Raw genomic sequence first — 115343 nt, forward strand, 5'->3', positions numbered from 1 at the left:
CACAAAGCCTGAACCTGAAAAAGCGATCATCTGGCGGCCCTTGATGCTTGAGCAGTGAGGGCTGCAGAAGATGCGCCTGTCTATGAAAGCATCGCTGTCTCACAGCACGTATACGGCCATTGGCTTGTGCTTTCTCATCAATGCACCTGGTAAAGGTGCTATGGGTGACGGTTTCCATCGCCGGCAAGCCGTCTCCCACAATCCCGTGTTTGCTGCAAGACAGCGTAGCCACCAAAGAGGTGGCTTTATCTCCCGAAAAAATAGCAGTTGTTCGGCAGGTTGCATTCCGTTTGACAGCAGGCGGCAAGCCGTCTTCTCGGGTCCTCTTTTTACTTCGAGATTTCAATACCTGGGCTTGACCGCCTTCCACTCCGGTTTGTACTTCTGCATCTGCCTCACGTCATCACGCTGACGGATGCCGCAACTCAGGTACTGGTCGTTGAGTTTGCCGAGCTGGTCGTAGTCCAGTTCAAGCCCCAGACCTGGCTCGCGGGTGAGTTTCACGCAGCCGTCGACAATAGGCAGCTTGCCGCCTTTGATGACTTCTTCGTCTGGCTCCTGCCACGGGTAGTGGGTGTCGCACGCGTAGTCGAGGTTGGGCACGGAGGCGGCGACGTGGGTCATGGCCATGAGGCTGATGCCCAAGTGCGAGTTGGAGTGCATCGATACGCCCAACCCGAAGGTGTCGCACATTTTTGCCAGTGCCTGGGTATCGCGCAGGCCGCCCCAGTAATGGTGGTCGGCGAGCACGATCTGCACGCTGTTCAAGGCAACGCTGCGGCGGAATTCGTCGAAGTCGGTGACCACCATGTTGGTCGCAAGCGGCAGACCGGTGCGTTTGTGCAGTTCGGACATGCCGTCCAGACCCGGCGTCGGATCTTCGTAGTACTGCAGGTCGTCACCCAGCAGTTCAGCCATGCGAATCGAGGTTTCCAGCGACCAGTTGCCGTTGGGGTCGATGCGCAGCGGGTAGCCGGGAAAGGCCTTTTTCAGGGCCTTGATACAGGACACTTCATGCTCCGGGTCCAGTGCGCCAGCCTTGAGTTTGATGCTTTTGAACCCGTAGGCCTCAATCATGCGCCGGGCCTGGGCCACGATCTGTTCTTCGCTCAACGCCTCGCCCCAGCTGTCCGGTGCATAAGGCGATTCGGCGTGCTGCGCGTATTTGAAGAACAGGTAGGCACTGAACGGCACCTGATCGCGAACCGCGCCCCCCAGCAAGTCCACCAGCGGCACGTTGATCGAGCGTGCCTGCAGGTCGAGAAACGCCACTTCGAAGGCTGAGTAGGCGTTGCTCACTGCTTTGCTGGCGTGGGAGCCGGGCGCCAGTTCCGCGCCAGCCAGGCTGGCCGGTTTGTGCGCTGCTACGGTTGCCTGAACGATGCTGCGCAGCTGACTGAGGTTGAACGGATCGACACCGATCAGTTGATGCTGCACGTGTTGCTGAATCGCCAATGCCGGGGCGTCGCCATAGCTTTCCCCCAGGCCGATGTAGCCGGTGTCGCTCTCGATCTCGATGATCGAGCGCAGCGCGAAGGGTTCGTGGATGCCGCTGGCGTTGAGCAGTGGTGGATCGCGGAAGGCGATGGGGGTGACGGTAACACGGATGATTTTCAAAGGGCTGTCTCCCGGATGATCAGGGTTTGAGGCTTGAATGAGGGCCGAGCGGGGCAGTGGCGTTCAACGTGGCCAGCTCAGCCTTGGACGGGGGGCGCGCATTACCTCGCGGCGTGGTGCGGGCGAAGAAGATCACGATGGCTGCCAGCAGTGACGTTGCCGCCAGCCCATAGAGACCGCCTTGAATGGAACCGGTGGTCTGCTCCAGAAAGCCGAACGCGGTGGGCGCCACGAAGCCACCCAGGTTACCGATGGAGTTGATGAGGGCGATCACGGCGGCGGCGATGCGTGCATCCAGATAGCCTTGTGGGATCGGCCAGAACAGCGCCGATGCAGCCTTGAAACCAATCGCGGCAAAGCAGATGGCAACAAAGGCAAAAACCGGCCCGCCGGTGGTGGACATGAACATGCCGAATGCTGCGATCACCAGCGTCACGGCCACCCAGGCCTGTTGATGCTTGAAGCGCGCGGCCAGCGCTGCGAAGCCGTACATGGCGACAATCGAGATGAGCCACGGCACCGAGTTGAACAGCCCGACTTCGAAGTCGCTCAGGCTGCCCATCTTGCGAATCATGCTCGGCAGCCAGAAGGTGGCACCGTAGATGGTCAGCGCCACGGAGAAGTAGATGAAGCAGAACAGCATGATCTGCCGATCAGCCAACAGTTTGAAAACCGAAGGCCTGATCGTTTGCGTCGCTTCACGAGCGCGCTGCTCTTCGGCGATGGCGTTGACCAGCGTAGTTTTTTCTTCCTCGGTGAGCCACTTGGCTTCCTGAGGGTGGGACTGCAACCAGAACCAGACGAAACCGCACAGCACAATCGAGGCGAAGCCTTCAATCAGAAACATCCACTGCCAGCCATGCAGGCTCAGGCCGCTGATGCCCAGCAGTGCGCCGGATAACGGACCGGAAATCACAGAGGCGATGGCCGATCCGCTCAAAAACAGCGCCATGGCTTTGCCGCGATCACTGGCGGGCAGCCACTGTGTGAAGTAATAAATGATGCCGGGGAAGAAGCCTGCCTCGGCTGCACCGAGTACAAAACGCAGCACATAGAAGCTGGTTTCGCCCCGAACGAAGGCCATGGCCATCGCGGCCGCGCCCCAGGTGAACATGATGCGCGTCAGCCAGGCGCGAGCGCCGTAACGTTGCAGCAGCATGTTGGACGGGACTTCGAACAACGCATAGCCAACGAAGAACAGACCCGCACCGAGCCCGTAGGCCGCAGCGCCAATGCCCAGATCAGTTTCCAGATGGCTGCGCACAAAGCCGATATTGACCCGGTCGATGTAATTGACGATGAACATCACCACGAACAGCGGTAGTACGTGGCGCTTCACCTTGCTGGCCGCACGGGCAAGCACCGTGGGGTCCGACGCGTAAGGGACGGTATTCAAAAGGGCAACTCCCATTCATTGTTTTTTTGGGGATGAGCCGATCATGGACGCTGGGATTATTCCCGTCTAATCTAGATTGTGATTTGATTGATACCTGGAATGAATCAATGTTCGAGCTGGCACAGCTTCGCTGTTTCACCACGGTGGCCACGGAATTGAATTTCCGTCGGGCCGCTGAACGTCTGAATATGACGCAACCGCCACTGAGTCGGCAGATTCAACTGCTTGAGCACAACCTGGGTGTCGAGTTGTTCACCCGCAGCACGCGCAGCGTGGCGCTGACCGCAGCGGGTCGGGCATTTTTCATTGAAGCGCAGACCTTGCTGGAACGTGCACAGCAGGCGGCTATTTCCGCGCGGCGCTTTGCTGAGGGTGACATCGGCTCCGTGACGATCAGCTTCGTCGGCAGTGCGGTGTACGAGTTTCTGCCCAAGGTGATCGCCGAAGCCAGGCTCAACCAGCCGCAGGTGAAGATATCCCTCACTGAGATGAACACCTACCAGCAGCACGAGGCGTTAAGGGCGCGGCGCATTGATCTGGGTATCGTGCGTGCGCCGCTGTTTCAGCCAGGTTATGAAACCGAATGCCTGGTACGTGAGCCGTTCGTGCTGGCGGTGCCTGGCAGTCATCCGTTGGCGCAGGCCGGGTCGGTGGCGGTCAAGGATCTGGATGGCGTGCCGTTTCTGATGTACTCGCATTCGGCCTATCCGCCGTTCAACGAGTTGCTGACCGGTATGTTTCGCTCGGCCCGCGTGGCACCCGAGTATGTGCAATGGCTGGGCTCGTCGTTGACTATTCTTGCGCTGGTCAATGCGGGAATGGGCCTGGCGCTGGTGCCACGCTGTGCGACCAATGTGGTGTTCAAGGATGTGGTATTTCGCGAGATCGATCTGGGCGAGGGCGTGCAAAGCGAGTTGCACCTGGTGTGGCGTACCGACAATGACAATCCGGCGTGCATGATGCTACTGCAAGCCATTCGTGCTGCAGTGAGGGGTGATATGAATATTTGAGGTTATTTGTGCCGAAACGCCATGCGACTCATGGCTGTCTACTATCATTCGTTCAATCGATAGTCACCATCAAGAAAGGCAAGTTCTGTTTTTTTGGCAAAGGAGGAGGATGGCGTCATAGCCACTTGCTCCACACAAAAGGAAACGAACGATGAACATTTTCAACCTGCTGACATTTGTCGCTGTTTTGATCAGTGCGCCATTGGCCACTTCATCCGTTTCCGCTGCCAGTCATGTCAACGATGCGCAGGTTTGCCACTTTCAACCGGTGACGGACAGCACGACCAGCCTCCAGCACTCGCAATCGGTGGGTGTGCTTTATAGCGAGAACACCGTCAGTAATCTCCAGTACCTGAACAACTACCACGCCGTCGCCCAGCGCAGCGCTCGCAACAACGGGCTGGACTCGCGCATCCGTGACGCGTTCATCAACAGCTCGGACCCAAAACTGGCCATCGACTGGTTAACGGGGTCGTTGCAGAAAACCTTCGCTTCGGTGACGGTTTACGACAATCTGGATGCACTGATGCAGGCCCGGCCTGACGTGGTAGTGATGCTGGACACCTACAACCAGCTGGTGAGCAAGCGCAACAGTCAGGTTGAGGCGCGTTACCTGGCGCGATTCTACGATGCGAACCTGCAATATATTGGCAAGGCAGAAGGCGCGACCGGCAAGCAAATGCCTTCAGTCTGGGTGCAGGGCAAGGCGGCTCCCGAAATTGCGGCACAGATCGATCAGCAACGCGAGCTGCAGGTGACGGCCTTGAAGCAGTTCGACGCATCGCTCAAGGCCCTGGTCCTGCAGGCAGAGCAGGATCAGGTCGCCGCCAACTGAACCGCGTACCGTTACTCAGCGCACCCGATCAAGGCTCTGTACCGAAAGGTCCAGGGCCTTTTGCATGTCCAGGCGCGCCGAGCGCCCCACGTCCTTGTCATGCAGTTTGAATTCACGCTCCGAGGGCAGGATCGGGGCAGTCAGGTCGTCGGCGCCTACCGGTTCGAAGTCATAGTTGCTGCCGATGGTCATGGCGCTGCGGCGCAGCAACATACGGATCTGCTCGGGCGTAAGGCGGGGGTTGATTGACAGCATGGCTGCGACCATGCCGGTGACCATTGGCGTGGCATACGAGGTGCCGCAATGCACAGCACCTTGTTCGCCAGCCTTGGCGGTCGAGGCGCGCGTGCAGGCCGACGCCATGATGTCGACCCGCATGTCGACGTTGGAAGATGCGCGCTTTTCAACGTAAGCCGGGTCATCCACGGCGACATCATCGCGTTCGGTGCGCTGATGGCCGCCCACCACCAGCAACTGGTCGGTGATGAACGAGGAGGGCAGGCGGTATTCGTCAGTACTGGAAAAGGACGAACCGTTGCCGGCCGAGTTCACCACCATGACGTCGGGGTGTTTCTCACGCAGCCAGAGGAAGAACTCTTCCAGCAGTTCTTCATAGCCGGACATTGCAAGCCCCGAACGGATGAGAGAGTCGACCTCGTCACCCTCAATGTTCTTGGCGCCGATGCGGTGAATGCCCCAGCTCCAGTTCAGCACCCTGACGCCGTCCTCGACCAGATTGACCGAAGCCGCGACGTTGGCCGTGATGCCAGCGTCGGAGTTGCGCTCCACGATCACATCGAAGCCCTGACTGGCGCCATCCAGCGATTTGAGAAAACCGGTGTTGCCGCCTCCGGCAGTATTGGCCGCCAGAATGCCGGTCACGGTGGTGCCGTGCCCATCGGGTCTGCGGGCGTCTCTGGCGAACACGCAGGTGCGTGGCGCACCGCTGTGGCAGTCGCCTCGGTAGTCGGCGAAGTCCGGGCTGTCGAAGTCTACGTTGCGTTCGATGATGCCGATGCGGATCGGAACCGGCGTGATGGGCGAAGCCTTGCCGGGAATCCTGCGCTGGTAATAGTTGACCGCGTCCATGAAGCGGTTGGCGGTCCATTGCTCACGTGTAGGTTTCTCTTGCTTGCCGTCCGACGGTGGTGCCTCGTTTTCAGCGGCTTCGGCCTGGGACTCTTCAATCACCACGGCGTCGACACTGACCTCGCTCCCCATGCGCAGCACCATGGCGTCGCGCTCCACCAGGTTCCTGGCCGGCAGACGCAACTGCCAGGTGTTGAGCGGGGCAATCGAGCCGACCACCGTTGCACCGAATTTCTGCGCGATTCTCTGCGCTTCTTCACGCCCGTTGAAGCGTTCTTCGATGATCAGGCTGATCAGGTTGACGTAGGTGGTCAGCCCGTCCATGTTTTTTGCGACTTCATCTGGCGTTGCGGCCACTACATGATTGCCGGCCATGCTCAGCCACACTGCATTGCTGCTGTTGCCGGACTGTTTCAACCAGAGCGGACCGCTTGGCCAGCCCGCGTAGTCGAGTTGCACTCGCAGACGCTGGCCATCGCGCTGGATAGCCGACTCTGGAACGGTTTTGCCGCCCAGTTTGATCTCGACCGGACCACTGCCCATACCTTCTGCGCTCAGGCAGAACGTCTGCTGCTGTCTATCGAGCAGGTTATCACAGCGTTGCAGGCGCTCGATGCGCAGCGAGTCGTCGGCACAGGCCAGTGATGAGCAGGTGAGCGTGGCGGCAACCAGCAGGGTGCGACTGAGCATGCGTAAATCCCGAGCAAAGCGTGAAGTAGCCTTCTGACTGCTTTGCGTCTCACATGGTTCAGGGGGGCCGGGTCAAGTCTGTGCCCGAGCAGGGCGCGTGGGCACAGCGTGCGGTGTCAATTCAGTGGACGATTGACGACCTGGGCGAAGTTCGTGGCAAAAGCGGTTTGTGAAACGCCCGTGACGAAGGCGATACGCCGTGAGCCGCTGTCTTTTACCAACGTCTGTCCGCAGTGGTTGTCGTGTTCGGAACTGACCGTATCGACCGCCAGGTACTCGGCATTGGTCTTGGTGGCGCTAATACCACCCGCCATCAGCAGGGTCGCCAACGGGTCGAAAATCGGAACTGGCACATTGCCTTCGGCATGGCTGCCAGACTTGATCTCCAGCACTTCACGCACAAGTGTCGCCACAGGATCGGTAGCGGTGATCAGCTTCGAATAGGACGGGTCGAGCACCACTTGATTGCATACGTCCAACGGCACCAGCGTGAGCGGCAGCGCGGAGTCAAATACAAGGTTGGCGGCCACGGCGTCCACGAATACATTCCACTCTGCATAATAGTTGCTGCTATAGGCAGGCCCCTGATCCCAGATCGCTTGCGCGTTGTTTAAGCCCGCGACGTTGCCGTCTACATACACTGCGCCTGCCATGGCGTAAATGCCTTCGAGCCTGGCGAAGTCGTCCGGGCCGGTACTCAGCGACAGCATCTTTGCGATATGGGTAAAACCGCCCAGCGACAGAATCGTGATCGGGTCCTGGCTGTTCTTGATTGTTTCAAACAGAAACGTCCATGCGCTGGCCTCTGACAACGCGGGTAATTGCGCAGGGTTCAACGAACCCAACAGCCCCATGATGTCATTCATATCGTTCTTGAAGTCCTGTGGGAACCGGTAGTCATGCACCAGTGGTGTATCGGTGCCGCGGGCGACGATTGTGTTGAGCCGGTTACCGATGCCCAGCAAATGCTGGGCAATGATCACGCCCCAGCCCAGATCCGTTTCGCCACAGCCGGTGACCGTGATGCCGATAATGTCGATGTCCGGCCTTTTCATCAGGTACGCGATGGACAGTACATCGTCCCAGCCCATATCGGTGTCAATGATAACTTTCCGGTTCATGTTACTTCTCCGTGTGCTGAGGCGTGGGCGTCAAGGTTTTAACGATAAGGGGCGTAGAAAAGTTGTGCGGCGAGTGTATTTCAGTCGTTTGGTTCAATCGGCCATGGGTTTAAAAGCAGTTGATATATACAACAGCTTCCGGTATCCGTCGAGGCACTGGCCTGCGGTTAAGTTGCACATGAGGCGATTTAAAAAAACGGTCAGGAATAAGGTTTGTATTAAAGAAACAGCGCCAATGGCCGAGAGCCTGACAAGCGAGCCGCACGTTGCCCGGCCCGCATGATTTGCAGCAAGCCACGTGTGCTTTGACTGTGGTAACAGAGAAGCCTTGCGATGCTGAAAAAACTGTTGGGTACGCTGCGTACCTTGATGTCGGTGCCCGCTCATAATCCGAGGCTGCTTCAGGCCCAATACGTCGCCTTGTCGCGTCAACTGCCGTTGATGTACTTCGTGCTGTTGGTGAACACTTGGGCGCTCGCGTTCACTCACCGTACCGCGCCGCTGTGGTTGACCCTGCTGGTCCCCGCGCTGTTGACGCTGGTGTGCGGGATTCGTGCACGAATGTGGTTGCGCACGGTCAACAAAATCCCGTCCGAATCCATCATTCTGGCCACCTTGCGCAGCACCAACGGCCTGGCTGGCATCATTGCGGCAGCGTTTGCCGGGTGGTCACTGGCGCTGTATCCCTATGGCGATGCCTATGCACAGGCGCATGTGGCCTTTTTCATGGGCATCACTGTGATCGTGTGCATTTTCTGCATGATGCACCTGCAGCCCGCAGCGTTGACGACAGCGGTGGTGGTGAATGCGGCTTTCGTGGTGTTCTTCGCCTCGACCCATAACATGATCTTCATCGCCACGGCGGTTAACATCGTGCTGGTGTCGATCGGCATGCTGGTGATCCTTCGCTATCAGTACCGCGACTTCAAGAGCCTGGTGAACGTTCAGGTAAAGACGGAGCGGCTAAGCAACGAGAACCTGTTGCTGGCCAACCAGGACAGCCTGACCGGACTGCCCAACCGCCGTCAGTTCTTCCAGACGCTGGACCTGGCCATGAGTGAAGCGCTGGAGCAGGGCACGGGGCTTGCGGTCGGGGTGCTGGACCTGGACGGTTTCAAGCCGGTCAATGACCTGTACGGTCATCGCACGGGCGATCAGTTACTGATCATGGTGGCTGAGCGTTTGAGGGCGGCGGCGAGCGATACGGTGCACGTGTCGCGGCTGGGTGGCGACGAGTTTGCCCTGGTCATCAAGGGCGATATCAGCAATGACGCCTTGCTGGCGCTGGGCAAGCGCCTGTGCGATCAGATGCATGACAACTTCCAGTTGCTGGACATGCCGATTCAGATCGGCGCCACGTTCGGCATCGCGACATACCCGGCGACCGCCGACAACGCGACACAATTGTTTGAATACGCTGACTACGCGCTCTATCAGGGCAAAAACCACAACCCTGGTACGACCTGTCTGTTCTCGACCGCGCACCGCGAGCAGTTGCATGCCGATGGTGTGACGGAACAGGCATTGCGGCGCGCCAACCTCGAAACCGAGTTCTACGTGCTGTTTCAGCCGATCATGGAAAGCTGCAGTCGTGAGACGGTCGCGTTTGAAGCGCTCGCTCGCTGGAACAGTCCTGAACTGGGGCCGGTATCGCCAGCTCGGTTCATCCCGATTGCCGAGCGTATTGGCATGATCAACAAGCTGACGGCACCCCTGCTGACCCATGCGTTGCAGAAAGCGCTTTCCTGGCCGACTCACATCAGGCTGGCATTCAACCTGTCGGCCCATGATTTCGCGACCTGCGAGAGCGTCAATCTGATCGTCGGGATCATCGAGAACAGCGGTTTTGATGCCGCGCGACTGGACCTTGAGATCACCGAGACGGCCGTGATGCAGGATATCGCTCAGGTACAGCAAGCTGTGGCGCAGTTTCGCCAGTTGGGTTGTGGCATCTCGCTGGACGACTTTGGCACGGGCTTTTCAAGCCTGAGCCAGTTGCATGCCCTGGCGTTGACCAAGCTCAAGATTGATCGCAGCTTCGTGACCGGTGTGCATGACAACCCGGCGAGCTACAAAATTGTGAAATCGCTTGTGGCCTTGAGCATGGACATGTCGCTGGGGTGCGTCATCGAAGGCGTTGAGACACAAGAAGAACTCACCGCTCTGGAAACCTTGGGCTGCACGCTGGTCCAAGGCTACTTCTACAGCCCCCCGATCAGTTTTGAAGACACGCTGAAATGGCTCGAAATACCGGATGAAGAACGCAGTTTCGGGTGAGCCTTTGGTGTCAGCGCGCCGCAGTAAGGATCGATCCTTGTCAGAGTGGTAGGAGCGCAGGAAACGATCGCTCTCAGGGCTGTTATCATGCGCCCGTCCATTCTGCGGAACCCCGTCCATGAGCAAACCCGGCCAGACCGTCCTTGTAGCGCTGCGAAAAATGATCGCTTCAGGTGAGCTGGCGGCCGGAGAGCGGTTGATGGAAGTGCCTACTGCCGAGCGATTCGGCGTTTCGCGCATGCCGGTACGCATGGCGTTTCGCACGCTTGAGCAGGAAGGGCTTCTGGTGCCTTTCGGTGGGCGCGGGTTTCAGGTGCGCTCGATCAGTGCGCATGAGATCGCAGGAGCGGTTGAGGTGCGCGGGGTGTTAGAGGGACTGGCTGCGCGGCAGATGGCTGAAATCGGGATCAGCCAGCAAGCCAGGGATGAGCTGCAAGCCTGCCTGATTCAGGGGGATGCCCTGTTCGTCAAAGGCTTTGTGACCGAGGATGACCTTGAGGTCTATCACGACCTGAACATGCGCCTGCATAGAGTCATTGTCGAAGGCAGCGGCAACCCGGCCATTGCCGATGCACTGGCGCGCAACGATCATCTGCCGTTTGCTTCGGTTAGCGCACTGGCAGTGGATCGGCACGATCTGGTGCGTGAATTCCGGCGTTTCAACTTCGCCCACATGCAGCATCACGCGGTGGTGGATGCGCTGGTCAACGGTCAGGGTGCGCGAGCCGAAGCCATCATGCGCGAGCACGCCAATGCGACGCTGCGTTACGCCGAAATTTTCGGTGGTGGCGTTCATGAGCGCATGAAGGTCATTCAGCGTTCTGATTAATCAGATATCGAGCACCAACAGTGGCGTTTTTGATCGGGAGCAGCAGGGCGTGAACTGATCGTTGAGCACTTGCTCGGCTTCGGTCAGAAACAGGTCCCGGTGATCGGGCACGCCTTTCAAGACCCGCGTCAGGCAGGTGCCACACACGCCTTGTTCGCATGACAGCGGTATGTCGATGCCATTGCTTTCCAGCACTTGAGCGACTGTCTTGTCAGCCGGAACGTTGAACACTTGCCCTGTGCTGCCAATTTCGACCGAAAAACTGCCATCGCTGCTGGTATCCACCGGGGCGGCGGTGAAGTACTCGCGATGCAGTTGATCATCTTGCCAGCCCTGAGTGCGCGCGCTGTCGAGGATGTGCTGCATGAAACCGTTGGGCCCGCAGACATAGACCTGTGCGCTCGCGTCGGGACTGGCCAGAATCGCCTGCGCGTCCAGCCGGGTTTCCGGGCGATCATCGAAGTGCAGACGGACCTTGTCGGCAAACGCCGATTGATGCAAGCGTTGGGTAAAGGCTGCACGGTCAGCCGAGCGGGCACAGTAGTGCAACTCGAAAGGCTGGCCATGTTGCGCCAGATGCTCGGCCATGCAAAGGATCGGCGTAATGCCAATACCACCCCCAAACAGCAGGGTACGGCTGGCGTGTTCGGCGAGCGCAAACAGGTTTCGCGGTTCGCTGATGCGCAAGTGGGCGCCAGGATGGATCTGTTCATGCAAGCTGCGCGAGCCGCCTCGCGAGGCGGGATCGTTAAGCACACCGATCAGGTAGCGATGACGCTCGTTGGGCGGGTTGCACAGTGAGTACTGTCGGATCAGGCCATTGGGCACATGCACATCGATGTGCGCGCCTGCTGTAAAGGGCGGCAACAGACCGCCATCCGTTCGCACCAGTTCATAGCTGCAGATGTCCAGCGCTTCGTCAGTACGCGATAACACAGTCACGTCGATCATGTCGCACCTCGGATTCACTTCAGGTTGGCCACGGGAATCTGGCTGGCGGCCGCTGCCTGTTCGCTGGCGATCAAGCGCTCCAGAATCTTGCGTGACTGCACGCCACCGGCGTCGATGTTGAGCTTGAGCAGGTTGCGATGCGGGTGCTGAAGCAGGTTCAGTTGTTGGCGCTCGAGCATTTCCAGATCCTCCGTGAAGATCTTGCCCTGGCCCTCGCGAATGCTGGCCGTCAGTGCTTCATCCTTAGGATTGAAATTGCGTGCCATGCCCCAGAAGTACCAGATAGAGGTATCGGTCTCCGGTGTGATGAAGTCGACCACGATGCTTGAGGCTTTGAATTCGTGTGGCGCGTGGTAACCGCCCTTGCCGGCGTGGGCGACGCCGACTTCGATCAATACGTGGCTGGGCGGTGTGAAACGGCAGATCTGCCAGCGGTCCACGGGTACATCGTCGGCCAGGTTGTTGCCGCGAAGTGCCATTTTCCAGAACGGCGGAGGCATGATGTTTTCCATGTGCCGCGCGGTAATGACTTCCTCGCCCTCGACCGTGGTCACGGGTGGCGCCTCGTCGATTTCCTTCTGACCGATGCTGGAGGCATGGACGTAGGTTTCGTGGGTAAGGTCCATCAGGTTGTCGATCATCAGGCGGTAGTCGCACTGAATGTGGAACAGGCCTCCGCCATAGGCCCACTCGTCACTGACGGCCCATTCCAGATGGTGGATCAACGCCGGGTCAGCTTTTTCCTGCTCGCCTGGCCACACCCAGATGAACCCGTAGCGTTCGACCGCGGCAAAGGTCTTGTTGCACGGAAACCCCCGTACTCGCTGGCCGGGCATGGCGGCGGTCTTGCCATCGCCGCCCATCACCAGTCCGTGATAACCGCACACCAATTGTCCGTTTTCGACATACCCCAGAGAAAGCGGGGCACCACGGTGCGGGCAGAAGTCCTCGAGCGCCACGATCTGCTGGTTCTGATCGCGGAAGAAGACCATCTTCTCGTTGCAGATTTGCCTGCCGAGCGGTTTGTCAGTCACTTCATCCGCTGAACAGGCGACGTACCAGGTGTTTTTCGGGTGCATGAGGGTTCTCCACGACTCGATGTTGTTTTTATGGATCCATCAGGGCTTGCCAGATGTGTGGCTGGAGATATTAATGCCACAAGAGTGGGCAAAATAAAATGATTAAATTTATTAACTATTATTTAATGGATCCATTGAGCCGGGGATTTGGCAGATCGGGTTGCCGACTATACGGATGCTGTCCATGCGGTTCAGGGGTGTAGGGCATCGCGCAACAAGGGGGCGAGTTCGTCGAGCAGGGTCTGCACAGAGCGCAGGGCGCGGCAGTCCGGGCGGGTGAGCAGCCACAAGTCGGTACTGCAACCGTCGAGCGGACCGCTAAGGCGTTCAACGCCGGCGAGCGCCCGAGCGGTGAAATCGGTCAACGCGGCGACACCGAGTCCAGCACTGACCAGTTGCGATACCGCAGACATGCTGCTGCAGCGGTAACGGGGCACAACGTCCGGGAACGCCTGACGGCGCCAGGTCACGGACGTGTGGTCAGGCATCGATTCGTCGGGACTGATCCACGGGACCGAGGTTGGTGCTGCGTGGAGTGCATCGCGAAAACCGGGCAAACCGCAAATAATATAGTCAGCCGCGCCGATACGTCGGCCCACCAGGTGCTCGGGGGGTGTATTGGTCAGGCGCAACGCAATGTCGGCGTCGCGACGGCTGAGGTTGGCGAACGAATTGGACGTCGCCAGTTCCAGGGTCAGCGCCGGATAGTTCGGCATGAAACGGGCGAGGGCGGGCAGTAGAAGGTCGTGCAACACGGCGTCTGTACAGGTGAGCCGTACGGTGCCGCTTACCACGTTTTCGCCTTGCTGCAAGGCAATTCGCGCAGCGTTCAGAGCAAGTTCGGCGCGTTCAGCCTGTTCGGCCATCGCGGTAGCGGTATCGGTTGGTATGTAGCCGCGCCGGTTCTTCTCGAACAAGGCGACGCCCAGCGCTGACTCAAGTCGTTTGATGGAGCGAAACGCTGTGGAAATGTCGACATCGAGCAATTCCGCGGCGCGCGCCAGGGTACGTCCCCTAACCAGTGCAAGCACCAGCGATAGATCTGAGTAACTGACCTCGTATTGCGTCATTGCACAGTTCCTTTGCCTGAATGCCCATGTAGATTGCGTAGCCGACTATCCTAGACTGGTTTCAATTGCGCTGGGAAGCCGCCTTTTGAGGCAGCCCGGCGCTCATCTTTATAGGGCAGGGCTGAATCATGTCTCGACTTCCTCTGATTGGCGTGACCGCGTGTCGCCAGCAACTGGGCAAATACTCCTCGCATACGGCAGGTGACAAGTATGTTGAGGCGGCAGGGTTCGCGGGTATCCCAGTCATCCTGCCCGCACTGGATGTGCCGATCGAACCGGGCCGGTTGCTTGAGCAACTGGATGGCCTGCTGTTCACCGGCTCGCCGTCCAATGTCGAACCCCACCACTACAACGGCACACCCAGCGCCGAGGGCACCGCGCATGATGTGTTCCGTGATCGCAACACGCTGCCGTTGCTGAGGGCCGCCATCGCGCAAGGGGTGCCGGTGCTGTGCATCTGCCGAGGCTTCCAGGAACTCAATGTGGCGTTAGGCGGCAGTCTGCATCAGCGCGTTCAGGATCTGCCGGGTTATCTGGATCATCGCGAGCCGCAGAGCGAGGTAGTCGCCGAGCAATATCTACCGCAGCATGACGTGTCGGTGCAGCCGGGCGGGGTGCTCGACGCGTTGGGACTTGCGCCTGGCTTTGCAGTCAACAGTCTTCACAGCCAGGGTATCGATCGACTGGCGTCGGACTTGCGCGCTGAGGCGCTGGCCCCCGACGGTCTGGTGGAAGCTGTTTCGATGCCGGGTTCGTCGGGTTTCGTGCTGGGCGTACAGTGGCATCCAGAGTGGGCCTTCAGAGATAACCCCGTTTCCCTGCGTATGTTCGAAGCGTTCCGCGACGCCTGCCAGATATATGCCCGGGAGCGAGCGGCGATCAACTACTGAGCTGTAGGGACAAACGTGATTTAATATCCGGCTCCATGGCAACGGGCGGTTCAAGACGCCCGGCCTGATCTCCACCGGATATTTTTCGCATAAGGCCACTAATGGATACGGGAGCACGACTCAAGCTGGTGCGTGAAAGCTATAAGCTGTCGCAACGCGAACTTGCCAGACGCAGTGGTGTGACCAATGCCACGATTTCTCTGATTGAACAGAACCGTGTCAGTCCCTCAATCAGCTCGCTGAAGAAGTTGCTGGAAGGCATTCCCATGTCCCTCGCGGACTTCTTCACCTTTGATCAGCCGCCCGGTCGGGAGCAGTACGTGTTCCGTGCCGGCGACCAGCCCGATCTGGGCCGAAATGGCGTGCGCCTGCTGTTGGTCGGCGCCACATTACCCAGCCGACAGATGCGTTTCCTGCGCGAGCAGTACGCACCGGGTGCCGACTCGGGTGAGGAGCCTATCGTGCACAGCGAAGGGGAGGAGTGCGGTCTGGTCACGCGCGGTACGGTCGAACTGACCATAGACGGTCAAGTCAATATCCTCGGCCCCGGCGATGGCTACTATATCCCCACCACCTTGCCGCATCGTTTCCGCAACATCGGTCAGGATGAAGCCGAAATCATCAGCGCCAACACTCCTGCCAACTTTTGATCACACTCGCCCACTGCACCTTAGCGCAGACTCCAGGACACTCCCGCATAGACGCCCACGCCGTCCCCGGGCGTCGAACGTGCCACGTCCCGGCCGTTGTCGTCATAGCCCGGTGTGACCGTACTGGCGTAACGCCGATGGGTCAGATTGCGCAGGTCCAGCCACGTTTGCCAGTCATCATTAGGCGAGGCGTAGCCAAACGTAGCGCCCAGCAGCGTGTACTGATCGGCGTAGAACGAGTTGGCGTAATCCACCGCGACGCTCGACGCATGCTCGGTGTTCAATCCAGCGTAAAAGCCCGTGGGGTGGCTGTAACGCAGCTCCGCCTGGTAGTAATGCCTTGGGATGCCTGGCAGGGCGTTATCGCCAAACCGTTCATCGTCGCGGTAATGAAAGTCACTGAAAGTGTACGCCTGGCGCACATCCAGTTTGCCCGCCGCGTCGCCTTGCCAGAGCAGGCTTTCGAGGCTCAGTTCGATGCCGGTATGGACCGTGGGGCTGGCGTTGGATTCGGCGATGACCTGCGACGTGGTTGCACTCGCAGCCTGGGTTTCCACACTCAACAGCTCATGCCTGACCTGTGAGTAATACCACCCCAACTCCCAGTTACCCATCCATCCCTGGCCGCGCCCTCCGAGTTCCAGAGTAGTCGCGGTCTGGTTATCAAGTTTCACGCCAACACGTTGTAGCCCCGTCGCCGGGCCGCTTCCAGCGGGGAAAAACCGGTTCGAGCCCCAGATCATCGACCAGGCGTGAGGTGGCTCAACCGAGCGGCTCAGGTTGCCGTACACCTGCAACTGCGGCGTAAAGTCGTAGCGCAGGCCCAGGCGCGAGGCGTAATCCCAGTCGTGGGTGCTGACCGCTTCCTGCGTGGCGGGGTAGGTGACTTCTGTTTCACGTCGGGTAAAGATCGCGGCGAGACCTGTGGTCAGCCAGAGATCCGGAACCAGTTCCAGGTCATTGCTCAGTTGCAAGACACTGTCCGAACCCAGGTAGCTGTAGTCACGGGTTCGTGTCCCTGGCGCATAACTGGCCGTGTTACCGGCGGGGATGCGCACGAATTCCGAAGCGCCGTTGTTTGGCAGACCTTTGGTGGTGCGCAGGCCGACTGTGGTGTTGCTCTGATGGCCGAGCAGCACGTCCTGGCGAATGTAGTTCAGCGTACCGCTGATGTCGGTATAGGCCACTTTCAGCCGATTGGTGCCTTCGCGCAGGTCCATGGGGTAGTCGTGATAAACCAGCCCGGTTTCGATTCGTGAGCTGTCATCCAGATAAATCGTCGTCTTGTTGCCCAGCCATGTGCTGCCCGGTTGCAGACGTTTGGAGTCACGGGCGGTGTTGAGAGCGTTGGCTGCACGTGGGTCGTGACGGATCTGATCCCGTGTCAGTCTGCCGGGGGAATCATTATCGGTTTCGCGATAGCGGAAGAAAAAACGGGTTTCAAGATCGGGACTGAAGCGGTAGCCGACATTAGCCGTCATGCCCTTGCTGCCACCTGCGCTCTGGTCTTGAAAACCGTCATAGTTCGATTCGGTCAGCGCAACGTAGTAATCCAGATCGCCGAGTACGTCACCGGAGCTGATCTGTCGTTTGCCGTAGCCATGGCTCCCGGCCTCATAGCGCACCTGCAAGCGCGGTGCGTCGGTACCGGTGTGGCTCACGTAATTGACTGCGCCACCCAACGCCAATGACCCCAGCTCAAAGCCATTCGCACCACGTCGGACCTCGACATGGCTAAGCCACAACGGCTCCTTGAGCTCGTAAGGTGTCCCGCCTGGACCTGTCAGCGGCAGTCCGTCCAGCATTTCAAACAAGCCCGATGCGTGTGCGCCTGGCGCTCGGTTCAACCCGGAACCTCGAATGGAGATCTTGGCCCCTTCGTTGTTGGCTGCTTTGGCGTAGATGCCTGCCTGGTAGCGGAAAACATCTTCGTTGGTGGCGACCCGCCCTTGATCAACCCGAGTCATGTCAACCACGTTGGTAGCGCCTGGCACGTTGTGCGAAGCCTCGCGGGCGATAGCGGAAGGGCGCTCAATCGAGCTGCCATCCACTTCGATGCTGGACAGGTTCACGGTCTGATCGGCACGGACCTGGTTGACGCTGGCAAGCGCAAGCAGTGGCACCAACGCAGAAAGGGGGAGAGGTGATAGGTGTCGCACGTGCAAAAGCCTCTTGGCCGGGGCCGTCACGCACTAGGCAGGAAAACGGCCATCGCAGCGGCCAGGCCGTGCGTGTTCAGGGGAAAGAGGGTTCGATGCTGGATATGGCTGGCGCGTCACTTCGTGACACATGTCTGCCATTCATATGAATATAATCATGTTTTTTAACCAGCGCTCAGAACCCTTTCCACGGTAGGGAAGTCGTAGTCAGATGAGCGTGCATCAACGCGGACATTATTCTGGGAGTCATGGCGTGTCGGAAAACAAAACCCGTGTCGACAATACGGCGACTGGAAGCATTTCCCATAAAGGGAAAGACATTTTTTTCGCGGCCGTAGAAACGACGCGCATGCCGATGATAGTGACCGATCCCAACACCCACGATAACCCCATCATTTTTGCCAACAAAGCATTTCTGGAGATGACCGGGTATCGTTCCGATGAAATCGTCGGATCGAACTGTCGCTTCTTGCAAGGTCCGGACACAGATCCTGCGGTGGTCGAGACCATTCGCAACGCGATTCGGGATCGTGTCGACATCTCGACCGAAATCCTCAACTATCGCAAGGATGGTTCATCGTTCTGGAATGCATTGTTTATATCGCCCGTTTATAACGATGCCGGCGATCTGGTGTATTTCTTTGCCTCGCAACTGGATATCAGCCGACGCCGGGATGCTGAAGATGCATTGCGTCAGGCGCAGAAGATGGAGGCCCTCGGGCAATTGACCGGCGGTATTGCCCACGACTTCAACAACCTGCTGCAGGTCATGGGCGGTTATATCGACTTGATAGGCAGCGCCGCCGAAAAACCTTCGATCGACGTGTCTCGGGTACAGCGCAGCGTTCACCACGCCAAATCGGCTGTAGAACGCGCCAGTACTTTGACCAAGCAACTGCTTGCGTTCGCCCGCAAGCAAAAGCTGCACGGGCGGGTGCTCAATCTCAATGGTCTGATTTCTACCACTGAACCCTTGATCGAGCGAACCTTTGGTCCTGAAGTGGTGATCGAGACAGACCTGGATCCTGCGCTCAAGAATTGCCGAATCGATCCGACCCAGGCTGAGGTCGCGCTGTTGAACATTTTTATCAACGCGCGTGATGCCCTGATCGGCAGACCTGAACCCAAGGTGTTCATCGAGACACGTAACCTGGTGGTCGATGAACTGGCCAACATGTCTTATGACGGTCTGCTGCCTGGCCGCTATGTCAGCATCGCCGTGACCGATAACGGGATCGGTATGCCCGCCAGCATTCGTGACCGGGTTATGGACCCGTTCTTCACAACAAAGGAGGAGGGCAAGGGGTCGGGATTGGGCCTGTCCATGGTATATGGCTTTGCCAAGCAATCCGGTGGCGCAGCGCGTATATACACCGAAGAGGGTGTCGGCACGACATTGCGTCTGTATTTCCCTGTCGATGAGGCCACGATTACCCACAGCGAATCGAGCCAGGCGCTGGAGCAGCGGCAACGTTTAGGCTCCAGCGAGAGGATTCTCATCGTTGAGGACCGGCCGGATGTCGCCGAGCTGGCGAAGATGGTGCTGGACGATTATGGCTACACCTCAGACATCGTGCTCAACGCACGTGAAGCGTTGAAAAAATTCGAGTCCGGCGCCACCTACGATTTGTTGTTCACTGATCTGATCATGCCCGGCGGTATGAACGGCGTCATGCTGGCGCGTGAAGTGAAACGCCGTTATCCCAAGATAAAAGTACTTCTTACGACAGGCTATGCCGAGAGTTCGATCGAGCGAACCGACATCGGCGGATCCGAGTTCGATGTGGTCTCCAAGCCCTGCATGCCCCATGACTTGGCCAGGAAGGTGCGGCAAGTTCTGGACGGGCCTAACGGCGTTGCCTGATCTTCCACCATCGAGGTGATTCCAGAGCGCCCGTATTTGTCTCTATACTGGCGCGCTTGCCGTTATCGTGTGCAAGAACCCGTCTTTCAGGAAGAACGAAAATGAAGAAGTCGCTGATCTGTTTTGCCGTGCTTGCCACCACTGCCGTGACTGTTACGAGTGTGCAGGCTGCCGGTTGTGGTAATCCTCGCAATGCGTTTGACACTGTCTACTGTGCAGGCAACCTGTTTTCCCAGGCTGACAAATCACTGAATCAGACTTATTCCGACCTGCGTAAACAACTGCCGGCGGATCAGCAGAACACGCTCAAGAAATCACAGCTGAGCTGGATAAAGGATCGCGACGCCAAGTGCAGCCGTGAGGAAAATAACGGGTACTTTGTCAACCTCGATTGCGCCGTCACCATGACTCAGAATCGTTCCGATTTCCTGAAGGAACGTCAGCGTGAGTGCAGTTCGACCGGGTGCGAGGCAAGTAAGCTGGCCGAATAAGGCTGCTGATGACATTCGGTGATCAGCCCGATCACCGAATGGCGTCGCCTGTTATCCCTGTTAGACGTGGATGTTGGTATTCACGCTTGATCGGTCGCTGAAGGTCAGTGAACTGTTAGAGAAAAGACCCTCAGGTGTTTAAAAGCGAAACGTTCTGTTTAAGCGTTGTGCCCTGATCTTTTGAACTGTCTGGGTCACAGCAGCTTATGCCTGCAGTGTCCAGTAATCTTCAATGACCGTAAGGCGTTTATATAACGTTTTTTTGCGCTGTGTTGCAATAACGGACATCAGACAACCTGATTCTCATCTATAGAAACGCTCTCATATAACGTGGCGCGCCTGCCATCAGGGGGCCGTTGGAACGTGCCTGAGCCGTTACGTTCCGTTATCAGTAACTGTTATTCGTAGAGTAATTACTCTGCAAAAAAACCTATAAAAAATATTAAACTTCTTGAATTGCCTTTGGGTCATTAAAGCGTACGCCAAATACTTTAGCGTGTTCTGCCACTGACTCGAAGGACTACCACTATGATTCGCGATGACCGTATCGCTCCAGGCACCCCTGTCTATCATGACACTCATGCCACGGCACCTTTGCTGAAACGTATATCCTGGAGTGCGATTCTGGCCGGTGTGGTACTGGCCATGGTTGTTTCCTTATTGTTGAGTTTGTTGGGCACGGCCATCGGCACTGCCAGTATCGATCCGATGCAAGAAGCCAATCCCATGTCAGGCATTGGCACAGGTGCTGGCATCTGGGTTGTAGTCAGTTCGGTCATCTCGCTGTTCGTGGGTGGCTGGGCCGCAGGTCGTCTGGCCCAGCGTGAAGGCGCTTTCCATGGTCTGTTGGTATGGGCAAGCGTCTCGCTGATCACTGTGTACCTGGTGAGCAGTGCTGTCACTGGCGTGGTGCGTGGTGGCTTGAATCTGGCGGGGAGCGGCATGTCGGCTTTGGGCAGCGGCATCGCTCAGGTTGCTCCGGCACTGGGCGGCAAGATCCAGGACCAGCTTCGCGATCAGGGTATCGACTTCAACCTGAATGATATTCAGGGTGAAATCGAAAAGGCCATGCGTCAGACCGGCAAAGCCGAGCTGAACCCGGACGCTATCAAGCAGGAAGCTCAGGCGACCCAGCAAGATGCGCAGAATACGGCTGAGCGCAGCGCTCAAAACCCACAACAGGCAGATGAGCAATTGGGCGGTCTGATGGATCGCATCAAGGCCAAGGGTGACCAGGCTTGGGATGCGGCTGATCGCCAGGCACTGGTCAATCTGATCAAGGCGCGCGGCAACAAGACGGATGCTGAAGCCAACCAGATCGTTGATCAGGCACAGGCTAGCTACCGTCAGGCTTACGCCAAGTATCAGGAGCTGAAAGCTCAAGCTGAACAGAAAGCCCGTGAAGCGGCTGAAGTGGCTGCCAAGCGCGTATCGCAAGGCGCATGGATTCTGCTGATTACGCTGGTGATCTCGGGTCTGGTTGCTGCCGGTGCAGGCGTACTGGGTCGTCGTACTCAGCCACCTGCGAAAATCGTTTCAGCGGTGTAATTACGTCGTTTGGCTGATCGATTGAAGAGGGGGGACGTCTATCGTCCCCCTTTTTTTACGTTTTAAAACGACAACCTTGCGGGACAAGATGACCTCATCACATGGATCTGTGCGGCCAGTATTTGTCGACGTAGCTCTGGATCTCATGCCGCATGAATGCCCCAGACTGATCGGCGCGTTCTTCCCAGCCGAACACGCATGCGGTCACAATGCCGTCGAAGCCAACCTTGGCCAGAGACGAAAAGAACACGTCCCAATCGATTTCTCCCTGATACATGTCCATGTGCTGATGCACGGTCACTTTGGCGCCCGGTGGATTAACGATGTAGCGTAACCCCGAAGACGCTTTGTGGTTCCAGGTATCGGCGACATGAACATGAGCGATCATGGGGCCTGCCTCGGCAATCATCTTCGCCATGTCATCGCCAAAGAAGAACGTGTGAGGCGCACAGTAAAGAAACCTGACATTGTTGGAACCGATGTTTTTCAGCATGTCCAACGCCGGTTGCAAGGTCTCGCACCAATCTTCAGGGTGAGGCTCGATAGGGATCCAGCGCTATTTTCATTGTTGTTCTCCAGGGGGATAAACCTTGAGCAGTCCGTACTGACGTGCAGGCTTCGCGCAGCGTTGCAGCCAACGCACATCGGCACTGGTTGTTTTCGAATTAGAGGAGGGTGCTGATAACCCGCTTCCGGATCCTAGGTCGGTACGTGTGTCGCTGCTATAGTTCGATCAAGAAAACTGTCAAAACCTTTCATCAATGTGCGAGGGGCTTTCATTACATGTCAGAGCACAAAGGCGACTTACGCCGCCCGACCATGGTGGATGTTGCGCGAGAAGCCGGGGTCAGCCTGTCAACAGTTGATCGTGTGCTCAATCTGCGCGCCACCGTACGCGTCGACACGGCCCAGCGCATTTCAGCCGCAGCGCAACGCCTTGGCTTTCATGCTCGTAGCGTCATTGAGCAGCGCCTGCAACACAGCCGTCCTACGGTACGACTGGGGTTTTTACTGCAGAAAAGTGGCATAGCGTTCTATCAAGGCCTGGCGCAGGCGTTGGCGGATGCCGCGGCCGTCAGCACCGCTGCCCGCGTTCGGGTGATGATCGGTTATCTGGATGATTTGAACCCGCGAGTCGTGGCTCAGCGCATTGTTGCGCTGGGTCAGGATGTTGATGCACTGGGCATCGTGGCCGCCGACCATCTTGAGGTACAAGACGCAGTCGCCGAGCTTGGCCGCCGCGGCGTTCCGGTGCTTGCGATGATTTCTGAACTGGGAAGCCATGCAGGCGCTGGTTTCGTGGGGGTAGACAGTCGCCGAATGGGGCGGGTGGCGGGTTGGTTCATCAGTCGGCTGGCTGAGCGTCCTGGTCCTGTGGCCGTGATGGTCGGAAGCCAGCGGTTCCAGTGTCAAGAACTGTGCGAGCTGAGTTTCCAGAGCTACATGGCCGAATCAGCTGGCGACTGGGAGCTATTGGCTTCGCGCCTGACGCTGGAGGACGAAGAGTTTGCACGGGGTAACACGCTGGATCTGCTGACTGCGTGCCCGGATCTCGCGGGGCTTTATGTGGCGGGAGGCGGTATAGAAGGTGTCATCAGTGCGTTGGAGGAGTTGCGCAATCGTCGCGTACGTTTGCCAACAGTGGTGTGCCATGACGTCACGAACCTGACTCGCGACGCGCTACAGACCGGACTGGTGCAGGCCGTGCTGTCGCATCCGGTAGAAACGCTTGCCAGACGGGCGACGCAAATGCTGGTCGAGGCTGTCGGTACGGCAATGCCACCAGGTCGGGTTTTGCTGTCATTACAGACAGACGTTGTCGAGAGCGTTTGAACATGGGGTGCTGTGAGCTTGTGGGACAGGGAAGGGGCAGGGGCTGCCGCCGCTGTTTCATCCGGTCAAATGCGATCAGCGATTTCTTTAACGAGGGTCTTCGTAGGCACGCGGAGGGTATAGCGCTAAATGCCCATGGACTGCTGAATATATAACTAAACTAAATGACTGTTTAGTTGAGTTATCAGTAATTTTTATGATGCTATGGGGGGAAGGATAGTGTAAACGCTGTTTTTCGGAAATGCCCTTCAGCTTGCGCTTCCTTATCCGGATAGGTTCGACAAGGATATACAGTGACAATGCGGTGTTCATTACAACCTTTAAGACTTAAGGAGTGCAGTCATGCCCATCTATCTGGCCGCTGATCAGACATTGAACGTAGGACAGGCGCTTGTTGTGGAAGCCCCGGCCCAGGAAGGCAACTTTGTCGTCGTATTCGAAGATGATGAAATCACCGGGTACTTTTACGCACTTGTCCCAAAGGGTGAGGAAAATCCGATTCAGGATGCGCTGCATATCTACAACGTGGCAGACGTCATTGATCGCGACAAGCCATCGAACGTCAGGATCGGCTGGTCCATGGACCATACCAAGGCGGTTCTGTTAATCAACGATCAGCCTCATGCGGTGTTCGATTTCCAGGCCCGGCAAGGCTATTGCCGCACAGGGTGTCCGTCACCGGCCGGTAAAAGCTGGTCGGCCAAAGGGCACGACTGGGACGATAACGCGCTCAAGTTGTTTGCCTGACCGCAGAGCCGTCTGGTATGGCCAGGCGGACCTCCGGACACGTCAAAGGCCCTTCATGCAGTTGCGCACATCGTCATCGATCAGGTTGTCTGGCTTTATGCATTCGCGCAGGGATTTCTTGTCTGCAGCCTTATCGAGGTCATGCGAATTTGTAAGTGACGTATTCGCTTTGTCACGACACTGAGGTGCCTGACTCAAACTGGTGCCAGCCAGAATGTCGCACGCAAAAGCGTTAGTCAGCGTGTGAATGTGTTTGCCGAGGGGTTTGGTGATCTCTGTGATTGAGCTCGCCGACCACGCAAGCGAACTGAAACAGACAGAGACGAGTACCACGGTGCGTTTCATGATTCATCCTTGAACGAGAGCTGGCGGTGGTTGCTGTCGATCATCCAGAGGCTTGCAGATGGTGTCACTGAGCGATTGCGGAGCTTGAATTGAGCTGTCCCAGCGTCCGCACGGATAACCTCAATGACCGCATAATGTATATTATGTTAAATTGTATCTGTTTGTAACGTGGCAGTGTTGTCACCAACCCTATGAAGTACCTGGAACTAAAGATCTAAATTACGGCCCAGTAAAGATCTAAATTGGGGAATAAATCCCCGATTTAGATCTTTAAGTGCTCTGAAGTAACAATAGCCCTAGATTCCCTCTCAAGCGCCGAATCTGGACGATGTACGCCTTAAACACCGATTCCTTCAAATTTCCGACAGCTTTTCCCTCTCTTTACGCTCTAGCTTGCATTTACTTCCAAACCTCGCAGATCTATCCATTTGGATGAGAGAAAGCGTGAAATCTCGTTGGCCTACACGTCTACGCAACCATACAGCCGACGAGACTTGTAAAAAGTATAGTCCATGGCTGATGCTTGCGATCCCCGCGTGAGGGCTCAAGTTACATGTATGCCCAGACCTGAGTTTTACGTCAAAAATTCATGCTTTAGCATCAGGATTCCTTCAAAGTCACATGCCGTAGCACCAAACTTCCTTCAAATCGTATGCCGTAGCCTTCGTTTCTCTTCAAAACCGCATGCCTTAGCATCAATTTCTCTTCCGGTAAGGATTATCAAATTAGTATTTCCGGTCGGAAGTTTGGTGAGATTTTCAACCCAGCGGGCTCTCCCGACAGCGATCCCTCAAGTCTCTTTGCCGAGGCAAGCAAGCGAAACCCGTTCAGCAGCGTGCCGAAGTCCACCAAATGGATCCCGTTGTATTGCCTAGCCGCTTCTCGGTAACCTATGTAGGCAGCTGCTTCATCCACGTTCGCTGGCATGAGCCCGGCAACCACGACGCGCCGCGGTTTTTGGATCTGTCCCGGAATATCAGGCCGCAGCTTTCGACCTTCCTCTATCGCAGATGCCAACTCGGGATGGGGTTTCAACCTTCCTGGCGGCTCCCCAGAACCTTGTAGGTCAGAATCACCAATACGATCTGGGCTGTCACGTATCATGAGCGTCGCATGAGGCGACCTCACAGTCAGCACCAACGCTTCATGCCCGTAAATGATTGGGCTCCCGACAGCGGATTTGGGTTGCGCACCCAGCGGCGGATCCAGCACACCGCAGTCCGGATGCTGCAAGCATTTGACGACCAAATCGATGTTATGGCTCAGGAACGATTGCCACTCGGTTGCGCTGAGGTTTTGCGCCAGCATTATTTGATAATGGTGGATCATGCGGTATAGCTCGCCCCGATCCATCGATTCCCGCATTGCCTTGAAGTCTTCTGGCATCCCCAGAGGCAAGTCCCGAATGTATGCTTGCAGTGTCGCTAGATAATCTCGCTCGGCTTCACTAAACCCACTGAGATAATGACCCCCACGGTCACCAGAATGTTTGAGAACAGGAGCTAGCTTTTCCACAATTTCTTCGTAAATGTATGACCTGCGTGACCCCTCTTTTTGACGGTTCCAAAAATCATCGCCAGTGTTGAACGCCGTCCTGAGATCATTTAGGGTTTTTTCCGAAACGCACACCACGTTCTCGCGTCTGAACAGGTCGCCTTCGAAATGTATTTCAATGGTATCGACACTCTTGTCGATCTGAAGCGCGCTAAGTACCGCGTTGAAGGATGCCTTGAACCCTAGCCCCTTGGCGCAGGTATTGAAAATCCCGGAGTCGAATACGCGTTCGATGTGAGACACCACCGAGCTAGTTTCGCTTGGCAGTGGCCCAGCAAAGGGTTTTGGAAGCCGATATACGATGCGAGGGTAAGGCTTCCTCTGCCGCGTATATTCTGAGATGAAGCGGGGGTTGATGACTGTTGGCCACGTCTCGATTCGGTCTGCAAAAATCCTCGCAAGCACATGCGAGTCTCCGCCCGATGAGCTATTTGTAGGGTGTTCGCCGGCCGTCGAAGACGGCACTGATAGCTCGACGTAAAAAGCTCGATTCACGACCCCTTTTCGGATACTAGGCTCTGGCAAGCTCTTCGCCCGTTCTCGCTGTTGCTTCTTCGTTTGGGAAGACTCATCACTGCCATCTTTCACGCGCCGCTCCCTTAGCCTGGAAGGCTGACTAAGCATCATCACGGCACCAAGCGCCGGATATCTCAAATATTGCGCGAGTAGCTAATAACTTTCAGCGCCTCATAACGGGGGATCGGATCGTGTCGCCGAACCGCCACGTACCCCAATCAAGCTGTTTCACGGTCACCTGAAAGTAAATTTGTCGAAACGATTTCGTATATAGCTGCCCCATGGATTGGCCATCGGGGAGTAGAATTATGAGGATAGTTCTCAGCAGTGCTCCGTCAAGTTAGAGCGATGAAAAAGTTATGAATTCCTGCTCGCCACTGACCAGGTTCTCGGATCTCGCTAGTTAGTAAACTCAGTGTACTATTCTTGAAATGGAGTCAATAACGCAGGCAAACTAATCGCCACTGCAGGTTTGTAGATTTCTTCTGCAACGCATCGAGGGTGAAATATCATCATTCTGATCAAAAGTTTCGCTTTGAAGCCTCGCGGCTGGACTTCCTTGGTCGGCGTTGAGGACAAATGCCAGACTGTAAAAGCCCTAAACGGTTATCTTCCAGTTACAGATCACAAGCGCTTCATCAGCGCATCCAGCTTTCTCTTTACTCCAATCTTCGAATAACGCTGTCGGCTTCCACGCTGGGTTATCGTCCGCCCCCAACGCTCGAGATCCAATCACTGCGGCCAAAATCCTTTCCAATTCGGACACGGAGCATGCAACCTTCAGCATGGCCTCGGCAGTTAAAATCACGTCCGTATAGTTGGTTGAGCTCAGCAAGGCTGCATCCGCGGCGTCTTCATCCACCAAAGCCCCGTCAGCACCGCAACGGTACTTGCCTCCGACTGAAACCTTGCCCACCAACTGCATCAACTTCTCATCAAACCCAATACGCTCAAAGGCACTCTGCGGGGGTAACCGCGAAAAGCTCCACGCCTTCTTTGAGGTCAAACAAAGAGAGGCTATGCAAATCCTTATTCGGCCATCAGCTGTCAGCCGGGCCTTTGGTTCCACCCGAACAGCATTTTCTACCAGGTCAATCAGTACTTAGCTGCCCTCTCCTTCCTTCCAGTGCCCGCCACGATTACCATCCGGGGGAGGCAGTCTATAGGGAGGCATTGGAGCCTCCCGCCACGCGAAGAGTAATATTGCCAACGGCAGCAGGGTTGGGTGACGGTTCACCACTGGCTATCACAAAATTCGACCAATCATGGGTACGTGGCCGGTGAGCATCGTCTGCTATTCGGTGCGAATCGGGGCATTCATCATTGAGGAGCAAGGATGTATTTCACCTTCGCGAGACCGGATCTGTTTGGGCCAATGCGCACATTTGGGCGCGGCATCGCCGTCGCGCCTGGCAATCATTTAACAGAACAACGGGCTGTACTCCTAGTAAAGACGTCGAAGGAAATCATACTGACGGCTCGCTCTCGGAAGGAGCTGAAGTGGTACCTGGCTCCCGTTGAGGTTGAGGGTACGCACGCTCTGGCTCTGATCTCTGCATTTTTTGACGATCCGGATAATCCCCTCGCTATCACTACACCGTTAGTCCCAAGTGATTCCCTATGCTCAACGTTGGCTGACCTACCAGACGAATTCGATGTGTGCTTTCTCGATGAACACAACAGGGAGCAGCTCAGCTGTCGAGCGTCCGCATCACTCGCATACTTGCGGGCGAAAATTCGAGACCTGCCGGCGCTCTGTGACCCTGATGCTCACATGATGATTGATCAAGCCGAGCTATGGTTCTCTTTACGTACTGATTTAAATGACCGCGAAGCATTTCCCGTTCTGCTTGGTGAGGAGCTGTTCCCTAGCGATTTCGTGTATTTCGATCTGCGTGAAGATCGACACGCATTCCATGGATCATCCGGGTTTTCGACTAACACGTTGGTTCGCCCTGAGCCTGGCCCTTATCAGGAACGGGATATCGTGTTTCTCCTGCAACGGGTGTTCTCAGCCAAAGAAATCATTCATGGCCCGATCAAGCCTAGCGACAACGAAGAGCTTGTCGACGTCGCCGTTCTGGGCGGCGAAGTAAATCTCTTTCTCCAGGCTAAGGACAGCCCCAATACGGAAGCGATGATTAATAGATCGTTGGACAGAAAACGCCGGGTATCGCTCAACCAGCTCGTTGGAGGGTTATCCCAGCTTGGCGGTGCTTTCTCGACGGCTCTGCGGGCGCCGGTTCAGCAACTGAGACTGTCAACCGGTGCAAGTATCCAGGTCGATTTTTCTGACAAGCCAATGCTGGGTATAGTGATCGTGAAGGAGCTCTTCACCGACATGTATGATGCGTACAGCGAGCGCGCTCTGGCTTTCATGGATAAGCATCAGATTCCTGTGGTGTTCTTCGACTACTCCGAGCTGGAGGTACTTACGCGTCGGTGTGAGACTGAGGCGGCCTTCCTTTCGGCATGCCATGCCGTATTTCGGTTTGCTGTCGAAAACGGCGAATATCCAAAACTGCGATTTTAGGAGAGGCTCTAATGAACTTTTGCCCTTCCATTCGCGTGTAAAGTGGCGTCATAGCTAGGCCGATCACGGGGCGTTCGATAAAGCCGAGTGGCCGACTGCGTCCATAGGCTCGCGCACAAGCAAATACTAAGAATATTAGGATCGCTATTACCAAGATGGAACCACTAGTGCTCAGTACTTACGCCAAAGGTGATCTCTTTGAGGAGCAGGTTTTCCAATTCCTGAGTCGCGAGATCGGTGAAGGGCGATTTTTTTGCCGACCTGAGCATTGCCGGATATTCAGGAAGCGGCGCTATTACTCTCGCGATCGAGAAGACGATATCGTTTTTGACATCGCCATAGAGATCTTCATTCCTGGCCAACCTAAGCCGTCAATGATCGTCCTTGTCGAATGTAAGCATTATACGGGCACCGTTCCGGTTGGGGATATTGAGGAGTTTGGTGCCAAGATCCGCCAAGTCACAGGACTCAATGCAAAAGGGATATTCGTATCGGCAAGCGCCTTCCAGTCCGGCACGATCAACATCGCCAGGAATCAGGGTTTCGGTGTTATTCGGTATTTTCCAGACGAAGGCTTCCAGTGGGAGCTGGCTCGTGCTCTGCTCACGGGAGTCAGAAATGCGTCATCGCGAAAGCGCGCTGAAATTGAGTACGCTCTGACCCACCCGGGCTTCCGTCCGACTCTCACGGGAGCTTATGCTGTCACCCCTGGGGGCTACACCAATGCTTGGGAGGGGGTCTGGACAGGGCTGGATTTGGCTAGCAGTTTTGATCCGGCCATATTGGAAATCATTCGGCCCCCTCACCTTCCAGTCCTTAGAGTCGGCTATATCTCTAAGAGATCAATTGAAAATCTGTCAGACCAGGTTTTGCGATCTACCGGTTATACAAGGGGGGTAGTAGATCTGGAAGCCGTAGTCACTAGTGCGACAACGTCTAGCGCCTTGACCGTCAGCTACGTAGATGAGCCAGATGGTGCTTTAGGTAGGATCACCTTTGCCCCTTTGGACATAAAAATCAATTCTCGCGACAACACAGCCCCGATGACCCGGTTCACGCTTGCTCACGAGCTGGGGCACTATTATCTCGATCACGGCCGCTACATTGCGCGGGAGAGCCTACGTTCAGGGGACATTGATCAGCTTGAGCGCATCGCAGTCCCCAAGAGCGAATTGGAACGCCTCGAATGGCAAGCGAATACATTTGCGTCTTACCTACTGATGCCTGAACGGCATTTTCTCGAAGCTTTCTCGCTTCTGGTTGAGCACCACGATATTCGCAACCGAGGACATGGCGCCCTTTTTCTCGATGACCAGCGTGACAACATCAGAAATTACCACCTAGTACTCGACGCACTGAGCCGCTATTTTGCGGTTTCTAAAAGCGCCGCGGCCATCCGTTTGCGGGGTCTTGGAGTATTAGTAGAAGCCTGATCCAGCGTAGGTTATTCAGTGGCGCGGATGGCTCGTGGCGGACGAGGAGCCATCTCCGCGGGCGAAAGTGACTTGCATAGCCCGCTTCTTCAGTAGCACCCTAGCCTAGATAGGATGCAGCATCGGGCTTTTTATGGCCAAACTGTCGAGCTGGTGGGCTAAAGTCCCGAGCGCCCGGCCCGCTGTTAAAGACCAAGCCATGCCAGCGACTTTTCCTAGCTACCTATCGACGAGCCTATATGGAACGACATCTTTACCGCTTCCGGACAGCGGAGCGCTTATTGGGGACTGAGGCTACTGACATCAAGAAAGCCCTGCCGGGCGAGCTAGAAAATCTTGAGATTTATTTTGCCCCACCTGAACAACTCAATGATCCCCTAGAAGGCTACAAAGAAATCTACTGGGCAGGCGATGAGATCATATGGAGAAACTTCTTCAGGCACTACCTCCTGGTGCTAGCGCTCAGAAGTTGGGACTTGGATGAAGCGGTGCGACTCGGAACGCCCCTGCCAAAAAATCTTCCCATAGAGCAGTACCCCGCCAACCTACGTGGAGCTTTCCAAGCCGGGTACCAAGAGATGGATGCGCTGATCGGCGGCTGCGATGTCATCCAAGGCTATGTACGCGCTCTATCAAAGAATGAAGCGAAGCACTACAGGCCAGAGGTGTCGTTCTACCTTGCGACCTTACACACTCGCTTGTTGTCCACCGTGCTGCTAGTCAACTTCAAGCACGGACTGTCTGGTGTGTACCCCGACCAGACGTCCGAAAATTCGCTAGGTGATCGCGACCTGCACCTACAGGCCATTTCTAACATAGAAGCTCAGGATGGCACGCTTCGAGACGCTGGCTCGTATGAAAAAATGGCGTTACTTAATGCGACATACGCCATTAGAACCGCGCACGTTATGCCAGGCGGTCACATCGGGGCACGTGAATTAATCACAACTTTCGTGCCCCACTACCTTGATCAGATCGAACGATTGATGCACCCGCAATGGTATGTCGCCTGCTTTATGAAAGAGTGCAGTAACTCGGCGATTTGGGGTAGCTATGGTGATAATCATAGGGGAATCTGTTTGAGATATCGCGTTCTCGGCGACGCGCCCTCAATGACCATGGAAATGAATAAGCCAGACGGCAGAGGATACAACGGTATCTTTCACAGCTTCCAAAACATGGGCTTTAAAGAGGTGTTTTATGATCGAGAATTTTCAGAGATCGACTTCTTCAGATTCCTCGGCAACGTTTCGAATGAAGCCCTGAGTGGCTTCTGGTACAGCGATGCCCAAGGAAATCTCAGCAGCAAAAGCGAGTGGTTGAGATCCCACTCGAATGAGCTCTGGATGGAGCACCACGAAAATCTCGATTTCGCGCTGACGTCCAAGCTTCCTCAATGGGGATCAGAAAAAGAATATCGCTTGGTGCTGAGTTCCTACCTCGATATTTCCGACAAAAAGCACCGGATTCTCAAGTACCGTTTTACAAGCCTGGATGGCCTGATTTTTGGCATCAAGACTCCGCTGGAAGACAAGCTGAAATGCATCCGAATAATCAGAGCCCACTGCGAGCGAGAAGACATTGAGTCGTTCAATTTCTATCAGGCTTACTACGATCCGCAGACTAAATCTATCGAGCATGGATTGCTACCGATCACCCTCTATGAAGCTGATCCTGAGTCCGAAGAGCCGTCAGACCGAGAAGCTTTGTAACGTTGCAGTACCTATGAACACTGCCCCATTTTCAAGGTGATGGGCGACTTGTGAGAGCCGGCTTCTTGCTTATTACAAAAGAGCCGTTTGTCCTTAGGTCTCACCAGACGCCGACGTCTTTTGGTTTGACGCCCTAATGGGGTAGCCTACGGCTTACCCCAGCACATCCTGCCTCTATATGTGTGGCGAACACAGTCACCCGGCCGATTCCGACACTTGCTCATCCCAAGTCTCAAGGACAAACGCCGCGATAGTGTGCGCTGCGTGGACGGCAAGTCTTGCATGCCTAGGTTTAAGCTTGTATGGGCGCTTCACCGGCCCGTGTGCTGTGCTGCCGTGCGTACGCAACGCCCCTATCCCATTTACAGTGGCCATGATCCCACTGATGATCTCCTGAAGATCTCGCTCTTCGACAAGAGACGCATCCAAGCCGAGGTCGATTTTAACAACCTTCCACACCGCCTGGAGATCCTGCTTGGCAGGCATACTTAGGTGAGTATGTTCCTCGATGTAGATCTTGAATACAGTTTCGAGAATGTTGCATGCGGCGGATACAGCTTCACGGGGACTCGCCGTCACATTTTTCAGTGCTCGGTCGAACTCGAAATCTATAACCTCAATATTCCGCGCCTTGACCAGCTCTGCCAGAGATTTAGTAGCGAGTCCTTGGCCGAAGGACAATATCCCTCCCGAGCTGTAGGTGAATCCGGCCCTGGCCAAGCTGTCCCGGATCCTCTTCACCCTAGTTTTTTGAGCCACGATGGCTTCTTCTGTCTGCCAAAAACTTGGACTTGGGTCAGCCGGTTCCATGTATTTTTCGATGATGCGTCCAACGACGGAAAACGAACGGTCGCCGCACTCTTTATTAATGCGGCGAAGCCATTCAAGTGCCTTTACAGCCTTGCTTCCGTCAGGCGGATCACCGGGTGCCTCAGCATACATGAACAGGCTATCCAAGCTCGCATGCGTCTCTGTCTCAGACACAGCGTCAGCGACAGCAGCCAAAACGTACGCAGGTATCGGGAGCTTATCCATTAGCCAGTTATCTCGTAGGGCGTGCGTTCGATTCTACCTGAGCGCCGGTGAGGTCACTACCATCGATGATCGACTCAACAGCCGCGTAGGCCCTGCAGATTGACTTACCGCGCCGTGCGCTGAAGATTCATACATTGAGAGTTGCGCTGACTTTTGCTCCATAGGCACCATGGCAAGAACAAGAATAATAAGGAGCGCATTTCATGTCACAAGCCATATTTACCTTTCGCACAATCACATCGCGAAAAGGCGATCATGAAATTGCCGATTACACCCTCGACAAAAAATGAGAGCCGTCACATCAGCAAATTCTAAGCGCTTGGCTATCCGTACGGCTCGAAGCTGATGGAGTTACTACAGCTTGGCTGCTCGCGAACACCTATCCCAAGACGATTCGCCAGCGGTATGGCGACGTGCTTGAGCGCACAGTTCGCGAGCTGACCGGCGAGCCCTGCATTGACCTGCAGGAAGCGGAGCTCGATCGCCAGGCGATCTGTACGTCTCGAATGTTCGGGGAGCGCGTGACGACGCTTGAGGCCATGCGGGAGGCCGTGGCCAGCTACATGCACCGAGCGACTCAGAAACTTCGCAAGCAACAGTCGCTGACCGCGGTGTTCCGCGTCGCCGTACTCACATCACCATTCGTTGATGGGCCAAAGTACGCAAACTCGGTGACGTGCTATCCGCCCTACCCGACCGACGATGTGCTGCTTTTGACCCGCGCGGCAATGGAGGGATTGGAGGGATTGGAGGTCATTTGGCGTGATGGGTACCGATACAGCAAGGCAGAGATCCTGCTGATGGATCTGCGCAAGCGAGGCGAGTTCACAGGAGACCTGTTTACCCCTTCACAACCAGCCAGGTCGGACGAGCTGATGCGAGTCTCGGATCGTATCAACATGAAGTTTGGCAAGAATGCTCTGCACTCTGGACGGATGCCTCTAGACGCCACATGGGCCATTAAGCGAGAGATGATGAGCCAGAGCTACACCACCAGTATCCACCACCTGATGCGTTTCCATGCGATCTAGTCGCACGCTTATGTCCATGAAGGCCGGAGCAGGCTCTGCCTAGCGTGTACAGCCTGCGTCCAACAGTTTCAGCAACGTAGTACTCTTACCAATTTCCGATCGGGGCAATCTGATGCGGTTTTTTTTGGATACGAACATCTGGAGCTATATCGCAAATGAGGGGGCCGGAAGCGAATTGGCCATCGGCGCCCGAGAAGCAGGCGTTGAGATCGTCATTTCCCCGGCTGTTGTGGATGAAGTGCAGCGACTACCGGTTCCAGAGGCACGTCGTAAGGTCATCCAGCTGGTCACAGGAAAGGACTGGAAGCGGCTGATGCCCGAAATATTCAGTGAATGCGCTGAGGTCAAGTCGCAAATCATCAGGCTTCGCCCCGAATGGGTTATCGCCGAGCCGAAGATGGCGGAGTTCAGGCGGCTCAGGTATGACTGGGCCAGGGCCTCTGGTGGTTTCTGGGATCGCGCGCGCCGAGAGACGGAAACTCCTGCCACCAACGAAAGCATTCGACGTGATGAAGAAGAACGCCTGGCGGTGGAGCAATCCTACGCGATCAGGGAGCTAATGAAGAAAATCAAACCGGGGAGCGAAGAGCACCTACAGAAGGTCGGACACATCCCAGAAGCCGGTACGCCGGGGTGGTCTGGCGAGCCTGTACCGTATTGGCGGGTGCCCAGCTTGCACATGTTCAGAGCCGAGCTCCAGATTTATGAAAGTGCGGTCAGGGAGTGGCTTGATAGCGAGATCGATGTGACGGCAATGCTTTCATCACCCGAGTCGATGAACCGGCTTTGGCTGCATGAGCTCGATGCGGTAGCAGTTCCTCGACAATGGCTCAGAGGCGCTTTCGAATTTCTTCAGGCTTGGCACAAGGTCACGACCGGGACGCCGGGGGACTCGCGTCTAGCGACGCAGCTGGTAGATGCCGATGTCATCATCTCGGCGGACAAGAACTTTGTGCGGTTTGCGGAACGTTGTCGCGACGAAGCGCCATTTTCGATTGGCAAGACTCTGCGTGCCCACGCCAATCGCGCGGGTGTCGACGAAGTTCTGCAATGGGTTTCAAAACCTGAAACCCTTTGACGCACCGGTTTGTAGTTCACGCTGCGAATCACCTGCTCTGTTGCAGAGCTGATCAAATTAAGGACAGAAGGTCGTTAGTATGAATGACTATCATGAATTCTCAGATGACGAGCAGGAACTGGACACTTTCTTGCGCAAGCAGAGGGCCAATTTCGATGAGCGAAATTATTGGATTGAACACTCACTCGGCGCGCAAAGTCATTGGCTCTTCATCCAGGCGTACGATGCCCTTAGGCATGAACTCTACTTGCCAGCTTGCACCGGTTTTCTGACGGGAGTGGAAGCCTCGCTTCGCAATACGTTGGCACAGGTGCAAAACCCCATGAACGTCAAGAACCTTGAAGGTATTTCTACTCTCAGCAACCCGCTCCTCAATGTGGCGAGAACCAATGGGATAACCATTGATTGTTTGGTCTTCCCAGGAGAGGAGGACTTTGAAGCTAAGCTCGCTACCCGACATAACCACGTTGAGCTCGTGAGGATCAGACACACCCTTTGCCACGGCAATATCCTGGAATACATAAGCGAGCAGGAGGGGCTGCCGCCACTTTTCACGCCTGAGTGTTGTCGTGACCTCGCCGAGACGCTTCATACGATCTCGCGTGAATGGGTAGCAAGCCTGGGCGCATTCAGAAGGCAAGCGTTGGGCATATAATGCGGCCGCATCTGGTTGGGATCGTGGGGAGCTCAGCCACAATCCAGCATCAGGAGATGCTAGGGTTCTCGTGGCAATCATGTACGTTTCGGGAGGGCACCATGGTCAGCCGGCCAGAAGCGACTAGCTGGTTGATCCTTTGATGCGCTCGTTGATGGCCACAGTTTTTCGCTAAAACTTGCCGCTTAGTACTGGTGGCTGGTGTCATCGCCATCACTTCTTCCGCTTCGTTTGTGAGCCCTAAGGCACCGGCGCATCCTGAGCCTGTGAAACAGCATGATCGACTGTGGTCGATGAGTCCTCTGGGTATTGGCGGGCCGTTTCGGCGGACTGAAGCTGAACCTTCAAGTCTGTAGCAAGCTTCGCCAATTCTGATTCGCGGGAAGCACCCTGTGCCACCGAGATGTGCAGGGCCTTGAGCTCGTCATTGAGCTCACTGGCCTTGGCTTGGTGGTGCTCGATGATCGCCCCTGCCCTAGCTTCGGCCAGCGCCAAGGCCTGCACCTGTGCAGTTAGAGACTGAACCTGGTCAACCTGAGCTTGAAGCGTCTTGGCCTGTTGGCGGGATTCGCCGAGGAGGCGCTCATTGTCGCGGTTGAGCCTGGTGGACTCATCCTGTTTGACGGCCAGCGACTCCCGAAGTTTTCGTTGCTCGACCTGAGATTCGTGAAGCTGAGCTTCATGCCGACGCTGATCCTGATCCCGCTGTTCCTTGACGGACTCTCGGTAGTGTTCCAAGGCGCCGCGGGCGTGAACGTGCTTCTCTTCGAGGGATTCGATCTGCTTGTCCCTGTCACCAACAAGGGATTCCAGATCTGTACAACGCTGGCTGAGCCCAGCATTACGCGTCAGCTCGGCCTGAAGAGAAGACTTGGTGGTTTCAAGGTCTGCGGTCTGGGTCTGAATAGCGGCTTGCTGGGCGTCCAACTGGCGACGTGCGGCGGTGAGCTCTACCTGCAAATTGGCGATTTTTCCCTCCAGCGCTACGCGCTGCAAATCAAAAGCAGATCTCGCCTGCTCAATCGACTCATCACCTTCCTCCATGAGCCGATTCAGAAGGCTTTCAACCATCGCTGACAGCTCCTCCCCCATGCGCTCCCGGGAGGACGGCGGGCGTGGATCAAAGGCCTCGATTTCCTTCAGATACCGCGAGATCGTGGTCTTCGAGCCGGTATTACCTAGCTCAACACGCACGGCGTCAATGCTTGGGTACAGACCCTTCGCAAGCAAGGCCTGCCTAGCTTTTTGCACCACAGCCTTATTTATGCCGCCACGCGCCATGGAACCTCCTACGATTTCGTGTTGTGATACGTGTCATGTAATTACGTGACACGCTACCACAGAAAATGGTCTTTTTTTAGGCTTTTACTAGAAAGCTATAATAGGTAGTTATAGCCTCTTGATCGAAAAAATCGCTTTCACATCGTCCAGGACGACTCGTATTAGTGAATTCAGGTGGATTTCAGGACGAAAGCTGAAAAAAGGCGACTGGAAGATGGACAGAAGGTGGAATGGTGGAATGGTGGTAAACCTCGCTCAGGGGCATAGAGAGGATGCGGAGCGGCTTTATCACCTAACGCCTATAGCTGGCCGGGGCTCAGCGCTAGTCGGTAGGAAAAGAAGGTGCCGCCGCATTGGAAAGTCGATGGCACAGTTCTACTGGTGCAATAACGCACCCTTGTGGGATGGTTTTCTCCGGCTCCCCTCACCGCTGCACGCGGCCCGGCAGATCGCAGAGGATCATCCGGTTGCAGAGAAGCTGAGGAAGGGGCGGTTCTGACGGGGGCTCGCGTTACCCTATGGGCAAGCCCGTCAGATCCGGCCGCACAAGCGCCAGGAACAGCGGCCGCTATATCCTGGCAGCCCAGCACTTGCGAACGAATCTAGTTGAAGACCTTCAGCCCAAGAGCCTGCTCAACCTTCTTGTAGAACGCGTCGCGCTTTCGCGGGTTAGGAAGCGAACATGCCTGATCAATTGCGTTCAGCGCAGCGCTTTCAGAGATAGTGCCCTTAGCGATTAGCGGCTTCAGGTACGTGGTGTAGATGTAGCTCAGTTCGTTGTAGGTGCCATGTTGGCCGCAAGACACCAGGTCGCCGTCCCCATTACCCCCAGAGACACGGTCGTCGTACTGGTATTTCGCATTGATATCATCGATCGAGCTAACTGCCATTTTTGTTACTCCATGGGCTGGCCAGGGTTGGCTTGTCCATCCTGCAACCACCCTAAGTGTGAATGGTGGTCAAGTGCCATTATTTCAAGGTCTGCTCGAGCTTTGGTGCAGGGAGTGGAAGCAAAACAGTGACCGGTCGGCTTCGCCGGTATCACTTCCTGGCGGGATGGACAAGGTACACCAGCGTCCACTGAGCAACCCGGTACCCTGTAGATCCGGCCATCTGCTGAGGTCAGCAGGGTTAGGTACGCACTAAATCACGAAGGTTGCTGATGATCTGGGCAGCCGCCTGCTCTTGGGATTGCTCTCGCAGTAGCGCAAGCGCCTGTACCGTTCTGGGAATATCGGTGGCAGGTCTGACTGGCCGCCCCTCGTTTTGCACAAACGGGCCGTCGGTCTCAGTGAGAAGCCGATCAGCTGGGAGCGAGGCAACAAGCTTGCGGTGCTTGGCTGACGCCAGCATTTGAGAGTTGATAGAGAAGTAGCATCCAAGCTCTACGGCCCTCTTCGCTTCACTGGCAGAGCCGGTGAACCAATGAAGCACCACAGTCCCACGGTCGCTTGGCAGCAGGCGTTCGATATGGGACAACACCTTTCCGACACTTCGGACGCTGTGGACAGTTAGGATCTTCCCACCCTGCTCAGAGCAGGCCTCAAGCACCCTCGTGAACACCCTTTCCTGTGCGTCGAAGCTTCGATAGAACTGGGGCCCAGCGTCAAGCCCCACCTCACCAACGTATCGGGTCTCCTCAAGCAGGCGCTCCAACAGCGGCAGCTCAGACTCACGCTCCGCCACTAATTGTGGATGTAACCCCAGAGCGACCCGGACATGCTTAGCCGAGGCCGAGAGCTCACGGTTGCGCCGCCAGGCCTTTGGCGTCGTGGTCACGGCCAGGGTGGCCACCTCTGCCTGATCACACTCCAGGATGAGCCGTTCATGATCAGGATAAAGGTCAAGATGGCAGTGGAAATCCACCCACTTGGGAATCGAGTTTTTCTGCGGTTTCATAGTGGAATGGCTGTAACACCCTCTAGGTAATCGTCGACCTCAAGCAACCCGTCCCGGTACACCTGCTCAAAGTCGGCAAGGCGGTCAGGGTGATCGATCAAAGGCCCAGGCTCATGAATTGCGAACTTGGCACGGTGTGGCGCACGCTTCAATCGAGCGATTGCCAGTTGGAATGATCGCACATGTTCACCGTCGGCCTTGTTCGTGTCCAGCGCTTGAGCATGTAGATCCGGGATGACATATCGCGTCTGATCCGGCCCACAACCCCGGTGAATCGCTGCCCGCCTGATGATGCACGGAACGCAGAATCCACAGTGTTTAGGTGATCTATTTGAAGGATCGGGATGGTACCTTGCCTTTCCTGGTGAAGAACACGACATGGTGAGATGCACATGATTCGCGAGGAACACTGGGTCTAGGCACTGCTCAGCCATTTGACCTTTGGTGAGGTGGCTGAACATGTTGAAGAGCCTTGCGCTCAGCCCCAGGCGCCCAAACAGCTCGTTCACACGGGCCATGTAGTACGGATGGGTAGTACGTGTGCTGCATGCCCCCAGCCTGCGCGGATCCAGGGGGACGTTGAGAGAGATCAAGCCATTTTCAGGCACGTGGATCGTGATCGAGTCCCCGATAGCTTCCGCGGCCATTGCAGCCAGAGCGAAGAAAAGGAATGAGCGCGCTCGGAGTGTGTCCTCGCTACCGCCACCCTCCACGAGATCATGCGGGAACCCTACACGGGCCTGAACATGATTGATCGACGTCTGTGAAAACCGTTCCTGCAACGCCGTCCGGCAATCATTCTGATAGGTGCTGGTGCTATTGGTGTCCCAGTAGTGACTCACAAGCAAGGGTTTACTGCCTGCTGCAATCAGGTTAATGGCCCCAATGAAGCTGTCCATACCTCCCGAGAACAGGCAGACGCTGTCAGACTCATCTGTTGTCAAGCTGTCCGGCGCGGGAGATAACACATCGATACCGGAAGGGCGCGCACGGAAGACCAAGCGCCAGCGATCACCGGTGAGAAACTTCAGGGTTGAGGCCAGCATGTCGGATGCTGATGTCCACACTGACGGATCCGCAACGGGGATGTATAAATCGATCTCCCTCGTCCAGGCATTCTCAGACTCTGTGTCGCGGGAGATTCTAGTATCTGCCGCAGTCAGAGTTGCAGCCAGGAGAGCTAGATCTACCGCAGTCTCTCCGGGGGACATGCCTAGATCAGCCAACTGCTCAATGGCTTGGCCAATGCCATACTTCAATAGCCCACCTTCATCGATGAACTGGATGTTGGTGGCGACACTGCCCGGTTCAAGCAACGCAAGATCTTGGTCATCGCCTTCGCCAAGTCTGCAGATAATGCTGTGGTGGCTCATTCCAGATTCTCCGCTGCGGTGGCGATAAGGTCGAACGCTGCCTCGTAGATTGCAGAGGTGACCTGATTGACCTCCTGATCTGTGGGCGCAGGCCATTGCTCCAGACGGTTGGCGAGTTGTCCCCGGGTACACCCTGTGATGAATGAGCTCAGTTGGGATTGGATACGTTCAACGGCTTCCACATCATCCGGCATCGTGATGCCCCTGCCCCCCAAGTCGGCCATGATCATGCCCTCAATGGAATTCGCGACGAAGTCGAGGAAGAAGTTCTGCCGATCAGTTTGAGTCATGTCCTCGAAGCTGCCGGTGCCTGCATTGTCCAGCTCGGCAATCGTGTTGAGCGCGGCCTGGCGGGCCACTCCCTCATCTATAGCTCCCCCGGGCGGACAAATGAACTCAAGCAGAGCGAGCAGCACCTGGGAGGCCGGTTGCCCGGGGGCCACGGTGAGCTGCAGCCGCCGCAGTGTTTCCGCTGCGCCGTTGCGCTGAACGTCTCCGAAGATGGTGAGCAACTTCCCTGCGGTAGCCCGAGACGTCCCCATGCGGCGCGCGCCTCTTGCCGATCCACCCACGCCCTTGCGCACGTAGGAAGACAAGGCATTTCCCAAATCGCTTGGGCTACCAGTACGGACGAAGCGCGTGAAGCTGCTGCGCGCGCCCCGAAGTGAACCAGTGCCGGCATTGTTGACCGGCGTTGATGGGGGCGAGGCTGACTGAGATGGCGACGAACCCGGTTGAGACGGATTTGATTGGGTTGGCGCGGTTGGTTGGGCGGCCGGAGCTGCTGGTTGCGCTACATCATCGATCCAGGAGGGCACCAAGCCAGAGCTTGGGCCTCCATATCCTTTGGAGGTACCCATATTAAATCCTTATAATTTCCCACTGAATTCGAGTACGCGCTTGGCTGCCTTCTGCAGCGTTTCGTTCTCGACCTGCTGACTCCAGCCCCTCAAAATGCCCTCAAGTGCCTGGATAGCCGTTGTATCCTTGAGGCACTCATGCCACGGGGCGGGCGCCCACATTCCCAGCTTTTGCGTGGGCAGAGATCGGACGAATTCGACTAGACGCTTCTGTAACGCAGGGCGGTGCCTGACGAGCTCGATCAATCCCGCGATGCCCTTGGGTTGATCCGCAAAACTGTCCGCCTGGATGATTTGATCCCGGAGTGCGTCAAAAACAGTTTCGGCATCAACCTCAGCCAATCCCACTATTTCTTTCTTTGTCGCCGCCTGGCGTATATGTAACGTAGGGCCCATCAGCTTGTCGACCATCGCCTCGAGGTGACCCACCGCGACCTGCCCCATCAAAGAACTGCGCTTGTCTCGAGTCACGAAGATATAGGGGCGCAAATCAACCCCGGTGAGCGCGGGATCAATTGCCGCCCATCTGCTGATCCACTCGCTCTTTTCCCAATCGTTGACATCGCCGGAGCGAGCGACTGCCTTGAGCTTCGCAGAGCTTTTCCCCTCCTCGGACTCTGAAGCGGACGCCTTGGACTTGTTGGCCCGTTTTTCAAGCTCGGCTATGGCGGGTACTGTACCGTCCGCCTCGGCACTCGCGATCCGGGCCAGTTGTTCATAAAAGTCAGGATTAAAACGCTCAGCCAGCATGATTTTCGCAAGTACTGGACGACGGATGTCCTCAGCAAAACCTCGAGCATCGGCAACGGCGTAACGCAACATCATGGAGTTGAGGAAACGTTTGATCTGCCGCGGATTGCCCCGGGTGCCCTCGCTTAGAATCCGCGCCAGCAAGGCACTGGTGTCCAACGCCTCCTGGGCAAAGTCTGGAAGCGGGTTACCAAAAGCACCCACTACAGCTTTGCGATCGAGGCCCGTGCTCTTCCAGGGCCTAAGCATGTCCTGCTGGGCGGTGTGCAAGAGTGTTTTGAATCGATCGTCATCCGTCCTGACGAAGCTTTCGAGCTGAAGCAACGTGATATAGCTACGGGTTTCTGCCAGTCCAAGCGCTGGGATTCGGAACGGTACCTGGATGAGCTTCTCCAGGTAGTTACGTGCATAGGTCACTGGCCCCGCACCTTGTGGAAGGTCTGGGAAGTGCTCGCGCACCGCGTACTCGATCATAGCCTCGTCAGCACCCACCACGAATGCTGTCCGATTGACGAAGAGGAAGAGCCGAATGGCCTCAAGCGTAGCGATAGCTGTCTTGGGTAAGCATCGGTCAAGGTCGTCGACGATGACCACCAATTGGTCAATGTCTGCAGCCGTCAGCAGCTCCTCAAACTCGGCCCGGAATTTGTGCATGTGTTCGGGAAGCTGCTCAGATTCCTTCTCGGCATCCTTGATGAAGCCGCCGGCCTTCTCAGCTAGGCCCTTGAGCCCCTCAACACTCAAATGATCGCCTGGGTTTTGCACAAACGCAGTGATGGATTCCACTGCGCCCTTCAGTTGATCAATGCTAGGAATCCCGGTGAGCGCGGTGAGCCCTAATCCACCCGCTTGCTTGGCCAACTTGAACCAATCGACGCGACGCAAGACCTTCTTCGCTGCCTCAGCGACCTTAGCTGAGTCCGGGCGAGCACGCCGCAATTCATCAACGATGGTCTGGATAACGACGGTTTTGGCATCTTCAAAGCCTTCGAACGTCCATCCGTTAAACCAGATACAGCACACTCGCTTATCAGCCTTGAGGAGTTGCTCGGTCATCCTCAGGACACTGGACTTACCTGCCCCCCAGTCCCCGTGAACCCCGATGGTGACTGGAGCCCCACGCGACTCTCGAAGCAAACGCTCCACTGTTTTGGCAATAGGCGTGTAATAGAGCAGATCAGTAGCTGTCTCCTGGTCATTCAGGAACATGCGAAGAACTCCCTTTCTAGCTTTAGAAAATACGCAATAGCATGACCGAGCTCATAACAGCTGCTGCTAGATCACGTTCTGGGTTTCAAGAATTGCTGCGAGTAAGCCAAGATCCGCTTGCTGATGTCAATACGCCATTCGGCAGCGTAGTTGCAACGGCCGAACGAAGCGGTAGCGAGATGTCGACAGCTAAGCGCGACTCCTCAGGAACCGCGGTAGTACGCAATGCAGGCTGGTTGCCGAGCAATCTGCGAAATGTTAACTCGACTGGCTACTGGTATGCCGAGACGTGTGATGTCCAGATGGGATCACGTGACACATAGGACGCACATTAGCCGTAAACTATGGCGGAGGAGCGGAACGAGCCGAAGACTTGGTGTACTGTCATAAAAGCATCCCAATGTGGCCAGGTCGTAAAGCTACCTTGGAGACGAACCAATAGAAACCGCCTGATTTGAAGGCAAAGCTTGATGGAAAAGGCAGATCGGTACCTAAACGCCGGTACCCGGGAGAACACCCGCAAAAGCTACCGGGCTGCGATCGAGCACTTCGAAGTGACGTGGGGCGGCTACCTACCCACCACAGGCGATGGCATCGTGCGTTACTTAGCCGAGTACGCTGACAAGCATGCGATCAGCACGCTCAAGCAGCGGTTGGCCGCACTGGCGCAGTGGCACATCACCCAAGGATTTCCAGACCCGACCAAGACGCCCAACGTGCGCCAGATGATCAAGGGCATCCGCGTGGTACACCCCGCCCAGGTCAAGCAGGCCACGCCCCTCTTACTCACGCATCTCGAACAAGCCGTGAAGTGGTTGGAAGCAGAAGCCGCCGCCGCGCTCGATCGCGGTGACTACAAGACGCTTCTGCGTCACCGCCGCTCGGTGGCCATGGTGCTGATCGGATTCTGGCGTGGGTTTCGCGGGGATGAGTTGGCCAGGCTCACGGTGGAGAACACGAAAGCCTATAGCGGTGAAGGCATCACGTTCTTCTTGGCTCACACCAAGGGTGATCGCCTGCACGAGGGGACAACCTTTCAAACGCCAGCGCTGACAATGCTCTGCCCGGTCGAGGCCTATATCAACTGGATCACCGTTGCAGGCCTCGCGAAGGGCCCTGTTTTCCGCCGCCTGGATCGCTGGGGGAATTTGGCGGACAAGGCCATCCAACCCCACAGCCTGATTCCGATGCTGCGACGAATCTTCAAGGAAGCCGGGCTGCCTGAAGAACTGTACAGCGCCCACTCGATGCGACGGGGCTTCGCGACCTGGGCGTCGGCCAATGGCTGGGACATCAAGGGGCTGATGAGCTATGTGGGATGGAAGGATATGAAGTCGGCGCTTCGTTATGTCGATGCAGGCGCATCGTTTGGCGGCCTGGCTGCAAAGGCTTCTCCCGGGCGCTTGGGGGCATCCTGATCTAATCCGCAACGCACCAGCAGGTGAGCCTGGAACGCACATCGATCGCGCGATTACCACAGAGTTGTCCTTTGATCCTAGTCATAGCGACCGGAACGGACACCTGCAATTTGATCTTAATGCTGCTGCGTTTTGCGCAACCGCAATCAATCTCTCCTTCTTGGCTGGGTCGTCGAGATTGGAACTTCCAAGTGAACAAGGCTTTTACAGCGGCAACACTCGGCCGCTGCAAAGGCCTATCAAAAAACTAAAGAGCCTCTGAATCTTTAGCAAACAAGTTATTGATACCTTTCAGGTGCGATTCCATGTGAATGCAAATAAATTCGTTCAGCTTACTCGCAACGTTTGAATGGAGAGCAATTTTACCGATGCAAAGCGCGACAATGAATTCGAGTGCTGCCTCTCCCCGTGAAGACCCATAGCCTCGGACTATCCGCTTGATAATGTCAGACATCGCCATGCTGTAGCCTTCGTGCTCTCTATAATCCATTTCTGCCGGGTGAGCTGCCCGAAGAAAGGCGGCCTGAATCACGCCATCGTCGTAACGTGAAAAAACTTCCGGAGAGAGCAAAACCTGCTGAAGCTCGATTGAGGCTAACTTCCTACCCTCCTCAACTTTAGCGGATTGCCTGGCATTTTGAAGCACCCAGTTTATTGTCAGAAAAATCTCAACGCTGGTACTGGATGTCACATCTGTTTTGTCATTTACAAATGCAAAGCCTTTGGTGATCTTCATTGGTTCGCCCGTGCGACTTGAGCGCCAAAATGCGGACTTAATGAGACCAGAATCACCCGTGATCCTTAGCTCGTTGGCTCGCTCTATGACGAAAGCCGGTGGTCGAGAGCTTTGGCTAATAATCCGCGACAACAGGTTATCCTCCTCTTCCCAATGGCTATTGCAGATTGGATTTGAGACAGGGAATTCCAGATAGCTCTTGACCGAATAACGCTTAGCGCCACTGGGCGGCTGGGTCAAATTGGACGACAGCTCTGAAATCTGATCATACGATCGACCAAGGAGTGCTCCGACGAGATAAACCCGTGTGCCACTTTCCTGATTGCTTCTTAACCGTCGGCTCACGCTCAGTAATCGAGACCCCCTCTCGGCGGCCGCCGCCAAAATGAGAGCTCCACCGACAAATTTCTCCAAATTTTCCAGATCGTCAAAGCTCAGAAAATGGAGAATCGTGAGCCCGTACCCCTCCAATAGCGACTTGGCACGCGTTGCCATTGCCAAGCTAGCGGGGTCATTGTCATAGATAATGGTATTCGTCGATAGCGAGACTTCTTCAATGACGCAGTCACTGAGCCAGTTCTGAAACTCTTCGTCTGCTGCCAGCTTTGCCCTATCTGCCCAGACAGTTCTTCGGTTGCCAGTTACGCCTTGGCCATAGCATCCAAAAAAACCTTTGCCGACAAATTTTTCAAACCGTTCTTGCAACTTATCATGAGCATGTTTGACAGAAATGTTGAGAAATTTTGTCTCGGAATGCTGTGCTACGAAACGCTCACCTTGAATTCTGATCAATGGCCGAGGGTCTGAACCGTCGCTGGTGCTGAAATCATGGGGTTTCTCCAAGGGCAAAACGATTGAGCAGTATGGCGACTTCTTCAAAAATGACAGGATGGTTATTATTTTTGAGGCATCGAAACCATTCTCTTCGTACCATTTCTGCGCGAGGCCGCAATTGGTTGATGCCGAGATCAGGCAGAGCGCAACGCTGCCCGAAGGAGCGCAGCCCGACATACCTTCATATGATTTGAATGACCGAATAGCAAGAGGGCTATTTTTGCCAAAAGTGTTTAGTAACAGCTTTATTGACAAAGCGACAGGGAGAAACGAAATCGTGTCTATGTATATTACCTTTGGGGCTGTAGAAAGCTCCGCTGGGGCTACATATTTTAGGCAAGCCAGTGCAATGAAATGAGAGTTGGCGGCCTCTGCCAATAAAGCATCTGCCCTTATGAAATAATTGGCTGCGCGAGACGATGGCTTTGAAAATAAAAAGCCGGATGGCGCCCTCTCTAGCACATTGCATTTTCTTGCCAAGCACTTCAGGCCGGCATCCAAAATGTAATCGAATGAATTGGTTATCCGCTTACTGAGGTCTCTGTCAATGCCTTCATATATTTCGTGGCTTGAGAGTCGTCCATCATGACTAAAAAAACCAAAACCATATTTGACGTTGGATGATTGGCCCTTGCGCTGCAGGGCTATAGAGATATCAGAGCTGTCCTTTTTTAGCTCATCCTTGACCTGCCCCCGGAAGATATCAGGCGTCAGAAACAAAACATGATCTGGAAGGACATACTTTTGAAGCTGTACCTGCAATGCATGCGTGATTTGCTCGGGAGTTATCTGGTCAGGCCCGTTAAAAAACACTACAATATTGAGAGCGTTAGGAGAACCTTCATTGAGGCAAGCCTCAAAATCCAAGAAATCTGTCATCTTAGTTCACCGGGATGCATATAGTGAAGACAGTTCCTTCCACAGCTGACAGTTTTCCATCTGCTTTCCATGGCTTAGGAGCGAATTTTGCGGTCTGCGGCTTTCCGCTGAATGTTTGCTGAAGGGACAATCTCCCGGTGCGGAGCCTGACGAATGCTCTAAGATCATTCATGGCCTTCGTAGCTCGATGAAGTCCCATGCCAGATACCTCATCATCTTTTGATGTCACATGCTTCTCAAAGCACTCCATGGTTGCTGCCAATTCTTCTTCGATAGTGACGGTCGTTAGATCGTTAATGATCCGTCCGTGCTTGTGCGATAGCCATCTACGCGCCATGCCTGGGCCGCTATCAATAACTGAAACCTCCAAAAGGTCGAGGGTATCACCCTGCGTCATGTTGTTAGCTAGAAACCGTTCAAAGGTCGCAGCCGACCCGGTAAATTTATCTTTCAGCTGACTTCTCTGAACCTTGGTGTATTTGATAGTTAGCCCGCGCAATCCCTTTTTATATTTTTCACCATCAAGACTAGTAGTAGCATGCTGGTCGGCGTTTAATATCAGCTCAAAAATTACATTACCTAATGAGGCCAGACCATGCTTCATCAAGGCACGCCTATCTGCTTTGGTCTGCATCAAAGTGGATGCCTTGTCAATGATGCCTGCAAAAGCATCACTTGGATGTACTGTGGGCGGCACACCTCCAGCGTAAAAAGGTTTGATATACTCTCGTCGTGCACTGCTTACGCTAAACAGGTTGATAACCGTAGGACGGGCACCTCTTGTATTGCTCGTTTCTTTTAAAACTCCGTCGTACATCGCCTGAATCATTGGCAATAGTGTCAATAAAGCATCGCTTTTCTCGATCTCGATATGACTCTTGGTGTCAACTTTAGTGCACATCACCAAGCCGGCGAGGCCGGCGCTGGATCGACCTAGCGTGGCAACATGGGATGCCCATTCGTCTTCATCGCAGTGGAGGTGTAAAACCTTCTCACCCTCCCCTTTTGCCCAAGTGATGATGAGCTGGGTCAAGGCCGCTTCGATACCGAATATTCCGCCATAGCTGGTGTTAAGCGGAATCCGTACAGAATCATGCATTGACTCTGTTGCCAGCAGTTCTTCGATGCTGTCTATGGTTACAGATTTTTGAATGATCACTTCGCGTCCTTGTGCAAAGACTTGATACGGTGACTCGGTTGGCGACGTTCAGCTAGGCTTGAGGCACATGATCCTCAGCTCAGCTTGCCGTGATGGTTACAACTACTAGATCGAAGAACCTTGTTCATTCGCGTCTGCAGGCTCTTCATGATAATGCCAAATTGCTAGCGGATGATCCATCGCGCTGCCGTTTGGCCACCGACAACTCATTGGTGATGGGCTTCGCGAGAAACCCTACGAATGGGTCAGCTCACCGCTGGCGATGCATCGCGCTTGGCATCGGATGATCGCTCATCCGAATTGAAAGGGTCTTAAGAAAAGCGCACGCATTGCTACGAAAGCCCCTCCTGATACATGCAAAGGCTCTGACCATCAGGGCTTAGAAAGTATATGTGAAACCGGTTTGAACCGTGTGAGGTGCACCTGGGCATCCGCCGTTTTCCAGGCCATGGAGCACGAAGAGGGGACTTTCCTGCCTGGCCATTCAGTTATGACGAGCTGGAGCAGTGGTACGCGCAAGCAGAGTTCCTACCGAATCAAATTTAAAAAGAATTTCAAGCGGGGAGACGACAGCCTGATCACCTCATGCTTCGTCTCCGACGCGTTCATAGAAAACTACAAGCTCAAAAACCTGATGGCAGTGCGGCTTTCTAAGATCGCCGAGAAGGACAAGCCGACAGCGTTCGTGTTTCTCTACGGCCAGCCCGCAATACGGACGTCGAATGAACGTGACTACGCAAACTTCGATCTGAAGAATCTCGACATGATCGATGTGAACTACGACTGCCCCCTTCCACCTAGATACGATACGTAGACTGTCTCACACTGCGGCAAAGGACGGCTCTGTAACGTCCTGCAAGCCTGGCGCACCCCAGCTTGTCAGATTTCAAGGCGATGGAGCCCATACGGGCAGCGTGGATGTACCAGCCTTGTCGGTAACGATGGCCAGGCTTTGCCGGGCGCGAGTTGCCGCGACGTAGAACGCCGCTGCAGCTGTCGCTTCCAAAGCCGTACCCTTCCTGATAAAACTCTCAATGTTGGCGGTGGGTGCGAGCAATACTCGGTCAAACGTCGCACCTTTCACCCCTTTGAAGTTCTGAAAATCCAGGTTGAGGTGCTTCGCTGAGCTAACCGAATGTCTTAGGCATTGCGGTTTATATTGGCTGACGTACTCATCGACATGCCGCGTATGGAGAAGGAAGACGCCATCATGCTCGGTCTCATCGAGGTTCTTCGAGGTAGTGCTAGGAAAGCCCCACGTGGCGTCGAAGATGGTATCGGAGAAAGTCGCAATCTCCGCCCTGCATCGGTAGGTTGTGGTTGCGTAGGCGATAGTGAGTAACCCCTCAGCCTCTCTATCTCTAAACCATTCAAGCGACGCGGCGTAACCGAATTTCTTGTTCTTCTGGCCTCGGGGATTTGTAGACAAGACTGCCTGCCTGACGTCCCCCACCATCCGAACATCAATTTTGGAGCCGAGCAGAACTTCGAGGATTTCCCAATCGAAGCTGGCAAGATCCTGGACTTCATCGATCAGTATCTCGTCGTAGATGCATTCGAGCCGTCGCAGGAGCGCCGGCGTCGCCTCCATGAGCTCAAAGGCAAGCTTGCCGAGTTCGCATGCATACACTCGATCTCCTGAGTCCATGAACCTGTTCTTGCCTTTGGCAAACTGGAACGGTCTCCCTTCGAAATCGAAGCCCATGACCCGCTCCTTCGGGAATTTGAAGCGTAGGAATGGTTGGGCAAAATGACGAAGCAGGAAGGTGTACCAGCCCATGACCTCTATCGTGCTGCTGTTGCCTGCCTGGTTCGCTAGCCGCGAGCTGATTTCTTGCTGGTTCGTTTGCGTGAACGTGAGCAGCGCGATCTTCCGGTCAGTCGCTTTCCCGCAGTAATCGACAAGGCCCTGCGTCTTTCGTCCGCCAGCTACTGCGAGCGTCAAATGGTTAGGCATTTTGGATGAACTCCGCCGCTTCCTTCATGTAATTCGGGGCGGTTAGGGGGTTCGGGGACTCAGCGATGAGCAAAGCTCCCTCAGTCTTTTCTCGTGTCATCCAGGTCACAAGGTCGGCTTTTGGCGTGATCCCAAGAACATCCCGTAGATGAGCTTCACCGTTCGCTGTGATCAGTTGCGGTTCGAGGGTGCGGCCGTCACCCACTTCGCCTATGAAGAGTTCTCGCTTATTGCCGTCCAGCCACTTCTCGACCGGAACTCGAAGATCCGCCGGCTTAATGCCGTCGTTATCCCGCATTACAGCGACCGGCTTATCAACGGCAGCACAAAGCTCCAGACAGCGGGCCAGCGCAAGTCCACGCATACAGATGACATCGACCCCGGCAGCCATGGGTGTTAAGCGGTGAACGTCGTTGAACACCCTTTCGAAAATGATTTCGTCAGACGGCCCTTCCACCAAGACAACCTTTTTAGCCAAAACTAGACGGAGCGTGTCGTAACCTGGCAGGCGCTGGAAGTACCGGACGGTGCCGGGATCAAGAGCAGTGATCTTCGAGGCATGATTCCGATTCAGCAAGTGCAGGGAATTGAGACCGAGCCGATTCAGCACGTAGGTGCTGTGCGTGGAAACAAACAACTGTTGGTCGTCAGATGCAAGCTTTTCTACACGGTCAAGAAGCGTCGACAGGCTGGTATGAGAGAGATGATTCTCTGGTTCTTCGATCATGACGATCTTCACTTTCGCTGAGTGACGCTTCATCGCGAGCGATATCTTGATCGCAGCTTGTTGACCCTGTCCTGCCATCGAGAAGGGAACGTTGTCTACGTGAGGCGTAATGACGCTTTCCCAGGACGTGCGCGATGTCTGATCCATAGCCAATGCCATGGGTTCCGCCAACAAAGATGCACCCAATGTCGAGAACCTTGTATTCACTGTCGCCAGAGCACCCTCAGTCATCGACGCTTTCACCGTACGAAAGCCCAACGATATCTCAGCTTTCTCGGTGGTCTCCAAGTGATCGCTCAGAATTTGACGAAGGTGGTAGTCCACACCTGCTGAAGATTTGACTGTCCTGGAATCGATGGTTGCCACCGACAGTACCCGTGGGCGCTTCGTTAGCTCACGGTCAGCGAACGATCGCCATTCGCACGTGTAGTACTCAACGGGCAGCAGGGCATTAGGTGCCTTTAGCCAGTCATCCAGCATGTCCTGATACTCTTCGTTGGGGTAGATCCTCAAGAAGACGCCCGGGCATGCATGAGTTGGCACGGCTGTGTTCACGGCACCGCAGAGCACCTGCAATTCATCGTCATCGCGAAGGTATAGTTCGATCAGAATTTCGGGCAGTGCGGGTTTCTTGCCGGCGGTTCGTTGCGCTACAAACTCCTGAACGAGCTCAGTGTTGAACCAGTGCGGGTTTAATTCTTCAAGAACGCTGCGGCCGCCGATCCGGCCGTTCAGGGCCAGCGAGACCGCTTCCATCAAGGTAGATTTACCCGCATCGTTCCCCCCCACCAAAATGTTCATTTTAGGGTTGGGGAGAAGGTTGAAGTCCTTGTAGATGCGGTACCCACGGATGTGAATTCTGGTGATCATGATCGTCATTCCCTTGGCGAAAAAAGCAGTGGTGACTCGGTGTTGGATCTGGCTTACCTTGATGCTATAGGCGAACTGCGTGGCATGTCGAAATGGATTTAGCATGCGTACTACTACACACAGTTACGCGAGGCTCTTTAGCCAGGCATGGCTTTCGGCGTCGCCCCGGTCACCTGTACGGCTGCGCCTGAAACCTTTACACCCGTCAGGGGTGTCACGCGAAGTAAGTAGCATACTGGACTGATACCTGAACGCCTGAACGCCTGAACGCCTGAACTGCTGGTGTCGCGCCCTTCAGGATCACAGCGGTTTAGAACGAAACCGCTGCGAAGACTGAAAACGACAATGATGCTCCAACAGCAATTTTTTCTCCTATAGGAGTTTTCATATCGTTCTTCAAGGACATTGAGGAAGCGATATTATCCCATGCACCGATCGTAAGAATGAGAGCTGTTGGAGTAATAGACCTGCCAAATCCTGAGCCAAAAGAAAGGGCCATCGATGGCCCTTTTGTAGTAAACCCAAGACTACTTGGAAAGCCACGACTCAACCACGTCCGAGCCATGCTCATTTTTCCAAGCCTTAAGTAGCTTGTGATTCCCACCTTTGGTCTCAACAATCTCACCGCTGTGCGGGTTCTTATAAACCTTCAACTCACGAGCCTTGCGGGTGCCCTTCTCTGGCGCCGCCAACGGAGCGGATTTGCCACGCGTAGCAGCCGTAGGATCCAGCAGACTGATCACGTCACGCAGGCTGTAGCCATACTCCCCCAGCAGACCGCGCAGTTTGCTCTCAAACTCCATTTCGGCCTTGAGACCGGAGTCATTTTTCATGGCATCAAGCTCAGCAAGCTGGGCGGCGAGTTGTTGCTCAAGTTTTCGGTATTCAGCAAGACGAGACATAGCAATCCTTAGATGATGAGCAAGAACATATCACTAGATATTAGGGGTTCCTACGCACTCAGTCATCTAATATTCCAATGGGGACACCTGCGAGCCTTTCATCGCGATCTCTGGCAAAACTCAAAATCTCAGACCATTTTGAAAAATTTACCGCCACAAGGAAGTATTGGAAACGAACAGGTTGCGGACACCCGCCGAAGCCAAGCTTTGGTTACAAAATCACGCGGTTTCAATTCAGGCGTTTGCACAGGCGCACCACTTAGATGCAGCCACTTGTTATCAGGTGCTTGACGCTCGTAAAAAAGGGTTGCAGGGTAAAGCTCATCAGGCCGCCATTGCGTTAGGCATAAAGCCAAACATTTCCGGAGACGAGCCTTTATATATTGCCTCTGCCCCGACCTAATCCGAGCCAATCGTAACGTATTGATGGCTTCACCCCAGTTAAATTAGTAGGGTTTAGTAAAGCGTGATCAGCGCCCTGCCGTGGTCAACAATCTATCAATTGACTCAGCTAAAGCGTCGTAAAACCTCTCCACCTCTGCTACGCCAGAAGCACGCAGACTTGCGTGAACCAAACGTTTTCCGATATGTAACTCGGTATGGATGCCGGCAGCTTTTAGTAGCGCCGCATATTCCAAACCGTGATCGAATAGAGGATCAAACTCGGCCACTCCTATAAAGGCCGGTGCCAAGCCAGCAGCATCGTAGTTTTTCAAAGCCAGCGCCCGCGGATCTCTTTTGAGCTTTTCGTTCGGAACGTAACCTTCCAAGGAAACGGCGAGGCCTGCCGTTGAAAGCATGGGAGCATTCGCATGCTGTTGCATTGATCGCATTTCTTCACTGTCCGTTAGGACTGGATAGACCAAAGCCTGACAACTAGGCTGCTGCTCCCCCTGATCCTTGAGCGCTACACACAACCCGGCGGCCAGGGTGCCACCCGCGCTGTCACCAGCCACCCCCATCCGGGCGCAGTCGACATATGAAAGCTCACCATTTTTAAGTGCGAGCCAAACCTTAAGTCCATCTTCCAGCGGGGCCGGAAATGGATGCTCCGGTGCTAGCCGATAATCGATAGCTACGATAGCCACGTCGATTCGACGAATCAGCGCATAGGCAAACCAATCATGTGTTTTGTGGCTCCCTAGATCCCAGCCGCCACCGTGGAAATAAAGGAGAGAAGGCCAGCCACCTAACGGCGCTACTGACCTCGGCACGTAGGTTCGCACTGCTAACCCACCTAGGGTGTGATCTTCGATGACAATGCCCAGTGGGGGCTTTGGTGTGAAATACGCACAGGCCTCGGCGAACATTTCGCGTCGGTCTGAAAGTCTTTGAGTCTTTGAAACAAATTTTGAGCTTTCTGCAATGTACGCAGCTAGCGCCGGGTCAAGCTCGTAGGCGCTCATTCTTCAGCCCTCTCAATATTGAATTCCCACAAAGCTTATCAAGATGTCTGGCTGGAGGGGCACTTCTAGATCGGCCAGTAAGCTCGAGTCTCGCCATGTGGGAAATCCTACAGCCGCGCGAGATGATCCCCCTTTGTCGCCAGAGCAGTAGGCCATAGGATCAGCCACAACGCAGGGCTGGCTGAGCCCGGAATACTACGAAGCTTGGAGAATAATAATGGCGATCCACCAATACGCTGAAGAATACGATAACGATAAAAAGCGCAATGTCGCTGTGACTGATGACGTTCTTGCAAAGCTTGCACGTTGTTCCAGCGGCTCCCTGACCACTCAACTGTTCAAGCGAGGCTTTCGTCAGCCTGCGTTCGTGGGGCTGCGGGCGATGTGCCCCCAAGCGAAGCCTTTTGCAGGTCGGGCGTTTACAATGCGCTTCATTCCCGCTCGGGAAGACATCGATACCTACGGCACAATGACCACCCGCCCGAACGGGGACAATCTGCAGTGGCAGGGCATTGAGCAGATTCAGCAGGGTGACGTTCTCGTTATTGATAGCCGCAATGATCCCGCCGCTGCGTCGGCAGGAAATATTCTGGTAACTCGCCTGCTTGCACGTGGTGCTCGCGCCATCGTCACCGACGGTGCGCTACGTGACGGTAGCGAGATTGCTGGCATGACTCTCCCCGCCTATGCGCGCGAAATCACCGCTACAACTCGAATCTCCTACCACCACGTGGCCGACCTCCAAGTCCCGATCGGATGTGCAGGCGTCGCAGTTTACCCTGGCGATGTAATTGTCGGGGACTCGGATGGGCTGACACTCGTCCCAGCACACCTGGCAGCTGAGCTCGCCGACGTCTGTCTTGAACAAGACGACATCGAGCATTACCTCGCTATGCGGATTGCTTCTGGTGAGCCACTGTGGGGCGTCTACCCACCAAGCCCCGAGGCTGTTGCTGCATACCAAGACTGGGTGGGGTCGGGCCGTCCTTTGATTCCTTCGATCATCTCGAATAAGGCCTGAAATCATGACAGAACATAAGCATGCCAAAACGATTCGGCGGTACTTCGACGCTTGCAACGAAGCTGATTACGACAAACTCGTTTCCTGTTTCACACCAGGCGCCGTCCACTACTTTCCGGATGGACTGCCCGAGATTCCTTGGCGTACCGCGGACACCATCGCTCGTAAATGGCAGTGGTGTGTGGAAAACCTTGGTTCGCAGTGGACTATCGAAAAGATCCTTGTAAGCCACGATAGCGACGAGGCCGTTATCGAATGGACGCACTGGAAAACCAAGCTGGGTACGGCTCTTCGCGGTGACGAATGGTACATCTTCGACAAAGACACCGGATTGATTCAAGAGATTCGCGCTTACTACGCGTCACCAGCTGACAAGCAAGTCAGTGTCAACGAACTTGTCGCTTTTGATTACAAAGGTCGGGGTTACCACCTTGAGCCGCTAGGTGCTCCGAAAACGAAGGAGTCAGGAACATGAGCCAGTCCAATCCCAATGCCTTGATTGATGCAGCGGTCGAACTAGCATTACAGGCCGCGCCACGACTGGCGCAAGCGAGCGCCGCTGAGCGGGCTTCGCTGCTTACGAAACTTGCCGAAGTACTGGAATCTCATCAAGAGGATCTGGTGGCTATAGCTGATGAAGAAAGCAACTTGGGTTCTGCTCGCCTTAACGGTGAAGTGGCACGTACCGCATTTCAGCTGCGCGGATTCGCTGACCAACTTCGTGCAGGTGCAGCACATCGACGAATTGTGGATGAAGCTGTTAATGGCCCTCCTCCGTCAGGTCGTCCGCAGCTCACGCGAGTATTGCGCCCGTTAGGCCCAGTGGCGATGTTTTCGGCTAGCAACTTTCCATTTGCATTCTCTGTGCTGGGCGGTGACACCGCATCGGCGTTAGCTGCAGGATGCCCAGTCGTGGTTAAGGCTCACTCGGGCCATCCACGCCTTTCGAAGGCAGTTTTCGATTTAGCGAGTGGGGTCATAAAATCTCTAAACCTGCCTGAAGGTGTATTGACGCTGATTGAGGGTGCTTCCCGTGGAACAGGTGGGTACCTCGTACAGCATCCCGGTATTGCAGCAGTTGCATTCACTGGCTCCTACCAAGGTGGCACTGCGCTCTGGCGGCTGGCTAACGAACGCTCGCGCCCTATTCCATTTTTCGGTGAGTTGGGCTCCATCAATCCATTAGTAGCGCTTCCCGCGGCGCTTGAGTCGGACGGTCACAACCTTGCCAGCGCACTGGCAGGCTCGATCACCATGGGCTGTGGCCAGTACTGCACAAGCCCGGGTGTCATCATCTTGCTCAAGGGCGAAACAACTGACCGGTTCATTGAACAAGTGAGTGCCGGGCTCGCACCGATTCAAACGCACGCGATGCTGACGACATCAATGCGCGAAGGCTTCGAGCATGCCAGCGCGGAAGTTGCAAAAAGCGCTACAACGGTGATTCAAGGTGACGATAGCGAAGGCCCCGCTCCTCGGTTGTACAAGACCGATGCGGCGTCGTTTATAGCAAAACCACAACTGCGCGAAGAAATGTTCGGGCCGGCAGCGCTAGTGGTTGAGGCTTCAGATATTTCTCAAGTGGTGGATGTGCTCCAAGCGATTGGCGGCACGCTGACTACCACCCTATGGGGGGCGAATGAAGATATCCCGGATAGCCGTGCTTTGGTAAGCGCAGCCGAGAGGATTTCAGGGCGCTTGCTCTTCAAGGGTGTACCAACAGGTGTAGCGGTTTGTGCTGCTCAGAACCACGGTGGCCCGTGGCCTTCGTCGACTGCGCCGCAGACGACTTCGGTTGGATATGCGGCCATTGAGCGATTCCTGCGCCCAATAGCTTTGCAAGATGCCCCAGCCTGGGCCCAACACTAAGCGGAGGATTCATAATGATGCGACATATCGTGATGTTCCGCCGCCTGCCGGGCGTAGATGCTCAGCCCTTGCTTGAGGCGGACTTAGTTGCACGGATGCGGGCATTACCCGAAAAGATTGATTTTATTCGAGACTGGCGCGTTGTGGCTAACGAGCTCGAACGTTCCATTTGCTGGGATTATCTAATCGATTCCGAATTTGATAACGCTGATGCGGTTGCACGCTATCTGCCGCACCCCGCACACCAAGCGCTAGTAAAAGATCTGAAGCAATACTTCGAATGGGCTGCGGTCGACTACACCGCCTGATACTTCAGACTATAACAACAGTCGCGCCCCCATGAGGGCGCGCGGAGACATTGATGAATAATAAAAAACCCTATCGCTGGACGATATTGGCGATGCTGTTCGTAGCCATGGTCATCAACTATGTTGACCGGGCAGCACTTTCTATAGCAATGCCTTTTATCACGCAGGAATATCACCTGACGCCCTCAGAGAAGGGCATGATCTTCAGCAGCTTCTTTTTCGGTTACGCCTTATTTTGCTTTGTAGGCGGCTACCTGGCAGATCGCTTTGGGCCTAAACGCGTCCTGACCTGGTCAATGGGCTTTTGGTCTGTACTGTGTGGCGCAACAGCTCTAGCGTTCAATTTCTGGTCTCTCCTGATCGTGCGGGCACTGTTCGGGGTCGGCGAAGGCCCGGTGAGTACGACAGCAAACAAAGCCATTAATAGCTGGTTTCCGGTCAAGGAACGCGCTCGTGCAATCGGATTTGCTCAGGCAGGCGGGCCCTTGGGTGGAGCATTGGCTGGCCCCATAGTTGGCTTTCTAGCCATTTGGCTGGGATGGCGCGTAGCGTTTATTGTCATTGCATCATTCGGCCTGTTGTGGGCGCTGGCCTGGTGGAGGATGGCGACGTCGACTCCTGTCGAGCATCCCAAAGTAAGTCCGGAAGAGCTGGCAGCAATCAATGACGAACGCGAAGTTCCGGTACAAGCCATAGGTGATGCTCCAAGAACACCCGTGCTGAAGATCATCGGACAGCGTGCAGTCATCGTTATGGGCCTTTCACTGTTTTGCTACAACTACATCCTGTACTTCTTTATGACATGGTTTCCGAGCTATCTGATTGATGCCAAGGGCATCGACTTGAAGTCCATGAGCATTGTCACTGCACTCCCTTGGTTCGTCGGCACGTTGGGTTTTATCGGTGGCGGATTGCTCATCGACTGGGTTTTCAAGCGCACAGGTCGCCGATTATTTTCCCGTAAGGTTGTGCTGGTTACTTGCCTGCTAGTCGCTGCCCTGTGCGTGGGTTTTACCGGCCAGCTCGAAAGCGTGACGAGCGCGGTAGTAGTCATGACATTGGCAGTCGGCTTCTTGATGCTTTCGGCGCCTGCGTACTGGTCAATGATTCAGGACGCGGTGCCTGATCACCAGGTGGGAACTGCTGGTGGGTTTATGCATGGTTTGGCGAACCTCTCCGGCATCGTCGCGCCTACAGCCACTGGTTTGATTATTCAGTCCACTGGTACCTATGGCAGTGGCTTTGCTCTGGCTGGCGGTCTAGGAATTATAGGTGCTTTGATCGTGGCGTTTTTTGTCACTAATAAAGCGGTCGCTAACCCTGAACTGGCTATAGCTTGAATTCGGAAGCTAGGCCGATCATTGGCCTAGCTCTGGCAAGAACGAGGAACCTCAGCGATGAAAACCTTATTAATTACCGGTGCGGCTGGCATCGTGGGAACTGCCCTGCGTCCTTTGTTGCGCGCCCACTATCATCTTCTATTGCTTGATCGACGGCCTATTGCGGATCTGCAACCTGGTGAGAGCGAGCTCATCGGCGACCTCTCAGACCCGGAGCTGGTTGAGCAGGCTGTTGAAGGTGTGTTTGGAATACTGCATCTCGCGTGCGCGCATGGAACAGGTATTTGCTTCCAGGATACAGTCGAGCCTAACTATCATGCGACCCTCTACCTGCTAGAGGCTGCTCATAGACATGGTGTCCAACGGTTCATCTTTACCAGTAGCCATCATGTGATCGGGCAATACCGTACAGATGCTGCCCACCACTTCGATAACATGCCATCGGCACCGGATAGCTACTACGCCATGAGCAAAGTATTCGGAGAAGCAGCCTGTGCCGCTTTCACACACCGCTATCAGATGGCGACATTTGTGATTCGTATTGGCAATGCCGATGCGCAGGTAGCAGACGCCCGCCGCCTGCGGATGTGGACAAGCGCTCGTGATCTCGCTCAGTTGGTAAGCATCGGGTTGGAGCATCCTGAGATAGGTCATGAGATTGTGTATGGCGTATCAGACAGTCCTAATCCGTTATTCCACAATGCCCGCGCGAGAGCGCTCGGCTACCGACCTCAAGATAATGCTCAGGACAACCTCTCCCCCAGCTACCTTGCCTACGAGGCAATGGATCCTGATGCCTCTGGACGCGATCATGTTGGGGGCGCCTACGCTGGCGCTCAACTGGTGAGTTTGCTCGGTGCGCGTGCATGAAAATCGTAAGCTTGAAAACGTTTATCGTTGAAATCCCTTTCCATGATGGGGGTAAAGAGAAAGTCATCACTCCCATGACCTGGCACACCTTGGAGAATGTTCTCGTTCGCTTAGAGGATGAGCTGGGCAATGTGGGGTGGGGCGAAGCCTTTGGGTACTTCGTGTCAGCGTCAGTCCGGGCCATGATTGATCGCCTTATTGCGCCCTTAGTGGTCGATAAATTGGTCACCGATATTCCTGCGTGGAATCTGCAGACTCAGTTGCAATGCCATATTTTCGGACGGTATGGGATTACCATGTTTGCCCTGTCCGGTGTCGATATGGCCCTCTGGGATCTTAAGGCTCAGCGTGAAAGAGTTCCTCTCCACCGCCTTCTTGGGCAGCAGAGCCGGGATGCCATTCCTGCCTATGCAAGCTTGGTTCGCTATAGCGACAGCACCTTGGGCCCTGCGGCCTGCGAACGTGCGTTGCTCCAAGGCTTTAAGCACATCAAGCTGCATGAGAACTCTGTGGATGAAATCGCTGCATGCCGTCGGGCCATTGGAAACGATATTCCTCTTGCGACTGATGTGAATTGTTCTTGGACGATCAATGACACCCGGGAATGGATTCCTGCCCTGGCTGACCTAGGTTTGGCATGGTTAGAGGAGCCCATTTTCCCGCCGGAAGATTACGTTGCGCTTGCGAGTTTGCGAGGGAAAGGTGTATCCATTTCAGCAGGCGAAAACTGGTGCACCTCCGTCCAATTTGAAAGCGCTCTCTCGCAAGGCGCCGTCGATTCAATCCAACCTTCCGTGACAAAGGTTGGCGGCATAAGCGAATGTCTGCGTATTGCGAAGTTAGCAGCGAAGTATGAATCCCTTGTCCTACCACACAGTCCGTATTTTGGGCCCGGTCTGCTTGCAACCCTGCATTTGGCCGCTGTTCAGCCTGACGTACCTTTAGTTGAGTATCACTTCGTCGAAACCGATGGCTGGCTGTACGACATAAAAAGTCTACGCCAAGGAGAGATGATGAATGTGCCCGCGGGATCAGGGCTAGGACTTGAACTCAACATGGATGTCATGGAAAAGTTTAACCGTAAATAATTATTAGCTTACGCAGTACCACGCCCCCGATGCGCAAAAGACGCATCGGCAGGGGTTTTGCACGTTCAAAATCCGGATCTAATTAATGAAAACTTTAAAACTGCAGAATTCCATCTGGGAACTTGATCTTGCGCCCAGCTGGGGTGGTCGTGTATCAGCGCTAAGAGCAGAAGGTCTAGACATCGTCACCCCATTAGTGGCCAGTACATTCGATCCCGTTGTGTGGCCCAAAGGCGGTATCTATCCATTGATGCCCTACTCCAATCGCTTACGCAACTCGAGCTTGTCACACGGCGGATTGACAGATGCACTGCCCGTACACCCAGCAGCCGCACCTCATAGCCTCCATGGCGTCGCGCATACACTGCCTTGGGACGTGATTAATCAGGACGAAGAAATCATTATTCTTCGCTGCCTATACGAGGGCGAGCACTGGCCGTGGCCGGTGCGTTTCGAACAACGCTTCGCACTGCAAAAGAATCGCTTAACCATCGACCTCAAAGTGACCAATCTAGGCACTTCATTGATGCCTGCCGGCCTTGGTCTGCATCCCTACTTTCAGCGACATAAAGAGATGCAAGCGCAGTTCAATATAGCCGAAATCTGGGAAATCGATAGCGACTATCTCCCCACAGGAGTAGTTCGTTCAAATAATCAGCTGATCGTAATGGATAACGAGCTGGACGAAGAGCTTGCTCTATATGGCGGAGGCTGGGACGGTCAACTTCAAGTTAATTACCCACAAGGCCAACTGATTGTCGAAACCCAATCGCCGCTGACTCATTTCATCGCTTTTGCGCCCCAAGACGCACCTTACTTCTGCTTGGAACCTGTTTCCCACGTGGCGGACGCGTTTAATACCCCCCCATCAGAATGGAAAAAAACAGGCACTCAACTTCTGGAGCCACAGCAATCTTTGACGGCCTGTGTGGCTTTCATTTGGAATAAAAAATAACCGCATCTTCCACACCCGCATGACTTATTCTAAGGAAAATAATAACAATGAAATCCTGCCTGTTTCGTCAGTCTGCCATGCCTGTCATTACGCTTGTAATAACTCTCCCCGCCTGCGCTCAAGCTGACTTCTATGAAGACGGTAAGGCAAACCTCACGCTTCGCAATTTTTATTATAATCATGATTTACGAGATTCAAGGGCACCAGCCCAATCCAAAATTGAAGAGTGGGCGCAAGGATTCATTTTCAGAGGTCAGTCGGGGTACACCGATACACCAGTTGGCCTTGGCCTGGATGTATACGCAGGGCTGGGGTTAAAGCTGGACTCATCGCCGGATAGAAGTGGCAGCGCCTTGCTTCCAGGAGCCTACAAACGTGCTGGGGCGCCTCGTAACGCTGATCCTCGCTCACATGACGAATACTCAGAAGCCACAGCTGCAGTAAAGCTCAAAGTGTCAAAAACCGAGCTGAAAGTAGGCGGGTTGTTCCCTAAAATTCCGCTTGTGTATGCGGGAGACTCTCGTCTACTCCCTCAGTTCTTCGAGGGAGCGATGCTCGACATCAATGAGATAGAGCACTTCTCATTCAGTCTTGGGCAAATGCGTCAGGTGAACTATCGCGAATTCAGCGGAGCCAAGGCTATACAAACTGGCAATTACTTGAACGCTTCAAGCGATAGGTTCAATTACCTAGGGGGTACATGGTCTCCCGATGGCAACCTTTCAGTAGGGGTCTGGGCTGGACGCCTTGAGGATGTCTATCAGCAAGTCCTCTACACGGGCAGTAAATTTGTGGATGTCGGCTCTTGGCGATTCGGAGGGACACTCAACTATCTCGACAGCAGGGAGAGCGGTTCCGCGTTGGCCGGCAAGCTGGATAGCCGAATGACGTCCGGTTTACTAAGCGCCGCATACGGTTTTCAAAAGATCACCTTGGGGTACCAGGACAATGCCGGAGACAGCGCCCTGCCCTTTCTCCACGACACAGACCTGCCCGGGGTCGCGAATGCTATCCAGGTGCTTAGATTCGATCGTGCAGGTGAACGATCTTGGCAAGCGCGTTACGACGTCGACTTTGCCGGGCTAGGAGTACCGGGACTTACCGCGTTTACTAGATACGTTCGAGGCGATAATTTTGTCGCCAACGGGCAAGAGGGCAAAGAGTGGGAGCGCAACATCGACATCAGCTACGTCATTCAAAGTGGTGCGCTCAAAAATCTAGGGTTTCGACTACGCAATGTCGAAATCCAGGGAGACGTAACCGGGAGGCGCGACGAGAATCGCGCCATCATTTCTTACACTTACGCGCTTAAATAGCTTCACGTAGGCCCACGCGTGATAGCCGCCGACTCACCGCGGCTATCTAAAGGCGCACTCATCACTGTGCCTGACCATGGCGCAGTCTTGAGCGCTTCGCGACTCACGGCTTGGCGCGCTGACGTGATGAACAAAGTTCCTCCTTGCGCACCGCCGAAACAAAGATCCGTAGGGGATGCAACGGGCACCCCAAGCATTCGCTCAAGCGTCCCTTCCCGGTCAAATTTAACGATGCTCCAACCACCCGAAAGAGCAGTCCACACCCCACCATCCAGATCCACCGCAAGTCCACTCAGCAGACCTGAGCCTTTGGGAAGAGTTGCGAAACGACGTACCTGACCGGTGGACTCCAGGCGGAATATTGTCCCTGAATCGGCGGCTAGCGCGAAGAGCTGCTCACTTGGGGAATCCCAAGCCAGTGCGCTGATGGCTTCATTGAAATGCCAGTGGCTAGAAAGCGTTCCATCACGATTGATTTCTCCAACTTTCCACTGGCCGCCAGTCATGCGAATTACAGCCCAGAGCTTTCCCGCACGATCAGTACACAGGCAAGTCGGTACACCGAAGCCCCACTTCCCACGCGCACGGATTCGTCCTGCAGTGATAAAAAGGTACTCATGATCCAGCGCTAAAAATACGCCATCCGGTGTGAGTTCCATACCAATAATGGGATGCTCAGGTCGAAACACGCTTTGTGTACCATTAGCATCGTGCCGATAAACAGCAGGCCCTAATCGATCTGCCCAATACAAGCATTTTTCGCTGTCACTCCATCTTGGCAGCCCCCCCTGAAACGCCCATTTCTCACTCAGCGGCTGCAGTACATCAGATCGATGATGTGTGTGATGTACAGCCAACTGGCTACCGACACGAATTGCAGAGGCTGCTACCTCCGGGCCTAGCAAATCCAAACGCTCACGGGTTAGGCGGTATGCAGGCCCAGCGATACTTAAAGCGCCCCGGACATGTCCTGCGGAGTCGACTATTGGAGCAGCTACGCAGCGAATGCCAAGCGCAATCTCTTCGTCATCGATGCCATACCCCCGAGCCCTGGTAACCTCCAATTCAATAGTCAATTGCTCACGATCGGTGATGGTCAAAGGGGTGAGCGCTGTCAGTTGCATGTGCCTCACAAGATCTCGTCGCTCGCTCTCGGGCATAACGCTAAGTATGGCTTTGCCCTGCCCTGTGCAATGCATGGGCTTGTGCTGTCCCATAGCTGCGGCAGACCTGTGGGTATGTGCACCGTCACACCGCTCTAGCGAAAGCACCTTGTCATTGTCTCGAATCGCCAGATAAGTCGTTTCGCCAGTCAAATCGCGCAATGCACGTAATTCAAAACTTGCAGCTGAAACAAGATCTGGTTCCAACCATGCACCGCGTACCATCTCAAGATAACGGAAGCCCAGCTTATAGCGCTTCGTCGAGGGGTCACGTCGAACCATACCCCGATCTACGAGCAGCCCAAGCAGCCTGTACAGGGTAGACCGTGGAAGTCCCACTTGCAGCGCCAACTGCTGCGTATCCACGCCTTCGCTGGCCAAACCAATAGCTTCAAGCAGATCAAACGCTTTTTCTAACGCAGCAGTGCCTTTGCCCGCATCCATCAAAATTCCTCCATTTTTAAAAAATGGAAATACCACAGTCCGAGAATCTTTCCTTGCTATTGCAGCCGATTCTATAGAGGCAGGCTCACGATGTGGGAATCCCGCATCTGCAATACGCCTCCTCCCGCTTAATGAATTGGGACGCGCTAGGGGGTATCAGGCAAGTACCCCAATCTGCCAAGGGCAAAACTCGTCTTCGCCCAGACCGTTCAGCTCGCTTTTAGTCTGCTTTCCAGAGGCGTGGGCCAACAAACATTCAAAAATTTCCTGCCCCATCTGTGCGATGCTTTTGTCACCATCAATTATTTGGCCGCAGTTGATGTCCATGTCATCACTCATGCGGTGATACATGGGCGAGTTGCTGGCCAGCTTGAAGGTGGGTGCGGGAACCGAACCGAAGCAAGAGCCGCGACCTGTAGTGAAGGCTATAAGGTTGGCGCCGCCGGCAATCTGTCCTGTCGCTGAGACAGGGTCATAGCCCGGCGTATCCATGAAGACCAAACCATGCGCAGTAACAAGATGGGCGTACTCATATACCTCCATCAAGGGCGCATTGCCGCCTTTCTTGGCTCCGCCTAGCGACTTCTCCAAGACATTGGCAAGCCCTCCTGCATTGTTGCCAGGGCTGACACGGCCGTTGATTTGGGTGTCTCGGCCGCGGTTATACTCCAGCCACCACTCGATACGATCAATTAGTTTACGCCCCACTTCATGGGTCACTGCACGAGCCGTAAGCGTGTGTTCAACGCCGAATATTTCTGATGTTTCCGAGAGAATCGCGGTACCACCGTGACGCACCAAAATATCAACTGCGGCACCGAGCGCTGGATTAGCAGATAGCCCCGAGAAGCCGTCAGAGCCCCCACACTGCATGCCTACGATCAAATGCTCAGCCGATACGGTCTCACGTTTGATGTTGTTTGCCTGGGGCAGCATGGCCTCGATCATTTTGATTCCTTGATCGACAGCTGCCTTTACTCCACCGACGTCCTGAATCACCAATGACCTGAGCATATCGTCCAATTTCAACTGCTCTTGCTCGATAAATCCGTAGATGTTGTTCCGCTCGCAGCCAAGTGCAACAAGCAAGCCGCCAGCGGTATTGGCATGTTTGATATGCCCGCCGATAGTACGCCGGAGCAGGTTCATAGGTTCACCCGTCATCTCCATCCCGCAACCAATCTCATGAACATAGGGCACGACACCGTCGATGTTAGGAAAGGCTGCGAGTCGTTCAGCGTCGAAATGATTGGCGATCTTGCGTGCCACTGTTGCACCGCAGTTGCCTACAACAAAGACTCCTAGATAGTTACGGGTAGCAACCCTCCCGTCCTCACGTATGATTCCCTGAAACGTCGCACGCTGTTCCGGGGCAAGCAGATCAGTGGGCACGTAGTCCTGCCCGTAGCGGTAATCCCGGGCGGTTTCGCCGAACTCAATGTTATGACTGTGCATCCAGGTGCCCGGCAACAGGTCTTTGCTGGCGTAACCAATCACAGTGTTGTACTTGAGTACTGGCTGACCCTTTTCGATCATCCGCGCAGCCATTTTATGGCCGAGCGGTACGTCTTGGAGGGCGATGATCCCTTCGCTTGGAACTTCGGTACCTGCGGCAATTTCAGTTCGTGCAACCACGACGTTGTCAGCGCTGTCCAGGCGGATCACGGGGCTTACTTTTTGAAGACTCATTTGCTTTCACCATGCTGAGGTACAGGTCTTTTCGCCTGCAATTAAGGCGTAACGCATGTCGGCGCGCTGGGCTGAAGGTCAGTTTCAGGGGCGCTTGCCGAACTCGGCGTGATCAACAGTCCACGCCAAAGCCTGGTCGCTGAGACTAAACCCCAGCCCTGGACGATTGGGCACTTGCATGCGGCCGTTGCGCAGCACCAACCGCTCGTTGAACAGGGGTTCAAGCCATTCGAAATGTTCCAGCCACGGCTCAAGGGGATACGCGGCGGCCAAGTGCAAGTGAATCTCCATGGCGAAGTGCGGAGCCATGTTCAGCCCCTTGAAGCTCGCAAGATTCATGATCTTCAGGAAGGGAGTGATACCACCGACTCGCGGAGCATCTGGCTGCACGAAGTCGCACCCAGCAGCGGTGATCAGCAGAGCATGCTCGCCGAAGCTTGTGAGCATTTCCCCCGTCGCGATCGCTGTATCGAGCGATGCTGCCAACGCTGCGTGCCCTTCATAGTCATAGGCGTCGAGTGGCTCCTCGATCCAAGTCAGATCGAATTGCTCCAGACTACGGCCAAAACGTTGAGCAGTAATTCGATCCCACTGTTGGTTGGCATCCACCATGAGGGGGAATCCCTCGCCGAGACGTTCACGAACTGCCTTGACACGCTCGAAATCAGCCCTGGTATCGGGCTGCCCTACCTTGATCTTGATACCCCCAATCCCGCTCTCACGAGATTGATCGACATTATCCAGAACTGCTTCTAGCGGCGTGGACAGATAGCCACCGGAAGTGTTGTAGCACTGAACCGAATCGCGATGAGCGCCCAGCAATTTGGCAAGTGGCAGCTTTGCGCGCTTGGCTTTCAGATCCCACAGCGCGATGTCAAAGGGGGCTATGGCCTGTGTCGTGAGACCGCTACGGCCCATGGACGCGCCTGCCCATAAAAGCTTCGTAAACAGACGAGCTATATCGTTGGGATCCTCCCCTAACAGCGCAGGTGCGATTTCCTTGGCATGGGCGTACAACCCCGGCCCACCTGCGCGCTTGGAGTAGCCGAAACCGATGCCTTCATGCCCTTCTCGGGTACGAATCTCAGCAAAAATAAAGGCAATCTCAGTAAGGGGTTTTTGACGGCCAGTTAAAACCTTCGCATCGCTGATCGGCGCGGCGAGAGGTAAAATGGTGAGCGAAAGTTTGATCCACTCAATACGGTCAGTTGTTGCCTCGCCGACTTCCATCGAGGCTATCTTCGGGTCGATGTACACGTTGCTTTCGATCATGTTCGTTCTCCGTCATGCGTGTCGTGTCGATTATTTCGAAGTAAGGTCGGACATTCGCAGACGCTGTATGCGACCTACGATGAACAGATAAGAGAAGGCAGCCAGAAAACCGTGTGCTCCAACGTAGATCAGCGCACTATTGAAGGAGCCGCTGGAGTGGAGCAGATAGCCGATAACTACAGGGGTAACAATCCCGGCAACGTTGCCCATGGCATTGAATACCCCACCCGTCATGCCTACCATTTCGCGTGGGGCCGTATCGGCAACCACGCTGAACCCGAGGTTGCCAAAGCCTTTGCCAAAGAAGGCAAGGCTCATCACAGCGATCACCAGCACCTGTGAGTCGACGTAGTTGCACAAGATCATGGTCGAGCTGAGAAGCACGCCGGTAACGATCGGGGTTTTTCGGGCGATGCTCAGCGAGTTTGTGCGGCGCACGAGCCAATCAGAAAAGAAGCCTGATGAAACGGCTCCGATCAAACCGCACAGTGCTGGAATGGAAGCGACGAGACCCGCCTGAAGAATATCGAAGCCGCGCTCCTTCACCAGATAGATAGGGAACCAGGTCACGTAAAACCAGGTTATTGCACTCACGCAATATTGACTGATGAACATACCTACTAGCATTCGACTCTTGAACAGAAGTCCTACTTCAGCCAACTGCGACATGGGCGTGAGCCCAGCTTCAATTCCTGTCTTGCGACCTTCCAGATCAACCAGGCCCTCGCCTGCACGAATGTACTCAAGTTCGGCAGCATTCATATGCGGATGCTTGATAGGTAGGTAGTACAGCTTCCACCAAATCACAGCGATCACTAAGCCCATGAGCCCCATCACAATGAACACGTATTCCCAACCGAATCGGTAGCATAACCACCCCATCAGCGGCGTGAAGAAAGCCAGGGAAATGTATTGGGCGCTGTTGAAAATTGCACCGGCCATGCCTCTTTCAGAAGACGGAAACCAAGACGCAATCACACGTGTGCAGCCTGGGCCCACCGGGGACTCAGCGACTCCAAGAAGAAAACGCAACCCGAGAAGAAGTGGCACCACCATGCCAATGAAATGCACCATTCCCATGAAAACGGTGAAGATCGACCAGATGGTGATCGCGGCTGCCAGCACTTTTTTCGAGCCAAAACGATCAGTTAGCCACCCGGAAGGAATGAGGAATATGACGTAGGCCCAGCTGAATGCTGAAAACAGATACCCCATTTCAACGGGGCTGATACCGAGCTCCTTGCTCATATCCGAGCCAGCAACCGAGATAGCAGCTCGATCGCCGCTGCTCAGGGCTAGGACAATGGTAATCAAGGCAAGCGTCAAATAGCGATATCGTGTTGGACGAACTGCTTTGGTCGCAGCTTTGACACTCGGAAGATCGCCAGCGCGCACGGATGCATCGGCCGGTGAAGATGGACTGGGTAGGTTCATGGGAGCCTCATTATTTTTATTGGCTGAGTGCCCGATCATAACGACAGCGATAACTGCAGAGAGCACATGACAGCGCTACCAAAATGACAGCGCTGTCACCAATCCTAAGCCCCAAGTTGTTGAGCAGCAATCCTGGGGGGAGGGGAAAATCCCAGCACATGGGATTCGGCGAGTATGATTTCAATAGCTGGTCTTTTATCGCTACACTCAAAGCGTCCCGTAGACCTCAGAAGCTGCCCCTCATGTCCGATACAAGCATTCCATCTCGTCCAGCTAGAGTGCCTAGTTATGTGCCTGTCACATTGGATGATGTCGCAAAGCTTGCCCAGGTATCTGCAATTACCGTGTCTCGCGTTATCAATCGCCCAGATATGGTTTCCGAGCGCACGGCCAAACGGGTTCGTAAGGCTATCGATAAAACCGGATATGTGCCCAACCTTGCAGCAGGCAGTTTGGTATCACAGCGCAGCCGGCTTGTGATTGTGGTGATGCCAAGCATCGCTAATCATGTCTTTGTGGAGACCATTCGACACTTGTCACTGGCTTTAGCCAAAGAGCGCTATCAGCTGATGTTGATCCAATCTGAATACAGCGAAACTAGCGAAATGGAGCTTATCAGCACACTGCTTGCGCGCAGACCAGACGGGTTGGTACTGACGACATCCTTACGCAACCTCGAAGCAAGACAGCGCTTGCTCAGTCGAGATTTACCAGTGGTCGAAGCATGGGAGTTGAAGCAGGATCCGATCGACGCAGTCGTGGGCTTTTCGCATGCGGCCGCTGGCGCTGCCATGGCCAAGCACATGCTTAGCAGAGGCTATCGTCGATACGGGCTGGTATGGAGCAACGATGCGCGAGCTGCCTCCCGGCTAAAGGCATGTTGTGAGACTCTGCAGGCAGCTGGCGCAACCATAGCCAAGACAGTGATGGTGGAGGTGCCCGTTAGCGTCGCGTACGGACGTACCGGACTTTCGTTGGTACTTGAAAGCGACCCAGAAGTTGAAGCAGTCATTTGTAGCATTGATTTGCTTGCTCAAGGCGTCCTTGCTGAAGCACAGGCTCGTGGCCTGCATGTGCCGTCGCAGTTAGCCGTCATGGGGTTTGGTGACCTGGATTTCGCCGCCCATATTCACCCTCCACTTTCGACCGTGCGAGCCGATGGGGCGCGCATCGGCGAGTTCGCTGCGCGTTTTCTCTTACAAAGAATCAATAGGCAATCAGACCGGGGCACGCTGTTAGAGGATGTAGGATTTGAGGTCGTGGCACGCGAGACATCCTGACTGCATCTTGCGTAATTAGAATCATTGGCTCGATAACAATCTCGGCACCCAACCTGCGTTACAGGACTTTCAAGGATGACGACGGCTCCCTGAGCTTCGTCGTAGGCCGCCGAATCCTACGGGAGAAATTTTCATCACCACAGGGCCTGTTACTATGAAAACAGCTTCAGCAATTCGTAAGGCCTTGATTGGCTCCCTAGAATAAATATGCATACTAGAATGCACCTATGCACAGATCCCCGTCCAAAGGCGCCTCAACCAGACGATGCGAACGGGCTGCTGCGGGATGGCTGTAGCCATGGGCGAGCACCAGGCACGTAGCATTTCCCTTAAACTCAGGATTAGAAGTGCGACGTTGATTGCTCATGAGACACCTCTCGGTGGAGAGCACCCTTGCCTATCCGAAGCTGATTTGGCCATCTTCGCACATGGCTAATGTGCAATGGGAACATATGGCCCAAAGATGCTCAACTGCCGACTTGCATGATATGAATTTACCGAAAACACTTTTTTGTTCGCCGGAGATTGGACACCAGAACCTGTATTAACCTCCGCGACCTCAACCATGCCAACCGCCCGCTCGCCCGCCGAGGAAATTTGAACGGTTGCATCCAACAGCTGGCGAATTGAATCATGCCCTGAGTCAAGCGTAAGCACTTCGCTACGGCCCATAAGTCTCAGGCCTGAATTCCTCCAAGCTGGTCGAATATTGGTGCAGAGATGGTGGTGTTGTTCGGAAGGAATGAGCCCTCCTTGAAGCGGAGCCACGACCCCTCACTGCGGATATCATCGCCTCGACCACCAATGCTTAACGAGGAATATCTTTGGCGAGAGCATCCAACCAAGCGCCGCGCACAATCTCCAAAAAGCGGTAGCCCAGCTTATAGCGCTTCGTCGAGGGGTTACGTCGAATCATGCCCCGATCTACGAGCGGCCCTGGAGGGACTTTAGAGAGTAGACCGTGGGAGCCCAACTGCTGCATATCCCCGTCTTCGGGGGCCGAACCAATAGCTTCCAGCAGATCAGACGCTTTTTCTAACGCACCAGTACCTTTAACCGCATCCATAAAATCTCTCGGTTGCGGGAATGGAAACATCACATTCTGAGATTTATTCCTCAGATATGCCGCCTAATCTGCGACTTGAAGCTCACAATGTGGGAATGCTATTCTGCAATACGCCTAGTTACACTACTTGGCTCTGTGCCGCTAGCCTATTGACCATTTCTATCACAACTGGAAAAAATAGAAACTTATATTCAACTTAGAACTCTCACGGTGGCACCACGCGCCGCCCTGTTTTTTTGGGTTAACTATCGCATCTGTCTTTTTATCCACCGCGTTTGCCATGGGACTTGCCGCTGTGCAGCAGATCCAGCAGATCCAGCAGCGCATAATTGCGCGCCCCATTTAATTACCAAAAATAATAACTAGTCGTTGAAAAATATTGCTGCTACCTACTTCCCCAAGTTTTGGTTACCCAGACTATCCAGTACAGGAAGTGCAGTGGCAGCCTGCCATTCTTTTAGATGTTTGCAACCCTCATTATTAAACTCTGTGAGATTACTGCGTAAGTCGCATATCGTAGACCATTTCTGGCGAAGCGATGGATACTTTATAAACTCCACCCGCGTAGGTGGTTGAACAGTGGACATACGCAGAACCGAGAGCACCAAAATGGCTGACGCCCCGATACCAATAGCGCATTTTTTAGGGTTCATAGTGGCCTTCCGTTCATGAAGGGCCCTCAATAGAGGAGCTGAAATGACGAGCGCGTTAAGTGCTTAGAGAGCTAGACAACTATAAAAGATAAATGGATCGACAAAAGACCCATTTTCATTGAATTTCATAGGGCCATTTATTTATGGAACTCGCAAAGCCGAAGCGCCGATCTGTATCAGGCGTGGCATAGACTTCCTACTTTTTGCGCCAAGGGCTCAGTCTTTTATGTGAAGCCAGACAGCAGCAATTTGATACCTGCGGCCCCGAACACAAGCGTCAACACGCCCTCAATTGCTCTTCGAGCGCGCCTATAAGCGTGGATCATAGGCGCGGTTGAAAAAACAATAGCATAGCCGCTGAAAATGGTTACGCTCAGGATAGCGCAACCTATCAGGGTGATTACGACGGTGGTGAAGGTTGCATGCGGGCCCAAACCCAGCGTCATCGTTGCTATCCAGCCGAACAATGCCTTTGGATTCACCAAATGCATCATCAAACCCTTTTGATAAAGCTTAAAACCACTTGCAGAAGGGGCATTCACCATCTCAACCCTATGCTTTTCGTCGCTAATCAAAACTGAGCGTCCTGCTTTAAACGCGAGGAATAGCATGTAGACACCTGCCATGATTTTTAAAAATATAAGCACTTTGGGCGACGCTATCAGCGCAGCAGAAATTCCGGTAGCCGCCATTAGGCCCCAGAAAAAAGACCCACTGATAACGCCCGCTGACAGCATTAGTGCGGGGCGTCTTCCCTGATTCATGGCCACCCCCATGATTCGCATGTTGCTTGGCCCGGGGCTTGCTGCCCCGATGATGTAGATGCCAAACACGATCAACAAATGGGAAATATCTGATGACATTGGACACTTCGCTAGGCTGTCAAGCTGCTCATGACCTGCTGATTAAGCAAGATTGAGGTCTTGTATTACTGAGGAAACTGCTGAGCGAGCCGCACCTTGAACCGCTATTACCGGCAACGGAAGGCTTGGGCTCTGCACCAGACCAATAATCTCTGCGGCAGCGGCAACCACTCGGAGGCTGCCATGCTGTTTGAACAAGTCCCAGAGAGGCTGCAGGTAAGACGATAACTGGTTGGCCGTATCAGCGTTACCTAGCCGAGCAGCGTTTAGGATAGCAAGCGTGATTTCAGGGAACAGTCCACCAATTACGGAGTACCAAACCTCACAGCCAGCATTCAACCCTGTAGCGGCCATGGCATCCCCACTGACGCCGATGGTTACGTGGGTGGGAATCACTGCCCTGAGACGATCTACACGCGCTTTGGCCTCAGCCGGAGCAGCGGGTACTCCTGGGATTTTGATGGAAGCCACGTTTGGAAGCTCCGCAATACGTCCGTGTAGATCATCACTGAATATAAAATTCGTAGTCCCCGGGTTGTCGTATACAACCAGTGGCACTGAGAGGTTATTCGTCACCGTCTCGTACAGACTATAGACCTCATCTTCGGTAAGCTTCTGGTATGAAACAGGCGCCAAAAGGACACCCGCAGCACCCGCTTTCTGTGCGTCCTCAGTAAGAAACAGTACATCCCGCGTACTTAATGCGCCTATGCCTATGACTACAGGAACCGTGCCAGCGCTCTGGACTGTGAGCCTAGCCACCTGTGATCTCTCTTCCCGGTTAAGGTACATGTAACTCCCCGTCGAACCGAGAGCACCAATCGAATTAACCCCCCCCTTGACCAACCGCTCTACCAAGTTCCTGTAAGCGCGCTCATCAATACCCTGTTTGGTCACGGGCGTTAGGGGAAAAGCGCTGAGTCCGGTAAACATTTTTTTCTACCTTTGGCTATAGAATGACTAAAAAACCTAGTCAGGGTAACATTGTCACTGACTCAACCTATTTTGGCCTAGGACAAAAGTGAAAATCAAGGGAAAAACTTCGCTCGAAATTTTCGAGAGCGTAAGAGAGCTGGTCTGGATGGACAAAATTCGACCTGGGGAGTCACTTCCTCCAGTGCGTGAGCTTGCGGAAATTTTGGGCGTCAACCGCAATACTGTGTCTTCTGCCTACCAACGTCTTGCGAAAGCAGGGATCGCGATCACACAAGGTCGTCTTGGAACGACTGTTTGTGAACCGCGTAAGGCAGGCGAACAGGAAGGCTTGAGCATGGGCTCGGCGCTCATTGATTTAGCCGATGGGAATCCAAACCCTGCATGGTTGACTGACCTGCGCACATTGCCACTTGGTTGCCTGCCGGGCCCTATTCTCTACGGCGAGGAGACTTTCCTTCCCGACCTTCGTGAGCTCAGTCAGGAGTGGTTCAGTCCAGACTGTCCTGGTGCATTTGAGCTTGAATTGACCCATGGCGCGGTGGACGCAATGGAGCGATTAGCCAGTGCCCATCTTGTACAGGGAGACAAGGTGGCGGTAGAAGAGCCCTGTTTCTTGGGGACGATTAATGCTTTCCGCTTGGCAAACATGCAGATGCAGGCGGTTGCAATTGATGAGTTCGGAATGAAGCCCGACGAGATGGAAGAGGCTCTGCAAAATGGTGCGCGGGCAGTGCTAATCACCCCCAGGTCGCAAAACCCTACCGGTGCGGGTTTGAACGAGCAAAGGGCAGCGGAAATCAAAGGGGTATTGTCGCGGTATCCGAATGTATTGGTGATCATTGATGACCATTTCTCCCTGCTAGCAGAAACGCCGTCCCATTCGGTTATTCCTGAAAGCACCTCGCATTGGGCATTGGTGCGGTCTGTTTCGAAGGGGCTTGGCCCGGATCTCCGCCTTGCGATCATTGCTTGCGATGCATCCACAGCGACCCTGTTAAGAGCGCGTTTGTCGCCTGGAATGAGTTGGGTTAGCCACATTTTGCAAGCTATCGTTTGGACGCTTCTAACTTCAGTCGAGGTGAGAGCGCGCCTAGAAGCTGCTCGTCTTGATTATTCCCAAAGGCGGTTGTCAGTGGAGCGCGCCTTCAAAGATCAAGGGATAGAGACATTTGCGGCTAGCGGGGGGCTTAATGTTTGGCTGCCCCTCGTGCAAGACGAGAAAGACGTTGCCTATGGGATGGCAAAGAGAGGATGGCTGGTAAGAATGGGAAGTGCTTTTTCTGTGTCAGGCAAAACTCAGGCGATTCGGATCACGATCTCAAAATTAAAAGACGATCAGATAGAGCGTCTGGCCCTCGACCTAAAGCACGCCATGCTCGAATCCAGCAGAAGCTAGAATCTGTAGTGGCCAACTGACCCCGGAAATTGCGTTATGTTTTTCCTCGGCAACGACAGGCGCCAAGCACTCGCATCGTGCCCCTGAACTCTGACGCCCGTCACATTGATCGGGTCATCAACCTGAGAGTAACTTGGCGCCGCCCATAGCTTTGAACAGTCTTGGTAGGCAGCGCGTCGAATGCACTCAATGGCAGGGATGACCTCGCTCAAATTGTGAGAGTGAAATGCAGAAATTAATCAGAGTGCCATCGTCAAGCCGCTTTAATGCGCTGTGCAACGTTTCATTGTGAACCTACTTTCCGGTTCCATATCGAGCACGCGCGGCATTGTTCAAAGCTCCGTCGCAATGCCCTACGGCTTCTGCTCGATTTGCCCACCGCTGTAAGCATCTCTTGCGACGGTTACGTGTTTTTTCAATGGGAACACTCCGCAGACCACTACAAAGAAAAGAGGTACAAATAGCAAAGCCAATACCGTACCAGATAGCATTCCGCCGATGACTGCGGTGCCTAAAGCGTGTTGAGCCCCTGCCCCGGCCCCAGAGCCCAATACAAGCGGCAGTACGCCTAGAATGAACGCAAGCGAAGTCATCAGCACGGGTCGCAGACGCATCTTCACTGCATCCATTGCGGACTCAACCAAGCTCTTGCCTTGCTCGTGCAGCTCCTTAGCAAACTCAACTATCAAAATCGCGTTTTTGGAGGCCAAACCGATTGTGGTTAGCAATCCTACCTGGAAGTAAACATCGTTCATTTTCCAGGTAAGAATTGCCCCAACCAGAGCACCAAGCACGCCAAGCGGTATGACGAGAATGACCGATAAAGGAATCACCCAGCTTTCGTATAGAGCAGCTAAGCAAAGGAAAACAAAGAGTATCGAAATGCCATACAGAATTTCAGTTTGCCCTGACGAAGCCTTTTCTTGATGGGACAACCCTGTCCACTCATAACCAAAACCTGGTGGCAGCTCCGCGACGGCAGCCTCAACTATCGCCATGGCTTCACCGCTTGAAGCGGTTCCAGGAAGTGCCATCCCGAGGATTTCGACTGAAGGGAAGCCATTGTAGCGCTCCAGCTTTGGTGACCCTGAGACCCATTGTGCCGTTGCAAACTCGCTAAATGGCACCATCGCGCCCTGGCTGTTGCGCACGTACCATTGGCCAATATCCTGTGGCAGCATTCTAAAAGGCGCATCACCCTGCAACATGACTTTCTTCACGCGTCCCCGATCCAAAAAATCGTTGACGTAGCTGCTGCCCCAGGCAGCGGAAAAGGTATCGTTGATATCAGCCATCGATAAGCCCAAAGTGCCTGCCTTGTGCGTATCAATCTCAAGCCGAAATTCAGGTGCGTCCTCTTGTCCGTTCGCGCGCACTGCAACCAAACGTGGATCCTTCGTCAGTTTGGCCAGCAAAGTATTGCGCGCTTGCATCAAGGCATCGTGCCCAAGGTTTGCTCGATCCTGGAGCATCAAATCAAACCCTGTTGCATTCCCTAACTCGGCAACTGCCGGTGGAGCGAAAGGAACAATCTGAGCGTCTCGCACCCCGGCGAAGGCTTTCCAGGCAGCGTTTGCAACTCCCGACACACTCAACTCTTCAGTGGGGCGTTCAGCCCAAGGACGAAGCCTGATGAATCCTAAACCGATGTTCTGACCGTTACCCGCGAAGCTGAACCCTGATACTGTAAACAGACCCAAGACTGCCTTTTCTTGGTCGACCAAGAAATGATGCTCTACCTGTTTGAGCACCTCATCAGTGCGGTTTGTGGTCGCGCCAGGTGGTAATTGAATCAACGTGAACAGAGTTCCTTGATCCTCGTCCGGTAAAAAGCCCACAGGTATCTTGCTGAACGCCACAACTACCAACGCCAAAAGTACCATGTAGACGGCCATGTAGCGCTTGGGCCTGCCAAGCATATGCCCAACGATTCCTTGGTATCGGTGATTGCCTCGGTCAAAGAGTCGATTGAACCATCCAAAGAATCCTTTGTTGGTCAAGACGTGCCCGGGCGCAACCGGCTTGAGAAATGTGGCGCATAGCGCAGGCGTCAGTATCATGGCCACGAGAACAGACAAAACCATTGCGGAGACAACGGTGATTGAAAACTGCCGGTAGATTACCCCTACTGATCCACTAAAAAATGCCATCGGGATGAACACTGCTGCCAACACAATAGCCACTCCCACGAGTGCTCCACTGATCTGGCTCATCGACTTTCGCGTGGCTTCCCTAGGCGAAAGCCCGTCTTCTGCCATCACCCTTTCGACGTTCTCGACAACGACGATCGCATCATCCACCAACAAGCCAATGGCTAATACCATTGCAAACATTGTAAGCGTGTTGATGCTGTAGCCAAACAACGCCAGTACGCCAAATGTGCCTAGCAGCACTACTGGTACCGCAATCGTTGGTATCAAAGTTGCGCGAATATTTTGCAGGAAAAGGAACATAACAAGAAAAACCAGCACAATTGCTTCCACTAATGTGCGCACCACCTCCTCAATCGAGATGCGTACAAACGGAGTAGTATCGTAAGGCTTCTGAACCTTCATCCCGGGCGGAAAAAACCGCTGAAGCTCTGCAAGTTGCGCATCAATAGCTTTAACCGTGTCCAATGCATTGGCATTGGTGGCGAGCTTGATGCCCAAGCCCGCTGCAGGCTTACCATTGTAGCGGCTGGAGCTGCTATAGCTTTCGCTACCCAGCTCAATCCTGGCAACATCGCGCAACCGAACCCGCGATCCATCGCTTTGCGTACGCAGCAGAATATCCTCGAACTCAGCTGCTGTCCTCAAGCGGGTTTGCGATGTAATGGTAGCATTGAGTTGTTGGTTGGCCTGTGCGGGAAGAGCTCCTATCTGCCCTGACGATACTTGAACGTTCTGCGCCTGGATTGCTTGCTTTACATCTAATGGAGTTAAGCTGAAGTTCAATAGTTTACTTGGATCTATCCACACCCTCATAGCGTACGGAGAGCCAAACAGCGTCGTATCCCCCACCCCCTCTACTCGCCCTATCGCATCCTGAACATTGGCAGATACGTAATCGGATAGATCGGCCCCATTCATGCTTCCATCATCTGAAGTAAAAGCAAGAATATTGAGAAAGTTTGTGGCGGACTTGGTAACTTGCACACCCTGCTGCTGAACTTCGGCCGGAAGCAAAGGGGTAGCCAAAGCAAGTTTGTTTTGAACTTGGACTTGAGCAGTATCGGAATTGGTGCCAGTTTCAAACGTTAGAGTTATCGTAACGGCACCGGTAGATTCACTCGTTGAGGCCATATAACTTAGGCGATCCAGCCCCTTCATCTTTTGTTCAATAACCTGAGTGACCGTATCCTCTAGCATTTTGGCGGATGCGCCAGGGTAATTAGCGGTAATGGCAATAGCCGGTGGGGCAATAGTAGGATACTGTGCGATGGGAAGAGTAATGATTGATAAGACGCCCGCTAGCATCACAACAATGGCAAGTACCCATGCAAAAATCGGTCGATCAATAAAGAAACGCGACATAGTAGATCATCCGCCTATTAAAATGTATAAGACGAAGACGAAGCTTTGTCATCAGGGACTACAGGCTCTTGCCAAGGAGCGGTTGTGACCTCTATATCCGGCGCCGCCCGCTGATGACCATCAACGACTAGTTTATCGCCAGCTTGCAACCCTTTGCTAACAAGCCATTTATTACCTATTGCTCGCTCAATCAGAAGTTGTCTGCGTTGTAGCTTGTTATCTTTACCTACGACATACGCAAATGGCTTACCCGTGGAGTCTCTTGCGACAGCCTGTTGTGGCACGAGCAAACCATCCTCCTTGACCCCCTCCTCCAACAATGCACGCACATACATACCAGGGAGTAAATCAGCACGAGGATTGGGGAAAAGCGCACGAATTGTGATGGAACCGGCGGATGGGTCGACTGTAACGTCGGAGAACTCTAGTTTTCCCTCAAGCGGATAAAGGCTACCGTCCTCCAAGCGTAGCCGGACTTTCGCAGAATCAGCACCTGCTTTTTGCAGCTCTCCGCGCGCCAAAGAACGCTTGAACCGAAGCAGTGCGGCACTGGGCTGAGTGACGTCTACATAGATGGGATCGAGTTGCTGGATGGTTGCCAGAGCAGTGGACTGATTGGCGGTTACCAGTGCGCCAGGAGTTATTGTGGATTTGCTGATACGACCTGAGATCGGTGCATCGACGCGTGTATACCCTAGATTGATTCTGCTGCTATCAACGCTAGCTTGAGCGGCTTGAACGTCCGCCTCGCCCTGTCCAAGCGAGGATATCGCATCATCATAATCTTGACGGCTTACCGCCTGATATGTGGATAGCTCCTTGTATCTCTGAGTTTTCAATCGCAGGGAGGTCAGAGTGGCCTTGGCTTTAGCCAGAGTGGCTAGGTCGTTGTCAAGCGCTGCTTTATAAGTAGCCGGATCAATCTTGTACAACGCCTGCCTGGTCTTTACATCACTCCCCTCCACGAACTCGCGTGTCAACACAATCCCGCTGACCTGCGGACGTACTTCGGCGATTTGAAATGGCGAAGTCCGGCCTGGAAGCTCGCTAGTAAATGCCACTTTCTGAAGCGTGACCTCGACGATTCCAACCTGTGGAGTCCCTTGAGGGGGGGGCGCCCCCCCTGGCGCCTTACCGCAGGCGGCAAGCGCGCCGATTGCGGCGGCGGCCATTACTGGCAGAAAAATGGAAGCGAATAGCCGATTCATGATAACTCCGAGCACATTTTCGAGGAACGCCGAATAACGATACCGATCTGTACCACAATCTATTTTGACAATTGGTGGATGTCAAGGAATACTGTACAGATCGGTTTCGAAATGAGAGATAGCTATGCGAATGCTTACGGAGACAAAACGGGCAGCTATTCTTCAGGCAGCGGCCGCCGTATTCCAAGAAGATGGGTTCGAGGGTGCGTCCATGGCGAAAGTAGCCGCCTGCGTGGGCGGTTCTAAATCCACGCTGTATCGCTATTACGGCTCCAAAGAGGAGCTGTTCATCGCCGTCAATCAGGACGCTGCCAAGCGCCATATATTGCCAAGTCTTGAGCAATTGCTGTCGAGCACGTCCGAAGATCTTTCTGACGCGCTTAAACGCTTTGGGGAGGCAGCGGTGTCCATGGTGGCGAGTGAACCCTCTATCAAAATGTTGCGCACGGTGATCGGCGAATCTGGCCGCAGTGATATCGGGAGACGGTTTTACGATGAAGGTCAAAAGCTCGGCATTGAAGCACTCGCGGGCTTCTTCAAAATGCAGATGGATAAGGGTGTCATGCGCAATACCGACCCGATAACAGCGGCGAAGCATCTGGTTGCGTTGTTTGATGCCGAAACTGTTTCCCCTTGCCTTATGGGTATCCGGGGAGCCCTGACCCCACCTGAGATTCAGCAAGCTGTTAGTAGAGCCGTCGATACTTATTTGAATGGTTATACTCTAAAATTCCAGGGTGCGTAGCGAAACTGAAGCATACAGCTGAGAAATGTTGGTCATGTATATCAAAGCTGATAGTTATGATTTTTCAAACGATTACTTGATGACCGCAATATAAATTCTTGCACTAAAGAAGTTTGATCCTCTGCCCCCCCTATCCCTAGAGGGTTGAGACATCTGCCATCAACAACACCTCTGAAACACTTGCAAGTACCCCGAACCCGCCATGGAGATCATCCACGCCACACTTGTCTTGCTTTAGGTCGCAACAATTCAGTCCACAGATGCAGGCGTCAGGGCCGCAGCAGACAATGCGATCATACAGCTCCCTGCAGCCTCCATGACCTCATTTACCTAGTGATCGATCGGAATGCCTAGCGGATCGCCCTGACGATCAATGAGTGATCCTCTGGGCCAATGCGGTTCCCAACCAGCCCAGTGGCTGAGTCTTGGAAAACCATGAAAGTATATTTCTCAGGTTAAGCTCATCAACCTACGCTGGAGAAGCCTTTGAATACCTTCGGTACTGAGGGAACTGCGCCTTACGCGTTGCACCCTCAGTCACGGCCTGCCCCGCGGCCTAAGTGGGCCGGATTCGTAGTCACCAGCTACACCCTGTCTTCTAAACAAGCACGTTGACGAGGAGCGGAATACAAATGTACTTTGTATACAGTACACACACTTAAGGCGCTTCTAATGGATAAGCTCACTACGCCGACTCAACTGATTGAGCGGGTCTACGAGACGATTCTCGACGCGATCTGCGAGGGAACACTCAAGCCAAACGAGCGTATCACCCAAGAAGGCTTGGCAACTACATTAGGAGTTTCACGCCAACCGATCTTGCAAGCATTCCAGATCCTGAAACGCGAAGGCTTCATTGAGGAGAGTGGCCGTAAGGGTGTCGCCGTCACCCCATTGGATGGGGGGAAACTGGTCAACCTCTATCAAGTTCGCGGCGCCTTGGATGCGCTCGCCGCTCGTAGTGCTGCCAAGCGCTTTTCTAAAGTGAGCCCAAAACCATTCCGTGCAGCCGTCGAGGCGCTAGTTACTGAGGGACGCGTGGCTGCTGAAAGTAACGATACCCGAGCACTCGTGAGAATGGATATGGCCTTTCACAAACTCGTATACGAGCTTTCAGGCAACCCTGTAATCGTTGAGACCAGCGAACTCCATTGGCATCACATTCGGCGCGCCATGAGCTCCATTCTCCAGAACGACGTTCGCACTTTCAAAGGGGTGTGGGATGAGCATGAAGCCATTATTGAGGCTATTTTATGTGGCGATGAGGATGAAGCGGGTTCCCTGGCTCAAAAACATGCCGAAAGTGCAGCTGAACATTTGGCCAAGATCCTTCAAGAGCCTGAACATGCGTCCAAATTGAGTGGAGCATGATCGCACCATTGCTCAACCAGCGAAACGCACTTTGACTTCCCGCCAATCGCGCTTTTGCCTCAGACGCTGGCTTCAAAGTCCGATCATGCACTTGCGCGCGCATGATGACGCTATGGATTCCCGATCAAGCGTCGGAGTTGGCCCCGTTGGCTAGCTGATCCTTTAATGGAGGAATTCCAAGGCGGCGAAGCACACGATAGAGGGATTGCCGACATATTCCCAGCGAGCGGGCCGCCGCACTCATGTTCCATCGGCAGTCGTTGAGTACCCCAAGGACATCCTCACGTTCGCCCCAACGCTCAGGGGATGGAATAGCCGAGTTGACTAGAGTCAATGTTGGTGTCCCGTAAGAGCCGGAGCCAGTGGCACATTTCAAAAAATCAGCGGGCAGATCATCTCGCTGGATACGGGCCCCTTCCATGACCGCACATGCATAACGGATCACCGATCGCATCTGCCTCAGATTACCCGGCCAATCATGATTTACCAGAAGCGGCCATACGTCGGCTGACACCACGCTAAGAGGATCACACCCGGGTATTTCATGCTCGATCATATTACACAGCAGGTGGCTACGATCGGTACGCTCTCGAAGCGGTGGCAACTGTATAACGCCTGTTGCGATACGGTAGAAGAGGTCTTCACGGAACGCACCTGTCTCAACTAGCTCTGTGAGGTTCTGGTGCGTGGCGCAGATCAGCGCGAAATCCACCGATACACTCTGTTCTGCTCCGAGTGGCGTAACCTCTTTTTCAGAGATCACGCGCAGCAATCGAGTTTGCTGCTCGTATGGCATGTCGCCGATCTCATCCAGGAAAAGTGTGCCCCTGTCCGATTGCAACACTTTACCTTTCTTGCCACAGGTCAACGCACCTGAAAACGCGCCTTTGGAGTAGCCAAACAGCTCGCTTTCAATAAGGCTTTCTGGGATGGATGCACAATTCAATGCCACCAATTGTGCATCACTGCGTTCACCGTGCTCATGGAGAGCCCGGGCAAGAACCTCCTTTCCTGTGCCAGTTTCACCCTGAATCAACACCGCGATTCCTCGCTGCATCAGCTTAAGGCCGCGTCGAAAGGCTTGGCGCACCTGCGGGTCAGCATCATGGGCAATGTCGCAATCGTGGCGATGTTCAGAAGCAAGACCAGAAAGTGGAGCTAGTTCACAGATAGAGGGCATCAACGTCACCTTTATTTTTATAGCTCGTGACTATCTCGACTTATAAGCTTTTGGCCCTAAAGTCGACAGTGCATGGCAACCCCACAATAGGTGTGCACATCTATATTTTCCAATCCATAATCAGGCATCTATTGATACCTTTCCGAGCATCATGATCGAGCTACGGCACCTCCAATATTTTCGCGTTCTGGCTGAAACCTTGCACTTTGGTCATGCCGCGAATCGTTTGCACATCTCTCAGCCACCGCTCTCCAGACAGATTGCTTTGCTGGAGAACGAACTCGGGGTGAAGCTGTTTGATCGTTCACGCCGCCGGGTAGAGTTGACGGCTGCGGGAGAGCGTTTTTACATTGATACAGGGACAATGTTTGCCGCTTTCGAGCAAGCTAAAAAGAATGCCTTAGCAGCCGCTAGGGGTGCTGCAGGTCAGCTGTCAGTGGGATTCATGATGTCCACTGCCTATAGCATCACTCCAGCAATCACCCGGCAATATGCTGCGCGTTACCCCCAAGTCAATCTCAAGCTTACCGAAACTCTGCCACTGGACTTGGCCGACGACATCACCAGCGGCAACAAAGATGTGGCCATTATGTATATGCCCCAAGACTGCGCAGGATTGGAAACTGTCACGATTTATCGTGAAGAGATGAATTTGGTGCTGCCTCCAGGACATCGCTTGCTGGATCGGCCGCTCATCTCTCCACGGGATCTCGCCGGTGAGACCTTCATCATCACGCCACGACGAATCGCGCCGGCGCTACACGACATGATTTTTAGCTATTGCCTGAAGAACGGAGTGACACCAAATGTCGGCCTGGAAATCAACATGCAGCAAACTATTGTGAACCTTGTGGGGGAAGGTCTCGGCATCGCTATTGTTCCGCGCTCAATGTGTAGTATGCGGCTGCCCACAACGACCTTTCGCCCTTTAGTCGATGCCCCAGTCATCGAAGTCGTAGCGGTGTGGAAAGCAGACAATCACAACCCCTGCATCGCCACATTCATCGAAAGTGCCGCGCTCGCTGGCGCGCAAGCTGAAAAGGAGGCTAGCCGAACGGGGTAGCCGCTCGCCGCTAGGCTCGCCTCCGAAAGTAGCCATCTTAAATTTCCAGGACTCCGGACGCCATGTATCCCCCATCCACGGGGATTATATGTCCACTGATGAAAGACGCATCCTCCGACGCGAGGAATGCCACAGCTCCAGCGACTTCTTCCGGCGTACCGTAACGGCGCATAGGAACGCCCCGAGTGAAGGATTCACGAGTCAGCGCTGAATGCAGGGTTTGCGTGAGGGGCGTATCGATGGGGCCTGGAGCCACGCCGTTTACCGTAATACCAAACTCGGCTAGCTCAATTGCCATTTGGCGAGTCAATCCAATGATCGCCGACTTTGAGGTGCCATATGCGGTACGCCCCATGCTCGCCCTCATTCCGCTAATTGACGAAAGGTTAATGATGCGCCCCCAGTTACGCTGTCGCATAAGGCGCGCAGCATGCTGGCCACAAAGTAGAGTGCCGGTGACGTTCACATTCATCACGCGCTGCCAGTCGCTTAGGTCACAGTCCAAAAACGCCTGAGTCTTGGCAATGCCTGCATTATTTACAAGCACATCGCAACGCTCTAGATCTGCAAACGCAGCGGAAACAGAATCCGCACTGCCAACGTCAAGTAACAGGGTTCTGGCCTTGATACCCTGAGTTTCCAGCCTCGCAACCATTTCTGCAGCAGCATGCCCATTGATATCTGCAACGATCACGCTATGACCATCGTGCCCCAGTCGCTCGGCGATGGCCGCGCCAATCCCCATGGCAGCACCAGTCACCAAAGCAACGCGCCCCGCCACTTTTTCTTTCGTGTCCTGCTTGATTGATCTGTTCATCCACACTCCTAAAGGAAACCAATAGATATCCAGGGAAAGCACGCCACGATAACCAGCGCGACGACGAGACCTGCGAGGTATCCCCACACTCGATTGATCACATGATCGGAAGACGTCTTGCTGATCGCGCAAGCGGCATAGAAGCCGACGCCCAAAGGTGGTGCAAATAGGCCGATACCCATGGCAAGAATTACGACCATTGCGTAGTGCACCGGATGAATGCCGAGCATCTCTGCCAGCGGAAACATCAAGGGGCCAAAAAGCACGATTGCTGGTATTCCTTCGAGCACGCTGCCCAGAACAAGGAAAGTGATGATGGTTACGATCATGAAACCAGCGGCTCCACCGGGAATCTCGCTTATGAGGTCAACCAGATTGGCGGAGAAACCAGACTGGGTAAGTGCCCAAGCCATGGCTGAAGCCATACCGATGATCAACAGAATTGCGCCTGATAGTGCAGCCGCTTCAATCATCATAGGGTAGACCCGCCTGAACTCGATGTGACGCATGAACAGATGCATCACCAGCCCCACCAGAACGACGTAAGCGACGCCTATGGTAGAGACCTCCGTGGCCGTTGCAGCGCCTTCGAGTACTGCGACACGAATGAGCAGTGGCAACGCCAATGCCGGCACTGCAAACAGGAAAGTCTTCGTCACAACGGAAAACGGAGCGCGCTCTATCTTTGGAGCCAACTCATTGCGCGAACGCCACCAACAAACCACGGCGATCACCAAAGTCGCAACAACAGCCGGCATCAGCCCACCTATAAACAGGGCAGTGATCGACACGCTACAGACAGCACCGATGGTAATCAGCACAAGGCTAGGGGGAATGGTTTCCGTCATTGCTCCAGTTGCAGCTAGCAGCGCAGCTAATTCCTCTGGCTTGGAGCCTCGTTTCTTCATCTCAGGGAAAAGTGCGGGTGCGACAGCGGCCATGTCCGCAACCTTGGAACCAGAAATGCCAGAGACCAGGAACATTGCGCCCAGCAATACGTATTGAAGCCCTCCTCTCACATGTCCTAGCAATGCGGCCATGAAATCAATCAACGTACGGGCCATGCCAGATAGTTGTAAAACCACTCCAAGTAATACGAAGAGGGGCACCGCAAGCAGCACCATGTGAGACATGCCCTCGTCCATTCTTCCAACGACAATGGACAACGGCGCGTGAGTAGCCAGCGCAAGGTAAGCCATGGTCGCAGTGCCAAATGCAAAGGCGATCGGAATGCCCCCGAAGACACACGCGCCCAGCAGCACCAGGAAAAAAACTACCAGGTTGTAATTGCCTATCTGGGCCAGGATCGGTTGGGCGAAGAACAATGAAGCACTCACCACCGCAAGTACCGCAACGCCGGCAAGGAATTGACGCAGAGTGGAATAACGCGCCATACGAGCTACGGCTGCCAGTAGCATCAGGATCGCTCCCACAGGCAAAGCAGCTGCTCGCACCCCGTCCGGAATTCCGAGGGCTGGAGTGGTGATGGACATCTGCTCGTGGGAGTGAACCATCGCCGGCGTGATAATCATGGCGACGAACAAAACCACGATGAGCGCGGATAGAGTTTCTGAGAACCCACGCCATGCCGCGGGCAATTTGTTAACAAAAGCAGACATGCGCATGTGCTCACCACGATCCAGTGCGAGCACAGCACCAAACATCGCTAGCCAAATGAACAGCGACGAGGCCAGTTCGTCCGCCCATACCAGTGGGCTATGCATTACATATCGAGAAATGACGCCAGCAAGCAGCACTCCCGTTTCGATAAGCATCAGTGCAACAGCGACAGCTTCGACGATGCGCATAGTGCAATGATTGAGACAGGTCAGCGCCCGGGCCGGCAGGCGTTTTGAAGAGGTGGAGGCCGGAACAGCCGAGATACCCATCACGACAAAGTCCCCGAATAGCTTTCAAGAATCTTCCAGCCGGTCTCGCCAAAGTTTTCGCGCCACTGTCTGTAGTAGCCCGCGTCGCGCAGCTTGTCTCGGAATGGCGTACCGGCTGAATCAACTACCTCCAATCCCTTGGCCTTGAGCGTTTCGCTAATGCTCTTCTCCATGACCGCCAAGTCGGCACGCTGCCCGACCGCTGCGGCATCAACGTGTTTGCGCACGACGCCCTGAACGTCCAGCGGAAGTTTGGCAAACGAAGCGGTATTGCCAAGCATCCAGAAGCCATCCCAGGCATGATTGGTCAGCGAACAATACTTCTGCACCTCATAAAGCTTGGCCGAATTCACCAAGGTGAGCGGATTCTCCTGACCCTCCACGATGCGGGTCTGGAGTGCTGAATAGACCTCAGCAAAGTTAATACTGGTAGGGGCCGCTTCAAATGCCCTGAACATAGACATGATGATTGGGCTGGGTGGCACCCGAAGCTTCATGCCTACCAGATCCTCTGGCTTGACCACCGCCCGAGTGCTGGTCGTCGTCACACGAAAGCCGTTATTCCAGATTTTGTCGAACGCGAACAATGCCCCTGTCTTCTCAATTTCCCCCCGCACGTAGGCCCCAAGCTCACCGTCCAAGGCCGACCATACCTTTTCATAGTTTTCGAATGCGAAACCAACGGCGCTGATTTGGGCGGCGGGCACTAATGTGCCTAAGATGACGGGAGACAATGCGAACATGTCCACTGCGCCAGAACGCACTTGTGCCAATGTATCCGTATCACTTCCTAACTGGCTGCTAGGAAAGATCTGCATCTGTACCGCACCGTTAGTCTCCTCCCGGATAGCTTTCGCCATTTCGCGAGCTCGCGCATTCATTGGATGCGTGATAGGCATATTATTAGCGAACTTAAGCTTGAACTCAGCCGCCATACTTCGTGGACTGTAGAGGCCAACCCCGGCAACTGCGATCGCGGCTGACGCAAACGCGGCCGTCTTTATAAAACCTCGGCGCGAAAAATCGCTCATGTAGCTCTCCTGACGTTTTTGTTCTTATTGACCAACCCGACATTACGGAGATGGTGGATGTCAGTACCAAAGCAAATCAGGTGCCATTGCCCGCTGGATTACCAATAAGACAGGGGGCAGCGCAGCAAGAACCATGCAACCACATGAATTATCTAGAAAATAAATTCCGAACTTGAATGTATCAATTTGTTTAACGCTGTCTCTTCTTATTTTTAGAGAGGCGACAGCTGTCGCCTCAGGGTGTCACTTTAACGTTTCTTCAAGGCGACACCAGTTGCGGACAACTTACTTAGCCATCCTTCAATCCTGAGGTTAACCCCCGTACTAGAAGGATCGCAGCTATTCCCCCCTCTGTTGGCACCCCTCTTGCTACAACCCGACAAACAACATCAAAAGAGGAAATACCTCATGGCACTGCCAGTCATTACGGGTTGGTATCATTCCCAGTTCGGAAAGTTTGACCAGCTTGATCCGGAACAAATGATGTCGGACGCCGCGCTCGGCGCGCTCCAGCACGCAGACATTTCTGCGGAACAGATAGATTCCGTCCACGTTGGGCATTTCAATGCCGGCTTTCTTTATCAAGACTTCCCGTCCCCTTTGCTGGCAAACCGTATACCGGAGTTACGCTTCACCCCTTCCGTTCGGGTTGAGAATGCATGCTCCACTGGCTCAGCCGCCATCTACTCTGCTTTGCAAGCAGTGCTCAGCGGGCAATCCAAGCACGCGCTGGTAGTTGGATTTGAAAAGATGAACACGCTGCCGACAGCAGAGGTCGGCAAGATTCTGCTCAAATGCTGCTACGCCAAGGAGGAGGCGTTTACCGAAGGCGGGTTTGCCGGAGTATTCGGCACCATCGCGCAGGAGTATTTCGATCGCTACGGCGATCAGTCAGACGCACTTGCGATGATCGCAGCCAAAAATCACGCCAACGGAGCTTTGAATCCATACGCCCATATGCGCCGTGATTTCGGGTTTGACTTCTGTCGGACGCCTTCTGAAAAAAACCCCTTCGTTGCAGGGCCTCTAAAGCGCACAGACTGCTCCCTGATTACCGACGGCGCCGCGGCACTAGTGATCAGTCGTGAAGATCTTGTGGGAGGCCGGCAGGGTTGCGTGCGGTTCCTGGCGGCATCACAGGTCAATGACTACATGCCACTTTCACGTCGAGACCCGACGTTCTTCGAAGGCGCCTCCCGTGCTTGGCAACAAGCCCTATCGACCGCAGGATTGAGTCTGAACGACCTATCCCTGGTGGAGACCCATGACTGCTTCACTATCGCAGAACTAATCGAATACGAAGCAATGGGCCTCGCCGAGCGCGGTCAGGGAGCCCGCGTCATTGCCGAAGGCATCAGCCGCAAAGACGGTCGACTGCCAATCAACCCATCTGGGGGCCTCAAATCCAAAGGCCATCCGATTGGAGCGACCGGTGTATCGATGCATGTAATGGCGGCAATGCAGCTGACTGGCCAAGCGGGTGAAATGCAGCTCTCTGAAGCCAACCGTGCCGGCGTTTTTAACATGGGGGGGGCTGCAGTAACGAACTATGTGAGCATTTTGGAGCGAGTGAAATGATGGGCATCGATAACGTAATGAACTTGGGTGAACTACTCAATCAAATCGCCCGCCGCTATCCAGATGCGCCTGGCTTTATCCGCGGCTCCAGTGTTCACACGTGGAAAGAGATCTCGCATCGTGTGGACAGCGTTGCTGCCGCTCTGCGCGCTCGTGGTCTTGGCAAGGGCGACAAGCTGCTCGTGCATTCACGTAATAATCTGCCTCTATTTGAAAGCGCTTGGATCGCCTTTCGATTGGGAATGGTATGGGTACCGACCAACGTGCGGATCACCCCTTCTGAAGCAGCGTACCTGGGCAGCTCAAGCGGCGCGATTGCTATGCTTTACGACAGCGGCCTAGCTCACTACGTAGACGCCGTGCGCGCCCAATCGCCCGCATTGCGAATTGTCATTTCAATTGATGATCCCCGTGAAAGCGAGCTCAGCTACGAGCAGTTGCTGGACGAAGGTGCCTCTGGTCGCGAGGCGTTCCGAGCTGCTGAGGTGACATATCATGATCCGCTTTGGTTTTTCTACACGTCTGGCACTACAGGGCACCCAAAAGCCGGTGTTCTGACTCACGGCCAGATGGCGTTCGTCATAAACAATCACATTGCAGATTTGATGCCGGGCCTGAACAAGGAATCATGCTCACTGGTACTTGCTCCGTTGTCACACGGTGCCGGTATCCACGCCTTGGTCAACGTAGCGCGCGGTGCAGCCTGCGTATTGCCTGCAGGTGACAAGCTTGATTGCGATGAAGCATGGGGGCTCGTACAAAAGTACAAGGTAGACAACCTGTTTACGGTACCCACCATCGTTAAGATGCTCACAGAAGATTCCTCTGTAGATCGGTATGACCACAGTAGCCTGAAGCATGTGATCTATGCAGGTGCACCTATGTACCGAGCTGATCAGCGCCATGCGTTGAAGAAGCTTGGAAAGGTGCTGGTTCAGTATTACGGGCTTGGCGAGGTGACGGGCAATATTACTGTCCTGCCCGCCGACTGCCACGATCCCGAGGACACGCCTGAGGCCAAGATTGGTAGTTGCGGTTACCCGCGTACCGGAATACAAGTAGCCATTCTGGCCGAGGACGGTACGGAGCTTGAAACAGGCGTCGATGGCGAGATTTGCGTGCGCGGCCCGGCTGTATTCAGCGGCTACTACAACAACCCTGAAGCCAATGCAAGTTGCTTTAAGTTTGGATGGTTTCATACTGGCGATCTGGGCCATGTCGATGAACAGGGTTACCTGTTCATCACTGGGCGTGCTTCGGACATGTATATCTCTGGCGGTTCGAACGTTTACCCAAGAGAGATCGAAGAGGCGTTGCTCTCTCACCCGTCGGTCAACGAAGCAGCTGTGCTCGGGCTTCCTGACGCCAAGTGGGGGGAATGCGGCTGTGCAGTTATCGTGACCACATCTGACGTTACCGACGAGGAGCTGTTTGCTCACCTAGAGCCAAGGATCGCCCGGTACAAGTGGCCTAAACGCTTCGTTCGCTGGAGTGAGATGCCCAAATCGGGTTACGGCAAGATTGTCAAAAAGCAAATCCGCACAATGCTGGAAGAGCGTGAGGAGTTAGCGCTATGACCCCTCATTTCAAAGACTCTAATGGTGTGCGCATGTTCGTTCATGCAGGCGAGCCTCAAGGCCGCCGTCTGTTAGATCATGAAGTCCAGTCCTCCAACGAACTACGCATTGTACTTCCCTTGGGCAGCAATGTCGGCGCAGAGCTGGTAGCAGCGCTGCAGGGCCAGCAGTTCAGCAGTGCAGTCGGACGCATTTTGTGCGGTGGCGCGGGCCATCTGAGTTATCACCGGATGGAGTCCACTGACAAGCTATGCCGGCCATACGACTATGGAACACCCGTAGTCCTGGACGGATACATCACATTCATCAGCGGCTCTATCATCATAGGTCGTGATACCTGCGGGGAGTTATTGTTTCACTGTCATGCAGGCTTTATCGACCGTAACGGCTGCCAGCACGGAGGGCATGTATTGCTGAACCAGTTGTTTGTCGGTAGCGAAAACCTCGTAATTCAGCTTTGCCTGTTCGATAACGTGACGTACCAGCTGCAGCCGGATGGTGAAACTCACTTCACCCTGTTTTACCCGGTATTACAGGAGGCCATATGAGCAACGCTCTAACTCTGGATGCAAACTCAGAATCCACTACCGTCCAAAAGGGCAGCCTGGGCCGATTGATAATCGCCCGACTGAAACCCAATGAAGACATCATTGAAAGCGCTGAAGCACTGTGCAGCCAGCACGGTGTCAAATTTGCGGTGGTTCGCAGCGGCCTAGGAAGTCTAATTGATGCCGAGCTTAACTACCTAGGTCGCCAAGGAATGAAAAAAATAGATGTACCAGGGCCTGGCGTGGAAATTTTAAGCTTGAGCGGCGAGGTGGTTTCTGGACAGAGCAGATTACAGGCGGTTGTAGCAGATACCGAGGGGAAGATTTATGCCGGGCGCTTGGAGCGGGGACGAAACCTTTCGTTCATTACTATCGAAATGACCCTACAAGAATGGCTACCAGAATAATCCTCAGGTATCTGGTCAAGTATAACCGAGGGGGATGACGAACTCATTATCGGCGATCGGCTATCCAACTTCTGTAGATAATGTGGGGTGACTATTATCAGTCCGCCCTAAATCCTACAATATCCTCTTGCCTCTTGGACTGTCCTAAGACGAGATCATGACGGCGGCGAGTCGGCCTCAATTATGTAGCAACGGGTGGCAATGTAGGGGGCGTGGCTGCTGGGTGAGCCATAGTTTTGCAATACGTAGCAATCCCGAAATAGAAGAAATAGCAACTCTCAAAAAAGATCGCGATTGATCCTTAACCTTTGCAAATCCAATTAAAGCAGCGTCCGGACGCTCCCACCAAGCGTCCGGGCATTTTTGACATTAATGCCAGTGCCTACACTTCGAAAGCTTCCCTACTCCAGGATTAAACATGTTGCAAGGATCTAGTTCCTGATAAAACTTCTTAAGCGCTGGCTTCGCCGGGTACAAATGCCCCACATTATGCTCGGCAGGATACTCAGCGCCGCGCTCATCGAGTAGCTTCCACATCGCGTGCTCGATATCGAGACAATTACTTCCCTTACGCACGATATAATCCTGATGAAAAACGTGACAGAAGAAGTGTCCGTAATACATCTTTACGATCATTTGCTGATCAATGTTTTCGGGTAAGGTCTCGAACCAATCTGAGTCGTTTCGAGCCAATGCAATATCCAAAGCAACAATTTCCTCCACAGCATCGTCATGAATCGCTCGGTACCGCACGGCTGCTCCGGCAGCGGCGAACCGATGCAGGAATGCTTTTGCGCCCTCATCACCCGTGCAACGGAAGTAATCTCCGTCTCGCCCTACGAACAGATCGCTGAGCATAGCTTCCGTCTGGGCAATGGTGTCTTTTGAAACCTTGAGCATCAAATGGTGCTCAAAACGCTCGCGGAAACTCTGCATCCGGACGGGTAGATGATCAGGAAAGCATCGAGCCATAAACTGAAGAGCGCGGTCAGCAAAGTTCGATGGGAGCCACCCAAATCGATTCAACTTAGTGTCCACCAAGCTCTTAAGCGCGAACATCTTCGGCAATCGCTGTGTACCAAAATGGTGGATCATCAAGAAGGTGTCTTTACCGTACTCAGCAGCGATATCATATGCATCCCTGTGCATGTATTCCCCAGCGATAGGGAGCTGGGGAAAGTTTTCCAGCATCTGCCTACGGATTCGCGTCAGGTCAGCCGTATCGTTACTCCCTATGTAGTAAACTGCTGTCTCTTTCTCCGCAGGGAACGTATCCAGACGGACGGCGAAGACGGCGAGCTTGCCAGCGCTGCCGCTGGCTTCATGCAGTCGCTGAGGATCAGCGTTGAAACGAGCTGGCGTGGGCGCATCGACATCCCTGACATATTCGGCATATCCGTCATCAGATCCGCGGCCGGCATCTGGCTGAATGTCGGTTTCTAAGTACAACCGCATCTCTAGATTGTGAAGAATTTCCTCAGGCGTCCCCCCTAACGTGACCCCTAGATGGTTGATCAGACTAAGCTCACCTTCTGAGTCGACCTGCGCATACAACGCCATCTCGGTAAAAGCCGGGCCACGACGAATAAGGGATCCCCCTGAGTTGTTGCAAACGCCGCCAAACACCGAGGCACCTATGCATGATGAGCCAATCACGGAATGCGGCTCGCGACCCAATGGTTTGAGCACCTTCTCAAGTTGATCCAGAGTTGACCCGGGGAAACAGATCACTTGCCGGCCGTTCTCTATGACCTGGACGCGGCGCATTCTCAGCGTGCTGATAATCACTACCTCACGGTCGTAGACGCCATCAGGGGTAGAGCCACCAGTCAGTCCGGTGTTGGCGGCCTGCATGATAATGACCTTATCTGCGGCGACGCATGCCTTCACTACCTGCCATTGCTCCAGCAGTGAACCTGGCTGTACCACAGCCAATGCAGTTCCCGTACCAAATCGAAATCCGTGGCGAAAGCGTACGGTGTCATTGGTTTCAGTTAATACGTGAGCAGCACCAACAATCGTTTGAAACTGGGCGATGAGCTCTGAAACACTAAGTACCCGATCAGAAACCGCAGCAGTGTTAGCTGTCATGGTAAGGCTCGCAAGTTAGCGCGCTCATGCGCGCGAGATTTATTGTGCCTCGGAAGATATTGTCGGCAGCTCCATCATTCAAATATATTGTTGTGATTAATCAATCATTATCGGTGATCAATCATGGAGCTTCGGCATCTGCGCTATTTTGTAGCTCTTGCAGAGGAGCGCCACTTCGGGCGTGCGGCTGAACGTCTGCACATCGTTCAGCCCGCCCTAAGCATGCAAATACGAGATCTTGAGAACGAACTAGGCACCGCCCTTCTGATACGAACCAGTCGCCGAGTAGAGGTGACCGAGGCGGGCGCAATTTTTTACGAAGAAGCTCTACGTGTTTTGGCCCAAGCAGAACGTGCGGTGACCGTGGGACAAAGAATAGGCCGTGGAGAGATTGGGCTAATTCGGGTGGGCTACTCAGAAAACGCCGCCCTTGCCGGGATAGTGACTCAAGCACTCCGAGAGTTTCGTCGCCAATACCCAGACGCGCAGATGGAGCTCTCAGAGGTATCCCCATTTGCCCAAGCTGCAGCGCTACTTGAAGATCAGATTGACGTAGGGTTCACCCCACCTTTTCACCAGAACCTACCTGAGGGCTTGACGAGAATCCCTCTGAGCGATAGTCAGTGGATGATTGGCCTGAGCTCTGAGCACCCCCTCGCGGCGGAATCTGAATTGGGAGGAAGAGACCTGCGTAACCAAAGTTTCGTGGTCTGTGCAGAGCCCTATGCTGATGAGGCCCAAGCTGCAGTGCTTCGCAGGCTGATCGGTCAAGAGCCGAAAATCGCCATACGTACGCCCAACTGGATTACGGTGCTGACTCTGGCATCAGCAGGCTATGGGATGGCGTTGGTGCCGTCTTCACTTTCAAGCGTGCCCATTGAAGGAGTCGCCTATCGCCCTATAAGAGCATTCAAGGAGCGGTCGCATCTGAATCTAGTGGTTCGAGACAACGAATACAGGCCTGTTGCGATCGCCTTCATCTCGGTGGTGCGGTCACTTATTGAGGGCAAAAAACTGTTTAGGTGACAGGCCGCGCCACCTGGAAAAGATGTCCAAGAGGGGGGTGTCCGCAGGGCCTAGAGGATCCACCCTCAAATGATTAGGGTTTTCACGCTCGTTAATACGTTGGTTCGGCCTGCCCACTACAGGTAATAAATTAGCCCCAGCCTTGAATCCGGCTGTCGTATTATGTCCTATTGACGATTTTTTTTGTCCATCCCCTGCTCTCTTTCCTCGACCTAGCTTCACAGGCGGATACTTCTATCTCGGTGTCCGAATCAGTCAACAACGCTGGCGCGCAAAATCAAGCATCAATGTTCTACTTCTACAAAAATGAAACCTCAAACCTGTAGGGGCCCACATAACGCCTCACGCATCCAGAACAATTTGTACTGCCAAGACACCAAAGGAAATAATAATGAAGTCTAGAGCGTATATATCTACAATCGGTAGGTTGGGGAGCATTGCGGCTTTAACTTGGGCAAGTAACTCTTATGCTGGCCTTGATTTGGATATGACTGACTTCGTTCCAGCGCCTCCAGGAACAGACGCTATACTGTCGTATACAACTTTCGCAAAACGAAGCTCTTACACTGCCAATGGCGAAGCCAAGATTGACAGAGACACGAATCTGAACTCCGTTACGGAGATCGTACGATACGTGCATTACATGGACTTGGGCGGCTATACGTTCGCACCCCAAGTTCTCGTTCCTTTCGCACATCTCTACGATGGAAAGATCGGCGGCGCATCCTTGGGTGACTCTTCAGGAATGGGAGATACGATTCTCGCGGCTCCACTATGGCTGTTGAATGGAGAAGATACCAAATTTGTGGTGGTACCTTACCTTTTTGTCCCAATAGGTTCCTACGATAGCGATAAAGACCTTAACGTTGGTGAAAATCGGTGGAAATTCGACTTGCAAATGGGCGGCACCCAAAAAATAGCGGACGACTTTCTTCTCCAGGGCTCTGTCGAGACTATGTGGTATGGTTCGAATAATGATGCCAGTGCGGGCAATCGAACGAAGTTAGAGCAGGACAACAGTTACCAAGCCCAGCTTTGGCTTTCTTACACCCCTCCCACTGATAAACGGTGGACATTTGGTGCTGGCTACTCAAAAACCTGGGCGGGCGAACAGGCGATTGACGGCGTCGACAATGGGGTTGCAACCAAGGTGTCGCAAGCCCGACTGCAAGCGTCTAGATTTATTACCCCGACCTTCCAGCTACAGGGGCTTGTACAGCGAGATTTGGAGATGGAGGGAGGCTTCAAGGAAGATTTCCACTTCACCCTCCGAGTCCTGAAGGTTTTGTAAAAGCTTTGTAGCGATGAACCGTTATAGCCACCCAAGCAAGCGGTATTGCTTAGGTGGCTTCGTACACCAAGCCCCGCACACCCCGCTTGGCCTACAACGCTACCAACTTCCCACCGATGCACTCGATCACTGGACGGGCCACTCCCTCAATCGGTTGATCAGCAGGCGTCACATTTCCCTGCCAGAAACAGGGAGCCGACAAGTCCACCCTCCTAACGCGACGACGCCCAGTGACTCATTAGCACAGAATGTCTCCCGCCGTGTTGCATTACGAACGACCCCACTTCGCCTTCCAGGACTGTGGTCTTAGGCCCCGTGAGAGTGCCAGCGCCTACGAGGTTCTGACGGGACTGATAGATACCAAGCCGTGGAAAAAACCAGCCCTCGGAAGCGGCACCAGTACAGCGCATTGCGTCCTAGAGCGCACCACTGACGGTCGGCATGAGGACATTCTTGCGACCAGTCATAGCCAAAATCGCCAGCGCACCCTAGTGGCGCGAAAATTGCTATGAGCTATTACGGATTACGGGTAGGCCCGATGGTTGGTCGCCAAGAGACATAATGCGGTGTGCTGGGGGAGGTAAACATGATCGGGTGTTTGAAAAAAGAATCGGTAACGGTTGATCGTGTACCGTTTATATTCGATACAGCATCGGTGGGCTACGAGCGTGCTTTTGACTACTGGTCAGAAGCCGTAACAGCACATTTCAGCCCAACACAAAACACCATGACCTTGCCTAGAACAGCTTTTTATGGCCGTATGGAAATTCTCCCGGTCGGACTGTTGAACGTGTCCCACCTTAAAACTAGTGCGATGCGGAATGTGAGAGATCTGTGGTCGTTGCGCAACATTCCGAATGACGATTTTTTCGTAATGGCAGTAGATGGCGGGGCCGGCGGTAAGCTATCCCAGCTCGGCAGAGATGTATTCCTCGGCCCGGGCGACCTAATGATTTACGATTCTGCACGCGAGTTTTCGTTCGAGTTCCTTGGCGAAACTGATGTTTATCTCGCACAGGTTCCAAGACGTCATTTAGAAGCCCGTATCAGAAACCCCGAAAGCCTTATTGCCCGGGCTATCAGCCATAAGGATCCACTTGGTTGCATGTTGCTCACAATGGTCAAAAGCTTCATGCAGCTTGACCATGGTTTTAACCCTCACAACCTAACCAGTCTCAGTAAAAGCTTCGTTGACATGCTGGCGTCGTCGCTAGAGTGCAGCCTGATCAACTCCGAGCTTTCCAACGCTCATAGCAATTTGCTGGAAAAAGCAAAAAACATTATAAGTAGAAGCTTGGAAGATCCGGACTTTGACGTAAATCAACTGGCATACTCTTTGGGCTCGTCACCAAGGACGATTTGTAGAGTTTTTGCGGCCGAAGGCACCACTGCCACTAAATATATTTGGCAGAATAGGCTCATATTGGCTCGCGATCTCATCAGTGAAGGTAACATAAAACAAGTTAGCCAAATTGCATTGCGCTGTGGCTTCAACGACTTTTCCCACTTTAGCCGATCCTTCAAGAAGGAATTTAATACCACTCCCAAGCAGCTTCTAAATTCACGCCTGGCGTAGTCCAGCGTCGCCCCCCCCTCCTCCAAGCCTGCTTTTACTGTGATCTAACCTCCCCTTCCCCCACCTCCATGGCGGGCGTGGTCAATTTTTCTGTCCGCTAGGGCCAAGCCGGCAATCCCAATCGGCCGGTAAAATCGCGCACATGCCATGCAAGATTAAGTCTTGTCGAACCAATAGTTAGAAATGTGGAGCGCATATGCACTATAAGACCATATCTGATATTTCGGACGACGTCCGAAATAAGAAACTCTCTCCTGTTGAACTAACTCAATACATGCTAGACAGGATTGAAAAACAGGATGGCCAGGCTAAAAGTTATGTCTGCGTGACCGTAACACATGCACTCGCGCAGGCTAAAATAGCTGAACAAGAGATCGTGCGAGGCCAGTGGAGAGGCCCTCTACATGGGATTCCTATCGGCATAAAAGATCTCCTTTACACCAAGTTCGCACCTACCACCGGCGGAACTTTATTGAACAGAGATTTCACCCCAAATTTTAATGCCACAGTTGTTGATCGGCTTGAGGATTCAGGTGCTATCGTCTTAGGAAAACTAAAGACAACTGAACAAGCATTTACTGACCATCATCCCTCAGTTACAAGACCGGTCAATCCTTGGAATGCTGAGCGCTGGTCTGGGGTTTCATCGTCAGGATCTGGGGTAGCGACAGCTAAAGGGCTCGCGTTCGCTACCATCGGAAGCGACACCGGCGGTTCCATCAGGTTGCCATCCGCGGCGAATGGCCTGACATCCATCAAGCCGACATGGGGCCGCGTGAGCCGCTATGGCGTCTTTCCTATGGCGGACTCCTTTGATCATGTTGGGCCAATGGCAAGAAACGCTGTCGACGTCGGTATCATGCTAAACGCCATTGCCGGCGCTGACCGTAACGATCCGACAGCATCTCACTGTCCCGTCCCGGATTACACGGCTGACTGCACGAAGAACATCAGGGGCATAAAAATCGGCCTCCCTGCCGACTACGTGAAATCTGGATCGTCAGAAGAAATCTCAGATGCGTGGATGGCTACGGCAAAAGTCTTTGAGAGCCTCGGAGCTACAGTGGCTGTCATTGACTACCCAAATTGCGATCAAGCCATCAATGACTGGAGCACCATAGCTGCAGCTGAGACAGCGCTTAGCCATAAAGCGACATATCCTGCACAGCAACACAAATACGGCCCGGTTCTGTCGGCGTTCCTTGATATTGGCCAACAGGTGAGTGGAATTGACCTCGCGGCAGCGAGCATTCGCCGCATTGCTTTCAACGAGCAAGTCAACGCCCTCTTCCAAGATGTTCAGTTGTTCCTCGTACCAGTGCTTGGCGGTGCTGTACCGACCTCGGACGAATGGCTGAGTTTGGCAGGAGCCGACTTTGCTCCGTACCTTCAATACACCATCCCTGCCGACATGACCGGTGGCCCGACCATGACATTTCCAGTCGGCTTCGACCGTAACGGGCTGCCGATTGTCATGCAGCTGTGTGGGCCGCATTTCTCAGAAGCCCTGTTGTGCCAGGTGGTTGCGGAGTTTCAACGCCTGACTGACTGGCACACCCGTCACCCCGTTGAATGAACCACCGCGCAGCCAAGGTAGGGGGGCGCCGCGGGTGCCCCGTGTTGACACTACACCTACCCAAACTGACTTGAGTTGACGCCTGAAACTGATGCTGAGATGAGGAAAGAACCCATGGCACATGACCAAAGTCACGATCACGATCACGATCACGACCACACTGCACCACCATCAGAGATGGAGCTGCGTGTTAAAGCGCTCGAAACATTGCTCGTGGAGAAAGGCATCGTCAATACAGATGCCATTGACGAGCTGATCCAAACCTACGAGTTTCGCATCGGGCCGAAAAATGGAGCCAAGGTCGTTGCTCGAGCCTGGATCGATCCGGAATACAAGAAACGGCTCTTGGAGAACTCCACGGCGGCGATTGCGGAGTTGGGCTTTTCGGGTATTCAGGGCGAAGACATGACCGTTGTCGAAAACACAGATTCGGTACACAACGTTACTGTCTGCACCCTATGCTCCTGCTACCCATGGCCTACCCTGGGACTCCCACCGACTTGGTACAAATCGGCAGCCTACCGGTCGCGCATTGTTCTTGAACCACGAGCTGTTCTGAAAGAGTTCGGTCTCGAAGTAAGCGCTCAAAAAGAAGTCCGAGTCTGGGACAGCAATGCTGATCTGCGCTACCTGGTCTTGCCTCAACGCCCAGCAGGGACTTGTGACTGGACTGAGGAGCAACTAATCGAGCTCGTAACGCGGGATTCGATGATTGGTGTCGGCGTAGCAGCCGCTCCCACCCTCTAAGCAGGAGAGCCTAAATGAACGGTATTCATGACTGTGGTGGTATGCACGGGATCGGGCCAATATTCGTCGAAGAAAACGAGCCTCTTTTTCACGCGCCTTGGGAACGCCGGATGTTCGGCATGTTCATCGCTGTGTTCGGTGCTGGCGTCTATAACGTGGATGAATTCCGATTTGCGATTGAGCGGATGAAGCCTACCGACTACTTAACAACCACTTACTATGAAAAGTGGTTTCACTCGCTGTCGCTCATGTTGGCGGAGAAGGGAATTATTTCTCCGGATGAGTTGAGCGCGAAAATCGAATCACTTCGGGGGTAGAACCATGCAAGCCATCACCAAAGACATGATTGCAGGTCTCGTCGCAACAGGTGGTTCGCCACGTGTGAATGTTGATATCGCTCCAAAGTTTTCCGCTGGCGAACGTGTCACGGCCAAACAGATCAACCCACCCACCCATACCAGGACACCTCGCTACTGCCGTGGCAAACCAGCAGTGATCATTACCGACCATGGCGTATTCGGGTTCCCCGACGTAAATGCGCATGGGCTTGCGGTTAAACCGCAGCACCTCTACACAGTTTGCTTCTCGGCAACCGATTTGTGGGGCCAGCAGGCAAACCCCAACGACAAGGTGTACCTGGATCTTTGGGAAGATTATCTGGAGTAAACGAAATGATGCCATTAGCTGAATCCCAAGTACTGGAAATCAACACAGACGACCACGCCTTTGACTACCCATGGCAGGCGGGTATGTTTTCCCTCACCGTGAACCTGTACAAGACCGGGCTGTTCCCTTGGTCGCAATGGGTAGAGTTTTTCAGCAACGAGATCAAACGTAGTCCAAGGCGTCCTGACGAGAGCGTGAACGATGCTTACTACCGCCAATGGGCTGTCGCCTTTGAAGCAATGCTTGAAACGCTCGGGCTCGTCACCGGAGAAAGCGTCGAAGAGACTGCCCAGGCATGGCGTCTTGCCTATCTGAACACGCCGCATGGGCTGCCTGTTCTGCTGGAAAACGCCAACTGCTCGCCAGCGAAAGCACACCACCATCACCATTCGGCCCCTGGCACCCCCATCGCCGTAAGCCCAACAACCGGCCATCATTGACGGATAACCAAGATGAATGACGAAGCCCTGCTGAATCGCTCCCAAACTCACAATCCTGCTCAGGCATTTCCTCTGGCTCACCTCATGCCATGGGCGGCCCTGGCAGTGTTACTGGCGATGCTGGCCATCTATTTTGTAGGCGCCGAACAAGGTGCGACCTCGCTCCTCGCCGGAAATAACGTGCATGAGTTCGTCCATGACGGTCGCCACGCGCTCGGCTTTCCTTGCCATTGAGGATCTAACATGATCAGCAAACTGTTGTTGAATGGCATTCTAACGGGGATCCTTGCCGGCGTAGTTTCCTTCGGCGTATTACACGTGTTCGTGGGGCCGCAAATGGAACGAGCAATCGCCTTCGAACAACAGAAGGAGGCGAACGAAACGCCCTTTATGGCGCATGAGGAGCACACCTCTGATGGCCACAGCCACCACTCGGCAGACGGTGCTGATGTCCATAGCGAGGTGATTAGCAGAGAGACCCAAGCAGGTGTGGGCGCTCTTGTTGCGACCACAGTCTTTGGTGGTGCGGTTGGAGGACTCTTCTCTCTTGTGTTTTGCTTCCTGCATGGCCGTGTGGGCAGCATTTCACCCGGAATGCTCTCGTTTTACATAAGCGTGGGGGCGTTGCTGGCTTTCGTGATACTGCCGACGCTGAAGTATCCGGCAACTCCTCCTGGCGTGGGGCTATCAGGGACGATTGGTGAGCGTACAGCTTACTACTTCCTATTGCTGGCAGGCTCGTTGTTTCTCCAAGGAGCCAGCGTGGTTTGGTACCAGAAGCTGAAAAAGAATGCGACTGGCTCAGCCCCATTATTAGCCATCGGTGGCTATGTGGTAATGACCATCATCATGCTCGGTGTGCTGCCATCGATTAATGAAGTACCGAGCGCTTTCTCAGGTGAGATTCTCTCCAATTTCCGGGTAGCTTCGGTAGCTACCCAAGCCATTCTGTGGGTCGTCATCGGTGCGATCTATGGCTGGTATGCGCACCATGCGCTTTCAAGCTCGCACATGCGCCACATCCCTGTAAACAGCTAACGCTCGCAGGAATAATCCGGCCTGCCGAAACCGCACGAAATTCAACGAACGCCAAACTCAGCACTCGTCGCTGCTGGGTTGTGCACGCCCGATGTTTAAACAAACATACCCATGTGCAGGACTTTAAATGAGCAAACTTAAAGAGTGGTTCCAAGGGCCACAAGATATAAGTAAGACGGAAGCCATGGAAGACTACGCAGTTGGTCGTGTCCCATCACACTACCGCTGGCCAATTCCTGCGATCATCTTGGTGCTGCTGGGAAATTCGACAGCAATGTTCTGGTTCATACTTGGTGCTGATTTGAGTTACCAGGTAGGCTGGCCCATGATGCTTTGGCCCTTGGCATATTTCTTCGTTTTCGCAACGATCATCGGGGCCGTTGTAATGAAACTTGCGAGTAGCGAAGGCTTATCTCTCAATCTACTAACCCGCGGACTAGGATTCGGCTATATGGGGTCGGCATTCACATCTTTGATCTATGGTGTGAACTTCGTTTTTTACTTTATCTTCGAGGGGACAATCGTTTCTCACGCCATTGCCAACCATCTCGGAATCGCGGTGGACTCTCCAGGCGGGATAGCAATCTTCGCAGTGCTGGGTCTATTCGCCATCTTCTTTGTGTGGCGCGGCATGTCATCTCTCCAGTTCCTCCAGACTTGGGGTGTGCCACTTTTCATAGGCCTGTTTGCCTTCTGTCTGTACCAGTTGACTCACAACTACGACATCGTAGGCCCATTAGGATGGCTCCCGACTGGCACGGTTGACGAAACCAAGATCTGGATTGTCATGAGCATGGCAAACGGGCAGATCGTTTTCCAAGGGCTGATTGCCACCGATTATGGTCGGTTTGCAAAACCTAGGATCACTCACAAAGGCACCACCGCTATCATGCTGGGCATGTTGATCCCGGTACTTCCAATTTTGTTAGCGGGCGCGATGTTGGCGCACACCCTGCTCCCCCACATTCCCACAGACGCTGTCGCAGCATCTATGGATCCTGGGTACATCTTCCCAATGGTCATGGGGCTACTTGGTGTGGTATTCGCAGTATTGACACAGATTCGGATCAATGTGATCAATCTCTACTCAGGCTCAATTGCCCTTTCGAATACAGCTGATATGGCGCTCAACATTCGCCCAGGTCGTCAGTGGTGGATGATTTTAGTCTGGTTGATGGGGGTAATTCTGTATTCCGTAAACGTCCTGCAATACATGAATACGTTCCTGACCATCACGGGAATCCTCACGAACACGTGGGTATTCATCATCCTGGCTGACCAGTTGATTTGCCGTCGCATGTTCAATCTGGCCCCGAGCGATTTTGTGGAGTACCGCAAAGAGTACCTTCGATCTTGGAATCCCTGCGGTGTCATCAGCTTGGTAGTGGCTGTCGCCCTCGGAGCTGCTGGTGTGTTGGGAGCCTATCCCATCTACTACGCCTCGTTTATCGCGATGATCGTGGGGCCGATGCTTCACGTGGCGTCAAGCGTGGCAACCCGGGGCCGCTTTTACTTCTCGCAATTCCCCGACGATGTAACCACAAACTGGAAGCCTAGCGAGTCATACGCCGGCCCACGCCCGATGCCAATCGGTCAGCTTATCTCCTCCTGAGACTGTAATAGCGCCAGTCGCCGCCGAACTGCCCGCCATGCCCAAAGGCATGGCGAACTCATCTGCTCACGTGCTCAACTGGAGCGGAGAACTACGCGTAGCATAACGAAGAATTAACGGCCTCCCAGTAATCCAACCGAGTAAGCAGGACGACCTAACCACTGTGCCTAAAACCATCTAGGCAAGTGCCCCGGCCGACTTTTCCAGTAGCGCCCAAGCCTGCTCACCAAATGCCTTGCGCCACTGTGCGTAATATCCCGCATCCCTCAGCTTCTGCCGGAAGGAGTCCGGCACAACATCACTAATGATCAGGCCTTTCTTATCGAGATCCTCTCTAACTGTGGCTTGCAGCGCCTGCAGATCAGCACGCATGTTCACGCCTGCCTCATTGATGTGCTTGGAAACGGTATCCTGAAACTCCACAGGCAGACGTGAGAAATTTGCCTTGTTCCCAAGCACCCAAAAACCATCCCACATATGATTGGTCAATGAGCAGTACTTCTGCACTTCGTAGAGCTTGGCGGAGTTGACTAACGTCAGAGGATTCTCCTGGCCCTCGACGATGTGGGTCTGCAACGCGGCGTAAACCTCCGCAAAATTGATACTCGCCGGGGCAGCATCAAAGCTGCGGAACATCGACATGATTATCGGACTCGGTGGCACCCGTAATTTCATACCGACCAAGTCTGCCGGTGCCGCTACCGGTCGAGTGCTGGTGGTGGTCACCCTAAATCCGTTATCCCAAATCTTTTCAAATGCGAAGAGGCCGTCACTCATGGCTATTTCAGCCCTGATGTGTGCGCCAAGCTCACCGTCCATGGCTGCCCATACCTGTTCATAATTCTTGAAGGCAAAGCCAACCGCGCTGATCTGAGCGGCAGGAATCAATGTGCCGAGAATGACTGGTGGCCCTGCGTAGAAATCAATCGCGCCCGAACGCGCTTGGGCAAGCATGTCGGTGTCGCCACCCAACTGGCTACTAGGGAACACCTGCAGGACAACTCGCCCGTCTGTGGATTCCTTGATGCGTTTCGCGGCTTCCCGCGCCCTGACATTCATGGGGTGAGTGAGGGGAAGGTTGTTTGCAAATTTCAGGTTGAACTCAGCGGCGTAGGAAAACGCGCTGTATCCGACCGTCATGCCTGACGCTAGAGCCGCTGTAGCCACGGCGGTGGTTCGAAGAAAATTTCTACGTGTAAAGCTTTTCATAGTGACTCTCCTGCTTTTTTTGTTGTGGGTGCAAAGAGCTTATTGACAATCATAGATCTCGATTTGTAGTCTGTATACAGAAGACGGAAGCCAATAAGCGTCACAGCCCTCGATTCGGCGCTAATAGACGGCAGGAACATGTCTAGAACGGGGGCCCCCAGCAATGAGCCATGTTTGGGACAGATCAAGGCCGTTGGGCACGCGGTTCGAAATGATTGATGGCCAGCGTTGCAATTGGGCCGGACGGGCTCAGCGAACTACCGGTTATCCAGGAAAGGCATCCGCGAAACCGAACATCGGATAATCCGATCGCCAAGTTCTGGATACCTACAAAGGAGCAACAAAAGGGGGTTGGACGTATCACTCCAACCGATGCTGCCAAGACCCCAGCCCTGACTAGGGTGCTAAAACAAGAGTACCCACGTCGACAATGAAGCAGGCTCGCCTGCGTACAATAAAGTCTGGAGAAACTCATGAAGCTTACACAAGAACAAATCAAAGCTTATGATGAAGAAGGCTACATCTTGCTGCCTGGCCTGTTTACAGAACAGGAAGCTGGCTTGATGAAGTCGCGCCTGCCGCAGCTGTACCGCATGGATCGAGATGAGGTTGTAAAAGAGAAGACGGGAGTAGTTCGCACGGTCTTCGCTGCCCATACTTTCGATGACGTGTTTGCCCAGGTAGCACGTCACCCACGCCTTGTTGAGCCAGCCAAGCAGCTGCTCGGTACTGATGTCTACATGCATCAGTTCAAGATCAATGCGAAGGCAGCTTTCAATGGTGACATCTGGCAATGGCACCAAGACTTCGGCACATGGCATCAAGACGATGGCATGCCGGAAGCTCGCGCAATGAACGTCGCGATTTTCCTGGACGAGGTCAACGAATTCAACGGCCCACTTATGTTCATCCCCCGCTCCCATAAGCTGGGACGCCTTGAAGCGAGCCATGACCGCAGCACGACCAGCTATCCCTTGTGGACACTTGACAACGCAAAGGTAGCGGAACTTGTCGCCCAGGGCGGCATCGTCGCGCCGAAAGGTCGCGCGGGTACCGTTCTCATTTTCCAAAGTACCTTGGTGCACGCGTCGTCACCAAACCTGTCACCTTGGGATCGAAATACCGTGTACGTCACAACCAACTCGGTGGACAACGCAATCACCAAATTCAATCGACCTGACTTCATTGCCCACAGAAATTTCACTCCTATCGAAATTCTCAGCGACGATTGCCTGGACAAGTTCCACGCCGCTGTCGCTTAAACACTGCTGAGCCGGCTGCCACGCACAGCCGGCAAACGCTCATCCGAAGAATAAGGATAGGAACTAATGAAAGATTCAATGCAGGGCAAGGTTGTGATTGTCACCGGCGCAGGTGCGATTGCAGAAGGGTGGAGTAATGGACGCGCGGCAGCGGTGCTCTACGCTCGACATGGTGCCACTGTGCTCGCTGTCGATCGCGACGCCGTCTCAGCGGGGCGCACTCGCGATATCATTCGAGAAGAAGGCGGGGTCTGTGAGGTTTTCACCGGAGACGTCACCAGCTCAGCTGATATGCGCCAGATGGTCGCGGCGGCGCAAGACTATTTCGGCAGTCTGGACACCCTTCATAACAACGTAGGCATCGCCGAAATCGGCGGGCCCGTAGAGGCAACCGAAGAAAGCTGGAATCGACTGGTGGCGGTGAACCAGACCAGTCTGTTTCTAACCTGCAAATACGCACTGCCGGTGATGGAGAAGAAAAAAAGCGGTTCAATCGTCAACATCGCTTCTATCGCTGCTGATCGCTGGCTCGGCTTTCCTTATGTGGGGTATTCAGCTACAAAAGCGGCGATGATCGGTTTTACACAAAACATCGCCGTCCAGTATGCACCACACGGAATCAGAGCAAACTGTGTCTCTCCGGGGTTCATGAATACGCCAATGGTGAGCAGCTCTCTGACCGCGGCATATGGTGGAGAAACAGAAGCGATGCTCGATAAGCGTCACGCCCAATGCCCTATGGGGTTTATGGGTGATGCTTGGGATGTCGCCAACGCAGCGCTCTTTCTTGCATCTGATTCGGCGCGGTACGTTACCGGTATTAACCTCGTCGTCGATGGCGGTTTGACTCTACGCTGCGCGTAGATACCAAATCGAAACTACAGGGAGCATGCCGTGCAGATCGCACGGCTGTTGCCCTCAACACCCTCTTACCGTTCACACGCCCTGAATGCGGCGAAGCCAACGCTAGTGTTCTGTTTCAGTCCTCATCACTAATCGGAAGATCGCGTATATCAGGGTACAAGTCTAAGAAGTTTTCCAGACAGGGATTATCGTTACTTGGATTCCAGCACACCCCACACTCCACTTGCGGAGACTGATCGATGGGCCAATAACTTACTCCATCATGATTAAACTTACTCATTGAATTGGGCACAATGGCAACCCCAAGACCTTCGGCAACCAGGTTAATTATCGACTGTTGCAGATCGGCATGCATGAATTCTTTGGGGTTGAAGCCTGCATTATTGCATACCTGCATAATTGAATCGTAGAGCGGCGGAGATGTATCCCGGCGACTAATTATAAATCTCGTGCCTTCCAAGCATTCTATGGTTAGAGCCTGATGCTTGTTCAAAGCATGGCTGGTGGGCAAGGCGATGCAAAGCGGCTCCGAGTGTAAGTGTCGATACTCTAGGCCTTCCTCAAAGGATTGGAAGGTAACTCCCACATCGATTTCTCCTGCGCCTAATTTAGAAATCAGCTCCATTGGCAGCATCTCTTGCAGGTGCATGCTGACACTCGGGTATTGCTCTACAAAATTTTTAGAAATAGACGGCAAGATTGTCCAGGCCGTATAAGAAGTGAAACCTACCTTTAGCTCTCCTTGTAAGCCGCGGGCGACTGCTTGGGTTGAACTCACAGCATCCTGCCATGCAACCATCAGCCCACTAGCCAATCGCTGAAACTCCTTCCCCGCCGCAGTAAGCTCTACGCTACGAGATGTCCGCGACACCAGGCAGCAGCCGAGCTCGTCCTCAATGCATGCCAACTGACGGCTGAGCGACGGTTGGGTCAAATTGACCGCGTCAGCAGCTTTGCCGAAGTGCAAGTGCTCGGCGAGCACCAGAAAGTTTCTGATTTGCTTAATTTCCAGCATCGATGCGTACCGCGTATCAATTCAGTGAATACTAATCATTGGACTGTATCGATTGTCAAGCTTAAAATCCCCCTCCCCCCGCTGAGCAGGTTTGCTAAATGAACACGGTTGTCCTGGTTATCCTCCCAATTTTTAGCCTTATTCTCTTAGGGTTCATCTGCGGGCGTACTAACCGACTTGGTGATCAGGGGGCATCGGAGTTAAACAAACTCGTCGTATGGCTTTGCTTGCCAGCCTTACTATTCAAAACAACAGCGACCGCCGTTTTTGCTGATATTTGGCACCCCGGATTTATCATAAGTTTTGGTGCAGGCGCAGTAGCGGTTTTTGGCGGCACAGTGCTCTGGAAATTATCGCAAGGGAAAAAACTTGTTGAAGGAAGCATTGATGCATTGAGCGCTTCTTACGCAAATACAGGTTATATCGGAATTCCATTATGCCTGCTGATTCTCGGCCAGGAGGGTATGCAGCCTGCTCTGATTTCCACACTCATCATCGTTTGCTTCATTTTTGGTATCGCACTGACTCTGATAGAAATAGGCTTGCAAAGCGACAGCACCTTCTACGGCGCTGCAAAATCTGTAGGCAAGGCTCTGCTTAAAAATCCATTGTTGACAACCCCAATCATCGGAAGTCTATGGGGATGGAGCGGCTCAGGAATTCCGACACCTATAGCCAGTGTTTTAGACTTGCTGATCGCAGCGATGACTCCATGCGCTCTAATTTCCCTAGGCCTGTTCCTTTCCAAAAAGCATGCTTCCGACGAGAAAGGTGCCTGGCCGTTAGTCCTGATTAAATTGTTTGTTCAGCCGATTGTTACTTGGGTGCTTGCGTTCAAAGTGTTTGTTTTGCCTTCGATGTGGGCACATTCTGCGGTACTGCTAAGCGCGATGCCCACGGGTACAGGGCCATTCATGATTGCGGAGTTCTATCGACGCGAGGCAGCAGTGATCGCAAAAGTGATACTGATCACAACATTAGGCTCAATTTTCACCCTATCTGCATGTGTGTATTGGATCGGTCAATCAGCATCCCTGCCTCATTGATTCATCGCAGACGAAACATTTGACATTGGAACCGCTAAGTAAAAAGTTCAGGTGGATTCAATCGCGTATGCTGGGTAACCAGCCGCCCACGTGCAAATGAATCGAGCTTGCTGTGGAACAGAAGAGAAGCTTAGGGTTCCGCACGCTGTAAAACATCGGCCAAAGAGTCAGAGGACTGCGGTATGGCGCTTTGAGAGCTTTTTTTGAAGGCTGGAAAGAACCTGTCGCGCCCGCAACGCGCAGTGCCGAGCCGGGCTAGCGCAAGATCCTTGGAAGCAATTGGTGAATGGGGCACTCCTTCTACATTCCCCCTCATACTTTTGAGTTTTTTCATAGAATGACACTGGGTTGCCCGCACGTGTTAAATTTCTGACGTACCGATACCAAAAGCATGTGCAGCAAATGCGCCGTGAGTTGTCGTGTGGGAATCACCACATACAATGGATATGCCGGTACGCGCGAAGCATTGTTCCGGGCCGATAACGTGCAGGATGCCTTGGCGCCTGTCTTTCGTGGCGAAACGCGGGAGGTTGGTAAGCGTCTGGCGATGTCACCTACCTAACTGAATATCATCCATGTCACAATTCCGTTCGGCCTGGTGCTCCGATTTCCTCCATAAAATCATCTAGAAAACTATTAAGGCGTGCATGCCTGACCGCTGCCAACCGAGCACCTTCGGCTGTCTGAAACCCCGAAGCCAGTTTGAGTAATTTTGTGTGGAAATGCTCAATGGTGAAACGTTTGTCTTGATAATCCCTGCCTGCGGCTTCCGGGTTTGTAAAGTCGTAAAGCGCAGAGCCCATTCGCCCAGAAACGTAGAAGCAGCGCGCGACTCCCACCATGCCGATGGCGTCTAGTCGGTCACTGTCCTGAAGAATTTTGGCTTCTAGTGTGATGGGATCGAAGCCTGCTGAGAAGCTGTGGGTCTTTACCGCGTGAGCGACTAGCTCAATTCGCGATGTAGACCAACCCATACGCTCCAAAATAGAGGCGGCTTTTTTGGCCGAAAGAGTTGATGCTTGCGCCCGCAATGGCGAGTTTTTCTCGACTGCCACACAATCATGCAAAATAGTTGCTGCGAGCAATGCTTCTAAGTCTCCACCTTCTTTTTCTTGTAGACGCCGAACATTTATCCATACTCGGTGGATATGAGAAAGATCGTGAGATCCGTCCGTGCTGTCCTCGGGTAGAAATGCGAGTAAATCCGACGCTAGGCTCTGGTATGGAAAAAATGGCTCAACAATCATTTCAAAACTCCTGGAAGGTATCGATCTTAGTAAGTCCATGGTGAATATGGCGTACGGTGGATATCCAGCGATGTGGTAACAGCTGGTCGATCTCACTCGCCCGCTGCATCGGCAGCCGCGTCAGCACATCTTTGAGATACGCATACGGATCGTGTCCATTCATGCGCGCTGACTGGATCAAGCTCATAATTGCTGCCGCCCGTTTGCCGCTGCGAAGCGAGCCAGCAAACAACCAGTTGGAACGTCCAAGTGCCCAGGGTCTGATCTGGTTTTCGACTGGGTTGTTGTCGATGGGGACAGCCCCATCTTCCAGGTAGCGCGTCAGCGCTACCCAGCGTTTAAGGCTGTAATCCAGGGCTTTGGCCGTCGCTGATCCGTTGGGCACAAGATCGCGCTGGGTCAACATCCAGTCGTGCAGTGCTTTCGCCAATGGCGCTGCTTTTTCTTGTCGTATTCGACAGCGATCCTCGTCACTCATGTCTCGCGTTTGGCGTTCAACTTCGTACAAGCCGCCAATCGAGTGCAGCGCTTGTTCAGCCAACTGGCTTTTATTCGCCGCGTGCAGATCGAAAAACTTACGGCGGGCGTGGGCCATGCAGCCAATTTCGGTCATGCTCTTCTCGAAGCCTGCTTTGTAGCCAGCAAAATCATCGCACACCAGCTTGCCGTTCCACGAGCCGAGGAAGTTACGCGCATGCTCACCGGCGCGGCTCGGACTGAAGTCATAGACCACAGCCTTGAGCGCCGAAAACGGTGTGGTGCAGTAGGCCCAGACATAAGCGCGGTGCGTTTTCTTCTGTCCGGGCGCAAGCATTTGCACCGGTGTCTCATCGGCGTGGACAACTCGCTGCTCCAGAACGACTTCTCGCAAGGCATCAACCAGAGGCTGAAGCTGTACACCGGTTTGCCCAACCCATTGAGCCAGTGTGGAGCGCGGTATCGCTAAACCGACACGCCCGAAGATTTTCTCCTGCCTATACAGTGGCAAATGGTCGGCGAACTTCGCCACCATTACATGAGCCATGTAGACTTGCGGTCGGAATGCCCTTGTCGATCACTTGGGCTGGCACCGGTGCCTGTATCAGCGTTTCACACTGACGGCAGGCCCATTTCCCACGTACATGTTGCTCAACGGTGAACACGCCCGGCGTGTAATCGAGCTTCTCGCTGACGTCCTCACCGATGCGCTGAAGCTGGCAACCGCAAGTGCACTCAGTGTTTTCTGGTTCGTGATGAATGACTGTGCGTGGAAACTGTGGCGGCAACGGCGCGCGCTTTGGTTTTTTGCGCACATCTGCTGGAGCCGGAGCCGGAGCCGGAAGCAGTGCCGTCAGCTCGGCGTCGATAGCCTCAAGATCGGTGTCAAGCAGATCGTCGAGCAAGCTGCCTTGCTCAGGACTGATCTGCTCGCTGCGCTTGGCAAATCTATGCCGCCTGAGGATCGTGATTTCGTGGGTCAACTGCTCGATGATGGTGTCATCGCGATGGCTCTTTCTGCCCATGGTGTCGATCTGCGACAGCAACTGCGCAGCGAGTGCACGCAGTTGGTCGGGGGTCATTTGGTCGAGGTTGGGCAAGGAAGTCATGCCGTGGATTTTACCAAAGCAGACCGCATGCGGCAGCAGGCTCAGGCTTTAATTACAGCCTTTTTAAAGGATCGTAATAGCACCGCCAGCCCCAACGCGCTGCCACGGCAGGCCAAGCACCAAGGCCTGAAGTTGTTCGGTATCCAGCTCCAGCTCGCTGCCATGTCGAATGCCTGGCCAGTGGAATTTGCCTTGGTTCAATCGCCTTGCGGCCAGCCAGACGCCGATCCCGTCGTGCACTAAAACTTTCATACGGTTGGCCCGGCGATTGGCAAAGAGATAAGCGCAGTGCGGCTTCGCCGCACCGAATACCGTAATGACTCTGGCCAAGGCGGTTTCTGTGCCTGCGCGCATGTCCATCGGTTCAGTGGCGAGCCAGATGGCCTCGATACGGATCATTGGGCAAGCTCGCGGATAAAACGGGCACACCCACCAGGATCTGAGGATGGCCACATCACTGTAAGGTTTTGCTGGCCGAAAGGAACCTCGATGGTAACAGGCACCTGCTGACTGGGCTGAATGACAGACGCTAGATTTATCGGAACAAAGGCAGGCAACGCGGGCACCTGATGATCACGGTAGATAGGTATCCACTTTCGAACCAGATTGGCATTGACCCCATGGCGCAGGGCTACGCTGGCTATCGAAACGCCTGGTTGCAGGCATTCCTGAACGATCTGGGCTTTAACGGGCTTGGGATAAGAAGTTCTTTTGCGCATGAAAATCCTGACGATAAGGGCAATGGTGTCCACGTATTCTTAAGTGGAGAACATCGCCCTTATTGCAGCGGTTTGATAGGTGACTTGGCCGGACGCTTACATAGGAACGGCGTGTTGGCTGCATGAAATACCCGCTTAAAAGGCTAGAGCTGGTGCCCACTTAAATTAAGTGCACACCATGTCTTGGCTTTGTGGGGCTGGGTAGATGACTTGGCCGGACGCATACTTAGAGCCTACTGTAAGCCATACCTACAGAACGTGGTGCCGTATGGATGAAACCAAACTGCGCGTAGAGGTCTTGCGCTTGACCATCCGCGATTAGGCTTACGTAACCGCTTTCAGGAACGTTGGCTTCGATGTATTTCATGATTTCGGCCATAATTTTTTTCCCTAAGCCTTTCCCTTGGTGCTCTGGAATGACAGCTATATCCACAACTTGAAAGCAGCATCCACCGTCACCTATTACGCGTCCCATTCCCACAGGTAGTTCCCCATGAAGGATCTGAACGGCGAAAAGGGTATTGGGCAAACCTCTTATCGCAGCTTCATCCGTCTTGCCGCTGAGGCCGGAGCCCGTTCGAAGAGCTTGGTAAGTCTGTACAGAGGGCACCTTTAGGAGGCATGAATAAACAGTCATTTGGATCACCATGGCAGATGGATTTTCAAAAAAAATAATATGTGCAAAGTATGCGTCCGGCCAAATCATCTAGCCAACCCAGAGAGGCCAGGACATGGTGTGCACTTAATTTAAGTGGGCACCAGTTTTAGCCCTTTAAGCGGGTATTTTATGCAACCGACACGCCGTTCGTATTCCAAATCCTTCAAAACCCAGTTCATTAAAGAGTGCGCCCAGCTCGGAGCCTCGATTGCCAGCGTTGCCCTCAGCCATAGCCTCAACGCGAATCTCGTCCACAAGTGAATTCGGGGGCAAACGCAGAACAGCATGGCGCTTCAACGTACCCGTCTGGCCAAAACGCCTTCCTACGGAAAAGTACATGTGCCATGCGCTTTACTCCAGGGAACGCGCTGTGGCCTGCGAATCGGGGCCACGTTAGGATTGTGCTCTTTTTGTAGACACTCATGTCGGCGTCAGTATTTGCAGCCGCCCAATGCGCCATTCGTGCTGGCGATATCCATGGAAGTCCTGGCGATAAGGGCGAACGCGTCCGCTTAAAAATATGCGGACACCATCGCCCTTAATGCTGGAGTTCGGTAAGTGTGTTCACCATCCGCTTACTACCATACAACGGCGTCTCTGCGAGCAACCCAGTGGATTCAGCAGCCATCACCGTCAGCAATCAAGCTGTGAGGAAAGTCCTTTTCATCCTTCCTGGATCTAGCTGTTAAGTTTTTAGGGTGGCGCGAACACAGGGGCGCGCGCCTATAAAATGGTAAATCCCGCTCCTAAGCAGAGCGTAGGAGCGGATATAGCAACTGTTTAAATACGGAAAGTACCTACAAGCTGTTTCAGCCGAGCGGCTTGCTGCTCAAGGTCGGTACACGCACGCAAGGTGGATTGTAGGTTTTCAACACCTTCCTGATTCAGGGTGTTGATCTCGGTAATGTCTACGTTGATCGACTCCACCACAGAGGTTTGTTCCTCAGTGGCTGTCGCCACGGACTGGTTCATTCCATCAATCTCACTGATTCGCTGCGTTACGCTGCCTAAGCGTTCTCCCGCCTGGTTGGCAATACCGACGCTGCTTTCGCTCTGGTGCTGGCTTTCGGTCATTGTGCTGACCGCCTCGCGAGCCCCCACCTGCAGCTCCTCAATCATCTTCTTAACTTGCTGCGCCGAATCCTGCGTGCGGTGGGCAAGGTTGCGCACCTCATCAGCTACGACGGCGAAACCTCGTCCCGCCTCGCCGGCACGGGCCGCTTCGATGGCAGCGTTTAGTGCCAGTAAATTGGTCTGCTGAGAGATACTGGTGATCACTTCCAGAATCTGCCCGATGTTGACCGTGTTAGCGTTGAGCGTTTCGATATTGCCGCACGAGTCGCTGATTTTCGACGATAGCTGCTGCATGGCCGCAATTGTCTTGTCTACCACTTGCTGACCGTCTTCTGCCAACGCCCGCGCCTCAGTTGAATGCAGGGATGCGAGTGCAGCGTTCTGGGCGATTTCCTGAGCGGCGGCACCCA

Annotated in this window: 101 protein-coding genes and 1 pseudogene (2 of these 102 running past the window's edge); 54 read left to right on the plus strand and 48 right to left on the minus strand. The window is 54.1% G+C overall.

Features of this window, described 5'->3' with window-relative positions; translation table 11 throughout:
• Positions 1-58, plus strand: partial view of a hypothetical protein gene (locus BUB69_RS20440; RefSeq protein WP_073169906.1) — the 3' end only. Its footprint begins 137 nt before the window's first position; 58 of the gene's 195 nt are visible here — the last part of the coding sequence; its start codon lies beyond the left edge, outside the window; the stop codon is at positions 56-58.
• A gap of 284 nt (positions 59-342) precedes the next feature.
• Here the strand turns inward: BUB69_RS20440 and BUB69_RS20445 are convergent, their stop codons facing one another.
• Positions 343-1617, minus strand: a complete 1275-nt coding sequence (locus BUB69_RS20445) for a glucarate dehydratase family protein (RefSeq protein ID WP_073169908.1) — start codon at positions 1615-1617, stop codon at positions 343-345.
• A gap of 19 nt (positions 1618-1636) precedes the next feature.
• Positions 1637-2980 carry an MFS transporter gene (locus BUB69_RS20450; protein ID WP_084537148.1) on the minus strand — a complete coding sequence of 448 codons (1344 nt, stop codon included), beginning with the start codon at positions 2978-2980 and terminating at the stop codon, positions 1637-1639.
• 140 nt (positions 2981-3120) lie between these two features.
• Between BUB69_RS20450 and BUB69_RS20455 the strand changes: the two genes are divergently transcribed.
• Entirely contained in the window at positions 3121-4023 is a 903-nt protein-coding gene (locus BUB69_RS20455; RefSeq protein ID WP_073169912.1) for a LysR family transcriptional regulator, read from the plus strand.
• A gap of 151 nt (positions 4024-4174) precedes the next feature.
• Complete coding sequence (locus tag BUB69_RS20460; protein ID WP_073169914.1) at positions 4175-4858, plus strand: ATPase; 684 nt, start codon at positions 4175-4177, stop codon at positions 4856-4858.
• Positions 4859-4873: 15 nt separating this feature from the next.
• Here the strand turns inward: BUB69_RS20460 and BUB69_RS20465 are convergent, their stop codons facing one another.
• Entirely contained in the window at positions 4874-6637 is a 1764-nt protein-coding gene (locus BUB69_RS20465) for a S8/S53 family peptidase (protein WP_073169915.1), read from the minus strand.
• Positions 6638-6753: 116 nt separating this feature from the next.
• Complete coding sequence (locus BUB69_RS20470) at positions 6754-7758, minus strand: nucleoside hydrolase (protein ID WP_073169917.1); 1005 nt, start codon at positions 7756-7758, stop codon at positions 6754-6756.
• Positions 7759-8091: 333 nt separating this feature from the next.
• Between BUB69_RS20470 and BUB69_RS20475 the strand changes: the two genes are divergently transcribed.
• The gene (locus BUB69_RS20475; RefSeq protein WP_073169919.1) at positions 8092-10035 is read left to right on the plus strand and encodes a putative bifunctional diguanylate cyclase/phosphodiesterase; all 1944 of its coding nucleotides are present in this window, start codon (positions 8092-8094) and stop codon (positions 10033-10035) included.
• A 118-nt stretch (positions 10036-10153) separates the two neighbouring features.
• Positions 10154-10864: a GntR family transcriptional regulator gene (locus BUB69_RS20480; RefSeq protein ID WP_073169921.1), complete on the plus strand. Its 711-nt coding sequence runs from the start codon at positions 10154-10156 to the stop codon at positions 10862-10864.
• On the opposite strand, the gene BUB69_RS20485 is transcribed toward BUB69_RS20480, so the two are convergent.
• The 3 genes from BUB69_RS20485 to BUB69_RS20495 form a co-directional block, all read right to left on the minus strand.
• Complete coding sequence (locus BUB69_RS20485; protein WP_073169923.1) at positions 10865-11815, minus strand: PDR/VanB family oxidoreductase; 951 nt, start codon at positions 11813-11815, stop codon at positions 10865-10867.
• A 14-nt stretch (positions 11816-11829) separates the two neighbouring features.
• Positions 11830-12894 carry an aromatic ring-hydroxylating oxygenase subunit alpha gene (locus BUB69_RS20490; RefSeq protein ID WP_073169924.1) on the minus strand — a complete coding sequence of 355 codons (1065 nt, stop codon included), beginning with the start codon at positions 12892-12894 and terminating at the stop codon, positions 11830-11832.
• Between the two features lie 191 nt (positions 12895-13085).
• Positions 13086-13964, minus strand: a complete 879-nt coding sequence (locus BUB69_RS20495; RefSeq protein WP_073169926.1) for a LysR family transcriptional regulator — start codon at positions 13962-13964, stop codon at positions 13086-13088.
• Positions 13965-14092: 128 nt separating this feature from the next.
• Here BUB69_RS20495 and BUB69_RS20500 point away from each other — a divergent pair, with 128 nt between their 5' ends.
• On the plus strand, positions 14093-14854 hold the full coding sequence (locus tag BUB69_RS20500) for a gamma-glutamyl-gamma-aminobutyrate hydrolase family protein (RefSeq protein WP_073169928.1): 762 nt from the start codon (positions 14093-14095) through the stop codon (positions 14852-14854).
• Positions 14855-14955: 101 nt separating this feature from the next.
• Entirely contained in the window at positions 14956-15504 is a 549-nt protein-coding gene (locus BUB69_RS20505) for a cupin domain-containing protein (protein WP_073169930.1), read from the plus strand.
• 20 nt (positions 15505-15524) lie between these two features.
• Here BUB69_RS20505 and BUB69_RS20510 read toward each other — a convergent pair whose 3' ends face one another.
• Positions 15525-17663, minus strand: coding sequence for a TonB-dependent receptor family protein (locus tag BUB69_RS20510; RefSeq protein WP_141121882.1), 2139 nt, complete (start codon positions 17661-17663; stop codon positions 15525-15527).
• Positions 17664-17916: 253 nt separating this feature from the next.
• Between BUB69_RS20510 and BUB69_RS20515 the strand changes: the two genes are divergently transcribed.
• From BUB69_RS20515 to BUB69_RS20525, 3 genes are all read left to right on the plus strand, one after another.
• Positions 17917-19527, plus strand: a complete 1611-nt coding sequence (locus BUB69_RS20515; RefSeq protein WP_073170079.1) for a hybrid sensor histidine kinase/response regulator — start codon at positions 17917-17919, stop codon at positions 19525-19527.
• A 101-nt stretch (positions 19528-19628) separates the two neighbouring features.
• On the plus strand, positions 19629-20018 hold the full coding sequence (locus tag BUB69_RS20520) for a lysozyme inhibitor LprI family protein (RefSeq protein WP_073169934.1): 390 nt from the start codon (positions 19629-19631) through the stop codon (positions 20016-20018).
• Positions 20019-20546: 528 nt separating this feature from the next.
• Positions 20547-21566, plus strand: a complete 1020-nt coding sequence (locus BUB69_RS20525) for a hypothetical protein (RefSeq protein WP_073169936.1) — start codon at positions 20547-20549, stop codon at positions 21564-21566.
• A gap of 97 nt (positions 21567-21663) precedes the next feature.
• Here BUB69_RS20525 and BUB69_RS20530 read toward each other — a convergent pair whose 3' ends face one another.
• The gene (locus tag BUB69_RS20530; protein WP_342744062.1) at positions 21664-22116 is read right to left on the minus strand and encodes a sugar phosphate isomerase/epimerase family protein; all 453 of its coding nucleotides are present in this window, start codon (positions 22114-22116) and stop codon (positions 21664-21666) included.
• Positions 22117-22349: 233 nt separating this feature from the next.
• Between BUB69_RS20530 and BUB69_RS20535 the strand changes: the two genes are divergently transcribed.
• Both BUB69_RS20535 and BUB69_RS20540 read left to right on the plus strand, forming a co-directional pair.
• Positions 22350-23399, plus strand: coding sequence for a LacI family DNA-binding transcriptional regulator (locus BUB69_RS20535; protein WP_073169938.1), 1050 nt, complete (start codon positions 22350-22352; stop codon positions 23397-23399).
• A 342-nt stretch (positions 23400-23741) separates the two neighbouring features.
• The gene (locus tag BUB69_RS20540; RefSeq protein ID WP_073169940.1) at positions 23742-24146 is read left to right on the plus strand and encodes a DUF2251 domain-containing protein; all 405 of its coding nucleotides are present in this window, start codon (positions 23742-23744) and stop codon (positions 24144-24146) included.
• A 42-nt stretch (positions 24147-24188) separates the two neighbouring features.
• Here BUB69_RS20540 and BUB69_RS20545 read toward each other — a convergent pair whose 3' ends face one another.
• The 3 genes from BUB69_RS20545 to BUB69_RS20555 form a co-directional block, all read right to left on the minus strand.
• The gene (locus tag BUB69_RS20545; RefSeq protein WP_084537143.1) at positions 24189-24491 is read right to left on the minus strand and encodes a hypothetical protein; all 303 of its coding nucleotides are present in this window, start codon (positions 24489-24491) and stop codon (positions 24189-24191) included.
• A gap of 720 nt (positions 24492-25211) precedes the next feature.
• On the minus strand, positions 25212-26633 hold the full coding sequence (locus tag BUB69_RS20550; RefSeq protein WP_141121883.1) for a hypothetical protein: 1422 nt from the start codon (positions 26631-26633) through the stop codon (positions 25212-25214).
• Positions 26634-27159: 526 nt separating this feature from the next.
• A complete protein-coding gene (locus tag BUB69_RS20555) occupies positions 27160-27486 on the minus strand; it encodes a hypothetical protein (protein WP_245825307.1) in 327 nt (108 codons plus the stop codon).
• A 411-nt stretch (positions 27487-27897) separates the two neighbouring features.
• On the opposite strand from BUB69_RS20555, the gene BUB69_RS29185 reads away from it, so the two are divergent.
• The 3 genes from BUB69_RS29185 (at position 27898) to BUB69_RS20570 (ending at position 32239) form a co-directional block, all read left to right on the plus strand.
• Positions 27898-29094 (plus strand): hypothetical protein, encoded by a 1197-nt coding sequence (locus BUB69_RS29185; protein WP_245825308.1) that lies wholly within the window; start codon positions 27898-27900, stop codon positions 29092-29094.
• A gap of 167 nt (positions 29095-29261) precedes the next feature.
• On the plus strand, positions 29262-30527 hold the full coding sequence (locus BUB69_RS20565; protein ID WP_245825309.1) for an ImmA/IrrE family metallo-endopeptidase: 1266 nt from the start codon (positions 29262-29264) through the stop codon (positions 30525-30527).
• A 239-nt stretch (positions 30528-30766) separates the two neighbouring features.
• Positions 30767-32239 (plus strand): DUF2971 domain-containing protein, encoded by a 1473-nt coding sequence (locus tag BUB69_RS20570; RefSeq protein WP_073169946.1) that lies wholly within the window; start codon positions 30767-30769, stop codon positions 32237-32239.
• Positions 32240-32434: 195 nt separating this feature from the next.
• On the opposite strand, the gene BUB69_RS20575 is transcribed toward BUB69_RS20570, so the two are convergent.
• The gene (locus BUB69_RS20575; protein ID WP_073169948.1) at positions 32435-33274 is read right to left on the minus strand and encodes an abortive infection family protein; all 840 of its coding nucleotides are present in this window, start codon (positions 33272-33274) and stop codon (positions 32435-32437) included.
• Between the two features lie 413 nt (positions 33275-33687).
• Here BUB69_RS20575 and BUB69_RS20580 point away from each other — a divergent pair, with 413 nt between their 5' ends.
• The 3 genes from BUB69_RS20580 (at position 33688) to BUB69_RS20590 (ending at position 36038) form a co-directional block, all read left to right on the plus strand.
• The gene (locus BUB69_RS20580; protein ID WP_073169950.1) at positions 33688-34305 is read left to right on the plus strand and encodes a DinB/UmuC family translesion DNA polymerase; all 618 of its coding nucleotides are present in this window, start codon (positions 33688-33690) and stop codon (positions 34303-34305) included.
• A gap of 112 nt (positions 34306-34417) precedes the next feature.
• On the plus strand, positions 34418-35383 hold the full coding sequence (locus BUB69_RS20585) for a PIN domain-containing protein (protein ID WP_073169952.1): 966 nt from the start codon (positions 34418-34420) through the stop codon (positions 35381-35383).
• A gap of 79 nt (positions 35384-35462) precedes the next feature.
• Positions 35463-36038, plus strand: a complete 576-nt coding sequence (locus tag BUB69_RS20590) for a hypothetical protein (protein WP_073169953.1) — start codon at positions 35463-35465, stop codon at positions 36036-36038.
• Between the two features lie 240 nt (positions 36039-36278).
• Here the strand turns inward: BUB69_RS20590 and BUB69_RS20595 are convergent, their stop codons facing one another.
• The 6 genes from BUB69_RS20595 to qatA form a co-directional block, all read right to left on the minus strand.
• A complete protein-coding gene (locus tag BUB69_RS20595; protein WP_073169954.1) occupies positions 36279-37319 on the minus strand; it encodes a DNA-binding protein in 1041 nt (346 codons plus the stop codon).
• Positions 37320-37921: 602 nt separating this feature from the next.
• Positions 37922-38209: a hypothetical protein gene (locus BUB69_RS20605; RefSeq protein WP_073169956.1), complete on the minus strand. Its 288-nt coding sequence runs from the start codon at positions 38207-38209 to the stop codon at positions 37922-37924.
• Between the two features lie 241 nt (positions 38210-38450).
• Entirely contained in the window at positions 38451-39218 is a 768-nt protein-coding gene (gene qatD, locus BUB69_RS20610; RefSeq protein WP_073169958.1) for a Qat anti-phage system TatD family nuclease QatD, read from the minus strand.
• Positions 39215-40591, minus strand: coding sequence for a Qat anti-phage system QueC-like protein QatC (qatC, locus tag BUB69_RS20615; RefSeq protein ID WP_073169960.1), 1377 nt, complete (start codon positions 40589-40591; stop codon positions 39215-39217). Before qatC ends, qatD begins: the two co-directional genes overlap by 4 nt.
• On the minus strand, positions 40588-41451 hold the full coding sequence (gene qatB / locus BUB69_RS29400) for a Qat anti-phage system associated protein QatB (protein WP_342744058.1): 864 nt from the start codon (positions 41449-41451) through the stop codon (positions 40588-40590). The genes qatC and qatB overlap by 4 nt, the downstream gene beginning before the upstream one ends.
• 9 nt (positions 41452-41460) lie before the next feature.
• Positions 41461-43410 (minus strand): Qat anti-phage system ATPase QatA, encoded by a 1950-nt coding sequence (qatA, locus tag BUB69_RS20625; protein ID WP_073169964.1) that lies wholly within the window; start codon positions 43408-43410, stop codon positions 41461-41463.
• Positions 43411-43880: 470 nt separating this feature from the next.
• Between qatA and BUB69_RS20630 the strand changes: the two genes are divergently transcribed.
• A complete protein-coding gene (locus BUB69_RS20630; protein ID WP_073169966.1) occupies positions 43881-44828 on the plus strand; it encodes a tyrosine-type recombinase/integrase in 948 nt (315 codons plus the stop codon).
• A 247-nt stretch (positions 44829-45075) separates the two neighbouring features.
• Here the strand turns inward: BUB69_RS20630 and BUB69_RS20635 are convergent, their stop codons facing one another.
• Together BUB69_RS20635 and BUB69_RS20640 are read right to left on the minus strand one after the other, a co-directional pair.
• A complete protein-coding gene (locus BUB69_RS20635) occupies positions 45076-47277 on the minus strand; it encodes a hypothetical protein (protein ID WP_073169968.1) in 2202 nt (733 codons plus the stop codon).
• Between the two features lies 1 nt (position 47278).
• Complete coding sequence (locus BUB69_RS20640; RefSeq protein WP_073169970.1) at positions 47279-48436, minus strand: hypothetical protein; 1158 nt, start codon at positions 48434-48436, stop codon at positions 47279-47281.
• Between the two features lie 448 nt (positions 48437-48884).
• On the opposite strand from BUB69_RS20640, the gene BUB69_RS20645 reads away from it, so the two are divergent.
• Complete coding sequence (locus BUB69_RS20645) at positions 48885-49250, plus strand: hypothetical protein (RefSeq protein WP_245825310.1); 366 nt, start codon at positions 48885-48887, stop codon at positions 49248-49250.
• Positions 49251-49322: 72 nt separating this feature from the next.
• On the opposite strand, the gene BUB69_RS20650 is transcribed toward BUB69_RS20645, so the two are convergent.
• The 3 genes from BUB69_RS20650 to BUB69_RS20660 form a co-directional block, all read right to left on the minus strand.
• Positions 49323-50393, minus strand: coding sequence for a UvrD-helicase domain-containing protein (locus BUB69_RS20650; protein WP_073169974.1), 1071 nt, complete (start codon positions 50391-50393; stop codon positions 49323-49325).
• The gene (locus tag BUB69_RS20655; RefSeq protein ID WP_073170083.1) at positions 50386-51990 is read right to left on the minus strand and encodes an ATP-dependent nuclease; all 1605 of its coding nucleotides are present in this window, start codon (positions 51988-51990) and stop codon (positions 50386-50388) included. Before BUB69_RS20655 ends, BUB69_RS20650 begins: the two co-directional genes overlap by 8 nt.
• A gap of 527 nt (positions 51991-52517) precedes the next feature.
• Positions 52518-52892: a histone-like nucleoid-structuring protein, MvaT/MvaU family gene (locus tag BUB69_RS20660; protein WP_073169976.1), complete on the minus strand. Its 375-nt coding sequence runs from the start codon at positions 52890-52892 to the stop codon at positions 52518-52520.
• Positions 52893-53073: 181 nt separating this feature from the next.
• On the opposite strand from BUB69_RS20660, the gene BUB69_RS20665 reads away from it, so the two are divergent.
• The gene (locus tag BUB69_RS20665) at positions 53074-53295 is read left to right on the plus strand and encodes a helix-turn-helix domain-containing protein (protein WP_073170085.1); all 222 of its coding nucleotides are present in this window, start codon (positions 53074-53076) and stop codon (positions 53293-53295) included.
• A 67-nt stretch (positions 53296-53362) separates the two neighbouring features.
• Here BUB69_RS20665 and BUB69_RS20670 read toward each other — a convergent pair whose 3' ends face one another.
• The gene (locus tag BUB69_RS20670; RefSeq protein WP_073169978.1) at positions 53363-54298 is read right to left on the minus strand and encodes an alpha/beta hydrolase; all 936 of its coding nucleotides are present in this window, start codon (positions 54296-54298) and stop codon (positions 53363-53365) included.
• A 217-nt stretch (positions 54299-54515) separates the two neighbouring features.
• Between BUB69_RS20670 and BUB69_RS20675 the strand changes: the two genes are divergently transcribed.
• From BUB69_RS20675 to BUB69_RS20715, 9 genes are all read left to right on the plus strand, one after another.
• Complete coding sequence (locus tag BUB69_RS20675; protein WP_073169980.1) at positions 54516-55319, plus strand: RraA family protein; 804 nt, start codon at positions 54516-54518, stop codon at positions 55317-55319.
• Positions 55320-55323: 4 nt separating this feature from the next.
• Positions 55324-55794 carry a nuclear transport factor 2 family protein gene (locus BUB69_RS20680; protein WP_024667950.1) on the plus strand — a complete coding sequence of 157 codons (471 nt, stop codon included), beginning with the start codon at positions 55324-55326 and terminating at the stop codon, positions 55792-55794.
• Positions 55791-57188, plus strand: coding sequence for an aldehyde dehydrogenase (NADP(+)) (locus BUB69_RS20685; RefSeq protein WP_073169982.1), 1398 nt, complete (start codon positions 55791-55793; stop codon positions 57186-57188). The genes BUB69_RS20680 and BUB69_RS20685 overlap by 4 nt, the downstream gene beginning before the upstream one ends.
• 14 nt (positions 57189-57202) lie before the next feature.
• Positions 57203-57496, plus strand: coding sequence for a Dabb family protein (locus BUB69_RS20690; RefSeq protein WP_073169984.1), 294 nt, complete (start codon positions 57203-57205; stop codon positions 57494-57496).
• A gap of 53 nt (positions 57497-57549) precedes the next feature.
• Positions 57550-58836: an MFS transporter gene (locus BUB69_RS20695; RefSeq protein ID WP_073169986.1), complete on the plus strand. Its 1287-nt coding sequence runs from the start codon at positions 57550-57552 to the stop codon at positions 58834-58836.
• 57 nt (positions 58837-58893) lie between these two features.
• A complete protein-coding gene (locus tag BUB69_RS20700; RefSeq protein WP_073169988.1) occupies positions 58894-59706 on the plus strand; it encodes an NAD-dependent epimerase/dehydratase family protein in 813 nt (270 codons plus the stop codon).
• Positions 59703-60794 (plus strand): mandelate racemase/muconate lactonizing enzyme family protein, encoded by a 1092-nt coding sequence (locus BUB69_RS20705; RefSeq protein ID WP_073169990.1) that lies wholly within the window; start codon positions 59703-59705, stop codon positions 60792-60794. The genes BUB69_RS20700 and BUB69_RS20705 overlap by 4 nt, the downstream gene beginning before the upstream one ends.
• An 85-nt stretch (positions 60795-60879) precedes the next feature.
• Positions 60880-61749, plus strand: coding sequence for an aldose epimerase family protein (locus tag BUB69_RS20710; protein ID WP_073169992.1), 870 nt, complete (start codon positions 60880-60882; stop codon positions 61747-61749).
• Between the two features lie 47 nt (positions 61750-61796).
• Complete coding sequence (locus BUB69_RS20715; RefSeq protein ID WP_073169993.1) at positions 61797-63065, plus strand: OprD family porin; 1269 nt, start codon at positions 61797-61799, stop codon at positions 63063-63065.
• 2 nt (positions 63066-63067) lie between these two features.
• On the opposite strand, the gene BUB69_RS20720 is transcribed toward BUB69_RS20715, so the two are convergent.
• From BUB69_RS20720 to BUB69_RS20735, 4 genes are all read right to left on the minus strand, one after another.
• The gene (locus BUB69_RS20720; protein WP_245825311.1) at positions 63068-64708 is read right to left on the minus strand and encodes an IclR family transcriptional regulator domain-containing protein; all 1641 of its coding nucleotides are present in this window, start codon (positions 64706-64708) and stop codon (positions 63068-63070) included.
• Positions 64709-64828: 120 nt separating this feature from the next.
• On the minus strand, positions 64829-66361 hold the full coding sequence (locus BUB69_RS20725; RefSeq protein ID WP_073169997.1) for a UxaA family hydrolase: 1533 nt from the start codon (positions 66359-66361) through the stop codon (positions 64829-64831).
• Between the two features lie 84 nt (positions 66362-66445).
• Positions 66446-67633 (minus strand): L-talarate/galactarate dehydratase, encoded by a 1188-nt coding sequence (locus tag BUB69_RS20730; RefSeq protein WP_073169999.1) that lies wholly within the window; start codon positions 67631-67633, stop codon positions 66446-66448.
• A 30-nt stretch (positions 67634-67663) separates the two neighbouring features.
• Entirely contained in the window at positions 67664-69067 is a 1404-nt protein-coding gene (locus tag BUB69_RS20735) for an MFS transporter (RefSeq protein WP_084537144.1), read from the minus strand.
• A gap of 242 nt (positions 69068-69309) precedes the next feature.
• On the opposite strand from BUB69_RS20735, the gene BUB69_RS20740 reads away from it, so the two are divergent.
• Positions 69310-70347, plus strand: coding sequence for a LacI family DNA-binding transcriptional regulator (locus BUB69_RS20740; RefSeq protein ID WP_073170089.1), 1038 nt, complete (start codon positions 69310-69312; stop codon positions 70345-70347).
• Positions 70348-71155: 808 nt separating this feature from the next.
• Here BUB69_RS20740 and BUB69_RS20745 read toward each other — a convergent pair.
• The 3 genes from BUB69_RS20745 to BUB69_RS20760 all read right to left on the minus strand — a co-directional run bounded on the left by BUB69_RS20745 (position 71156) and on the right by BUB69_RS20760 (position 73862).
• Positions 71156-71413 carry a hypothetical protein gene (locus BUB69_RS20745; protein WP_141121884.1) on the minus strand — a complete coding sequence of 86 codons (258 nt, stop codon included), beginning with the start codon at positions 71411-71413 and terminating at the stop codon, positions 71156-71158.
• An 877-nt stretch (positions 71414-72290) separates the two neighbouring features.
• Complete coding sequence (locus BUB69_RS20755) at positions 72291-72929, minus strand: LysE family translocator (RefSeq protein WP_073170004.1); 639 nt, start codon at positions 72927-72929, stop codon at positions 72291-72293.
• A gap of 42 nt (positions 72930-72971) precedes the next feature.
• A complete protein-coding gene (locus BUB69_RS20760) occupies positions 72972-73862 on the minus strand; it encodes a dihydrodipicolinate synthase family protein (RefSeq protein ID WP_073170006.1) in 891 nt (296 codons plus the stop codon).
• 88 nt (positions 73863-73950) lie between these two features.
• Between BUB69_RS20760 and BUB69_RS20765 the strand changes: the two genes are divergently transcribed.
• A complete protein-coding gene (locus BUB69_RS20765) occupies positions 73951-75261 on the plus strand; it encodes an aminotransferase class I/II-fold pyridoxal phosphate-dependent enzyme (protein WP_073170008.1) in 1311 nt (436 codons plus the stop codon).
• Between the two features lie 353 nt (positions 75262-75614).
• Here BUB69_RS20765 and BUB69_RS20770 read toward each other — a convergent pair whose 3' ends face one another.
• Positions 75615-78776 carry an efflux RND transporter permease subunit gene (locus tag BUB69_RS20770; protein WP_073170010.1) on the minus strand — a complete coding sequence of 1054 codons (3162 nt, stop codon included), beginning with the start codon at positions 78774-78776 and terminating at the stop codon, positions 75615-75617.
• A 17-nt stretch (positions 78777-78793) separates the two neighbouring features.
• The gene (locus tag BUB69_RS20775) at positions 78794-79984 is read right to left on the minus strand and encodes an efflux RND transporter periplasmic adaptor subunit (RefSeq protein ID WP_073170011.1); all 1191 of its coding nucleotides are present in this window, start codon (positions 79982-79984) and stop codon (positions 78794-78796) included.
• Positions 79985-80114: 130 nt separating this feature from the next.
• Between BUB69_RS20775 and BUB69_RS20780 the strand changes: the two genes are divergently transcribed.
• Entirely contained in the window at positions 80115-80729 is a 615-nt protein-coding gene (locus BUB69_RS20780; protein WP_281250945.1) for a TetR/AcrR family transcriptional regulator, read from the plus strand.
• A 672-nt stretch (positions 80730-81401) separates the two neighbouring features.
• On the plus strand, positions 81402-82100 hold the full coding sequence (locus BUB69_RS20785) for a GntR family transcriptional regulator (RefSeq protein ID WP_073170015.1): 699 nt from the start codon (positions 81402-81404) through the stop codon (positions 82098-82100).
• A 124-nt stretch (positions 82101-82224) separates the two neighbouring features.
• On the opposite strand, the gene BUB69_RS20790 is transcribed toward BUB69_RS20785, so the two are convergent.
• Positions 82225-83280: a sigma-54-dependent Fis family transcriptional regulator gene (locus tag BUB69_RS20790; protein ID WP_073170017.1), complete on the minus strand. Its 1056-nt coding sequence runs from the start codon at positions 83278-83280 to the stop codon at positions 82225-82227.
• A gap of 151 nt (positions 83281-83431) precedes the next feature.
• Here BUB69_RS20790 and BUB69_RS20795 point away from each other — a divergent pair, with 151 nt between their 5' ends.
• Positions 83432-84343, plus strand: a complete 912-nt coding sequence (locus BUB69_RS20795) for a LysR family transcriptional regulator (protein ID WP_073170019.1) — start codon at positions 83432-83434, stop codon at positions 84341-84343.
• Positions 84344-84380: 37 nt separating this feature from the next.
• On the opposite strand, the gene BUB69_RS20800 is transcribed toward BUB69_RS20795, so the two are convergent.
• From BUB69_RS20800 to BUB69_RS20810, 3 genes are read right to left on the minus strand one after another with little or no spacing between them, the layout of a single operon-like run.
• Complete coding sequence (locus BUB69_RS20800) at positions 84381-85160, minus strand: SDR family NAD(P)-dependent oxidoreductase (protein WP_073170021.1); 780 nt, start codon at positions 85158-85160, stop codon at positions 84381-84383.
• Positions 85161-85168: 8 nt separating this feature from the next.
• Positions 85169-87049: a TRAP transporter large permease gene (locus tag BUB69_RS20805; protein WP_084537145.1), complete on the minus strand. Its 1881-nt coding sequence runs from the start codon at positions 87047-87049 to the stop codon at positions 85169-85171.
• The gene (locus BUB69_RS20810) at positions 87049-88080 is read right to left on the minus strand and encodes a TRAP transporter substrate-binding protein (RefSeq protein ID WP_073170023.1); all 1032 of its coding nucleotides are present in this window, start codon (positions 88078-88080) and stop codon (positions 87049-87051) included. The genes BUB69_RS20805 and BUB69_RS20810 overlap by 1 nt, the downstream gene beginning before the upstream one ends.
• 408 nt (positions 88081-88488) lie before the next feature.
• Here BUB69_RS20810 and BUB69_RS20815 point away from each other — a divergent pair, with 408 nt between their 5' ends.
• Genes BUB69_RS20815 through BUB69_RS20830 form a run of 4 tightly spaced genes read left to right on the plus strand, consistent with a single transcriptional unit; the run spans position 88489 to position 92190 of the window.
• Positions 88489-89658 (plus strand): acetyl-CoA acetyltransferase, encoded by a 1170-nt coding sequence (locus BUB69_RS20815; RefSeq protein WP_073170025.1) that lies wholly within the window; start codon positions 88489-88491, stop codon positions 89656-89658.
• Complete coding sequence (locus BUB69_RS20820) at positions 89655-91235, plus strand: acyl-CoA synthetase (RefSeq protein WP_084537146.1); 1581 nt, start codon at positions 89655-89657, stop codon at positions 91233-91235. The genes BUB69_RS20815 and BUB69_RS20820 overlap by 4 nt, the downstream gene beginning before the upstream one ends.
• Positions 91232-91783 (plus strand): hypothetical protein, encoded by a 552-nt coding sequence (locus tag BUB69_RS20825; protein ID WP_073170027.1) that lies wholly within the window; start codon positions 91232-91234, stop codon positions 91781-91783. Before BUB69_RS20820 ends, BUB69_RS20825 begins: the two co-directional genes overlap by 4 nt.
• Positions 91780-92190 carry a PPC domain-containing DNA-binding protein gene (locus BUB69_RS20830; protein ID WP_073170029.1) on the plus strand — a complete coding sequence of 137 codons (411 nt, stop codon included), beginning with the start codon at positions 91780-91782 and terminating at the stop codon, positions 92188-92190. The genes BUB69_RS20825 and BUB69_RS20830 overlap by 4 nt, the downstream gene beginning before the upstream one ends.
• A gap of 369 nt (positions 92191-92559) precedes the next feature.
• Here the strand turns inward: BUB69_RS20830 and dld are convergent, their stop codons facing one another.
• The gene (gene dld / locus BUB69_RS20835) at positions 92560-94281 is read right to left on the minus strand and encodes a D-lactate dehydrogenase (protein WP_073170031.1); all 1722 of its coding nucleotides are present in this window, start codon (positions 94279-94281) and stop codon (positions 92560-92562) included.
• A 123-nt stretch (positions 94282-94404) separates the two neighbouring features.
• Between dld and BUB69_RS20840 the strand changes: the two genes are divergently transcribed.
• From BUB69_RS20840 to BUB69_RS20885, 11 genes are all read left to right on the plus strand, one after another.
• Complete coding sequence (locus BUB69_RS20840; RefSeq protein WP_073170033.1) at positions 94405-95307, plus strand: LysR substrate-binding domain-containing protein; 903 nt, start codon at positions 94405-94407, stop codon at positions 95305-95307.
• 487 nt (positions 95308-95794) lie between these two features.
• On the plus strand, positions 95795-96598 hold the full coding sequence (locus BUB69_RS20845) for a transporter (RefSeq protein ID WP_175561807.1): 804 nt from the start codon (positions 95795-95797) through the stop codon (positions 96596-96598).
• A gap of 598 nt (positions 96599-97196) precedes the next feature.
• The gene (locus BUB69_RS20850; RefSeq protein WP_175561808.1) at positions 97197-98174 is read left to right on the plus strand and encodes a helix-turn-helix domain-containing protein; all 978 of its coding nucleotides are present in this window, start codon (positions 97197-97199) and stop codon (positions 98172-98174) included.
• A 196-nt stretch (positions 98175-98370) separates the two neighbouring features.
• Positions 98371-99750, plus strand: a complete 1380-nt coding sequence (locus BUB69_RS20855; RefSeq protein WP_073170039.1) for an amidase — start codon at positions 98371-98373, stop codon at positions 99748-99750.
• Positions 99751-99864: 114 nt separating this feature from the next.
• Positions 99865-100497, plus strand: coding sequence for a nitrile hydratase subunit alpha (gene nthA, locus BUB69_RS20860; protein WP_073170041.1), 633 nt, complete (start codon positions 99865-99867; stop codon positions 100495-100497).
• A gap of 14 nt (positions 100498-100511) precedes the next feature.
• A complete protein-coding gene (locus tag BUB69_RS29345) occupies positions 100512-100814 on the plus strand; it encodes an SH3-like domain-containing protein (protein WP_281250942.1) in 303 nt (100 codons plus the stop codon).
• Between the two features lie 4 nt (positions 100815-100818).
• A complete protein-coding gene (locus BUB69_RS29350) occupies positions 100819-101163 on the plus strand; it encodes an SH3-like domain-containing protein (protein WP_281250943.1) in 345 nt (114 codons plus the stop codon).
• A 5-nt stretch (positions 101164-101168) separates the two neighbouring features.
• Entirely contained in the window at positions 101169-101603 is a 435-nt protein-coding gene (locus BUB69_RS20870) for a nitrile hydratase accessory protein (protein WP_073170043.1), read from the plus strand.
• Positions 101604-101615: 12 nt separating this feature from the next.
• On the plus strand, positions 101616-101837 hold the full coding sequence (locus tag BUB69_RS20875; RefSeq protein WP_073170045.1) for a CbtB domain-containing protein: 222 nt from the start codon (positions 101616-101618) through the stop codon (positions 101835-101837).
• Between the two features lie 9 nt (positions 101838-101846).
• On the plus strand, positions 101847-102641 hold the full coding sequence (locus BUB69_RS20880; protein WP_073170047.1) for a CbtA family protein: 795 nt from the start codon (positions 101847-101849) through the stop codon (positions 102639-102641).
• Between the two features lie 127 nt (positions 102642-102768).
• A complete protein-coding gene (locus BUB69_RS20885; protein ID WP_073170049.1) occupies positions 102769-104253 on the plus strand; it encodes a purine-cytosine permease family protein in 1485 nt (494 codons plus the stop codon).
• Between the two features lie 177 nt (positions 104254-104430).
• Here BUB69_RS20885 and BUB69_RS20890 read toward each other — a convergent pair whose 3' ends face one another.
• On the minus strand, positions 104431-105462 hold the full coding sequence (locus BUB69_RS20890) for a TRAP transporter substrate-binding protein (protein ID WP_073170050.1): 1032 nt from the start codon (positions 105460-105462) through the stop codon (positions 104431-104433).
• A 473-nt stretch (positions 105463-105935) separates the two neighbouring features.
• Here BUB69_RS20890 and BUB69_RS20895 point away from each other — a divergent pair, with 473 nt between their 5' ends.
• The gene (locus tag BUB69_RS20895) at positions 105936-106724 is read left to right on the plus strand and encodes a phytanoyl-CoA dioxygenase family protein (RefSeq protein WP_073170052.1); all 789 of its coding nucleotides are present in this window, start codon (positions 105936-105938) and stop codon (positions 106722-106724) included.
• 66 nt (positions 106725-106790) lie between these two features.
• Positions 106791-107588 (plus strand): SDR family NAD(P)-dependent oxidoreductase, encoded by a 798-nt coding sequence (locus BUB69_RS20900; protein ID WP_073170054.1) that lies wholly within the window; start codon positions 106791-106793, stop codon positions 107586-107588.
• 115 nt (positions 107589-107703) lie between these two features.
• Here BUB69_RS20900 and BUB69_RS20905 read toward each other — a convergent pair whose 3' ends face one another.
• Positions 107704-108603, minus strand: coding sequence for a LysR family transcriptional regulator (locus tag BUB69_RS20905; RefSeq protein ID WP_073170056.1), 900 nt, complete (start codon positions 108601-108603; stop codon positions 107704-107706).
• Positions 108604-108701: 98 nt separating this feature from the next.
• Here BUB69_RS20905 and BUB69_RS20910 point away from each other — a divergent pair, with 98 nt between their 5' ends.
• Positions 108702-109649 carry an AEC family transporter gene (locus tag BUB69_RS20910; protein WP_073170058.1) on the plus strand — a complete coding sequence of 316 codons (948 nt, stop codon included), beginning with the start codon at positions 108702-108704 and terminating at the stop codon, positions 109647-109649.
• Positions 109650-110010: 361 nt separating this feature from the next.
• Here the strand turns inward: BUB69_RS20910 and BUB69_RS29355 are convergent, their stop codons facing one another.
• The 6 genes and pseudogenes from BUB69_RS29355 to BUB69_RS29200 all read right to left on the minus strand — a co-directional run bounded on the left by BUB69_RS29355 (position 110011) and on the right by BUB69_RS29200 (position 113907).
• Entirely contained in the window at positions 110011-110142 is a 132-nt protein-coding gene (locus BUB69_RS29355; RefSeq protein WP_425439392.1) for an aconitase family protein, read from the minus strand.
• Positions 110143-110227: 85 nt separating this feature from the next.
• Positions 110228-110896 (minus strand): HD domain-containing protein, encoded by a 669-nt coding sequence (locus tag BUB69_RS20920; RefSeq protein WP_073170060.1) that lies wholly within the window; start codon positions 110894-110896, stop codon positions 110228-110230.
• A gap of 1 nt (position 110897) precedes the next feature.
• Positions 110898-112482 (minus strand): annotated as a pseudogene (gene tnpC / locus BUB69_RS20925) (IS66 family transposase).
• Between the two features lie 63 nt (positions 112483-112545).
• Positions 112546-112881 (minus strand): IS66 family insertion sequence element accessory protein TnpB, encoded by a 336-nt coding sequence (gene tnpB, locus BUB69_RS29195; protein WP_073170062.1) that lies wholly within the window; start codon positions 112879-112881, stop codon positions 112546-112548.
• A complete protein-coding gene (gene tnpA / locus BUB69_RS20935) occupies positions 112878-113201 on the minus strand; it encodes an IS66-like element accessory protein TnpA (RefSeq protein WP_084537147.1) in 324 nt (107 codons plus the stop codon). The genes tnpB and tnpA overlap by 4 nt, the downstream gene beginning before the upstream one ends.
• A gap of 226 nt (positions 113202-113427) precedes the next feature.
• Positions 113428-113907 (minus strand): GNAT family N-acetyltransferase, encoded by a 480-nt coding sequence (locus BUB69_RS29200; protein ID WP_245825313.1) that lies wholly within the window; start codon positions 113905-113907, stop codon positions 113428-113430.
• Between the two features lie 81 nt (positions 113908-113988).
• Between BUB69_RS29200 and BUB69_RS28625 the strand changes: the two genes are divergently transcribed.
• Positions 113989-114120, plus strand: a complete 132-nt coding sequence (locus tag BUB69_RS28625; protein ID WP_073170065.1) for a transposase — start codon at positions 113989-113991, stop codon at positions 114118-114120.
• A 519-nt stretch (positions 114121-114639) separates the two neighbouring features.
• On the opposite strand, the gene BUB69_RS29710 is transcribed toward BUB69_RS28625, so the two are convergent.
• Positions 114640-115343 carry the 3' portion of a methyl-accepting chemotaxis protein gene (locus BUB69_RS29710; protein ID WP_425439393.1) on the minus strand. It continues 61 nt past the right edge of the window, so the window shows 704 of its 765 coding nt (coding positions 62-765); its start codon lies off the right edge, out of view; its stop codon occupies positions 114640-114642.

Origin of the sequence: Pseudomonas asturiensis (assembly GCF_900143095.1) — a bacterium.
GTDB classification, from domain to species: Bacteria; Pseudomonadota; Gammaproteobacteria; order Pseudomonadales; family Pseudomonadaceae; genus Aquipseudomonas; species Aquipseudomonas asturiensis.

What these genes read in the sequence shown, in the direction of transcription:
- BUB69_RS20775 (WP_073170011.1), bottom strand. Translation starts at nt 79,984, where the DNA reads ATGAATCGGCTATTCGCTTCCATTTTTCTGCCAGTAATGGCCGCCGCC.
- BUB69_RS20680 (WP_024667950.1), top strand. Translation starts at nt 55,324, where the DNA reads ATGACAGAACATAAGCATGCCAAAACGATTCGGCGGTACTTCGACGCT.
- BUB69_RS20895 (WP_073170052.1), top strand. Translation starts at nt 105,936, where the DNA reads ATGAAGCTTACACAAGAACAAATCAAAGCTTATGATGAAGAAGGCTAC.
- BUB69_RS20675 (WP_073169980.1), top strand. Translation starts at nt 54,516, where the DNA reads ATGGCGATCCACCAATACGCTGAAGAATACGATAACGATAAAAAGCGC.
- BUB69_RS20460 (WP_073169914.1), top strand. Translation starts at nt 4,175, where the DNA reads ATGAACATTTTCAACCTGCTGACATTTGTCGCTGTTTTGATCAGTGCG.
- BUB69_RS20655 (WP_073170083.1), bottom strand. Translation starts at nt 51,990, where the DNA reads ATGATCACCAGAATTCACATCCGTGGGTACCGCATCTACAAGGACTTC.
- BUB69_RS20585 (WP_073169952.1), top strand. Translation starts at nt 34,418, where the DNA reads ATGCGGTTTTTTTTGGATACGAACATCTGGAGCTATATCGCAAATGAG.
- BUB69_RS20840 (WP_073170033.1), top strand. Translation starts at nt 94,405, where the DNA reads ATGGAGCTTCGGCATCTGCGCTATTTTGTAGCTCTTGCAGAGGAGCGC.
- BUB69_RS20800 (WP_073170021.1), bottom strand. Translation starts at nt 85,160, where the DNA reads ATGAACAGATCAATCAAGCAGGACACGAAAGAAAAAGTGGCGGGGCGC.
- qatB (WP_342744058.1), bottom strand. Translation starts at nt 41,451, where the DNA reads ATGGGTACCTCCAAAGGATATGGAGGCCCAAGCTCTGGCTTGGTGCCC.
- BUB69_RS20885 (WP_073170049.1), top strand. Translation starts at nt 102,769, where the DNA reads ATGAGCAAACTTAAAGAGTGGTTCCAAGGGCCACAAGATATAAGTAAG.
- BUB69_RS20670 (WP_073169978.1), bottom strand. Translation starts at nt 54,298, where the DNA reads ATGAGCGCCTACGAGCTTGACCCGGCGCTAGCTGCGTACATTGCAGAA.
- nthA (WP_073170041.1), top strand. Translation starts at nt 99,865, where the DNA reads ATGGCACATGACCAAAGTCACGATCACGATCACGATCACGACCACACT.
- BUB69_RS20730 (WP_073169999.1), bottom strand. Translation starts at nt 67,633, where the DNA reads ATGATCGAAAGCAACGTGTACATCGACCCGAAGATAGCCTCGATGGAA.
- BUB69_RS20590 (WP_073169953.1), top strand. Translation starts at nt 35,463, where the DNA reads ATGAATGACTATCATGAATTCTCAGATGACGAGCAGGAACTGGACACT.
- BUB69_RS20890 (WP_073170050.1), bottom strand. Translation starts at nt 105,462, where the DNA reads ATGAAAAGCTTTACACGTAGAAATTTTCTTCGAACCACCGCCGTGGCT.
- BUB69_RS20575 (WP_073169948.1), bottom strand. Translation starts at nt 33,274, where the DNA reads ATGGATAAGCTCCCGATACCTGCGTACGTTTTGGCTGCTGTCGCTGAC.
- BUB69_RS20455 (WP_073169912.1), top strand. Translation starts at nt 3,121, where the DNA reads ATGTTCGAGCTGGCACAGCTTCGCTGTTTCACCACGGTGGCCACGGAA.
- BUB69_RS20485 (WP_073169923.1), bottom strand. Translation starts at nt 11,815, where the DNA reads ATGATCGACGTGACTGTGTTATCGCGTACTGACGAAGCGCTGGACATC.
- BUB69_RS20830 (WP_073170029.1), top strand. Translation starts at nt 91,780, where the DNA reads ATGAGCAACGCTCTAACTCTGGATGCAAACTCAGAATCCACTACCGTC.
- BUB69_RS20755 (WP_073170004.1), bottom strand. Translation starts at nt 72,929, where the DNA reads ATGTCATCAGATATTTCCCATTTGTTGATCGTGTTTGGCATCTACATC.
- BUB69_RS20900 (WP_073170054.1), top strand. Translation starts at nt 106,791, where the DNA reads ATGAAAGATTCAATGCAGGGCAAGGTTGTGATTGTCACCGGCGCAGGT.
- BUB69_RS29185 (WP_245825308.1), top strand. Translation starts at nt 27,898, where the DNA reads ATGTATTTCACCTTCGCGAGACCGGATCTGTTTGGGCCAATGCGCACA.
- BUB69_RS20880 (WP_073170047.1), top strand. Translation starts at nt 101,847, where the DNA reads ATGATCAGCAAACTGTTGTTGAATGGCATTCTAACGGGGATCCTTGCC.
- BUB69_RS20525 (WP_073169936.1), top strand. Translation starts at nt 20,547, where the DNA reads ATGATTCGCGATGACCGTATCGCTCCAGGCACCCCTGTCTATCATGAC.
- BUB69_RS20540 (WP_073169940.1), top strand. Translation starts at nt 23,742, where the DNA reads ATGCCCATCTATCTGGCCGCTGATCAGACATTGAACGTAGGACAGGCG.
- BUB69_RS20705 (WP_073169990.1), top strand. Translation starts at nt 59,703, where the DNA reads ATGAAAATCGTAAGCTTGAAAACGTTTATCGTTGAAATCCCTTTCCAT.
- BUB69_RS20875 (WP_073170045.1), top strand. Translation starts at nt 101,616, where the DNA reads ATGAATGACGAAGCCCTGCTGAATCGCTCCCAAACTCACAATCCTGCT.
- BUB69_RS20660 (WP_073169976.1), bottom strand. Translation starts at nt 52,892, where the DNA reads ATGTCTCGTCTTGCTGAATACCGAAAACTTGAGCAACAACTCGCCGCC.
- BUB69_RS20690 (WP_073169984.1), top strand. Translation starts at nt 57,203, where the DNA reads ATGATGCGACATATCGTGATGTTCCGCCGCCTGCCGGGCGTAGATGCT.
- tnpB (WP_073170062.1), bottom strand. Translation starts at nt 112,881, where the DNA reads ATGATCCGTATCGAGGCCATCTGGCTCGCCACTGAACCGATGGACATG.
- BUB69_RS20790 (WP_073170017.1), bottom strand. Translation starts at nt 83,280, where the DNA reads ATGCCCTCTATCTGTGAACTAGCTCCACTTTCTGGTCTTGCTTCTGAA.
- dld (WP_073170031.1), bottom strand. Translation starts at nt 94,281, where the DNA reads ATGACAGCTAACACTGCTGCGGTTTCTGATCGGGTACTTAGTGTTTCA.
- BUB69_RS20795 (WP_073170019.1), top strand. Translation starts at nt 83,432, where the DNA reads ATGATCGAGCTACGGCACCTCCAATATTTTCGCGTTCTGGCTGAAACC.
- BUB69_RS20785 (WP_073170015.1), top strand. Translation starts at nt 81,402, where the DNA reads ATGGATAAGCTCACTACGCCGACTCAACTGATTGAGCGGGTCTACGAG.
- qatA (WP_073169964.1), bottom strand. Translation starts at nt 43,410, where the DNA reads ATGTTCCTGAATGACCAGGAGACAGCTACTGATCTGCTCTATTACACG.
- BUB69_RS20815 (WP_073170025.1), top strand. Translation starts at nt 88,489, where the DNA reads ATGGCACTGCCAGTCATTACGGGTTGGTATCATTCCCAGTTCGGAAAG.
- BUB69_RS20920 (WP_073170060.1), bottom strand. Translation starts at nt 110,896, where the DNA reads ATGATTGTTGAGCCATTTTTTCCATACCAGAGCCTAGCGTCGGATTTA.
- BUB69_RS20905 (WP_073170056.1), bottom strand. Translation starts at nt 108,603, where the DNA reads ATGCTGGAAATTAAGCAAATCAGAAACTTTCTGGTGCTCGCCGAGCAC.
- BUB69_RS20475 (WP_073169919.1), top strand. Translation starts at nt 8,092, where the DNA reads ATGCTGAAAAAACTGTTGGGTACGCTGCGTACCTTGATGTCGGTGCCC.
- tnpA (WP_084537147.1), bottom strand. Translation starts at nt 113,201, where the DNA reads ATGCGCAAAAGAACTTCTTATCCCAAGCCCGTTAAAGCCCAGATCGTT.
- BUB69_RS20745 (WP_141121884.1), bottom strand. Translation starts at nt 71,413, where the DNA reads ATGGATGCGGTTAAAGGTACTGGTGCGTTAGAAAAAGCGTCTGATCTG.
- BUB69_RS20570 (WP_073169946.1), top strand. Translation starts at nt 30,767, where the DNA reads ATGGAACGACATCTTTACCGCTTCCGGACAGCGGAGCGCTTATTGGGG.
- BUB69_RS20480 (WP_073169921.1), top strand. Translation starts at nt 10,154, where the DNA reads ATGAGCAAACCCGGCCAGACCGTCCTTGTAGCGCTGCGAAAAATGATC.
- BUB69_RS20465 (WP_073169915.1), bottom strand. Translation starts at nt 6,637, where the DNA reads ATGCTCAGTCGCACCCTGCTGGTTGCCGCCACGCTCACCTGCTCATCA.
- BUB69_RS20710 (WP_073169992.1), top strand. Translation starts at nt 60,880, where the DNA reads ATGAAAACTTTAAAACTGCAGAATTCCATCTGGGAACTTGATCTTGCG.
- BUB69_RS20470 (WP_073169917.1), bottom strand. Translation starts at nt 7,758, where the DNA reads ATGAACCGGAAAGTTATCATTGACACCGATATGGGCTGGGACGATGTA.
- BUB69_RS20735 (WP_084537144.1), bottom strand. Translation starts at nt 69,067, where the DNA reads ATGAACCTACCCAGTCCATCTTCACCGGCCGATGCATCCGTGCGCGCT.
- BUB69_RS29200 (WP_245825313.1), bottom strand. Translation starts at nt 113,907, where the DNA reads ATGATTTGGCCGGACGCATACTTTGCACATATTATTTTTTTTGAAAAT.
- BUB69_RS20630 (WP_073169966.1), top strand. Translation starts at nt 43,881, where the DNA reads ATGGAAAAGGCAGATCGGTACCTAAACGCCGGTACCCGGGAGAACACC.
- BUB69_RS20490 (WP_073169924.1), bottom strand. Translation starts at nt 12,894, where the DNA reads ATGCACCCGAAAAACACCTGGTACGTCGCCTGTTCAGCGGATGAAGTG.
- BUB69_RS29350 (WP_281250943.1), top strand. Translation starts at nt 100,819, where the DNA reads ATGCAAGCCATCACCAAAGACATGATTGCAGGTCTCGTCGCAACAGGT.
- BUB69_RS20650 (WP_073169974.1), bottom strand. Translation starts at nt 50,393, where the DNA reads ATGCCTAACCATTTGACGCTCGCAGTAGCTGGCGGACGAAAGACGCAG.
- BUB69_RS29345 (WP_281250942.1), top strand. Translation starts at nt 100,512, where the DNA reads ATGAACGGTATTCATGACTGTGGTGGTATGCACGGGATCGGGCCAATA.
- BUB69_RS20855 (WP_073170039.1), top strand. Translation starts at nt 98,371, where the DNA reads ATGCACTATAAGACCATATCTGATATTTCGGACGACGTCCGAAATAAG.
- BUB69_RS20595 (WP_073169954.1), bottom strand. Translation starts at nt 37,319, where the DNA reads ATGGCGCGTGGCGGCATAAATAAGGCTGTGGTGCAAAAAGCTAGGCAG.
- BUB69_RS20635 (WP_073169968.1), bottom strand. Translation starts at nt 47,277, where the DNA reads ATGACAGATTTCTTGGATTTTGAGGCTTGCCTCAATGAAGGTTCTCCT.
- BUB69_RS20500 (WP_073169928.1), top strand. Translation starts at nt 14,093, where the DNA reads ATGTCTCGACTTCCTCTGATTGGCGTGACCGCGTGTCGCCAGCAACTG.
- BUB69_RS20715 (WP_073169993.1), top strand. Translation starts at nt 61,797, where the DNA reads ATGAAATCCTGCCTGTTTCGTCAGTCTGCCATGCCTGTCATTACGCTT.
- BUB69_RS20740 (WP_073170089.1), top strand. Translation starts at nt 69,310, where the DNA reads ATGTCCGATACAAGCATTCCATCTCGTCCAGCTAGAGTGCCTAGTTAT.
- BUB69_RS20780 (WP_281250945.1), top strand. Translation starts at nt 80,115, where the DNA reads ATGCTTACGGAGACAAAACGGGCAGCTATTCTTCAGGCAGCGGCCGCC.
- BUB69_RS20645 (WP_245825310.1), top strand. Translation starts at nt 48,885, where the DNA reads ATGGAGCACGAAGAGGGGACTTTCCTGCCTGGCCATTCAGTTATGACG.
- BUB69_RS20535 (WP_073169938.1), top strand. Translation starts at nt 22,350, where the DNA reads ATGTCAGAGCACAAAGGCGACTTACGCCGCCCGACCATGGTGGATGTT.
- BUB69_RS20545 (WP_084537143.1), bottom strand. Translation starts at nt 24,491, where the DNA reads ATGAAACGCACCGTGGTACTCGTCTCTGTCTGTTTCAGTTCGCTTGCG.
- BUB69_RS20605 (WP_073169956.1), bottom strand. Translation starts at nt 38,209, where the DNA reads ATGGCAGTTAGCTCGATCGATGATATCAATGCGAAATACCAGTACGAC.
- BUB69_RS20725 (WP_073169997.1), bottom strand. Translation starts at nt 66,361, where the DNA reads ATGAGTCTTCAAAAAGTAAGCCCCGTGATCCGCCTGGACAGCGCTGAC.
- BUB69_RS20685 (WP_073169982.1), top strand. Translation starts at nt 55,791, where the DNA reads ATGAGCCAGTCCAATCCCAATGCCTTGATTGATGCAGCGGTCGAACTA.
- BUB69_RS28625 (WP_073170065.1), top strand. Translation starts at nt 113,989, where the DNA reads ATGCAACCGACACGCCGTTCGTATTCCAAATCCTTCAAAACCCAGTTC.
- BUB69_RS20695 (WP_073169986.1), top strand. Translation starts at nt 57,550, where the DNA reads ATGAATAATAAAAAACCCTATCGCTGGACGATATTGGCGATGCTGTTC.
- BUB69_RS20825 (WP_073170027.1), top strand. Translation starts at nt 91,232, where the DNA reads ATGACCCCTCATTTCAAAGACTCTAATGGTGTGCGCATGTTCGTTCAT.
- BUB69_RS20845 (WP_175561807.1), top strand. Translation starts at nt 95,795, where the DNA reads ATGACTGACTTCGTTCCAGCGCCTCCAGGAACAGACGCTATACTGTCG.
- BUB69_RS20760 (WP_073170006.1), bottom strand. Translation starts at nt 73,862, where the DNA reads ATGTTTACCGGACTCAGCGCTTTTCCCCTAACGCCCGTGACCAAACAG.
- qatD (WP_073169958.1), bottom strand. Translation starts at nt 39,218, where the DNA reads ATGAAACCGCAGAAAAACTCGATTCCCAAGTGGGTGGATTTCCACTGC.
- qatC (WP_073169960.1), bottom strand. Translation starts at nt 40,591, where the DNA reads ATGAGCCACCACAGCATTATCTGCAGACTTGGCGAAGGCGATGACCAA.
- BUB69_RS20820 (WP_084537146.1), top strand. Translation starts at nt 89,655, where the DNA reads ATGATGGGCATCGATAACGTAATGAACTTGGGTGAACTACTCAATCAA.
- BUB69_RS20520 (WP_073169934.1), top strand. Translation starts at nt 19,629, where the DNA reads ATGAAGAAGTCGCTGATCTGTTTTGCCGTGCTTGCCACCACTGCCGTG.
- BUB69_RS20495 (WP_073169926.1), bottom strand. Translation starts at nt 13,964, where the DNA reads ATGACGCAATACGAGGTCAGTTACTCAGATCTATCGCTGGTGCTTGCA.
- BUB69_RS20770 (WP_073170010.1), bottom strand. Translation starts at nt 78,776, where the DNA reads ATGTCGCGTTTCTTTATTGATCGACCGATTTTTGCATGGGTACTTGCC.
- BUB69_RS20700 (WP_073169988.1), top strand. Translation starts at nt 58,894, where the DNA reads ATGAAAACCTTATTAATTACCGGTGCGGCTGGCATCGTGGGAACTGCC.
- BUB69_RS20505 (WP_073169930.1), top strand. Translation starts at nt 14,956, where the DNA reads ATGGATACGGGAGCACGACTCAAGCTGGTGCGTGAAAGCTATAAGCTG.
- BUB69_RS20555 (WP_245825307.1), bottom strand. Translation starts at nt 27,486, where the DNA reads ATGCAGTTGGTGGGCAAGGTTTCAGTCGGAGGCAAGTACCGTTGCGGT.
- BUB69_RS20805 (WP_084537145.1), bottom strand. Translation starts at nt 87,049, where the DNA reads ATGGGTATCTCGGCTGTTCCGGCCTCCACCTCTTCAAAACGCCTGCCG.
- BUB69_RS20910 (WP_073170058.1), top strand. Translation starts at nt 108,702, where the DNA reads ATGAACACGGTTGTCCTGGTTATCCTCCCAATTTTTAGCCTTATTCTC.
- BUB69_RS20870 (WP_073170043.1), top strand. Translation starts at nt 101,169, where the DNA reads ATGATGCCATTAGCTGAATCCCAAGTACTGGAAATCAACACAGACGAC.
- BUB69_RS20810 (WP_073170023.1), bottom strand. Translation starts at nt 88,080, where the DNA reads ATGAGCGATTTTTCGCGCCGAGGTTTTATAAAGACGGCCGCGTTTGCG.